The sequence below is a fragment of the Streptomyces olindensis genome (assembly GCF_040645895.1).
Lineage (GTDB): Bacteria > Actinomycetota > Actinomycetes > Streptomycetales > Streptomycetaceae > Streptomyces > Streptomyces olindensis.
The window spans coordinates 1-91380 of the sequence record NZ_JBEYZD010000035.1 but is presented as its reverse complement, the minus strand read 5'-3'; the positions used below and the strand labels follow the sequence as shown (position 1 = coordinate 91380).

The window sequence follows — 91380 nt, the reverse complement described above, 5'->3', positions numbered from 1 at the left end:
CGACCGCCGGCGCAGCCGGGCGCTCGCGGGGTCCCAGCGGCCCGCCCCCGGGGGGGGGTCGGGGCCGCGCCGGGGGGTGTCCGTCCTCGGAACGGCGCGATGGGGTCGGACGCCGACTGGCTGTCCGTTGACGCGCCAACCGCTGCGGGCGGACACCCCCCGACACGTCCCCTTGCGTGCGACGGCGGCTGCGGGCGCGTAGAGGCGGGCGGACCGCCCGTCCCGCCTGGCTGCGGGCAATCGTGCCGCCAAGGGCGGCACCCGTCCCGAAGAAGCGGCACCCCGTTACGCCGGGCTGCGGACCCACCCGGCCCCCGGCGACGACGCACCGCACCGCTCACATGCGCGACACGTTCCGCTCGTACACCAGCCGCAGGCCGATGAGCGTCAGCCACGGCTCGTGCTCGTCGATGACCGACGACTCGCCCAGGACCATCGGCGCCAGTCCCCCCGTCGCGATGACGGTGACGTCGTCGGGGTCCTCGGCCAGCTCGCGGGCCACGCGGTTGACGACCCCGTCGACCTGGCCGGCGAAGCCGTAGATGATGCCCGACTGCATCGCCTCGACCGTGTTCTTGCCGATGACGCTGCGCGGCCGGGCCACCTCGATCTTGCGGAGCTGGGCGCCGCGGACGCCGAGGGCCTCGACGGAGATCTCGATGCCGGGGGCGATGACCCCGCCGACGTACTCGCCGCGCGCGCTGACCGCGTCGAACGTGGTCGCCGTGCCGAAGTCGACGACGATGGCCGGGCCGCCGTAGAGCTCGACCGCCGCGACCGCGTTGATGATGCGGTCCGCGCCGACCTCCTTGGGGTTGTCCATGAGGATCGGGACGCCCGTCTTGACGCCCGGTTCGACGAGGACCGCGGGGACGTCGCCGTAGTAGCGGCGCGTCACCTCGCGCAGTTCGTGCAGGACCGAGGGGACGGTGGCGCAGATGGCGATGCCGTCGATGCCGTCGCCCAGCTCGTCGCCGAGGAGCGGGTGCATGCCCATCAGGCCCTGGAGGAGGACCGCCAGCTCGTCGGCGGTGCGGCGCGCGTCCGTGGAGATGCGCCAGTGTTCGACGATGTCCTCGCCGTCGAACAGGCCCAGGACGGTGTGGGTGTTTCCTACGTCGATCGTCAGCAGCATGGCCCGTACCCGCTCCCCTACTCCGCCGGCCGCAGGTCCAGGCCGATGTCCAGGATCGGCGAGGAGTGGGTGAGGGCCCCGACGGCCAGGTAGTCGACGCCGGTGTCGGCGTAGGCCTTGGCGTTGTCGAGGGTGAGACGGCCCGAGGCCTCCAGGGCGGCGCGGCCCTGGACGATCGCGACGGCCTCCGCGCACTCGGCGGGCGTGAAGTTGTCCAGGAGGATCAGGTCGGCGCCGGCGTCCAGGACCTCGCGGAGCTGGTGCAGGGTGTCGACCTCGACCTCGATGGGGACGTCGGGGAAGCGTTCGCGGACCGCCTGGAACGCCTGGGCGACGCCGCCCGCGGCGACCACGTGGTTGTCCTTGACGAGGGCCGCGTCCGAGAGGGACATGCGGTGGTTGACGCCGCCGCCGCAGCGGACCGCGTACTTCTCCAGGCTGCGCAGGCCGGGGGTGGTCTTGCGGGTGTCGCGGACCCTGGCCTTCGTGCCGTCCAGGACGTCCGCCCACGCGCGCGTGGCCGTCGCGACGCCCGACAGGCGGCACAGGATGTTCAGCGCGCTGCGCTCGGCCGTGAGGAGGTCCCGGGTGCGGGTGGTGACCGACAGGAGCTTCTGGCCCGCCTCGACGCGGTCGCCGTCCTCGGCGTGGCGCTCGATCTCCAGTTCCTCCTCGCAGACGACGGAGATGACGGCCTCGGCGATGCGCAGGCCGGCCACGACGCCCGCCTCGCGGGCGGTGAAGTCGGCGGTGGCCACCGCGTCCTCGGGGATCGTCGCGACGGTGGTCACGTCCACGCCGTGGGCCAGGTCCTCCTGGATGGCCACGTTGGCGATGTCCTCGACCTCGACGGGGTCGAGTCCGGCGTCGGCCAGGAGCTGGGCGAGCGCGGGGTCCAGGCCGCACTCGAGGTACGCCTCGTCGTCCGCGCCGCAGGCGCAGCCGTCGCCGCAGCCTCCGGACGGGGCGAGGGGAAGGTCGGGGGTGCTCACGTCGGTCACTGCTCCTGGGGGGCCTGGGGCGGGGTGGTCGTAGGGAAGTGTGTGGTGTCCGTGGTGTGCACGGCCAGCGTCCGGTCGGGGTTCAGGGTGACGACGATGTGGCGGCGCCAGGTCGTGTCGTCGCGCTCGGGGCGGTCCTCGCGCCAGTGGCAGCCCCGGGTCTCCTCGCGCAGCAGGGCGGCGGCGACGAGGACGCGGGCCACGCACAGGAGGTTGGTGGCCTCCCAGGTGTCGACGCCGGGCTCGGCGGTCTTGCCGTTCTCGGCGAGAGCGTCCCGGGCGTCGGTGTGGAGCCGCTGGAGCCGGTCGGCGGCCTGGGTGAGGGACCCGGCCGAGCGCAGGACCCCGGCCCCGTTCGTCATGATCCGCTGGATCGTGAAGCGGGCCTCCGGGGTCTGCAGGGGGTGCTCGGGGGTCTCCGGGTGGGGCAGTGGCTGCGGCACGCGCGCCTGGAGGCCGCCCGCAGCGATGTCGGCCGCGATGCGCTCGGCGTAGACCAGCCCCTCCAGGAGGGAGTTGGAGGCCAGGCGGTTGGCGCCGTGCACCCCGGTGCAGGCGACCTCTCCGCACGCGTACAGGCCGGGCACCGTCGTACGGCCGTGCGAGTCGGTGCGGACGCCGCCGGAGGCGTAGTGGGCGGCCGGGGCGACCGGGATGGGCTCGGTGACCGGGTCGATGCCGTGGGCACGGCAGGCGGCGAGGATCGTCGGGAAGCGGTGTTCCCACATGTCGGCGCCGAAGTGCCGGGCGTCGAGGTACATGTGCTCGGCGTCCTGCTCCAGCATGCGGCGCAGGATGCCCTTGGCGACGATGTCCCGGGGCGCGAGCTCGGCCAGTTCGTGCTGCCCCCGCATGAAGCGCACCCCGTCGGCGTCCACGAGGTGGGCGCCCTCGCCGCGCACGGCCTCGGAGACCAGGGGCTGCTGGCCCTCGGCGTCCGGGCCCAGGAAGAGGACGGTCGGGTGGAACTGGACGAACTCCAGGTCGCTGACCTCGGCGCCCGCGCGCAGGGCCAGGGCGACGCCGTCGCCGGTCGAGACGGACGGGTTGGTGGTCGCGGAGAAGACCTGGCCCATGCCGCCGGTCGCCAGGACCACCGCCGGGGCGTGGACCGCTCCGACGCCGTCGTGCTGGCCCTCGCCCATGACGTGCAGGGTGACGCCGGCGGTGTGGCCGTCGGCGTCCGTGAGGAGGTCCAGGACGAGCGCGTTCTCGATGGTGCGCATGCCCCGCGCGCGGACCGCGTCGACCAGGGCGCGGGAGATCTCGGCGCCGGTCGCGTCGCCGCCGGCGTGGGCGATGCGGCGGCGGTGGTGGCCGCCCTCGCGGGTGAGTTCCAGGCCGCCCTCGGAGGACTCGTCGAACTGGGCGCCGGTCTCGATGAGGCGGCGGACGGCGTCGGGGCCCTCGGTGACGAGGATGCGGACCGCTTCCTCGTCGCACAGGCCCGCGCCCGCGACCAGGGTGTCGTCCAGGTGCTGTTCGGGGGTGTCGCCCTCGCCGAGGGCCGCGGCGATGCCGCCCTGGGCCCAGCGGGTGGAGCCGTCGTCGAGGCGGGCCTTGGTGACCACGACGGTGTGCAGGCCCGCGGCCTCGCAGCGCAGGGCCGCGGTCAGGCCGGCGACGCCGGAGCCGACGACGACCACGTCCGCGGCGATGGACCACCCGGGGGCGGGCGCGTGCAGTCGTATGCCTGTGGTGGTCACGAGGCGGCTCCGAGGGTTCCGAAGGTGAGGGGGATGTTGTCGATCAGCCGGGTCGTCCCGACCCGGGCGGCGACGGCGAGGACCGCCTCGCCGGTGAAGTCGTCCCCGATCTCGCCGAAGTCGGAGGGGTCCACCAGGGCGAGGTAGTCCAGCGCGAGCGGCGGATCGAGGCGGGCGGCCTCGTCGAGGACCTGGCGGGCCGCCGCGCGGACGGCGGCGGGGCCGCCCGGGACGGCCGTCGCGACGGCGTGCGCGTCCGCCGCCGCGCGGGACTCGCCTATGGCGCTGAGCGCCTCGGCACGCGCGCGTGTGGCGGGCACCTCACGGGCCCGGGCGCGCAGCGCCTCCTGCGCGGCGTGCCGGTCCTGGCCCGCGAACAGGGCCCGGGACAGCGCGAGGGCGGTGCGCCGCTCGGCGGGCGAGAGGTAGCGGTTGCGGCTGGACAGCGCCAGGCCGTCCTCCTCGCGGACGGTGGGGACGCCGACGATCTCCACGCCGAAGTTCAGGTCCCGCACCATGCGGCGGATCAGGGCGAGCTGCTGGGCGTCCTTCTGGCCGTACAGGGCGACGTCGGGGCGGGTGAGGTGCAGCAGCTTGGCGACGACCGTGAGCATGCCGTCGAAGTGGCCGGGGCGGGAGGCGCCCTCCAGGCGCTCGCCCATGGGGCCGGCGGTGATGCGGACCTGGGGCTCGCCGCCCGGGTAGACCTCGTCGACGGCGGGGGCGAACACGACGTCCGCGCCCGACTGTTCGGCGAGCTTGACGTCGGCGTCCAGGGTGCGCGGGTAGCGGTCGAGGTCCTCGCCCGCGCCGAACTGGAGCGGGTTGACGAAGACCGTGACGACGACCTCGCCCTCGCGGCCGGCGAGGCCGCGGGCGGTGCGGATCAGCGTGGCGTGGCCCTCGTGCAGCGCGCCCATGGTCATCACCACGGCGCGGCGGCCCGTACGCGCGCGTGCGTGCAGGTCGCCGGCGGTGCGCAGCAGGGTGGTGGTCATCGGGCGTCCCCCTCGGTGCCTCGGGTGCCGTCGGTCCCGTCGGCGAGTACCCCGAGGAGGTCCTCGGCGAGCTCGGGCTTGAGCAGGCCGTGCGCCAGGGCCCGGTCGGCGGTGGCGCGGGCCATCGCCAGGTAGCCGGCGACGGTCTGCGGGGCGTGCCGGCGCAGCTCCGTGACGTGCGCGGCGACCGTGCCCGCGTCGCCGCGCGCGACCGGGCCGGTGAGGGCCGCGTCGCCGGAGCGCAGGGCGTTGTCCAGGGCGGCGCCGAGCAGCGGGCCGAGCATCCGGTCGGGGGCCGCGACGCCGGAGGCGCTCAGCAGCTCCATGGACTGGGCGACCAGGGTGACCAGATGGTTGGCGCCGAGCGCGAGGGCGGCGTGGTAGAGCGGCCGGTTCTCCTCGGCGATCCACTCGGGCTCGCCGCCCATCTCGATGACGAGGGCCTCCGCGGCCAGGCGCAGTTCCTCGGGCGCGGTGACGCCGAAGGAGCAGCCGGCCAGCCGCTGGACGTCCACGGCCGTGCCTGTGAAGGTCATGGCGGGGTGCAGGGCCAGCGGCAGGGCGCCCGCGCGCAGGGCGGGGTCGAGGACCCGCGCGCCGTACCGCCCGGAGGTGTGGACGAGCAGCTGTCCCGGCCGGACGGACCCGGTGTCGGCGAGACCGGCGACCAGCTCGGGCAGGGCGTCGTCCGGGACCGTCAGCAGGACCAGGTCGGCCCGCTGGAGGACCTCGGCCGGCGGCATCACCGGCACGTCGGGCAGCAGCTGCGCGGCCCGGCGCCGGGAGGCGTCGGAGACCGCGGAGACGGCGACCGGGCGGTGCCCGGCGAGCTGGAGGGACGCGGCCAGTGCGGGTCCCACGCGGCCGGCGCCGACGACGCCGACGGTGAGCCGCGCGGGGCGGTCCTTGGGGTCTGGCTGTGGGGTTGTGTTCACTCGACGGCGGCCTTCCCGTTCCAGTCCGCTCCGGGTACCGGACGATTTCTCGTCATGTTAACGCGATCGGTTCGAGGGGCGTTCGGTTGTCCACAGGGTGTGCATGCCCGCGCGCGTTCCCGGACGGCGCGGAAATGCGGGTGCCCGGCGGCACGCGCGCGGGGGAGGATCCGGGCCATGACTGACATGGCGGAAGGCGATGAGCGGGCGGCGGACCAGGACCGGGCCGTGGGGTTGCGTGAGCGGCGGCTGGCGGCCCATCGCGGCGCGCGGCGCGTGTTCGCGCGGTTCGGTTTCCACCGGACCCTGCGGGAGCGGCTGGCGGTGCTGGAGGGTGCGGGGGACGTCCACGACCTGGACGAGCTGTCGGACGTGTACGGCGACGGGGTCGTCGAGGCGCTGGAGCGGAAGGTCGCGGAACTCCTCGGCACCGAGGCGGCGGCGTTCTTCCCGACGGGCACGATGGCCCAGCAGGTGGCCCTGCGCTGCTGGGCGGGCCGCACCGGCAACCCGACCGTGGCCCTGCACGCGCTCAGCCACCCGGAGGTGCACGAGCGGAACGCGTTCAGCGAGGTGGGCGGTCTGCGCCCGGTGCGGGTGACGGACGAACGGCGGCCGCCCACCGCCGCGGAGGTGCGTGACTTCGAGGAGCCTTTCGGCGCGCTGATGCTGGAACTGCCCCTCAGGGACGCCGGTTTCGTGCTGCCCACCTGGGAGGAGCTGACCGAGGTGGTCGCGGCCGCGCGGGAGCGGGACGCGGTGGTGCACTTCGACGGGGCCCGGCTGTGGGAGTCCACCGTGCACCTCGGCCGGTCCCTGGAGGAGATCGCGGCCCTGGCCGACAGCGTCTACGTGTCGTTCTACAAGTCCCTGGAGGCGTTCGGCGGCGCGGCCCTCGCCGGCCCGAGGGAGCTGGTGGAGGAGGCGAAGGCCTGGCGGCACCGGTACGGCGGCCAGGTCTTCCAGCAGTTCCCCACGGCCCTGTCGGCGCTGGTCGGCCTTGAGCGGGAACTGCCCCGGCTGCCGGAGTACGTCGCCCACGCGCGCGTGGTGGCCGCCGCCCTGCGCGAGGGGTTCGCCGCCGCCGGGCTGCCGTGGGCGCGCGTGCACCCGGAGGTGCCGCACACCCACGACTTCCAGGTGTGGCTGCCGTACGACGCGGACGTCGTCGCCGAGGCGGCGGTCCGGGCGGCCGAGGAGACGGGCTGCGTCCTGTTCGGCTCCGGCTGGGAACGGGGCGGTCCCGGTCTGGCGGTCACGGAGGTGCATGTGCGGGCCGCCGGGCTGGAGTGGACCGCCGAGGAGGTCAAGACCGCGGTGGCGGAGTTCGTGGCCCGGCTGCCGGAGTAGGCCTCGGCCGGGTGCGGGTCAGGTGGGGGCAGGCTCAGGTGGAAGCCGGCTCAGGTGGGAGCAGGCTCAGGTGGGACGCCGCCGCCACCGGTGCAGGGCGTCCCGGAACCGGTGGCGGGCCGGGCGGCCCGCCAGGACCGCCCGGAACTGCCGCTCGTCGCGCCACTCCCGTACGACCTGCCAGTCGTGCGTGCCCGGTGCGGGCAGGGCGGGCTCGCCGAGCCGCCGGGCGCGGTAGGTGTCGAGGAGGTACTGCTGCGTGATGCTCATGGTGGATCGCCTCTGCGGGACGGGGTGATGGAGGTCCGAAGGCTCCGCGGCTGCCCCGGTGGATCCACCGTGCGCCCGGACCGAGGGCGGCGTCGCGTCGATTGACGGCGCCCGTCAATCGACGGGGGCGTTGTCAGTGGCGGGGTGCACCATGAGGGCATGAGCGTGCACATCGACATCGCGGGGCTGCGGCCGGAGAGGGTCGCCGTCGTGCCTTCGCCCCTGGCCGAGCTGGGCATGGCGCTGCACGCGCTGTCCGAGCCGGCCCACCACCCGGGCCTGCAGGGCTGGGTGACGGGCGTGCGGGCCCGGCTCGATCCGCATCTGGCCGACCGGATGTGCGAGGCGGACTTCCTGTGGCGGACGACGTTCTCGGACCTGTTCATGCCGTTCGCCGGCATCCCGGGCCGCAGCACCCTGCCGTGCGGCACGCTCGCCGAGGAGCTGGACCTGCTCGACAAGCTGACGGACGAGCAGTTCGTGGACGCGGCCCTGGAGTTCACGTGCGCGCTGCCCTACTGCTCGCACGGCCCGGACGCGCTGTCCGACGCGGAGGTGCGCCGCCGCGCCCTGGACCTGGCCGCCGCCCGCGGGCCGCAGCAGCTGCGGTTCAGCGAACGGCTGCTGGCCGACCCGCCCAGGATCCGCGCCTGGCTGCGGCAGTTCCTCCAGGACTGCGACGAGGCGTTCTTCGCGGAGGCCTGGTCCCGGCTGCGCCACCAGCTCGCGGCGGACGCCCGCCACAAGACGGACCTGCTCCGGCGCAAGGGCCTGGCCGAGGCGCTGGCCGCGGCGTCCCCGGCGGTCACGCTCGACGAGGCCGCCGCCCGCATCACGGTCGACAAGCTGGGCGACGGCCGTACGGCCACGGGCGACGGCGGCCTGCTGCTCGTCCCGACGAGCCTGGGCTGGCCGCACCTGATGGTCCTGCACCGGCACGGCTGGCAGCCGCTGCTGCACTACCCGGTCGGCTCCCCCGAGCTCGCCGCCCCGCCCACGCTGGAGCAGCTGGCCCTGCGGATGACCGCGCTGTCCCACCCGGTCCGCATGCGCATGTGCCGCCATCTCGCCCGCAGCGCGTACACCACCGGCGAGCTGGCGCAGGTGCACGGCATGACGGCCCCGGAGATATCCCGGCACCTGGCCGTGCTGAAGAAGGCGGGCCTGATCACCACCCGCCGCCGCGGGCGCTACGTCCTGCACCAGCTGGACGTGACGGTGGTGGCCCGGCTCGGCAGCGAGTTCCTGGAGGGGATCCTGCGGTAGCGGGCCCCTCGCCGGCGGCTCAGCCGTGGCCGCCGGCCCGCACCAGCCCGGTCTCGTAGGCCAGCACCACCACCTGCACCCGGTCCCGGAGGCCCAGCTTGGTCAGGATGCGGCCCACGTGGGTCTTCACGGTCGCCTCCGACAGCACGAGCCGGGCCGCGATCTCGCCGTTGGACAGGCCCTGCGCGACCAGCACCATGACCTCGCGCTCCCGGTCGGTGAGCCGCTCCAGCTCCTTGTGCTGGGGCTGCTGGGTGCCCGGCAGCATCGGTGCGAAGCGGTCCAGGAGCCGCCGGGTGGTGGACGGCGCGACGACCGCGTCACCGCTGTGCACGGACCGGATCGCGGCGAGCAGCTCCCCCGGGGGCACGTCCTTGAGCATGAAGCCGGAGGCGCCCGCCTTCAGCCCGGAGAAGGCGTACTCGTCGAGGTCGAAGGTGGTCAGGATGAGCACCTTGGGCGGGTCGGTGTCCGAGCAGATCCGGCGGGTCGTCTCCACACCGTCGAGCTTCGGCATGCGGACGTCCATGAGGACGACGTCCACCTCGGTCGTCCGCAGCACCTGGAGGGCCTCGACGCCGTCGCCCGCCTCCGCCACGACCTCCATGTCCGGCTGGGCGGCGAGCACCATCCGGAACCCGGTGCGCAGCAGCACCTGGTCGTCGACGAGCATCACGCGGATCGTCATCTGGCCTCTTCCATGTCGGTCGTCACAATCGGTCGTCACAGTCGTTCGTCGCCATCGGTCGTCACCATCGGCGTCACAGGGTCGGTGAGGGCGCGTGCCGAGGTCAGTGCGCGGGTTTGAGCGGCAGCAGGGCGCTGATGCGGAATCCTCCGCCCGGGCGCGGGCCGGCGTCCAGGGTGCCGCCGACCATACCGACCCGTTCCCGCATGCCGATCAGGCCGTGGCCCTGGCCGTCGAGACCGCCCTCCTCGTACAGCTCGTGCGGGGCGCCCTTGCCGTCGTCCTCGACGAGCAGGCCGAGGCCGTCGTCGAAGTAGACCAGGCGCACACTGGCACCCGCGTTGGGCCCGCCGTGCTTGCGGGTGTTGGTGAGCGCCTCCTGCACGATGCGGTACGCGGTCAGCTCGACGCCGCTGGGCAGGGGGCGCGGGGTGCCCTCGACCTTGAAGTCGACGGGCAGTCCGGAGCCGCGGCACTGCTCGACGAGGTCCTCGATCTGCTGCACGTCGGGCTGCGGCACGTACTCGCCGGCCTCCTGGTGCTCACCGGTGCGCAGCACGCCGAGCAGGCGGCGCATCTCGGCGAGGGCCTGGCGGCCGGTGGAGGAGATGGTCTCCAGGGCCTTCTTCGCCTGGTCGGGCGCGGCGTCGAGGACGTAGGCGGCGCCGTCGGCCTGCACCACCATCACCGAGACGTTGTGCGCGACGACGTCGTGCAACTCGCGGGCGATGCGGGCGCGTTCGGCCGCGACGGCGACCTTGGACTGCGCCTCGCGCTCCTTCTCCAGGCGGGCGGCCCGCTCCTCCAGCTGGGCGAAGTAGGCGCGCCGGGTGCGGATGGAGTCGCCGAGCACCCAGGCCAGCGCGAAGGGCACGGTCATGAAGACCGTCAGCACGATGTTGCCGGCGACGGACGTCTCGCCGCTCGGCCAGCGCACCTGGGCCAGGGGGGCGGCGCACAGGCCGGCGCCCAGCGCGAAGCGGGAGGCCCAGCGCGCGCCCTCCGCGGCGACCGTGTAGACGATCACCAGCAGCGCGAAGTCGGCCGGGCCGATCCCCACGTCGGTGACCAGCTGGGCCACTCCGACCGCGGTCGCGAGCAGCAGCATCCTCTCCGGGACCCGGCGGCGCAGCGCGATCACCAGGCAGAGCAGCAGGGTGAGGGGGACGGCGAGGGCAGGGGAGCCGTACCCGCCCGCCACTCCGCCCACCAGCGACATCCCGAGGAGGACGACGGCCCAGGTGCCGTCGACCCACATCGGGTGCCTGCGGAGGAAGTCATAGAGGCGCTGCACGTAACCCAGCGTAGGGAAGCGGGATAGGTGCAGGGGTCAACCGGAGGACCGATCCGGGCCCGGCGCGCGTACTCCGCAAGGTGGAGTTGCGTTCGTTGTGTCCGCATAGCCTGGCCCGGTGACAGCGGGTGCGAGGGACGAGTGGCGTGGGTGGCGGGCCGCGGCGCGGGAGGCGCTGTACGGGCCGCACGGGTTCTACCGCCGGGCCGAGGGGCCGGGCGCGCATTTCCGTACGTCCGTGCACGCCACGCCGCTGTTCGCGCGGGCCGTGGCGCGGCTGCTGTGCCGGGTCGACGAGGCGCTGGGGCGGCCCGCGGCGCTGGACTTCGTGGACATGGCGGCCGGGCGGGGCGAGCTGGCCGCCGGGGTGCTCGCCGCGCTGCCCGCCGAGGTGGCGGGCCGCACGCGCGCGTACGCCGTCGAAGTGGCCGGGCGGCCCGCCGGGCTCGATCACCGGATCGAGTGGCTGGCCACGCCCCCTGAGGGGACGACCGGACTGCTGTTCGCCAACGAGTGGCTGGACAACGTGCCCGTGGAGGTCGCCGAGGTGGACGCCGCCGGCACGGCCCGGCTGGTGCTGGTCCGCCCGGACGGGACCGAGCGGCTCGGGGAGCCGGTCGGCGGTGCGGAGGCCCGGTGGCTGGAGCGCTGGTGGCCGCTGCCCGGTGCGGCGGGGCCGCGGGCCGAGATCGGGCTGCCCCGGGACGAGGCCTGGGCCTCGGCGGTCGCGACCGTCGGCCGGGGGCTCGCGGTCGCCGTGGACTACGCGCACACGGCGGACGCCCGGCCGCCGTTCGGGACGCTCACCGGTTTCCGGGAGGGCCGCGAGACCACGCCCGTGCCGGACGGCTCCTGCGACATCACCGCGCACGTCGCCCTGGACGCGTGCGCGCTCCCGGGCGGGCGCGTGCTCCGGCAGCGGGAGGCGCTGCACGCCCTGGACGTGACCGGCGCACGCCCCCCGCTCACGCTGGCGTCCACCGACCCCGCCGCCTACGTACGCGCCCTCGCGGGCGCCGGGGAGGCCGCCGAGCTGACGGCGGCGGGCGGTCTCGGCGACTTCGGCTGGCTGGTGCAGCCGGTCGGGATCCCGGACCCGTTCCCGGCCTGAGCGCCTATGTGTCCGCCTATTTGTCGATGTCTCCGACCACGAAGAACATCGACCCCAGGATCGCCACCATGTCCGCGACCAGCGTCCCCGGCAGCAGCTCCGTCAGCGCCTGGATGTTGTTGTACGAGGCGGAGCGCAGCTTCAGCCGGTACGGGGTCTTCTCGCCCTTGCTGACCAGGTAGTAGCCGTTGATGCCGAGGGGGTTCTCGGTCCAGGCGTACGTGTGGCCCTCGGGCGCCTTCAGGACCTTCGGGAGCCGCTGGTTGACCGGCCCGGGCGGCAGGTCGGCCAGCCGGTCGAGGCAGGCCTCGGCCAGGTCCAGCGCGTTGTGCGTCTGCTCCAGGAGGCACTCGAAGCGGGCGAGGCAGTCGCCCTCCTGCCGGGTGACGACCTTCAGAGTGTCCTGGAGATCCCCGTAGGCGAGGTACGGCTCGTCGCGGCGCAGGTCGAAGTCGACGCCCGAGGCGCGGCCGATCGGCCCGCTGACCCCGTAGGCGTGGACGGCCCGGGGGCTGAGGACGCCGACGCCCCGGGTGCGGCCGCGGAAGATCTCGTTGCCGAGCACGAGGTCGTCGAAGCGGTCCATGCGGGAGCGGACGTCGGCGACGGCGGTCCGCGCGCGTCCGGTCCAGCCGGCCGGCAGGTCCTCCTTGAGGCCGCCCACGCGGTTGAACATGTAGTGCATGCGCCCGCCGGAGATCTCCTCCATGACGTGCTGGAGTTCCTCGCGCTCCCGGAAGGCGTAGAAGATCGGGGTGATCCCGCCGAGCTCCAGGGGGTACGAGCCGAGGAACATCAGGTGGTTGAGCACCCGGTTCAGCTCGGCGAGCAGCGTGCGCAGCCACACGGCGCGCTCGGGGACCTCCATGCCGAGCATCCGCTCCACGGCGAGGACGACGCCCAGCTCGTTGGAGAACGCCGACAGCCAGTCGTGGCGGTTGGCGAGCATGATGATCTGGCGGTAGTCGCGCGCCTCGAACAGTTTCTCCGCGCCGCGGTGCATGTAGCCGATCACCGGCTCGGCGTGCGTGATGCGCTCGCCGTCCAGGACGAGCTTGAGCCGCAGCACGCCGTGCGTGGACGGGTGCTGGGGCCCGATGTTGAGCACCATGTCGGTGCTCTCCGCGGCGCCGCCGATTCCGACCATGGTCTCCGTCGTAGGAGTCATGGACACAGTCTCCCCTACGTACCCTGACCTCATGGAGACGGGGAGCCCGCACGAGGCGGGGCCGACGGAGGCCGGAAGCGCGGCCGGGTCGGCGGGGGCAGAGGACACGGTGGTACGGCAGACGGCGGACACGGGGCAGGGGGCCGGCCCCATGGCATCCGAGCCGGACGCCGAAGTGCCGGGGACGGCGGCCGAGGTCCGTCAGGAGGACGAGCCCGTCTGGATCGCCCTGCCTCCCGGTCTGCTGAAGATGCGGCGGCTGCTGCTGGTCGTCTGGCTCGGGGTGACCGCCCTGGCCGCCGGACTGCTGCCGGGGCTGCTCGCCGGGCCCGGCTGGGCCGTGTTCGCCGTGGTGCCGCTGGCGCTGATGGCGTGGGGCTGGGTCATGATCGAGCGCAACTGGCGGTCCTGGCGGTACGCCGAGCGGGCCGACGACCTGCTGATCAGCCGCGGCGTGCTGTGGCGCGAGGAGACGGTCGTGCCGTACGGGCGGATGCAGCTCGTCGAGGTCACCTCCGGGCCGGTCGAGCGGCACTTCGGGCTGGCCAGCGTGCAGTTGCACACCGCCGCCGCGGCGACCGACGCCACCATCCCGGGCCTGGACCCGGCCGAGGCGGAACGGCTGCGCGACCGGCTCACCGAGCTGGGCGAGGCCCGATCGGCGGGCCTGTGACGACGCCCGGGGCGGCCGGGGCCGCCACCGCCGACGGCGGGCCCGCCGAGCGACGGCTGCACCCCGTCACACCGCTGCGGCGGGCCTGGGCACCGGTCGCCGTGATCGCCGGCTGGGCGGTGCACGACCCCGACGGGGCGCAGCGCCACCTGGCCCGGCTGACGACGACCACCCTGCTGATCGGCCTCGCCGTGATCGTCCCGGCCGCCGCCCTCTACGGCTTCTGCTCCTGGTGGTTCACGCACTTCGCGGTGACCGAGACCGAACTGCGCATCCGTACCGGGCTGGTGTTCCGGCGCACCGCGCACATCCGGCTGGAGCGGGTCCAGGCCATCGACATCACCCAGCCGCTGCTCGCCCGGGTCGCGGGCGTCGCCAAGCTGAAGCTCGACGTCATAGGGACCGACAAGAAGGACGAACTGGCCTTCCTCGGCGCGGACGAGGCGCGGGCGCTGCGCGCCGAACTGCTCGCCCGGGCGGCCGGATTCGCCCCCGAGACCGCGCACGAGGTCGGCGAGGCCCCGTCCCGGCAGCTGCTGCGGGTGCCGCCCGGCGTGCTGGCCATGTCGCTGGTGCTGAGCGGGGGGACCTGGGGGTCGCTGGCCGCGGCGCTCGTCGTGCCGCCGCTGCTGTGGATGGCCACGGAGAGCGTGTGGACGGTCCTGGCCACGGCCCTGCCCCTGCTGGGCGCGGCGGGCGCGAGCAGCGTGGGGCGGTTCGTCGGCGAGTACGACTGGACGGTGGGCGAGTCGCCCGACGGGCTGCGCATCGACCACGGCCTGCTGGACCGGACCCACGAGACGGTGCCGCCGGGCCGTGTGCAGACCGTGCGGATCGTGGAACCGCTGCTGTGGCGGCGGCGCGGCTGGGTGCGCGTGGAGCTGGACGTGGCGGGCTCGTCCAACTCGGTGCTGGTGCCGGTCGCTCCGCGCGAGGTCGCGGAGGCCGTCGTCGCGCGCGTGCTGCCCGGGGTGACCGTGCCGGAGCGCGCGGCCCTTTCGCCGTCGCCGCGCCGCGCCCGCTGGTGCGTGCCGCTGTGGTGGCGGGGGTACGGGCTCGCCGTCACCGGCACCGTGTTCGCGGCGCGGTCCGGGCTGCTGCGGCGGAGCCTGGCGCTGGTGCCGCACGCCAAGGTGCAGAGCGTACGGATGACGCAGGGCCCGTGGGAACGGGCCCGGGGCGTGGCCGACGTACACGTGGACACGGGCGCGAACAAGACGGTGACGGCCCGGCTGCGGGACGCGGCCGAGGCGCGCGAACTGCTGGCGGCACAGGCGGAACGGTCCCGCACCGGGCGCAGGGACGCGCGGCCGGACCGCTGGATGGCCTGACGTCCCAGGTCTCAGGAAACCGCGCTGCGCAGCCCCTGCACGTCGATCTGCTCCGTCTCGTCGTGCGCCGTCAGGTCGATGACCTGGCCGATCCCGCGCGACTCCTCGTCCGCCGGCTTGAACCGGGCCTCGGTCTCGGCCTTGTGCAGGGCGAGGGCCTCCTGGCCGACGACATCGGCGAGGTCCTCGTTCTGCACGGCCTCCAGGGCGGCCGGCGAGGTGCCCTGCTTGGTGCCGAAGAAGTCGAACCCGCCCTCGGTCAGGGGGCGTCGCACCGGCGGCTGCGGCGCGACGGCCACGGCGGTCGGGACGGCGTAGTGACCGGAAACCGCCGGTGCGACCGGGACGGCATCCGGCAGCCGCTCACCGTCGGTCTCCTCGGCTGCGGCGGCCTTCTCGGCCGTGGGGGCCTTCTCGGCCGGGGCGACCTGCTCGGCGGTGGCTGCTGCGGCGGCGGTCGCGTGCTCGTGCCCGGCGACCGCCTCGGACTGCCCCTGCGCCTCGTCCTCCGGGGCCTGCTCCCGCCGCTCCGCCGGCTCCTGCCGCGGCTCCCGCGCGGGCTCCGCGTCCTCGCCCTTCGGTACGCCGTCGCCGTCGCCGCCGCCGTCCGGGTGCGGGGCCGTCTCGCCGTCGAACCGGGCGAGCGCGGCCGCGGCCCGCAGGAACAGCCGGGAGCCCTCGGGCGAGAACACGGCGGGAACCGCGGGCTCCTCCTCGACGGTGAGCGGCGCCTCGTCCGGCCCGGCGGCGTCCGCCGCACCCGCGGGCAGCGCCGCCCGGACCGGAGCCGTCGCCTCTATCTCGAGCACCCGGCGCTCCTCCAGGACGCTCGCGCGCTCGGTCTCCGAGGTGGCGTACCGGCGCAGCAGCGCGGCGTGCTCGTTGCGCAGCCCGGCCAGTTCGGTGCGCTTGGCGCGCAGCCGCTGCTCCAGCTTCGCGCGCAGCTCGCGGGACTCCTCGAGGTCGGCCTCCAGTTCGGCGACCCGTTCCTCGAAGCGCCACTCGTCGCTCGCACGCGCGCGCGTGAGGTCGGCGACGCGCTTGCCCGCCTGGGTGTCCCAGCGGCGCAGCACGACCGCGCCGACGACCGCCGTCGCCGCGGCGGCCGCGGCCAGACCGCGGAGCACCATCGGCTCCGTGAACACCCAGGGCCCCAGGGCGCAGACGAGGGAGACGCCTGCGATCGCCGACGGGGGCAGCAGCCTGTGCAGGGGCGGGGAATGGCGATGACGTCCACGTGGCATGGCCAGAAACTTACCGCGCGTAGGCGAATCGTGGTGACCCACCCCGCAAAAACAAAGCCACACCAAGGGACTCACATGGCATCAGAACTCGGCAAGAAGCGGAATCAACCGTTCATGAGCCGGGGTGCCGACTTCCGGAACAATTCCCAAGATCATTTCCCGGGGCCGTCCAGGCGTGCGCTCATCCACTCCAGCGTCGCCGGAATCTCGCGCCGCCAGGTGTTGAAGTTGTGCCCGCCGCTTTCCAGGATGATCGACGAGATCCGCGTCAGGCCGGTGTCCTTCACCCGCCCTATGAACTTCAGTGTGTCCTTGTAGTTGGACTCGCCCAGCTTGCTGCTGGTGACCAGCAGCGAAGTGTCGGGCGCGGGCATGTGCTCGAGATACCACCACAGGTCGGCGCGATTGCGCAGTGCCTTGTCGCCCTGGAAGAGATCGCCGGTGGTGGCGTCGATCGGCGCCTTGTAGTACGCGGACAGCCCCGCCCCGGCGGCGTACACATCGGGATGGTGCATGGCGATCTTCAAGGCGCAGTAGCCGCCCGTCGAGTTGCCGATGATGCCGAGGCCGCCCGGTTTTCCGGCCACCCGGTAGTGCGTGCGCAACGCCTCGGGCAGATCCTTCGCGAAGAACGACTCGGTCTGCGGACCGCCCGGGACGTCCACGCACTCGGTGTCCCGCGGCGGCGCCACCGTCGGCCGCAGCATCACCAGGATCATCGGCTTCGCCCGGCCCTCCCGGGCCAGTTCCAGGGCGGTGCGCGGGTAGTGGAGCTTCTCCACCAGCGCCGACGCCGTGCCCGGATAGCCGGTCAGCACGACGGCCGCCGGGAACCGGTGGGTGCGGTACCGCGGCTGGAAGTACTCCGGCGGCAGATAGACGTACGCGGGCGTCGCGATGTGGGTCGTACGGCCCACCAGGTCGACCTGCTGGATCCGGCCCCCGGCCTGGGGGCGCACCCCGCCGGCCCCCGGCACTCGCCGCGAGCCGACCACCTCCAGCGGGCCCTCGCCCGGGGTGTGGTCCACGACCACCCCCTGGTCCTTCTCCTGACCGAACAGGTCCGCCCAGCTCGCGTAGAACCCGAAGGCCTGGTTGGCGGCCAGGCCCACCGCGGCGAACAGCGCCAGCTGCGTGGCCAGCAGCAGGCCGACGCGTCCGCCCACGGCCGGCCAGCTCCGCCGGGCCAGCCGTGGCCACAGCCAGACCGTGCCGGCGAACAGCAGCACGGCGGACAGCACCGCCAGCACCAGCACTTTGTTGCTCGTGAGACCCATGGGTTGGTTACCTGCTCGCGCTCTCCGCCCGGTGCCGCCCGCGATCACACCTTCGCTCGGGCTTGTCCCGGACTTTCCTCGGCCTTTGAAACGGCTTTGACGTGGGGAGTGAACCTCTCCCCCCGAGACACCGTCCTAGAGGGCGCAATGTCGCCGGATGCCCGAATCGGCACCGGATCCAAGGTCTCTCGCAGAACTACGGGATGCGATGTCTGTCAGGACAGATGAGGAAATGTCGGGTGAGGTTCCGGGTCGCCGAAGCGGCGCGGCCGGTACGGGCCGGACGAGCCGGGTGCGCCGCCTGCTGCGCGGGCCGCGCCCCGAGGCCGTCCCCCTCCTCGTCGGCAGAGCCTGCGCCCTCGTGGGGCTGCTGGACATCGCCGCGGGCGTCTTCCCGCGCTTCCGGCACAGCCGGATGCACGCCATCGCCGAGGTCCTGCCCGGCGCGCTCGGCCCGTTCGCGGCCGCGCTGTCGCTGAGCACCGGCGTGCTGTTGCTGCTGCTCGCCCACGGGCTCAAGCGCGGCAAGCGCCGGGCCTGGCGGGCGGCCGTGGCCCTGCTGCCCGCCGGTGCCGTCGCGCAGTTCACCTACCGGCACTCCCTGGTGGGCGTCCTGATCTCCCTGGCGCTGCTGGCTCCCCTGCTGCGCCACCGCGACCAGTTCGACGCCCTGCCCGACCCGCGCAGCCGCTGGCGGGCGCTCGCCAACTTCGTCCTGATGAGCGCGGGTTCGCTGCTGCTGGGCCTGCTCATCGTCAGCGTCCACGGCGATCGCATGCTCGGCGACCCGAGCCTGGCCGACCGCATCACCCACGTCATCTACGGCCTGTTCGGCTTCGAGGGCCCGGTCGACTACCAGGGCAACACCTCCTGGACCGTCGCCTTCTCGCTCGGTGCCCTCGGCCTGCTCACCGCCGTCACCACCATCTACCTGGCCTTCCGCCCCGAACACCCGGCCGCCCAGCTCACCGAGGAGGACGAGGCACGCTTGCGCGCCCTGCTGGTGAAGCACGGCGGCCGCGACTCCCTCGGCCACTTCGCGCTGCGCCGCGACAAGGCCGTCGTCTTCTCCCCCAGCGGCAAGGCGGCGGTGACCTACCGGGTGGTCTCCGGCGTGATGCTCGCCAGCGGCGACCCGATCGGCGACGTCGAGGCCTGGCCCGGCGCCATCGAGCGGTTCATGGACGAGGCCAAGGCCCACTCCTGGACCCCCGCCGTCATGGGCTGCTCCGAGACCGGCGGCGAGGTGTGGACCCGCGAGACCGGGCTCGACGCCCTCGAACTCGGCGACGAGGCGGTGGTGGACGTCAAGGATTTCTCCCTCGCCGGCCGCGCGATGCGCAACGTGCGCCAGATGGTCAAGCGCATCGAGCGCGCCGGTTACGAAACCCGGGTACGACGTGTCCGTGACCTCGGCGACGCCGAATTGGAGCGCATCCGGCGCGCCGCCGACGACTGGCGCGGCACCGACACCGAGCGCGGCTTCTCCATGGCCCTCGGCCGCGTCGGCGACCCCGCCGACGGCGACTGCCTCATCGCCACCGCCCACAAGCAGGACGACCACCCGGGCCCCTACGGCGACCTGAAGGCGGTCCTGCACTTCGTGCCCTGGGGCACCGACGGCGTCTCCCTGGACCTCATGCGCCGCGACCGCTCGGCCGACCCCGGCATGAACGAACTGCTCATCGTGGCCGCCCTCCAGGCCGCCCCCAAGCTCGGCATCGAGCGCGTCTCCCTCAACTTCGCCATGTTCCGCTCGGCCCTGGCCCGCGGCGAGAAGATAGGCGCCGGCCCGGTGCTGCGCGCCTGGCGCGGACTGCTGGTCTTCCTCTCCCGCTGGTTCCAGATCGAGTCCCTGTACAAGTTCAACGCCAAGTTCCAGCCGCGCTGGGAGCCCCGCTTCGTCGTCTACCGGGCCTCCGCCGACCTGCCCCGCATCGGCTTCGCAGCCATGCAGGCGGAAGGTTTCGTCAACCTCGCCCTGCCCCTGCCGCGCTTCCTGCGCCGCCGTCGCACCACGGGCCGCCGGCCGTGCTCCCACGGCACCACGGCGGAACGCAACGTACGGGCGGCGTGACCCCTGTGGGCCCGGCCGCGGCGCCTGACGGCCGCCGCCTGGGCCTACGCTGAACATATGAGCAACCAGAGCGGACGCGGGCGCGTGGCGGGCCTACCGGAATGGGACCGCTGCGCGGTCATGGGAGTCGTGAACGTCACCCCCGACTCCTTCTCCGACGGCGGCCGCTTCTTCGACACCACGGCCGCCGTCAAGCACGGCCTCGACCTGGTCTCCGAGGGCGCGGACCTGGTCGACGTCGGCGGCGAGTCCACCCGCCCCGGCGCCACCCGCGTGGACGAGGCCGAGGAACTGCGCCGCGTCATCCCCGTCGTCCGCGGCCTCGCCTCCGAGGGCGTCACCGTCTCCGTCGACACCATGCGCGCCTCCGTCGCCGAGCGGGCCCTGGCGGCCGGCGCCGCCCTCGTCAACGACGTCAGCGGCGGCCTCGCCGACCCCCGCATGATCCCGGCCGTCGCCGACGCCGGCGCCCCGTTCGTCGTCATGCACTGGCGCGGCTTCCTGGAGGGCGGCAACGTCCGCGGGGTGTACCGGGACGTCGTCACCGAAGTCGTCGACGAGCTGCACGCGCGCGTGGAGGCGGTCCTGGCGGGCGGCATCGCCCCCGACCGCGTCATCGTCGACCCCGGCCTCGGCTTCTCCAAGGACGCCGAGCACGACCTGGCGCTCCTCGCGGGCCTCCACCGGGTCCTCGGCCTCGGCCACCCGCTGCTCGTCGCCGCCTCCCGCAAGCGGTTCCTGGGCCGCGTCCTGGCCGGCCCGGACAGCCCGCCCCCGCCCGCCCGCGAACGCGACGCCGCCACCGCCGCCGTCTCCGCGCTCGCGGCGCACGCCGGCGCGTGGGCGGTACGCGTGCACGAGGTCCGCGCCACCTCCGACGCCGTACGCGTCGCGCGCGCCATCGAGGGAGCTCGCACCGGCGCAGAGGGAGCCCGGTGAGCGCCCCGCACACCGACGTCGAGCAGGTCGAGGCCGCCAACACCGCCTTCTACGAGGCACTGGAACGGGGCGACTTCGAGGAGCTGGCGTCGCTCTGGCTGACCCCCTCCGACCTGGGGGTCGACGAGACCTACCACGACCCGGCCGACACCGGCGTGGTCTCCTGCGTGCACCCCGGCTGGCCCGTGCTCACCGGCCGCGGCGAGGTCCTCCGCTCGTACGCCCTGATCATGGCCAACACCGACTACATCCAGTTCTTCCTCACCGACGTGCACGTCTCGGTCACCGGCGACACCGCCCTGGTCACCTGCACGGAGAACATCCTCAGCGGCGGCCCCGCCCCCAAGGGCGAGGACGAGGAGCTGGGCCCGCTCGTCGGGCAGCTCGTGGTCGCCACCAATGTGTTCCGGCGCACGCCCCAGGGGTGGAAGCTCTGGTCGCACCACGCTTCCCCGGTCCTGGCCGAAACCGAGGAGGACGAGCAGGACGACACCCCCGCCTGAGTGGGTAGTCGCCAGGTAGCGGTCGGAATCACGGGCCGCGGGTATGGGCGGCTGCCAGCCCGTGAGCCGCCGGGTTCCCCGAGGAGAACGCCGGATGAATCCTGCCGGCCGCGGACCCCGCGGCCCGGCCCCGTCCGGGCTCGCAGGTAGATTCGACCGAGGCCGGTGTGCCGCCCGCACACGGCACCGACCGGCCGAGACCGACGATTGCAGGAGTGATTCGCGTGGATCGTGTCGCGCTGCGCGGCCTGAAGGCCCGCGGGTACCACGGTGTGTTCCCGAGGGAACGCGAGGAGGGCCAGACCTTCATCGTGGACCTCGTCCTCGGCCTGGACACCCGCCCGGCCGCGGCCGACGACGACCTGGCGAAGACCGTGCACTACGGCATCGTGGCGGAGGAGGTCGTGGCCGTCGTCCAGGGCGAGCCCGTCGACCTCATCGAGACGCTCGCCGAGCGCATCGCCCAGGTATGTCTGAAGCACGAGGGGGTCCAGCAGGTCGAGGTCTGCGTCCACAAGCCGGACGCACCGATCACGGTCCCCTTCGACGACGTGACCGTCACCATCACCCGGAGCCGAGTATGACCGCGCCCTTCCTCAAGGGTCCCAGCGACCCGACCGTACAGCCGGTACCCGCCTCCGTCGTCGACAAGGTCGACGCCGCCGACACGACCCTGTCCAACCCGAAACGGGCCGTGGTCGCCCTCGGCTCCAACCTCGGCAACCGCCTGGAGACCCTCCAGGGCGCCATCGACGCCCTGGAGGACACCCCCGGCGTCCGCATCAAGGCCGTCTCCCCCGTCTACGAGACCGAGCCCTGGGGCGTGGACCCCGGCAGCCAGCCCTCCTACTTCAACGCGGTCGTCGTCCTCAAGACCACCCTGCCGCCCTCCTCGCTCCTGGAGCGCGCCCACGCGGTCGAGGAGGCCTTCCACCGCGTCCGCGACGAGCACTGGGGCCCCCGCACCCTCGACGTCGACATCGTCTCGTACGCCGACGTGGTCTCCGACGACCCGCGGCTCACCCTCCCCCACCCCCGTGCCCACGAGCGCGCCTTCGTCCTGGCCCCCTGGCACGACCTGGACCCCGAGGCGCAGCTCCCCGGCCGCGGGCCGGTGGCCGGTCTGCTGGACGCCGTCACCCGCAGTGGTGTGGCGCCGCGCCCCGACCTGGAACTCCGGCTGCCCGAATAGCCGTTAAGGTCAAGACGGCCGCGAACCGCGCCGGAGCCGACCGGGGGAACCGAAGGGACACCGTGAGAGAGCTGCGCATCAGGCTGCTGGCCGGAGTCTTCGTCGTGGCCGGAGTGCTGTCCTGGGGAGGCGCCCGCCTCTGGAACTCCGTGGGCACCCTCCCGAGCGTCCCCCTGGCCGCCCCCATCGTCCTGGCCCTGATCGCCGTGGTCCTGCTGGCCACGGCGCTCTCGCTGCGCGCCCGGCTCAAGGCCCAGCGCGAGCGGCAGCCCGACGCCAAGGGCGTCGACCCCATGATGGCGGCCCGCGCGGTCGTCTTCGGCCACGCCAGCGCCCTGGTCGCCGCCCTGGTCTCCGGCATGTACGGCGGCACCGGCGTCTTCCTGCTGGAGTCCCTCGACATCCCCGCCCGCCGCGACCAGGCCATCTACGCGGGCTTCTCCGTGGTCGCGGGCATCGGCGTGATAGCGGCGGCCATCTTCCTGGAGCGGGTCTGCAAGCTCCCGGAGGACGACGAGCACGACGGCGCGGGGGCCGCCCCCGCCGCCTGAACGCCGCGTCGGCGCCGGCTCAGCGCGCCATGATGAGGCTCATCGCCTCGTTGCGGGTCGCGAGATCGCGCAGCTGGCCCCGGACCGCCGACGTGATGGTCTTGGCGCCGGGCTTGCGCACCCCCCGCATCGACATGCACATGTGCTCGCACTCGACGACCACGATCACGCCACGCGGCTCCAGGATCTCCATCAGGGAGTCGGCGATCTGCGTGGTGAGTCGTTCCTGCACCTGCGGACGCCGCGCGTACACATCCACCAGCCGGGCCAGCTTCGACAGGCCCGTGATCTTGCCCTCGACGGACGGGATGTAGCCCACGTGCGCGACGCCGACGAACGGCACGAGGTGGTGCTCGCACGAGCTCAGGACCTCGATGTCCTTCACCAGCACCATCTCGTCGTGCCCGAGGTCGAACGTCGTCGTCAGCACGTCCTCGGGCTTCTGCCACAGGCCCGCGAATATCTCCCGGTACGCCCGCGCCACCCGCGCCGGCGTCTCCCGCAGCCCCTCGCGGTCCGGGTCCTCGCCGACCGCGATCAGAAGTTCGCGTACGGCGTTCTCGGCGCGCTTCTCGTCGAACTCGCCGATCTGGCCGTCGCCGTCCAGCGTCACGGGGTCGGTCATCTGGTGCCTCGTTCCTGTGTCCTTCTCGGGGCCGCCTGCGCGCTGCCCTGCAAACATGGCGGAAAACCGCGCCCCCCAGGCTAAAACCTGGGGGGCGCGGCATCCATTCCGGGCCCGGTGGGGCCACCGGGAGAGCAGGTCAGCTCTCGGGGCGGTCCTCCGGGGCTCGCTCGGGCGCCGGGGCGGGCTCCGCGGCGGTGCTCTTGGCCGTGGTGATGGCCGGGGTGGCGCCGTTCGCCCCGTTCGTCAGGGCCAGCTCCTTGGGGGAGAGGACCGGCGGGCGGGTCGACGGCGTACGGCGGGAGGATCCCGTCCAGGCGGGCCGCGGCGGGCGCTTGACGATCGGGGCGAAGATCTCGGCGATCTCCTCCTTGCCGAGCGTCTCCTTCTCGAGGAGCGCCAGCACCAGGTTGTCGAGCACGTCGCGGTTCTCGACCAGGATCTCCCAGGCCTCGTTGTGCGCGGTCTCGATGAGCTTCTTGACCTCTTCGTCGACCAGCGCGGCGACCTCTTCCGAGTAGTCGCGCTGGTGAGACATCTCACGTCCGAGGAAGGGCTCGGTGTTGTCCCCGCCGAACTTGATCGCGCCGAGACGCTCGGTCATGCCGTACTGCGTGACCATCGCGCGGGCCAGGCCCGTGGCCTTCTCGATGTCGTTGGCGGCACCCGTGGTCGGGTCGTGGAAGACGAGCTCCTCGGCAGCGCGGCCGCCCAGCATGTAGGCGAGCTGGTCGAGCATCTCGTTGCGCGTGGTCGAGTACTTGTCCTCGTCCGGCAGCACCATCGTGTAGCCGAGGGCGCGGCCTCTCGACAGGATCGTGATCTTGTGGACGGGATCGGAGTTGGGCGAGGCCGCCGCGACCAGGGCGTGTCCGCCCTCGTGGTACGCGGTGATCTTCTTCTCCTTGTCCGACATGATCCGGGTCCGCTTCTGCGGGCCCGCGACCACACGGTCGATCGCCTCGTCCAGCATGTGGTTGTCGATCAGCTTCTGGTCGCTGCGGGCCGTCAGCAGGGCGGCCTCGTTCAGCACGTTGGCGAGATCGGCACCCGTCATGCCGGGCGTGCGGCGGGCGACGGCCGACAGGTCGACGTCGGGCGCGACCGGCTTGCCCTTCTGGTGGACCTTGAGGATCTCCAGACGGCCCTGCATGTCCGGGCGGTCGACGGCGATCTGCCGGTCGAAGCGGCCGGGGCGCAGGAGGGCCGGGTCGAGGATGTCGGGCCGGTTCGTCGCGGCGATGAGGATCACGCCGCCCTTGACGTCGAAGCCGTCCATCTCGACGAGCAGCTGGTTCAGGGTCTGCTCACGCTCGTCGTGACCACCGCCGAGGCCGGCGCCGCGGTGGCGGCCGACCGCGTCGATCTCGTCGACGAAGACGATCGCCGGGGCGTTCGCCTTGGCCTGCTCGAACAGGTCACGGACACGGGAGGCACCGACACCGACGAACATCTCGACGAAGTCGGAACCGGAGATCGAGTAGAACGGCACGCCCGCCTCGCCCGCGACGGCACGCGCGAGCAGGGTCTTGCCGGTGCCGGGAGGCCCGTAGAGCAGGACGCCCTTGGGGATCTTGGCGCCGACGGCCTGGAACTTGGCCGGCTCCTGGAGGAACTCCTTGATCTCGTGGAGCTCCTCGACGGCCTCGTCCGACCCGGCGACGTCGGCGAACGTCGTCTTCGGGGTGTCCTTGGTGATGAGCTTGGCCTTGGACTTCCCGAAGTTCATGACGCGGGAGCCGCCGCCCTGCATCTGGTTCATCAGGAACAGGAACACGACCACGATCAGAACGAAGGGCAGCAGGGAGAGCAGGATGCCGACGAACGGGTTCTGCTTGGACGGCGAGACCGTGTAGCCGTCCGGGATCTGCTTGTCCTGGTACTTGTTCTGCAGCGTGTTGGCGATGTCCACGCCCTGGTTGTCGATGTAGCTCGCCTGGATCTTCGAGCTGCCCTCGACCTTCACGCCGTCCTTGAGCGTGACCTTGATGGTCTCGTCATCGCCGGTGGTGAGCTTGGCCGACTCGACCTTGTTCTGGTTGATCGCCTGGACGACCTGGCCGGTGTCCACCGTCTTGTAGCCGCCGGACGAGCCGACGACCTGCATCAACACGACCACGGCAAGGACGGCCAGCACGATCCACATGACCGGCCCACGGAAGTATCGCTTCACGTCCATCCATACGGAGCGGTGCCGCCCCGTCCCTCCTGCCATAGTGAGTTTGATAAAAGACTGTTCTTCGGACGGTACCCCAGCATTGTCACCTGAAGCCGCGTGGGACGGCTGGCGATCCGCCTACGCCTGCTCCAACGGCGGGAAGCCCGCTGGGGTTCCCGATCACCGCCACGGCACCCCGGCCGGGGTTCAGCCGCCGTACACGTGGGGCGCGAGCGTACCGACGAACGGGAGGTTGCGGTACTTCTCGGCGTAGTCGAGGCCGTAGCCGACGACGAACTCGTTGGGGATGTCGAAGCCGACCCATTCCACGTCGATGGCGACCTTCGCGGCCTCGGGCTTGCGCAGCAGCGTGCACACCTTGAGGGAGGCGGGCTCGCGCGAGCCGAGGTTGGAGATCAGCCAGGACAGGGTCAGGCCGGAGTCGATGATGTCCTCGACGATGAGGACGTGCTTGCCCTTGATGTCGGTGTCGAGGTCCTTGAGGATCCGCACCACACCGGAGGACTGGGTGCCCGCCCCGTACGAGGATACGGCCATCCAGTCCATGGTGACGGGGGTGGACAGCGCCCGCGCGAGGTCGGCCATGACCATCACCGCGCCCTTGAGGACGCCGACGATCAGCAGGTCCTTGCCCGCGTACTCCGCGTCGATCTTCGCTGCCAGCTCGGCCAGCTTGGCGTCGATCTCTTCCTTGGTGATGAGTACCTGCTGGAGGTCGGCACCCATGTCTTTCGCGTCCACCCGCATCACTTTCGGTCGTCCCACCGGCCGACCGGCCCCTCCTGCGTCTGCCGGGAGGGGTCGGATTCAGCCTTGCCGAATCACCAGTCTGCCACCCTGCCGCCGGGCCACGACCTTGCCGGGGAGGTTGATGGCCCCCTGGCCGCGCCAGCCGGTGATGAGCCGGTCGACTTCCTCGATGTGGCGGGCGAACAGGGAGCCGGCCGGGGAACCGGCGGCGATGGCGGCCCGGCGCAGGACGCGGCGGCGTACGGCGGGGGGCAGGGCGTAGAGCTTGGCGCACTCCAGGAGCCCGGCGGCGTCGCGGACGGTGGCCTCGGCCTGGGCGGCCCAGGAGTCGAGGGCGTCGGCGTCGTCGCGGGAGAGCTGGGCCGTACGGGCGAGGGCCTCGACGACGCCCTTGCCGAGGGCCTTCTCCAGGGCGGGCAGGCCCTCGTGGCGCAGCCGGGAGCGGGTGTAGGCCGGGTCGGCGTTGTGGGGGTCGTCCCAGACGGGCAGGGACTGGACCATGCAGGCCTTGCGGGCGGTCTGCCGGTCGAGTTCCAGGAAGGGACGGCGGTAACGGCCGCCGGCCCCCGAGACCGCGGCCATTCCGGACAGGGAGCGGATGCCGGAGCCCCGGGCGAGGCCGAGGAGGACGGTCTCGGCCTGGTCGTCGCGGGTGTGGCCGAGCAGGACGGCGGCGGCGCCGTGGCGTTCGGCCGCGGTGTCGAGTGCGGCGTAGCGGGCGTCGCGGGCGGCCGCTTCCGGCCCGCCGGCGCGGCCGACGGTGACGGCGACGGAGTCGACGGGGTCGAGACCGAGTTCACGCAGGCGCTGGACGACTTCCGCGGCGCGCAGGTCGGAGCCGGGCTGGAGGCCGTGGTCGACGGTCACTCCGCCGGCTCTGATGCCGAGCTTGGGGGACTCGAAGGCGAGGGCGGAGGCGAGGGCCATGGAGTCGGCGCCGCCGGAGCACGCCACGAGCACGAGCGGCGGGGGCGGCTGCTCGTGCGGGAGGGCGTGCGGGACCGCGGCGGGGGCGCGGTGGTGTTCGGTGAGGAGGTCGTGGAGGACGCGGCGTACCGCCAGGCGTATCGCCGCGACCGCAGGATGGGGACCCATGTCCGGTTCCCTTCATGAAGTTTCGGGGGTGAGCCCGGGGTCGGTCACGCAGAGTGTGTAGATGGTGACAGAACCGGGCCGTTCCCCGAGCATTGCACGCCTACCCCTGCCTCACGGTCCCTCGGACGGGTGATTGGAGGGGCGTTCGCCTGCCGTCGACCGGTTTTCTTTCACGACCTTCCCGCCCTGTTCACTACTCGGCCCTGCGGTGCACCCGCGCGATCCAGTCCGCCGGTTTGGCGATCTCCGTCTTGGTGGGGAGGGTGTTGGGCGAGGTCCACACGCGGTTGAAGCCGTCCATGCCGGCCTCGTCGACGACGGCCCGGACGAAGCGTTCGCCGTCCCGGTACTGCCGGAGTTTGGCGTCCAGGCCGAGGAGCTTGCGCAGGGCCAGGTCGAGGCGGGAGGCGCCCTTGGCGCGGCGCTGCTGGAACTTCTCGCGGATCTCGCCGACGGACGGGACGACGTCCGGTCCGACGCCGTCCATGACGAAGTCGGCGTGGCCCTCCAGCAGGGACATCACGGCCGTGAGGCGGCCGAGGATCTCGCGCTGGGCGGGGGTCTGGACGATCTCGACCAGGGAGCGGCCGCCGTCGTCCTCCTCGGCCTCGGGGCGGCCTCCGGCGAGGGTCTGGGCGGCTTCGCGGACGCGTTCCAGGACGGTCATGGGGTCGACGTCGGTCTCCTCCAGGAACGACTGGATTTCACCCTCCAGGTGGTCCCTCAGCCAGGGCACGGCGGTGAACTGGGTGCGGTGGGTCTCCTCGTGGAGGCACACCCAGAGGCGGAAGTCGTGGGGGTCGACGTCGAGTTCGCGTTCGACGTGGACGATGTTCGGGGCGACGAGGAGGAGCCGGCCGCCGCCGCTCCCGCCGGCCGGCAGCTCGCGGCTGGCCGGGGCGAAGGTCTCGTACTGGCCGAGGACGCGGGAGGCCAGGAACGACAGGAGCATGCCGAGCTCGACGCCGGTGACCTTGCCGCCGACGGCGCCCATGACCGCGCTGCCGGGGCTGCTGCCGCGCCGTTCCTGCATCTTGTCGAGGAGGGGCCGGAGGATCTCCCGGAACCCGGCGACGTTCGCGCGGATCCAGCCCGGTCGGTCGACGACGAGGACGGGGGTGTCGTGGCCCTCCTCGGTGCCGAGCCGGGTGAAGCCGCGGACGTGTTCCTCCGAGGCCTTGGCGTGCCGGCGCAGTTCCGCGACGACGGCCCTCGCCTCGTCGCGGCTGACCTCGGGGCCCGGCCGCACGAGCCGGGTCGCGGTCGCCACCGCGAGGTTCCAGTCGACCATGCCGGTTGAAGCACCACCGATGCTCGTCATGCGTCAACCGTACGTGAGCGCCCGCCGCTGGGGCAGGGCGGCGAGGGGCGGACGTCCCGGGCCGGGCGGGCGGTCACCCGCAGCCGCACGCCGCCAGTGTCGTGGCCACCCTGTCGAGCGCCTTCTGTGTCGACGCGGGGGCGATGCGGTCCGTGTCCGTGGTCATGAAGGCGAAGGCCAGCAGGCGGCCGTCGTGGTCGACCAGGGTGCCCGCGAGGGTGTGGACGCCGGTGAGGGTGCCGGTCTTGGCGCGGATCACGCCGGATGCTCCGTCCGTGTAGCGGGTGCTCAGCGTGCCGGTGAAGCCGGCGACGGGCAGGCCGGTGAGGGCCGGGCGGAGTTCGGGGTGGGACGGGTCGGCCGCCTTCGCCAGCAGGGCGGTGAGGAGGTCGGGCGTCATGCGGTCGGCGCGGTCGAGGCCGCTGCCGTCCTTGAAGGCGGCGCCCTTGAGCGGCAGGCCGAGTTCGCGCAGCTGTGCCCCGATGGCCCGGCCGGCGCCCGCGAAGTCGGCCCGTTCGCCGGTGGCGATCGCGGTCTGGCGGGCGAGGGCCTCGGCGATGTCGTTGTCGCTGTTGGTCAGCATGCGTTCGACGAGGGCCGACAGCGGGGGCGAGGAGACCGCCGCGAGGGTCTTGGCGCGGGTCGTGGCCTTGGACGGGCCGGGGGCCGTGGTCTTGATGCCGTGGGAGGCCAGGAAGTCCTTGAACTGGCGGGCCGCGTCCTCCGCGGGGTCCGTCACGCGGGTGACCGGGCCGCTCGTGGAGTCGTCCGTGCGGCCCTCGTCGGCCATCAGGGGGGTGACCAGGGCGAGGTTGGGGTTGTTCCCGATGGAGTGTCTCGGGGAGCCCGTGTAGCGGGTGGTGTCGTAGGACAGGGTCACCTCGCGCACGCCCCGCTCGGCGAGGGCGGCGGCCGTCCCGGCGGCCAGGGTGCGCAGGCTCGCCGCGCCGTCGGCCTTCTCGCGCGCCGTGAGGGTGGGGTCGCCGCCGCCGACGAGGACTACCTCCTTCGTGTCGGGTTCCAGGGCGGCGCGGGTGGTGAGGCGGTGGTCGGCGCCCATGGCGGACAGCGCGGCGACGGCCGTGGCGATCTTCGTGGTCGAGGCGGGGGTGAACGCGGCGTCCGAGTGGGCGCCGTACAGGCGCCTGCCGGTGGTGACGTCGACGACGGCCGCGGCGGGCCGGGGGCCGAGCGCCGGGTCCTTCAGCAGGGGCGCGAGGACCTTGGCGAGGGCCTTGGCGTCCGGCGCGGACTTCACGGTGCTGACGCCGCCGAGGCCGGTCAGCACGGGTCCGGCGCTGGGGGCGGGCCGGGGCCGGCCGGGCGCGCCGGAGGTGCCGCCGTGATCTGTGCCACCCGCGCGGTCGAGGGCCGCGGCCCGGTCCCGCTCGGCCGTACGCTGACCCGAGGAGTCCCAGGGACCGGCGGCGGTCACCACACCTGCGGCCAGTGCCAGACCGGCGGTGGCGGCGCCCGCGGTGTACTGCCAGGTCTTCGGCCGCGCGACCTGCGGTTTCCCGGCTCGCACGAGCCGCGTGACCCGTGGTTTCGCGGCTGCTGCGGCCCGGGCCAGGCGCGGTCGTACGGCGTCCGCGATCCGCACCACGTGCGGTCTCGCGGCCCGCCAAGGCCTCAGCTCTGGCACGACCACCAGCCCCTTTCGCGATCACACACCTGCGTGAGGGACACTTAACCACCAGAACTATGTGTTGATCATGGAGGAGCCACCGGTGGAGTTCGACGTCACGATCGAGATTCCGAAGGGTTCGCGCAACAAGTACGAGGTGGACCACGAGACCGGTCGTATCCGCCTGGACCGGCGACTCTTCACCTCGACCGCCTACCCGACCGACTACGGCTTCGTCGAGAACACCCTCGGCGAGGACGGCGACCCGCTGGACGCGCTGGTCATCCTCGACGAGCCGACGTTCCCGGGCTGCCTCATCAAGTGCCGCGCGATCGGCATGTTCCGCATGACGGACGAGGCCGGCGGCGACGACAAGCTGCTGTGCGTGCCGGCGACGGACCCGCGCGTGGAGCACCTGCGCGACATCCACCACGTGTCGGAGTTCGACCGCCTGGAGATCCAGCACTTCTTCGAGGTCTACAAGGACCTGGAGCCCGGCAAGTCGGTCGAGGGCGCCAACTGGGTGGGCCGTACGGACGCGGAGGCCGAGATCGAGCGGTCCTACAAGCGCTTCAAGGAGCAGGGCGGTCACTGACCCCCCCCTGTGATGCCCACGGGCCGCACGCTGCGCGTGCGGCCCGTTCGTCCGTGTGTGCGCATACTGAGGCTGAGGGGGTACTGAGGCTGACGTGTCGTACAGGGAGCGCCAGGCAGTGACGGACGCGGAGGACCGCAAGCCGAAGTCGGACGAGGCAAGGAGTGCGTTCCTGCCTCCGGGCGGGGCCGCCGTCGACGGGGACATGTCGACGACGTCGGAGTTCGCGATCCCCGAGGGGCTCGCCGTGCCCAAGGTGACCGGTACGGAGTCCGAGGTGACGTCCGAGTTCGCCCTGCCGGAGGGGCTGGACGTCTCGCAGGCGCCGGCGGCGGATCCGGAGGGGTCGGCGTTCACGCCGCCGAGCACCTACAGCTCGAAGCACGCCCCGTCGGCCTTCACGCCGCCGACCGGGATCCCCGTGGTCAGCCTGACCAAGGACGTGCCCTGGCAGGACCGGATGCGCACCATGCTGCGCATGCCGGTGGCGGAGCGGCCGGCGCCGGAGACGGTCCAGCGCGGCGACGAATCGGGGCCCGCGGTTCCCCGCGTGCTGGACCTGACGCTGCGTATCGGCGAGTTGCTGCTGGCGGGCGGTGAGGGCGCCGAGGACGTGGAGACGGCGATGTTCGCCGTGTGCCGGTCCTACGGCCTGGACCGCTGCGAGCCCAACGTCACCTTCACACTGCTGGCGATCTCCTACCAGCCGTCACTGGTCGACGATCCGGTCACGGCGTCGCGGACCGTGCGCCGCAGAGGGACCGACTACACGCGGCTGGCGGCCGTGTACCAGCTGGTGGACGACCTCAGCGACGACGAGACGGCGGTCTCCCTGGAGGAGGCCTACCGGCGGCTCGCGGAGATCCGCCGTAACCGGCACCCCTACCCGGGCTGGGCGCTGACCGGTGCGAGCGGGCTGCTGGCGGGTGCGGCTTCCGTGCTCGTCGGCGGTGACCTGATCGTGTTCGTCGCGGCGGCGCTGGGCGCCATGCTCGGCGACCGGCTGGCGTGGCTCTGCGCCGGGCGCGGGCTGCCGGAGTTCTACCAGTTCACGGTGGCCGCGATGCCGCCGGCCGCGATCGGGGTCGCGCTGACGCTGGGCCATGTGGACGTGAAGGCGTCCGCGGTCATCACCGGTGGGCTGTTCGCGCTGCTGCCCGGGCGGGCGCTGGTGGCGGGCGTGCAGGACGGGCTGACCGGCTTCTACATCACCGCGTCGGCGCGGCTGCTGGAGGTCCTGTACTTCTTCGTGGGCATCGTCGCGGGTGTGCTGATGGTGCTGTACTTCGGCGTGCAGCTGGGGGCGCGGCTGAACCCGGACGCGGCGCTCGGGGTGTCCGACGACCCGGTGATGCTGATCGGGGCGTCGATGCTGCTGTCGCTGGCGTTCGCGGTACTGCTTCAGCAGGAACGATCCACCGTGGTGTGGGTGACGCTGAACGGGGGTGTCGCGTGGATCGTGTACGGCGCGATGCACTACGCGGGGGACATCTCGCCGGTGGCGTCCACGGCGGCGGCCGCGGGGCTGGTGGGGCTGTTCGGGCAGTTGCTGTCCCGGTACCAGTTCGCTTCCGCGCTGCCCTACACGACCGCGGCGATCGGGCCCTTGCTGCCCGGTTCCGCGACGTACTTCGGGCTGCTGGCCATCGCGCAGAACAAGGTGGACGCGGGGCTGGTGTCGCTGTCGAAGGCGGTGGCTCTGGCCATGGCCATCGCCATCGGGGTGAATCTGGGGTCCGAGATCTCGCGGATGTTCCTGCGGATCGGGTCCGCGGAGAAGCGGCGCGCCGCCAAGCGGACCAGGGGCTTCTAGCTCCGCCGGCGGCTGCGGCCGCTGCGTGGGTCAGTAGCCGCCGTTGTAGGGCTGCTGGTTCCCCTGCTGCGTGCCGTACGGCTGCTGACCGCCGTAGCCCGGGCCCTGGGGGTACTGGCCGTAGTACTGCCGGTCGTCGTAGCCGTTCTGGTTGCCGTAGCCGTTCTGGTTGCCGTACGGGGGCTGCTGCTGCGGCTGCTGGTGGGGCGGGCGGTCGTCCGGGGCGATGCGGCGGAGCTGGGTCGTCGCGTCGTCCATGACCGGGATGTGGGGCTGGGTCGCGGCGGGGTCCTGCGCCGCGGCGCGCTTCTTCTTCGACCGCTCGCGCAGGTACTCGATGATGATCGGGACGACGGAGACGAAGACGATCAGGACGAGGATCGCCTCGACGTTCTTCTTGATGAAGCCGATCTGGCCGAGCCAGTAGCCCGCGAGGGTGACGCCGGTGCCCCAGGCGATGCCGCCGATGACGTTGTACGTGAAGAACGTGCGGTACTTCATGCGGCCGGCGCCGGCGACGATGGGGGCGAAGGTCCGCACGATCGGGACGAAGCGGGCCAGGACGATCGCCTTGGGGCCGTACTTCTCCATGAACTCGTGGGCCTTGTCCAGGTTCTCCTGCTTGAACAGCTTGGAGTTGGGCCGGTTGAACAGCTTCGGGCCCAGGAACTTGCCGATCATGTAGCCCACTTGGTCGCCGACGACGGCGGCGATCACGATCAGCGTGCACACCAGCCACAGCGGCTGGGTGATGTAGGTGCCCTCGGCCACGAAGAGGCCCGCCGTGAACAGCAGGGAGTCACCCGGGAGGAACGCGAAGAGTCCGGACTCCGCGAAGACGATCAGCAGGATGCCGGGCAGGCTGAAGGTCTCGATCAGATAGTTCGGGTCGAGCCACTCGGGGCCGAGCGCAAGCGTGGTCACGGGGATGTGGCTCCTGCTGCTGTGAGATGCGGGCTGGGGCTGGTTGCCTCAAAGTATCAACGCAGCCGTCAGGACCCAGGTTCCATGGGGGTACCCAGAATGCACTGTGGGTCCCCCCGGAGAAAGCTGAGAAGCATGGGCATCGATGAATACGGTGGCGGGCAGGGCCCTCAGCCCGATGTGCTCGTCGTCACCACGAACGACGTACCCGGCTACCGCGTGCAGGAGGTTCTCGGCGAGGTCTTCGGCCTGACCGTGCGCTCCCGGCACGTGGGCAGCCAGATCGGCGCCGGGCTGAAGTCGATGGTCGGCGGCGAGCTGCGCGGGCTCACCAAGACCCTCGTGCAGACCCGCAACCAGGCCATGGAGCGACTCGTCGAACAGGCACGCGCGCGTGGTGCCAACGGCGTGCTCGCGTTCCGGTTCGACGTCACGTCGGCGGCGGACGTGGGCACCGAGGTGTGCGCGTACGGCACGGCGGTGGTGCTGGCCCGGGAGTGAGGTCCCGGGCCGGCGATCAGCGGGTGTGGCGGGCGGCGTTCGCGGCGATCGCGTCCCTGAGGTGCTCGGCGAGGCCGGGGCGCATCGACTCGTAGAACGCCTTGAAGCGCTCGTCGGAGACGTACATCTCGCCCAGGCCGCGGTGGATGTCGTAGGAGCACTCGTAGTACCAGGTGCAGATGTGCTGCCGGTGCTCCTCCGCCAGGGCCATGGCCGCCTCGCCGGCGGGCGGTTCGCTGGCGGCCATCAGGGCGCCGTAGCGCTCGCCCCAGTCGGCGCTCTGGTCCTGGATCCGCTGCCAGTCCTCCTTGGTGTAGCGGGCGACGCGGCGCTGCGACTCGGCGTACTGGTCGGTGCCGCCCCAGCGCGCTTCCGCCTCGTCGGCGTACCGCTCCGGGTCCTTGTCCCCGAAGACCTCGAACTTCTCCTCGGGCGTGAGGTTGATGCCCATCGTGCGTGCCTCCATGGCGTGCTCCACGGCCGCCGCCATCTTTGTCAGCCGCTCGATCCGGGCGGTCAGCAGGTCGTGCTGCCGGCGCAGGTGGGCGCGCGGGTCCGCCTCCGGGTCGTCGAGCAGGACGGCGACCTCGTCGAGGGGGAAGCCGAGCTCCCGGTAGAACAGGATCTGCTGCAGCCGGTCGAGGTCCGCGTCGCCGTAGCGCCGGTGGCCCGCGTGGCTGCGCTCGCTCGGGACGAGCAGGCCGATGGCGTCGTAGTGGTGCAGGGTGCGCACCGTGACGCCGGCGAAGCCCGCGACCTGTCCCACGGAGTAGCTCACTTCCGCTCCCTTCTTCCTCTCGCGCTCCACGGTCGGGCCTCACGTCGCGTGAGGTGCAAGCGTGTTTCCCGTTTGTGCCGTTTGATCCCTTTATCGTGTGCCCGTGGTCCAGGACAGCGAGCAGCGGGCGCCCTCCGTCACCCCCGCGACCCCCGCGCGCGTGCTGCTGCCGTCGATCCTGCCCGCCGTGGCGGTCGGGGTGCTCTCCTGCCTGGTCCTGGTGGGGGTGAGCGTCGCCGCCGAGGAGCTCCAGGACCTGCTGTGGGGGCCGCTGCCGGACGCGCTGGGGATCGGCCGGTACTCCGTGGTGTGGATGTTCGTGATGCTGGTCGCGACCGGTGCGGCGGTCGGGCTGGTGGTGTGGAAGGTGCCGGGGCACGCCGGCCCCGATCCGGCCACCGTCGGTCTGGACGCGCCCGTCCTGCCGCCCGTGGTGCTGCCGGGGCTGCTGCTGGCGACCGCGCTGATGCTGGCCGGCGGGCCCAGCCTCGGTCCCGAGAACCCGATCATCGCCGTGAACGTCGGCCTGGCGGTCTGGCTGGGCGGCCGGGCCCTGCCCCGCGCCCCGGGCCGGATGTGGCCGGCCCTGGCGGAGGCGGCGACGATCGGCGCGCTGTTCGGCACCCCCGTGGCGGCCGCCCTGGTGATCTCCGAGGCGCTGGCCCGGGAGGAGACCCGCGGCCTGCTGTGGGACAACCTCTTCGCGCCGCTGACCGCCGCGGCGGCCGGTGCCCTGACCGCCACCCTCGTCGAGCACCCGAGCTTCGACCTGGACCTGCCGTCCTTCGGGCGGCCGGGCTGGGGCGACCTGGCGGCGGCGCTCGTGGTGGCCTCGGCGGGCGCGCTGCTCGGCATGGGCGCCGTGCGCGCCTTCCCCTACGTCCACGGGGCCTTCCGGCGGCTGCGGCACCCGATGCTGATGCTCCCGGCGGGCGGGGCCGTGCTGGGCGTGCTGGCGGCCCTCGGCGGCCATCTGACGCTGTTCAAGGGGCTCGACGAGATCGCCGTGCTGGCGCACGACCCTCAGGGGCGGTCGGCCGGGGAGTTCGCCGTCCTGACGGTGGTGAAGCTGGCCGCGCTGGTGGTCGCCGCCTCCTGCGGATTCCGCGGCGGGCGCATCTTCCCGGCCGTGTTCGCCGGCACCGCCCTCGGTCTGTGCGCGCACGCCCTGGTGTCCGGGGTGCATCCCTCGGTGGGGGTGTCGGCCGGGGTGCTCGGGGTGCTGCTGGCCATCACCCGGCAGGGCTGGGTGAGCCTCTTCGTCGCCGCGGTGCTGGTCGCCTCGCCGGGGGTCATCGCCCTGCTCTGCATCGCCTCGCTGCCGGCCTGGCTGCTGGTGACGGGCCGGCCGCAGATGCAGCTGCGCCCGGACGGCACACCGGTCCGATAACCCGCCCATCCCCTTTACGGAGGCTCCCTTGCCGCTCAACGAAGGCCCCCGCCGGCCCGGCGGACACCGCCTGTCCGTCAATCCCTTCTACGGCCCGGCCAACCCGGTCGGCGACATGGCCGAGGCCCCGCCCACGCACCGGCTCCCCGACCGGCCGATGGCCCCGGCCACCGCCCACCAGCTGGTGCGCGACGAGCTGATGCTCGACGGCAACGCCCGGCTGAACCTCGCCACCTTCGTCACCACCTGGATGGAGCCGGAGGCAGGGGTGCTGATGGCGGAGTGCCGGGACAAGAACATGATCGACAAGGACGAGTACCCGCGCACGGCCGAGCTGGAGCGGCGCTGCGTGGCGATGCTGGCCGACCTGTGGCACGCGCCCGATCCGGCGGCGGCCGTGGGGTGCTCGACGACCGGGTCGAGCGAGGCGTGCATGCTCGCCGGGATGGCCCTGAAGCGGCGCTGGGCGCGGCGCAACGCCGACCGGTACCCCGGGGCCCGGCCCAACCTGGTGATGGGCGTCAACGTGCAGGTCTGCTGGGAGAAGTTCTGCACCTTCTGGGAGGTGGAGGCCCGGCTGGTGCCCATGGAGGGCGACCGGTTCCACCTGGACCCGCAGGCCGCCGCCGAGCTGTGCGACGAGAACACCATCGGGGTCGTCGGCATCCTGGGCTCCACGTTCGACGGCTCCTACGAGCCGGTCGCCGAGCTGTGCGCCGCGCTGGACGCACTGCGGGAACGGACCGGGCTGGACGTCCCGGTGCACGTGGACGGGGCGTCCGGCGCCATGGTCGCGCCGTTCCTCGACGAGGACCTGGTGTGGGACTTCCGGCTCCCGAGGGTGGCGTCCATCAACACCTCGGGGCACAAGTACGGGCTGGTCTACCCGGGCGTCGGCTGGGCGCTGTGGCGGGACGCGGAGGCGCTGCCGGAGGAGCTGGTGTTCCGGGTGAACTACCTGGGCGGTGACATGCCGACCTTCGCGCTGAACTTCTCCCGGCCGGGCGCGCAGGTCGTGGCGCAGTACTACACGTTCCTGCGGCTGGGCCGGGACGGCTACCGGGCCGTGCAGCAGGCCGCGCGGGACGTGGCCACGGGGCTGGCCGCGCGGGTCGAGGCGCTCGGCGACTTCCGGCTGCTGACCCGGGGCGACCAGCTGCCGGTGTTCGCCTTCACGACCGCGCCGGACGTCACCGCCTACGACGTCTTCGACGTGTCCCGGCGGCTGCGCGAGAGCGGCTGGCTGGTGCCCGCGTACACCTTCCCGCCGCACCGCGAGGACCTGTCCGTGCTGCGGGTGGTGTGCCGCAACGGCTTCTCCGCCGACCTCGCCGACCTGCTCGCCCAGGACCTGGAACGGCTGCTGCCGGAACTGCGCCGCCAGCCGCGCCCCCTCACCCGGGACAAGGACGCGGCGACCGGGTTCCATCACTGATCAGAGCGCGTCCCCGGGATGCCGCTCGCCCGTCGCGTACGGGTTCTCCTCGTCCTCGGCCAGCACGCCGACGAACGGCTCCCCCTCGTCGGCGAAGGTGTAGGCGCCGCCCTCGATGCGCCGGATCAGGCCGCGGGTCCACTCGGCCTCGGAGTCGGCCGTGTGGACCCACATGTTCATGATCTCGCCGATGTGGCCGAGCCCGGCGGGCCCCTCCTCGGGCACGTAGTCCTTCAGGACGGAGGCCCGCCACTGCTCGATCCGCAGCGTGCGCTCCCTGAGCAGCGCGACCGCCTCCGCCCTCGGCAGGTCGACGATGAAGCCGACCGCGGCCGTCTTCACGTCCCCGCGCTGGTCGTAGGTGACCAGCGCCTCCCGCAGCAGCCGGAAGTACTCGTCGGTGCCCTGCTCGGTGATCTCGTACTCCGTGCGCGGTGGGCCGCCGGCCGTGGAGGGAGCAATCTCGTGCGCGTGCAGCAGCCCCTGCTTCGCCATCTGCTTCAGGGCGTGGTAGATCGATCCCGGCTTGGCGTGGGACCACTCGTGCGCGCCCCAGTACTCCAGGTCGTTGCGCACCTGGTAGCCGTGGGCCCGCCCGTGCATGCGCACCGCGCCGAGCACGAGGAGTCGGATCGCTGACATGCGGTCCAGGTTAGGCCGCGGCGGTCACCCGCTGTTCCTCGGCCACGAGCTCGAAGGCCGCCCTGCCGTCCAGCGACTCGCGGATGATGTCGGCGTGTCCCGCGTGCCGGGCCGTCTCGCGGATCAGGTGGAGACAGAGCCAGCGCATCGAGACGCGCCCGTCCGGCGGGAACCAGGGCTGGGCCGGCAGGGCGAAGGTGTCGTCGAGGCTCGGCACCGAGCGGATGAAGTCCTCCGTCTCGGCGGCGACCCGCTCCCAGTACGCCAGCTGCGCGGCGAGGGTCTCGCCCTCGACCAGCCGGAAGCACTCGTGCCAGTTGTCCTGGTCGCGCACGACGGCCGGCGGCTCGCCCTTGGCCAGGGACACCCACAGCTGCTCGACCTCGGCGACGTGCTTCACCAGCCCCGCGAGGGACAGCTCGCTCGCGCTGGGGCGGGAGCCCGCCTGCTCGTCCGTCAGCCCGAGCACGGCACGGCGGATGCCGCCGCGCTGCTCGGCGATGAAGGACAGGAGCGCTCCGCGCTCGTCGCCGTGCGCCTCCGCGGGAACGTGAGTGACCATGACCGCCGCCTTTCGTCGGGCCCGGGGGCCTCTCCCCCTGACACCGACGACGCTACGAGGGCTTGCGGTCAGCTTCTGTCCGCAACGGACCCGTCCTTCAGTGCCGTGACGAACGACGACCACGCGGGCGCCGGGACGATCACGGCGGGGCCGTGGGGGTTCTTGGAGTCGCGGACCGGTATGCCGGAGGGGTGGGTATCGAGGACTTCCAGGCAGCTACCGGCGTTGTTGTCGCTGTACGACGACTTGCGCCAGCCGCGCAGCGCGGCCGCGTTCGGGATGGTGTGCTCAGTCATGCTGCCCATACTCCTTCGCAGTGGCCCTGAGCAGGGCCAGTGAGTCCTTCATCGGCATTGCGTCACTCAGCGCGAGATAGTAGCGATGCTGCAACTGTCGGACCATGGACGGGGAGTCGTGCAACTTCCCCATATATCCGCCCTCGGTGTACGCCAGCGGCGGCTGGTCTTCGAACGACATCAGCGTGAGCATGCTGTGCACCAGCGGATGATGACCCACCCCAAACGGCAGCACATGTACCCGGATACGTCCAGCCTCCGCGAGACCAACGACGTGCATGAACTGCTCGGCCATGACATCCCCGTCGGCCACGGGACGGCGCAGCAGCGTCTCGTCCAAAAGCGCCCACACTACGGGACTCACGGGGTCTTCGAGGATCCTTGCGCGCTCCAGGCGTGTGACAACGCGCCTGTCACACTCCTCTTCACTCACAGGGGGGAACGCCGCGCCCAGAACCGCACGCGCGTACCTTTTCGTCTGGAGGATGCCCGGGAAGTACGCCAGGGCGAACTCGTGGATGGACGACGCCTGTTGTTCGAGTACGCGCACCCTCTCGAAGTACTCGGCGATCGATACGTCATCGTCCTGCGGCAGGAAGCTGCTGAGCACGTTTCCCGTGTTCAGGGCCATGTCGAGGCGCCGCGCGTCCTCCTTCGACGGCACCCGCCGCCCCGCCTCGATGTGGGCGATGTGCGAACGCGTCATGATCGCCCGGTCCGCCAACTGCTGCTGCGTCAGGCCCGCCGCCTCGCGCTGTTCCTTGAGCCAGTCGCCGTAGATCGTGCCCATCGGATCAACTCCCTTGTGACAAAAGCTCTGTCACCTGCGTCTCTCTGGCGAGGCTAGCCCGACCGGCGTCAGAGTGTGAGCGGTTCGCTACACAAAGCGAGACCGCCGAACACAGGGAGTTGATGACAGGTGAGGGTTCTGCGCGCGATCGGGCGGACCGTCCGCCATATGGGACGTCATGTCCCGCGCTCGGCGCCGACGGCGGTGCCGCCGGGGATCGGCCTCGGCTCGCTGGGCATGCCCGTGCGGGAGACGAGGGGGAGGAAGTGACGGGCGGCGGCGAGGCCGAGACCCGGCTGCTGCCCTGGGCCGGCACGGGCGGCAAGCCCTGCTATCTCGTGACCGACGGGACCGGACACGTCTCCCGGGTCGCCGACACCGTCGAGAGCGTGCAGCTCGGCATGGCCGGTGGTCTCCTCGACCACGCGGCCGACATGCTCGCCGACCCGGGGGCGACGCCCGCGCAACTCCGCTTCCTGCTCGCCCGGATGAGCGAGGCACTCACGGACGTCCGCAGGATCGCGGAGAGCCGCGGTGCCCGCCTCCCCCAGTCGTAGAAGGACGGAGCGATGTCGGAACGCCGTCAGAACGGGAAGCCGCTCCGGCCGTGCTGCACCGAGATCCACTTGGTCGTGGTGAACGAGTCCAGCATCGTGTCGCCGTTGAGCCGGCCGAGGCCCGAGTGCTTCTCGCCGCCGAACGGCACGATCGGCTCGTCGTGCACGGTGCCGTCGTTCACGTGGAACATGCCCGTGTCGATCTGCTTGGCGAACGCGACGCCCCGCTCGACGTTCCCGGTGTGGACGGCGCCGCTCAGGCCGTACGGGGTGTCGTTGACGAGGCGTACGGCCTCCTCCTCGCCGTCGAACGGGACGAGGAAGGCGACCGGGCCGAAGACCTCCTGCCGCAGCAGGGCCGAGTCGGCGGGCAGCCCGGTCAGGACCGAGGGCTCGACGAGGTTGTCGGTGCGGCCGCCGCGCACCAGGGCCGTGGCGCCCTCGGCGAGGGCCTGTTCGACCACGCCCGCGACGGCGTCCGCCTGCGAGGAGTTGATGACCGGGCCGATGACGGTCTGCGGGTCGCGCGGGTCGCCCGCCTTGAGGGTCTTCACCTTGGCGACGAACTTCTCGGTGAACTCGTCGGCGATCGACCGGTCGACCAGGACGCGGTTGGCGGCCATGCAGACCTGGCCCTGGTGGACGTACCGACTGAAGACCGCCGCGTCGACCGCGTAGTCGACGTCGGCGTCGTCGAGGACCACCAGCGCGCTGTTGCCGCCCAGTTCGAGGACGGCCCGCTTGAACTGGCGGGCGCAGACGGTCGCCACGTGCCGGCCGACCTGGTCGGAGCCGGTGAAGGAGATGACCTTGGGGACCGGGTGCTCGATGAAGGCGTCGCCGATCTCCGCGATGTCGGTGATGACGACGTTCAGCAGACCGCCGGGCAGCCCCGCGTCCTCGAAGATCTTCGCCACCAGCGAGCCGCCGACGACCGGGGTGTTCTGGTGCGGCTTGAGGACCACGGCGTTGCCCAGCGCGAGCGCCGGGGCGACGGACTTGATCGACAGCAGGAACGGGAAGTTGAAGGGGCTGATCACGCCCACCACCCCGACCGGCACGCGGTAGACGCGGTTCTCCTTGCCGTCCACCGGGGAGGGGATGATCCGGCCCTCGGGGGCCAGCGCCAGGTGCACCGCCTCGCGCAGGAACTCCTTGGCGAGGTGCAGCTCGAAGGCGGCCTTCAGGCGCGTGCCGCCGAGCTCGGCGATGATGGCCTCGGAGATCTCCGCCTCGCGCTCCTCGATCAGCCTGAGGGCCTTCTCGAAGACGGCGCGACGGGCGTACGGGTTGGTCTCGGCCCACTGCTTCTGGGCGCGGGCGGCGGCCCGGTACGCCTGGTCGACCTCGTCGGCCGTGGCTATGGTGATCGACGCCAGCTTCTCGTCGTCGTACGGGTTGAAGTCGATGATGTCCCAGGAGCCGGTGCCCGGGCGCCATTCACCGTCGATGTACTGCTGTGCAAGGTCGGTGAAGCAGGACGACGACATGTGATCCCTCGATCCCTAGCAGACCCTCGATCGCGCCTTCACGATCTGATCACATGTCATCGTACTGATGTTTAAGGCGAGTTGGGGGCTTCAGGAGAGTTGGAGGAGCCCCCGGAGGAGATCCCGGCTCTCCGAGGGGCCCGGGCTGTCGCTCTGGAGCTCCTTCAGGGCCTTCTCGTACTGGGCGACGTCCTCGGGCTTGTCCAGGTACAGCGCGCTGGTGAGCTGCTCCAGGTAGACGACGTCCGAGAGGTCGGACTCCGGGAAGCTCAGGATCGTGAACGCGCCGCTCTCGCCGGAGTGGCCGCCGAGGCTGAACGGCATCACCTGCAGGCGCACGTTCGGCCGCTCGGAGATCTCGATGAGGTGCTGGAGCTGGCCGCGCATCACCTCGCGGTCGCCGTACGGGCGGCGCAGCGCGGCCTCGTCCAGGATGATGTGGAAGTCGGGCGCGCTCTCGTCGACGAGGTACTTCTGCCGCTCCAGGCGCAGCGCCACGCGCCGCTCGACGTCGGCCTCGCTGGCGCCCTGCATGCCGCGCCGGACCACCGCGTGCGCGTACGCCTCGGTCTGCAGCAGGCCGTGCACGAACTGCACCTCGTAGGCCCGGATCAGCGAGGCGGCGCCCTCCAGGCCGACGTAGGTGGGGAACCAGCTGGGCAGCACGTCCGAGTAACTGTGCCACCAGCCCGCGACGTTGGCCTCCTTCGCCAGGGACAACAGCGAGGCGCGCTCCTGCTCGTCGGTGATGCCGTACAGGGTCAGCAGGTCCTCGACGTCTCTGGTCTTGAAGCTCACCCGGCCCAACTCCATCCGGCTGATCTTCGACTCGGAGGCGCGGATCGAATAGCCCGCCGCCTCGCGCGTGATGCCCCGCGCCTCACGCAGTCGCCTGAGTTGTGATCCGAGCAGCATGCGCCGCACCACCGATCCCGGCTCTCCCGCGCTCACGTTCGCCAGCCTCCCCAACGTCTTCAGGGGCCGAAGTCTGCCACTAAAACACTCCGAGCAGTACTCGTCCGGTTACGGAAACGGAATCGGGCCAGGGGACGCACGCGCGTGGAATCCAGTAAGGAGGCAAGTGAACGGCCGGACGGGGACGTGAAGATGACGGAAAAATTGACCAACAAGCGGTACGGGACGCCCCATTCCGGTCAGCTGCACGTGCATCTGCCCTTGCATCTGCTGTACGCATCCGAAACCATGGTCCCGCACCACCGCCGCATCGCACCGACCGCGAATTCCCGGGAGTGCCTCGCATGGGGACGAATGGATCGACCATGCTCGAGCCGTTACGGCAGGGCCTTCCGCCGCTGGATCCCGCGGCCGTGTCCGACGCCGCCTCCTGCGCGCTGCCCGCGCGCTACGAAGCGGTGCGCGAGGCCCGGCAGTTCACCCGCAGGACCCTGGACCAGTGGGACATGGGCGACCGGTTCGACGACGTCTGCCTGGTGGTCTCGGAGCTCGTCACCAACGCCCTGCGGCACGGCCTGCCGGCGAGCGGCCGGTGTGCCGCCGGCCAGGAGCCTCCGGTACGGCTGCATCTGATGCGGTGGACCGAGCGTCTGGTGTGCGCGGTGCGCGACCCCAGTCACGACAGCCCCGTCGCCCGGGAGACCGACGACTTCTCGGCCGAGTCGGGCCGCGGGCTGTTCCTCGTCGACTCCTTCAGCGACAGCTGGGGCTGGCACCCGCTCGCGGGCGCGCTCAGCGGCAAGGTGGTCTGGGCGCTGTTCCGGCTGCCCCGGGCCGGATCGGGACCGCACGGGGAATGAGAAGGCCGCGGCGCTTCCTGGCGCCGCGGTTCTACGCGCGTCACGGCGCGCGCCGCTGCCGGTGGCCCGGATACCCGGGGCCCGTCCGGCGGTCAGCCGCCGACCAGGTGGTCGAACTCGCCGTCCTTCACGCCGAGCAGCATCGCCTCGATCTCCGCGCGGGTGTAGACCAGCGCGGGCCCGTCGGGGAAACGCGAGTTGCGCACGGCCACGTCACCGCCCGGCAGCCGGGCGAACTCCACGCACGAGCCCTGCGAGTTGCTGTGCCGGCTCTTCTGCCAGGCCACACCGTGCAGCCTGGCGGCCGCCATCCCGTTGTACACGTCGTGGTCCACAGGTCGCTCCCCGGTGGTGCACTGGCTGGTGTGGCCATTGATGCAGTGGTCAACTGACCCGGATCATAGCCCTGTTCATGTGCAGATGCATGGGCAGATGCACGTGCACGCGGGGTGGTCCCGTGGTTACAGCTTTGACGACCGCTTTACCGAAGCTCTTGCCTGTTTGACGGCGCCTGCCCGCCGGGCGTTCCCGGAAGCCCGCGCCGAAGTCGGGGGGTTCGGCGGAGGTCCGGTGGAGGCGGAGCATCCGCTCGGTGGCGGGAGCGGGCGGCTGTGCGGCTCGGGAAGGGCCGGCCGGCCGTCGTAACGGAAGCGGTGGACACCGGCCGGGAGCAGGGAGAAATGGGCCGTGCGCAGGACCGGGAGGTCGTCCGGGGAGCCGGTGCCGGGGTCGGACCATCGCCGGATCCCCGGTGCGCGCACGGCACGTGACGGCCCGTACGACGGGACTGCGTGGCGGTCCGCCGGATGTCCGGGGCACGGCGCCGACCGGGCACGCAGCCGGTCCGGAGGCGTCCCGGGGGCGGGCGCGCGGACCGGCCGTTCCACGGTCAGAAGGTCCCCCACGCGTCAAGCGTGGGGAACCTCACCCGGACGAATCGCGCTCAGCGGCTGGAGTACGGCAGCAGCGCCATCTCGCGGGCGTTCTTGATGGCCCGGGCCAGCTGCCGCTGCTGCTGGGCGGAGACGCGGGTGACGCGGCGGCTGCGGATCTTGCCGCGGTCGGAGATGAACTTCCGCAGCAGGTCGGTGTCCTTGTAGTCGATGTAGGTGATGCCCGCCTGGTCCAGGGGGTTGGGCCGGTTCTTGGCGGGCTTGCGCTCGGGCTTGCGGGGCATGTCGGGTCAGACCTCCAGGAGGGTGTCGAAGGCGTGCGGCAGCCGCTGCCAGGCGTCGCGCCCGGCGGCGTACTCGGCGTCGGTCAGCAGGCAGGACTCCAGCAGCCGCTCCAGGCCGTCCCGGTCGAGGCCGGGCGAGGTGAAGACGAGGTGCTGGCCGCGGTCGCCGTGCTCGGGGTGCCAGTCCAGCGCGGCGGCGGCGCGGCGCACCGGCGGGACCATCTCCCAGGCCGCGTCGGGCAGGGAGGCCAGCCACGGCCCGGCGCTCTCCACGCACAGGGCGCCGCCCGCGGCGTCCCAGTGGAAGAGCGTGTCGGGCTTGTCGGCGAGCCAGAACCGGCCCCGGCTGCGGGCGGCCGCGCAGGTCAGGTCCTCCAGGGCGGCGTAGAGCCGCTCCGGATGGAAGGGGCGGCGCTGCTGCCAGACCAGGGTGGAGACGCCGTGGGCGTCGGCCTCGGCGGGCAGCAGCGCGCAGGCCGGGTGCTGGGCGGCGGCGGCCGCCTCGACGTCGAAGCCGGCGAAGGCCGCCCGGGCCAGCGGGGAGAGCGGGCGCAGACGCGGGGTCGGCACGGTCAGGCCGTCGCCGTCCGGGGCGGCCGGGGTGTCCTGCCCGATGGGCACCCGCAGGGCCGTCGGGTGCAGTTGCGCGAGCAGTTCCCGGTCCTCGTCGTCGGCCTCCGGGGATTCGGCGACCGCGAGGACGGGGGCGTACTCCAGCTGGCGCGCGAAGGTGTCGGCGACCGTGCGCTGGTCGGTGGCCGCCGCGGCGAGACCGCCCTCGGCGAGGTCGTCGCCGTTGCCCAGGTAGGGCAGGACCAGGGCCGGGTCGACGGCGGTGATCACGCCGGTGACGGTGAGCCCGCCGGCCGTGACGACCTCGGCCATCGCCTTCGGCTCGACGGAGTCCCACAGTTCGACGACGGCGAGCCGGGTGCCGCCGGCGTCCTGGAGCCGCTCCAGCTCCGGGACCAGGTCCTCGCGCAGGGCGCAGCAGGCGCAGTCGTTGACGAGCGGCGCCTCGCCCGCGTCGAGGATGCCGCCGGCGTCCCGGACGGTCCGCACGACCGTGCCCGCGGCGGCCGTCGCCAGGTCGTGGTGGAGGACGACGCTGCCGGGCACGTCGGCGAGCAGCCGCGCCACGGCCGCCCTGCGGGCGTCGGCGTGCAGTCCGCCGACGATCACGACGGGGAGAGCGGGAGGGGCAGCCACGGGTCAGCCCTTCTTTCCGTACCGGCGCTCGAAGCGCTCGACGCGGCCGGCGGTGTCCAGGACGCGGGCGGTGCCGGTGTAGAAGGGGTGGCTGACGTCGGAGATCTCGACGTCGACGACCGGGTAGGTGTTGCCGTCCTCCCACTCGATCGTCTTCTCGCTCGTCATGGTCGAGCGGGTGAGGAAGGCGTAGTTCGCGGCACGGTCGCGGAAGACGACGGGCCCGTACTCGGGGTGGATTCCCTGGCGCATGGTCAGCGCTCCTCTCGGAAGTCGACGTGGCGGCCGACGACCGGATCGAACTTGCGCAGGGTGAGCCGGTCCGGGTCGTTGCGACGGTTCTTGCGGGTCACGTAGGTGTAGCCGGTCCCGGCGGTGGACCGGAGCTTGATGACCGGGCGGAGTTCGTTGCGTGCCATGCCGCTATGCTACTGAAAATGAATTCCATTTACACCACCTGAGCCAGAGAGGTACGTCACCACCATGTCCGCGCACTGCATGCTGACCGGCACCCAGCCCGGCTTCGGCAACCGCATCTCGCACTCCCACCGGCGCACGTCCCGCCGGTTCGACCCCAACATCCAGTCCAAGCGCTACTGGCTGCCGAGCGAGGGCCGGTACGTACGGCTCCGGCTGAGCGCCAGGGCGATCAAGACCGTCGACACGATCGGGATCGAGGCGGCCGTCGCCCGGATCCGCGCCCGGGGAGTGAAGGTCTGATGGCCAAGAAGAGCAAGATCGCGAAGAACGACAAGCGGCAGGAGGTCGTCGCGCGGTACGCCGCCCGGCGGGCCGAGCTGAAGGAGATCATCCGGCGGCCCTCGTCGACGGAGGCCGAGCGGCTCGCGGCGCAGGCGGAGCTGCGCAGGCAGCCGCGGGACGCGAGCGCCACGCGCGTGCGCAACCGCGACCAGGTGGACGGCCGGCCGCGCGGCTACTTCCGGGCGTTCGGGCTGTCCCGGGTGAGTCTGCGGGAGCAGGCGCACGCGGGGTATCTGCCCGGGGTGCGGAAGTCGTCCTGGTGACAGGCTCCCCCGGGGGCTCTTGACGGCCCCTGGTAGCTTGCTGCGATCGTTCCGGCCAGGGGGCCGGCCGGGTTCCGTCCGGGTCGGCCGGCTACAGCTTGGGGGCTTGCAGTGACTTCGGTGATGTTCTGGCGTCGCTCCGGCGCCGTGCGCGTCGCGGCGGTGGCCGCGGGGCTGGTGGGCGCGCTGGCGCTGACGGCGTGCAGCGGCGACGGCGGCTCCGGGGACGACTCGGCGTCCCCCAGCCCCTCGGCCACGGCGTCCGCCGGAACCGGCGGCTCGGACTCCGGCTCGGACTCCGGGTCCGGTTCCGGCGGGGCGGCCTCCGACGAGCTGGCGGGCAGCTGGCTCGCGACGACCGACGGCAAGGCCGTGGCGCTGGTCATCACCGGCAGCAAGGCCGCGCTGTTCGCCACCGGCGGGAGCGTGTGCAGCGGCACCGCGGGTGAGCAGTCCGGGATGCGGATGATCCGCCTGAAGTGCACGGACGGCTCCAAGGACCGGGCGACCGGCATGGTCGACTCCGTGAACAAGAGCAGCCTGAAGGTCACCTGGGAGGGCGGGCTCGGCGCGGAGACGTACACGAAGGCCGAGGGCGGCAGGATGCCGACCGGACTGCCCACGGCGAGCCTCGGATAGCGGCACGCCGACGCGAACGGACGGGCCGCGGGCCGCCTTCGGGCGCCGCGGCCCGTCCGGCGTTCGGGGGATTCGCAGGGGGTGGGTGCCCGGGCGGCACCCGCGTGCGTGATGATCCGGGGAGCGAAGCCGCTCCCGTTCACCACGCCCAGAGGACTCCATGCGCACCCTGCCCCTCACCCTGGCCGCCGCCCTCGCCGCGACCCTCCTGCTGACCGCCTGCGACGACGGTGGCTCCGGCACCTCAGGCGCCTCGGGCGACGACGCGAAGAACGCGGATCCCGGTAACGGCTCGGCCTGCGCACTGTCCGACCTGGGCGTCGAGGTCGGGGCAGGCGCAGCCCCGGCCGCCGGGGACACCGGCACCGTCACCGTGACGCTGACCAACAAGGGCGCGGAGTGCACCCTGAAGGGCTTCCCGGCCGTGGACCTCCTGGCCGAGAGCAGCACCACCAACGTGCTCCCGGAGGAGGGCGCCCAGGCCCAGCCGCTCACCCTCGGGAAGGGTGCCACCACGTCCTTCACGATCACCTACGTCCGCGGCGAGGCCGACCCCGCGAAGAGCCTCGTCGTGCACGCGGCGTCCTTCACCCTGCCCGGCGCCCCCAAGGACGCGCACGAACTCAAGTGGTCCTACGGCCCGGTCGCCCGGCCGGACGACGGCGGCCAGGCGCGGGCCACGGTGAGCGGCTTCGAGTCCGCCGGCGACTGACGGCCGCTCAGCGCAGCGGCGGCCGGTGGCGCATCTGTGCCCGGTCCGCCGCCTGCGCGCCTTCCGTCCAGCCCGCCTCGTCGCGCACGCCGCGCAGCCGGGTGGTGGTCGTCTCCGGGAACATGCGGTCCAGCCGCCCCGTGACGGCGAGTTCGCGGGAGGCGAGGACCGGGAGCAGGTCGTCGGTCACCTGGGTCTCGGCGGCGGCCGCGAGGCGGGTGCCGATGCGGTGGGCGTAGGCCGCGAGGAAGGCCTGCCGGAACGCCTTGGTGCGTTTGCGGCCTCCGGCGCGCTGGGCCGCCTCCGCCTTCGTCATCGCGGTCGTGGCCTGCACCAGGAGTGAGGTGTGGAGGAGTTCGACCGCCTCCAGGTCCGTTTCGAAGCCGACGACGGTGGCGAAGCCGAGGGGTTCGTTCCACACCGCCCGGCAGTGGTTGGCGGTGGCGACGGCGTCCAGCAGCACCGCCTTGGCCTGCTCGTACGGCGGCTCGACCCCGATCCGGCAGGCCCCGGGCGTGTCGGGCGAGGGCGCCCGCGCCGCGAGCAGCGCCTCGTCGACGCTGTGCCTCGCCATCAGCTCCTGCGCCTTGGCGCTCAGCGCCTCCGCCTCCTCCGGGAACCCGGTCGCCTCGGCCTTCGCGAGCAGGGCGCGGATGCGGGTGAGCATGCGCGACTCGGGCCTCGCCTCGCCGGACGGCTCGTCGAGGGATTCCAGCGCGGGCAGGCGCAGCAGCAGGCGGTACAGCTCCAGTACGGCCGTGGCGTGGGAGAAGCGGTCGGTGCGGGGCGGGGCGCCGGCGGGCAGGTCGGCGAGCTGCGCGCTCCAGCGGCGGCCACGGGGACGGTCGTGCGGCGCCTGCGCGCGGATCAGCTCCGCCGCGAGCAGCACGTGGACGTCGTCCAGCTCGCGCCGGACGATCCGCACGACGTCGGCCGGCTGCCAGCCGCGTCGCCAGGCCGCGGCCAGGAACTCCTCGCCGCGGCGGGCCAGTTCGGCGTCGGCCGCCGGGTCGGAGGCGAGCAGGGACGCGCCGGTGTCGAGGGCCGTCTCGCCGGTCTCGTACAGGGCGGCTTCGAACGCGCGGTCGACGGTGGTGGACGTACTCACGGGCCGATGGTGCCACGCCGCCTCCCGCGCTCCCGCGGCCGTGGCCGTGGCCTGGTGCGTCTCACTCCCCGGAATTGGGTCGATCGGGCGGGGCGGGGCTTCGAGCATGGCCCCATGGTGGACATGTCTCTCTACGCGGCGTTCCTCGTCGCCGCCTTCGCGCTGTGCATCACCCCCGGCCCCGACATGATGTTCATCGTGGCGATGGGCGGCCGGGGCGGGCCGACCGCCGGGGTGATGGCCGCTTTCGGGGTGGCGTGCGCGATGCTCGTGCACGCGGTCGCGGCGGCCCTCGGCCTGTCGGCCCTGTTCACGGCGTTGCCGACGCTGTACCACGTGCTGCGCTGGGCGGGCGCGGCCTATCTGCTCTACCTGGCGGTGAAGGCCTTCCGCGACCGGTCGGTGCCGGGCGGGCAAGAGGCCGGCGCCACGGGGTCGGGCATGCGGCGGGCGTTCTGGCAGGGCGCGATCACGAACCTGCTGAACCCCAAGGTGATCCTCTTCAACGTGGCGTTCCTGCCCCAGTTCGTGAACCCCTCCCTCGGCCACGTCCAGGGCCAGTTGCTGCTGCTCGGCGTCACGCTCGTGGTGATGGGCTTCCTGTGGGACGGCAGTGTCGGGCTGCTCGCGGGGCGGCTGGCCTCCTTCCTCCGGCGCAGCGCGCGGGTGAACCGCTGGCTGAACATCGTCTCCGGGACGGTGTTCACGGGGCTGGCGCTGCGGCTGGCGGCGACCTCACCCAAGTAGCTTTTCGGTGTGTCAACCCAAGGTTGACAGCCCTGAGGGCGCAACCTACGGTTGACACATGACGAACCCCGAACCCACGTCATCCGTCCGTCTCGACGACCTCATCGCCGCCATCAAGAAGGTCCACGACGAGCCCCTGGACCAGCTCCAGGACGCCGTGATCGCCGCCGACCACCTGGGCGACGTGGCCGACCACCTCATCGGCCACTTCGTCGACCAGGCACGGCGGTCCGGCGCCTCCTGGACCGACATCGGCAAGAGCATGGGCGTCACCCGGCAGGCCGCGCAGAAGCGCTTCGTGCCCAAGGAGTCGGCCGACCTCGACCCGAGCCAGGGCTTCAGCCGGTACACCGTCCGCGCCCGGAACGTCGTCATGGCCGCCCACGGCGAGGCCAAGGCCGCGCGCAACGCCGAGGGCACGCCCGCGCACCTCGTCCTCGGACTGCTCGCCGAGCCCGAGGGCCTCGCCGCGAAGGCCGTCGTCGACCAGGGCGTCTCGCTCGACGCGGTCCGCGAGGCCGCGCGGGCGGCCCTGCCGCCGGCGGTCGAGGAGGCCCCGGAGCTCGTGCCGTACGGCCAGGCCGCCAAGAAGGTCCTGGAGCTCACCTTCCGCGAGGCCCTGCGCCTCGGTCACAACTACATCGGCACCGAGCACCTCCTGCTCGCCCTGCTGGAGCACGAGAACGGCGAAGGCGTCCTCAGCGGACTCGGTGTCGACAAGGAGCGGACCGAGGAGTACGTGGCGGCGGTGCTGGAGAAGATCGCGCAGGCCCAGAAGGACGTGCTGGACGCGTCCTGACCGGGGCCCGCGCCACAACGGCGGCGTTGTCAGACCCCCCTGGCACACTCGCAGCATGGCCGACCGGTGGGCACTCGCCCCGGCCGAGGACGGTGGCGTGGACGTCGCCCCCCTCGGCCCGGACGGGCTGCCCGCCGGGCCGGTGCGGCGGGAGGCCGATCCCGCCGAGGCCGTGCGGAGCCGTCCCGGCGTCACGCGGTGGGTGTGGCGGTCCACCGCCGATGTCTACCCGCGCCTGCTCGCCACGGGGGTGCGAGTCGAGCGGTGCTACGACATCGAGGCCGCCGAGACACTCCTCCTCGGCCACGAGGGGCGGTACGGGGAGCCCCGTTCGGCCGCGGCCGCCCTGGCCCGGCTGCGCGGCGGCCCCGTACCGCCCGATCCCCCGCTGCGCTCCGCCGAACCGGGCTCCCAGTCCTCCCTGTTCGAGCCGCAGGGCGTCCCGCTGCCCCTGCCGGACCTCCTCGCGGTCTACGCCGAGCAGCAGCGGCGGCACGAGCGGGCCGAGCACCCCGACCGCATGCGCCTGCTCACCGCCGCGGAGTCGGCGGGCATGCTGGTGGCCGCGGAGATGAACCGCGCCGGGCTGCCCTGGAGCGCCGAGGTGCACCGCGCGGTGCTGCACGACCTGCTGGGCGAGCGGTACGCGGGCGGCGGCGAGCCCCGCCGCCTGGCCGAGCTGGCCGACGAGGTGTCCGCCGCGTTCGGCAGACGGGTCCGCCCCGATCTGCCCGCCGACGTGATCAGGGCCTTCGCCCAGGCCGGCGTCAAGATCTCCTCGACCCGCCGCTGGGAGATCGAGTCCATCGACCACCCGGCCGTGAAACCCCTGATCGAGTACAAGAAGCTGTACCGCATCTGGGTCGCCCACGGCTGGTCCTGGCTCCAGGACTGGGTGCGCGACGGCCGGTTCCGGCCCGAGTTCCTCGCGGGCGGGACGGTCACCGGGCGCTGGGTGACCAACGGCGGGGGCGGACTCCAGATCCCCAAGGTGATCCGGCGGGCGGTGGTCGCCGACCCGGGCTGGCGGCTCGTCGTCGCCGACGCCGACCAGATGGAACCGCGCGTGCTGGCCGCCGTCTCCCGCGACCCGGGGCTCATGGAGGTGGCCGGCCGGGAGAGCGACCTGTACCAGTCCGTCTCCGACCGCGCCTTCTCCGGCGACCGCGCCCAGGCCAAACTCGCCGTGCTCGGCGCGGTGTACGGCCAGACCTCCGGCGACGGCCTGAAGAACCTCGCCGCGCTCAGACGCCGCTTCCCCAGGGCGGTGGCGTACGTCGACGAGGCGGCCCGGGCCGGCGAGGAGGGCCGGCTCGTGCGGACCTTCCTCGGCCGGACCTGCCCGCCCGCCGCCCGGGGCACGGACGACGCCACGGAGGAGGCCGGCATCCCGGCCACCGAGGACGACCGGCCCGACGGCGGCCAGTGGGTCCCCGGGTACGCCTCCACCAACGCCCGCGCCCGCGGCCGCTTCGCCCGGAACTTCGTCGTCCAGGGCAGCGCCGCCGACTGGGCGCTGCTGCTGCTCGCCGCGCTGCGCAGGACCTGTGCCGGGCTGGCGGCCGAACTGGTCTTCTTCCAGCACGACGAGGTGATCGTGCACTGCCCCCAGGAGGAGACCGAGGCGGTCGTGGCGGCGATCCGCGAGGCGGCGGACCTGGCCGGGCGGCTGACCTTCGGGCAGACGCCGGTGCGGTTCCCCTTCACGACGGCGGTCGTGGAGTGCTATGCGGACGCCAAGTAGTCAGCCCTCGGGGGCCAGCAGTGCGCGCAGCTCCGCGACCACCGCGTGCTCGTCCGTCCCCTCCAGTGCCGCGAGCGCCCTGCCCCACTCCTCGCGCGCCTCGCCGGGACGCCCCCGCTCGCGCAGCAGCAGCCCGTGCTGGTGGCGGGCGAGACCGCCGGTGTAGCGGTCGGCGCGGGCCTCGGCCCGGCCCAGCAGCTCGGCGCACTCGTGGGCGGCCCGCCCGGTGCGGCCCAGCAGCCGCAGCGCGCGGACCAGGCCGAGCCGGGTCTGGGACTCGCCGTGCCAGTCGCCCTGGCCGCCGAGGATGCGCAGGCTCTCCTCGAAGTGCGGGAGGGCGGCGGCCGGTTCCCCGAGCCGCAGATGGGCGTAGCCGATGTTGCAGTGCGCGGAGTGGCGCAGGATCACGGCGCCGATCTCCTCCCCGAGCGCGAGCGACCGCCGGTGCTGCTCGATGGCGGCCCGCGGGTCGGTGTGCTCGTAGAGGTTGCCGAGGTGGCTGTGGGTGACGGCCTCGCCGTACGGGTCGTCGAGTCGCCGGGCGTACTCCAGGCTCCGCGTCAGCGCCTCCCCCGCCTCGGTGTGCCGGCCGAGCCCCTCCAGCAGCAGGCCACGGTTGTTGAGGCAGCGCCGGATCCAGGAGGGGTGGTCCAGCCGCCGCCAGAGGTCCAGCGCGCGGTCGTTGAGGGTGAGGGCGTCGCTGTGGCGGCCGGTCAGGAAGTGCAGCCCCGCGAGGTCGACCAGCGCGTACGCCTCCGCCGCCTCGTCCCCGAGCCGCCGCGCCACCCGGAGGCCCACCCGCCCGAGCACCTCCATCTCGGCGACCCGTCCCCGGCGGTGCGCGTAGGGGAACACCAGCCGGACCAGGACCGAGACCAGGGCCGCGCGCCGGCCGCAGGGGTCGTCCCCGTGCCGCTCGGCCAGGGTGACGATGTTCGCCAGCTCCCGGTCGCCCCAGGCGAAGGCCTCTTCGGGAGTGTCGAAGGGGGCGACCTCGTCGGTGTGGGCCGGATGGCCGGTGGGCCGGTCCGCGGTGGGGCGGCGGCGGTCGTCCTGGTCGGGGCCGGGGCCGAGGATGGCGGCGAGGGCACGCTCGGCGACGGCGGCGTACCAGCGCAGCGCGGCGTCGGCGGCGTCCGCCTCCCGCTCTCCGGCCCGCTCGCGGGCGAAGTCGCGCACCAGGTCGTGCGGTGCGTAGCGGCCGTACGCGGTCTCCTCCAGCAGGGCCACGTCGACGAGCCGGTCCAGGGCGGCCTCGGTGCGCCTCTCGCCGGTGCCGGTGAGACGGGCGAGCAGGGGGGCGCCGTACGTGGGCAGGTCGAGCGCGCCGATGCGGCGCAGGGTGAGGGCCGCGTCCCGGTCGGCCTCGCGCTCGGAGGCGGCCAGCGCGTCCTGGGCGACGGCCAGGGAGCGGCGGACGCTCAGGTCGTCGTACTCCAGGTGCCCCAACCGCCCGTCCGCGGCGGTCAGTTGAACGGCCAGGACGTCCGGGGTGAGGGCCGGGCGGGCGGCGAGCCGGGCGGCCACGACGCGCAGGGCCAGGGGCAGGCGGCCGGTCAGTTCGACGAGGCGCCGGGCTGCGTCCGAGCCGTCCAGGCCGTCGCGGCCCGAGGCGGCGCGCAGGAGGTCGGCGCTCTCCTCGTCCGACAGCGGGGCGAGCGGGAAGCGGGCGGCACCGTCGAGGGCGGTGAGCGGTGACCGGCTGGTGACGATCACCGCGCAGCCGGCGCCGCCCGGCAGCAGCGGCCGCACCTGGGCGGCGCTCGCGGCGTCGTCCAGCACCAGGAGCGTGCGGGTCGGGGCGAGCAGGGAGCGCAGCAACGCGGCGGCGGCGTCCGGGAGTTCCGGGATACGGCCGGGTTCGACGCCGAGGTCGCGCAGCAGGGCGGTGAGTGCCTGGCCCGGGGCGAGAGGGGTCATGCCCGGGGTCGCGCCGTGCAGGTCGAGGTGGAGCTGCCCATCGGGGAAACGTTCCGCCACGGCGTGCGCGACGTGCAGCGCGAGGGCGCTCTTGCCGACACCGGGCATGCCGCTGATCACTGCGGTGGGATGCGGGCCGGGTGCGGTGAGGGCGCGGCTCAGGGCGTCACGTACGGCGGCCCGTCCGGTGAAGTGGGCTGGGGGTGGGGGCAGTTGTGCGGGACGGGGTGCCGAGGCGGGGGCAGGGGCTGGGTCGGGCGTGGGCTCCCCGGAGCGGTGGTTTGCCGGGGTGGTGCTCGGGGGCGGCTGAGGGGCGGGGATGCTCGGGGACGGGGCTGCGGACCGCTGGGAGCCGGGGGCGCCCGGGTCCATGCGTGCCGTCTGCCGAGAGCCAGGGCCACTCGGGCCGACGCCCCCGGGCGACGGGGAACCGCGCTTCCCCGAGGCCGGGCCCACGGACGGCCGGGAATCGCGCTCGCCGGGATCCGAGCCGACGGACGGCCGGGAACCGAGTCCGCCGGGATCCGCGTCCGCAGACGGCCGGGAACCGCGCTCGCCGGGACCCGCCCCCGGAGACGGCCGGGAACCGCGCTCCTCGGGACCCGCACCCTCCGACAGCTGGGAACCAGGACCACCCGGGCCCACGGACGACCCGTGACGCCACTTCCCCGAGCCCACGTCCACGGCATCCACGGACGGCCGGGAACCGCGCTCACCGGAACCCGCGCCCCCAGACGGCCGGGAACCAGAACCACCCGCGCCCACGGACGACCCGAGACCCCACTCCCCCGAGCCAACATCCACGCCGTCCACGGACAGCCGCGAACCGAACTCCCCGGAACCCGCGCCCCCAGACGACCGGGAACCAGAACCACCCGCGCCCACGGACGACCCGAGACCCCACTCCCCCGAGCCAACATCCACGCCGTACACGGACGGCCGCGAACCGAACTCCCCGGAACCCGCGCCCTCCGAAGGCCGAGGGCCACCGCTCTCCGACCCCACGCCCTCCGACGACCGGGAACCTTCGCCCCCCGACCCCACGCCCTCAGGCGACCGCAGCGGTCGCGTCGGCGGTTCTGTCGAACCGGCGTCCGTGAAGGACCCTCGCAGTACCTCCACGTGCGCCTCCCGCACGCCCGGTCCGGGCTCGATGCCGAGTTCGTCGAGGAGGCGGGTGCGCAGGTCGCGGTGGACGGCGAGGGCCTCGGCGCGGCGGCCGGTGCGGTGCAGGGCGAGCATCAACTGCCGGTGGTACACCTCCCGCAGCGGATACTCACTGGCCAACGCCGCCAGCTCCGGGACCAGTTCGTGGAGCCGGGGACCACCCAGCGCCAACTCGGCATCGTGGCGCCACTCCAGGAGCAGCAGCCGTGCCTCGCGCAGCCGCCGCGCGAAGGCGTAGCCGCCCACCTCGGGCGGCAGCCCGGCGAGCGGCGCGCCCCGCCACAGGGCGAGCGCGGCCCCGCACTCCGCGACGACCCGCTGCCAGTCCCGGCCGGTGTGCGCGGCACGCGCCGCGGTCACATGGGCGTCGAAGACATGGACGTCCAGCTCGCCCTCGTCGACGCGCAGCACGTACCCGGACGGCACGGTCCGCAGACGCTCGGGGTCGTCCAGCAGCCGCCGCAGCCGGGCCACGTGGTTGTGCAGCGAGGCCTGCGCGGACACGGGCGGGGCCCCTCCCCACAGCGCGTCCTTGAGAGACTCGACGGAGACGACCCGTCCGGCGTCGAGCAGCAACGCGGCCAGCAGGACACGGGTCTTGGGGCTCCCGATGGCCCGGGCCGCCCCGTCACCCCGGCGACTCCCGGCGGTGGCGCCGCTCCCGGCACCGCCCGGGACGTCGTCGTACAGCACCGGCGGTCCCAGCAGCCCGAACCGCAACCCGAACCGCAGGCCGTACCGCTCCCCCGGTCCCCCGTCGGGCCCCCTGTCGCTGCCCGAGCAGGGAGATGCCGCCCCCATCGCGCCCCCGCCTTCCCGATTCGCCGCCCTGGACGAGATTCCCCACCGTGACGGGTTCCCGCCCCCTGGACAGCGGTTTTCCGTCACCTTCGGCCTCGCGTCCTCCGCCGGGATCCGCCGCTGCCCCGGCCTTCCTCGACCTTGGTTCGGCTACTTCACGCCAATCGGCAGACGACGCAACGGAGAACCGTTGGCCACATGTTAGCGATCCGTTGGCAAAGCCTGATGTGATCACTACATCGGATCTGGCCCGGCGGCGCGCGCGTCTGGACGCGCAACTCGGGGGAGTGTCGCCGCCGCGGCCGGATCCGGGTCCCGGTCGGCGGAGGTGAACGGCCGGGGCCCACTCAACCACTCGACGCCCGCGGCGTCCGCCGTCCGAACGTCCGGCGTCCCGCGTCCGGCGTCCCGCGTCCCGCGTCAGATGACGGGCGGACGCCCCAGCCGGGTGAGCCGCCACACCGTACGCCAGCGCATGGGCCGCCGCTCTCCCGCCGACTCCCGTACGCCTTCCACGAATCCGCCGAACCACGCCCGCAACCCGGCGCCCGACCGGTTCCGCGCGAGCGTGAGCAGCACCCAGACGCCCAGATGGACGGGGACGAGCGGGAGCGGCAGCCGGCGGCGGGCCAGCCAGACCCGGTTGCGGGCGTTCACGCGGTAGTAGATGGCGTGCCGGGCAGGCGAGGTCTTCGGGTGCTGGAGCAGCAGTTCGGGCGCGTAGAGGATGCGCCAGCCCGCGTCGGCCGCGCGCCAGGCCAGGTCGGTCTCCTCGTGCGCGAAGAAGAACTCGGCGGGCCAGTCGCCGATCTCGTCGAGCATCGCCATCCGCAGCGCGTGCCCGCCGCCGAGGAACCCGGTGACGTACCCGCCCCGTTGGGGGTCCGAGTTGCCGATCCGGGGCACGTGCCGCTGCTGGGTCTCGCCCAGCTCGTCGGCGATGCGGAAGCCGACGATGCCGAGCCGGTCGTCGGCGGCGCACAGGTCCCGGACGCGGCGCAGCACATCGGCGTCGACGAGCAGACCGTCGTCGTCCAGGTCCACCACGACGTCGATGTCACCGAACTCCCGCAGCCGCGCGAGGGCCGCGTTCCGCCCGCCGGGGCAGCCGACGTTCTCGTCGAGCTCGATGAGGGTGACCTCCCCGGGCAGCGACAGCCGCCGGGCGAACTCCGGTAGCGGGCAGCCGTTGCCGACGATCACGATCCGCTCGGGCGGCACGTCCTGCTTGGCCACCGACTCCAGCAGCGCGTCGACCTCCTCCGGCCGGTTGCCCATCGTGACCACGGCGACGGCGATCGTGGGCGCCCCCATGTCCTCACCTCATCCCGGTCGGCGGCTGACGGGCTGACGCGCGATGCTATCCGTTAACGATAAGGACCCCTTAAGTACGCCTGTCGGACCGCGACGCGTCTACGCCGTTCGGCCGAGCCGCCCTGGGTGCGGCCCGGCCGTACGGGACGTCCCGCGGCGGTCGTCAGGCGCGGCAGCGCAGCATCTCCAGCGGGGGGTTGGCGTGGAAGTCCGCCCAGTACTCCGCGCCGTACGCGCGCAGGCCGGCGTCGGACACCTCCAGCGGGACCCAGGTCAGGTCGCGGAACCCGGCCGCCGCCAGGCACTGTTCGTAGACCTCGCGGCGCGGGCAGGTGGTGACGAACTCGATCGGCGGGTCGAGCAGCGCCGTGATGCGGACGCGCGGTCCGGTCCCGGCCTGCTCGCCGGTCGGCTCGGCGAGGAAGCCGTACCGGGCCGGTGACGGCCCGTCGAAGCGGAACTCGGGCCTCTGGGCCAGCACGAAGAACTCGCCGCCGGGCACCAGGTGCCGGTGCGCGGCGCGGCACATCCGTTCCATGGCGGCGACGTCCTCCGCGTAGTTGAGCAGCTGGACCGCCGTGGCGACGTCGAAGCGCCGCCCGAGGGGACGCAGCGCCGACACGTCGCCCACCTCGTAGCGCACGCCCAGCGGATCGCGTTCCTCCAGTCGCCGGGCCGCGGCGACCATCTCGCCGGAGATGTCGACGCCGAGCACCTCGGCGGCACCGCGCCGGCGGAACTCCCTGCTGTAGAAGCCGGTGCCGCAGGCCAGGTCGAGGACCGACCTGCCGCGCACGTCCCCGACCATGGCCAGGAAGCCGGGGACCTCCGCGTAGTGCGCCAGTGGCAGGGACTTGAAGCCCTCGAACGCCTCACCGATCTCGTCGTACTGCTGCACGCCCATCGTGCCGCCTTCCCCTGTGGTCCGTCCGTGGTGTCGCGCCGCAGCCCTGGCGGGCAGTCTTCCCGCACCCCGGCGGGGGGTCGTACTGGCGGAAGCCACGAAGATCCGGCCGGACGAACCCACGAAGAGCCGAAGCACGAGAAGCCGGCCGGCCCCTTTGACAAATTTATTTGTCAAGGCCAGAGTGGTGCTGTGGACACAGCACCCGTGGAGGTCATCCGCGCTTCCGACCAGGCGATCACCGCTCTCGACCCGGTGCGCTCCCGGCTCCTCGCCCACCTGCGTGAACCACGTTCCGCGAGCGGGCTGGCCCGGGAGCTCGGCCTGCCCCGGCAGCGCGTCAACTACCACCTGCGGCAGCTCGAGGACCAGGGGCTCGTGGTCAGCGCCGGTGAACGGCGGTGGGGCGGGATCACCGAGCGGCTCGTGGTGGCGACGGCCCGGGCGTACGTGATCTCCCCCGAGGCCATGGGGCCCGCGGCGCCACCGGAACCGGGCGAGCGTCCGGACCGTCTCTCGGCCGCGTTCCTCCTGGCGCTCGCGGCGCAGACCGTCCGGCACCTCGGCTCCCTGCTGTCCCGTTCGCGGCGCACGGGCGGACGCGTCGAGACGTTCGCGCTCCAGACCGACGTGACTCTGGCGTCGCCCGCCGCCCGGGCGGACTTCGCGCGCGACCTCGCCGCGGCCGTGACGGGCGTCGTCGCCCGCTACCACGACGAGCGGACGCCGGGTGGCCGCGCCCACCGCCTCGTCATCGGCGCCTATCCGCTGCCCCCCACCGAGGAGGAGCACCATGACTGACGTGCACAGCCGTCTCGACGACGAGGACGGCCGCTACCGCGCCGTCGCCGAGGTCGAGGTCCCCGGCACGCCGGAGCAGGTCTGGGAGGCCATCGCCACCGGCCCCGGCGTCGAAGCCTGGTTCGTGCCGGCCGAGGTCGAACCGCGGGAGGGCGGGCGTTTCGTCACCCACCACGGTTCGTTCGGCGCCTCGGAGGGTGTCGTCACCGCCTGGGAACCGCCGCACCGGCTCGTCTACGAGGAGCCCGACTGGCAGGGGCCGGGCGTCCCCGTCCCGCCCTGGAACACCGAGGTCCTGGTGGAGGCCGTCTCGGGCGACACCTGCGTGGTGCGCCTGTCCTCGGGGTTCCTCTCCGGCGGGGACGACTGGCAGGACGACATCGACGGGACGTTCGAGGGCTGGACCGCCGCGCTGCGCAACCTGCGGACCTACCTGACGCACTTCGCGGGGCTGCCGACCACGACCCTCCTCGTCATGCACGAGCTGCCGCAGGGCGTGCCCGCGCCCGACGTGCTCGCGGCCGCCGGGCTCTCGGGGATCCGGCCCGGCCAGGAGGCCGAGACGGCCGGGACGGCACCGCGGCTGCGCGGCACCGTCGAAGCGGTGAGCGCCAAAGCCGTCGCCCTGCGTACGGCGGAGCCCGTCGGCGGGATCTTCGAGCTCACCACCATGGAGTGGGGCGGCACCGCGGCGATCGTCGTCGGCGGCCACCTCTACGGTCCCGACGCCACGAAGGTCCGGGACCGCGAGCAGCCCGCCTGGGAGGCCTGGGCCGCGAAACTGGCCACGGGGTGACGGCCGCGGCGGGCTCGGGCAGTTCCACGCCCATGGAGCGACGGGCACGGGGCAGGGCCCGCCGGACGGCGCGGGGGCCGTGTCCCGCTCAGTGGGCCGCGCGCTCCTCCACGGGGGTGGCGGCCGCCCCGGGCCCCACCGCCGGCTCCGGCGCGGCGGGCCGTCGCCGCGCCGGGCGGGGCAGCGTGCCGTGCGCCGCCATGATCCCGGCGATGACCAGCACCGCCCCGAGCGGCTGGTTCCACGTCAGCCGCTCCCCGAGCAGGACCACGCCCGCCGTGACACCGACGACCGGGGTGAGATACGTGACCGCGGCGGCGTTCACCGCGCCCCACGCCTGGACGATGTTGTTGTTCCACAGATAGGCGAGGCCCGTGCTCAGGGCACCCAGCGCCAGCATGCTCAGCGCGATCGGCGCGTCGACGCGGGGCGCGGGCGCCGCCAGCCAGGGGGTGGCGGCCAGCATGATGAGCGCGCCGATGGTGACCTGCACGAAGGCGACGCTGACCGCCGGCAGCCCGTACGGGGTGATGTACCGGCGCAGGAAGACGAAGGCGACGCCGTAGCAGGCGGTGGCGCCCAGGCAGGCGAGCTCGGCCAGGAGGTGCCCGCCGCCACCGGCGAGTCCCCCCGGGCCGATCAGCACCAGCACCCCGGCGAACCCGGCGAGCAGACCCGTCGTACGGCGCTTGTCGAGCCGCTCGTCCGCCAGGGCGACCGCGCCGACCGCGAGGGTGAGCAGCGGGGTGGTGGCGTTGAGGATGCTCGCCATGCCGGAGTCGAGGTGCTGCTCCGCCCAGGAGAAGAGCAGGAACGGCACGACGCACAGCAGCACGGACACCACGGACAGCCGCAGCCACAGCCCGGCGTCCCGCGGGATCCTGCTGCGGGTCACGGCCATGACCGCGCAGAGCGCCAGCGCGCCCAGCACCAGCCGGCCCCACACGACCTGCGCGGGCGTCATGCCGTCCAGCGCGACCTTGATGAACAGGAAACTGGAGCCCCACGCGCACGCCAGCGCGACGAACTGTGCCCCGATGCGCACGCGCATGCCGACGCACCCCCCTTGATTCGTGTCGGTCCCTGCTCTGATTCGTGTCGGTCCCTACTCCGCGGCGGCCGGGACCACCGGCGCCGCGATGGGCGCCACGGCGGGCGCCACGATCCGGACGTAATCCTCCGTGGCCATGACCACCGACCGGTCCAGCCGGCCCGCGTTGAAGGCGATCTCCTCGTGGGCCGCGAGGAACTCCGCGTCCACCACGACCGGCAGCGTGCCGGACAGCGACAGCGGCGGGATGGCGCCGACGACGCAGCCGGTGAGCTGTTCGGCCAGGTCCGACGGGGCGAACCCGCCCTTCTTGCCCTCGACCGCGGCGACGACCTTCTTCAGGTCCGCGCGCCGGTCGCCCGCCAGCACGGCCAGCACCGCCGGGGACTCGATCCCCTTCACCCGGCACACGAGCGCCTTCGCGCCCTGCGACACGGTCGTGCCGCGCACCGCGGACACCTCCTCGGAGCGCCCTTCGGCCGGGTGCTCGACCACGCGGTACGTGGCCTTCTCCCGGTCGAGAAGGTCGAGGATCTGCTCAAAGGGACTCAACTGCGGCCTCCCGGGGCCTGGGCGGGCGTGCGGCCACGGAGCGGGGCCGCGTAGCACCGCTCCAGCCGGCTGACGAAGGTGTCGACGAAGGACGGCGGCGCGTCGGTCCAGGACCGCCAGTCACGCGTCGCCTCCGCAAGGTACGACATGCGCCGCACGTGCTTCCAAGTCCCGTCCCCCGTAGGGGCATCGGGGTCCGCGGTGAGGTCGACGGGCAGATGGGCGCGCAGCGCCTCCAGGTAGTCGGCGTAGACCCCGCTGCCGAAGTTCACCCGGGCGACGCCGTGTGCCGGCAGGGACGCGAGGTCGACCCGTGAGATCGAGCTGCCGCCGTGCACGACCAGGGCGCGACCGGTGCCCTGGAGGACGCCGGTGAGGGTCTGGACGAGTCCGTGGTCGATCGCCGCGTACCGGTGCTCGCGCGCGGGTTCCGTGGCGAAGACCTCGTCCCACAGGTCGGTCTTGCGCCGGACCTTGGCCAGCCGGCGCTCCAGCCACTCCCTCTCCAGGGCGTCGAGCAGCGGCCGCTGGAACACCGGGACGCGGGTCCGGGCCTCGCGGAACACCGCGTCGAGCCGTGGCCCGGCGTCCGGTCCGTCCGCTTCCGTGGTGGCCCGGCGGGCGAGTGCGGCCACCAGCCGGTGCTCGGCCGAGTAGCCGGGCAGCCCGGAGTCCGTGAGGTCCTTCTCGACGCGCGCGCAGGCCTCGGCGAAGGCGTGCAGGTCGTCGCCGGTGGCGCGGTCGTCCATCAGGCCGACTTCGGCCAGTGAGCGGCGGGTGGCGGCGAAGCCGTAGTCGAAGCTGTGGAACTGGCCCACGTGGGCGCCCACCAGGTCGAGGTCCGTGTCCTCGACGAACCGGGTGAAGTCGCTCGGGGTCGTCTTGTTCCACTTGCGCAGCCCGGCCCCGTCGATGGAGCCGATCTCGCCCTCGACGAGGACGCCGTAGCGCCGGGCCAGTTCGGTGGCGGCGTTGGTGAAGAGGACGTTCTGGTGCAGGGTGCGGCCGGACCCGTCGACCATGACCGAGTCGAACCCGGCCTCGCAGGCGGCCTGGATCACCTCGTGGTCGTCCGCGTGGTCCAGGTGCAGCCGCAGCCGGGAGCCGAGCGCGGTGTTGAGCCGGTCGACGTCCTGCCGGAGCGTGGTGAACACCCCGGCGACGGCGGCGGCCGGACCCCGGCCGACGCTGTCCGCGACGAACAGCAGGGCCTCCTGCGGCGAGATCTCGCAGTACACCTCCCGCCGGGTGCGCGCCGAGAGCAGGGCGTAGGGCAGCAGCATGGAGGGGTGCTTCACGTTGAAGTTCGGCACGGTCCCCGTCCACCGGGCGGGCGGCGCCGCGGCGTCCCGGGCCGGTGGTGTGCCGGGGCGCCGGTTGCGCAGTTCCCAGTGGTACTCGTGGCGTACGCGCTGCACTTCGGCGAGGAAGTCGGGCAGGTCCGTGTCGCCGGGCGACAGGGTGCGCACCAGCGGGCCGAGGGCGCGCGGGTCCAGGGCGCGGGGGTCCTCGACCATGAAGACCACGCCGAGCAGCGGGTCGTCGCGGCGCAGCGCCTCGGTGCGGCGGGCCGCCCAGGTCATCGCGGCGAGGCCGCTGACCGGGAGTTCCTCGCACACGAACGCCACCGACTGGGCGGCGAGCGTGTCGAGCACGCGCTCGCAGGTCAGCCGCTCGTCGGCGATGACCGTCCGCAGTTCGAGCCGTTCCAGGAGCGGGCGGGCCCACTCGGTGTGCCAGACCTCCGCGCCGATCACGGCGTGCGGAACGTCGGCACGGCGCGGCCGCACGGCGGCACCCAGCACGCCGGGCGGCAGCGGGTGCCGGGTCGCCCGGTGGGTCGACGGACCCGCGACCGAGTCCGGGCCAGCGCTGCCCGCGGGGGCGACCGGGTCCACCGGGGCCGCCGGGGCCAGTACGGCGGCGGACACCACCGCCCCGACCGCGCCGACCGCGACGCCGGGGCTGCTCGGGCGGGGCACCGTATCCGCGTCGGCGACCGCGGCGGCGGCAGTACCGGCACGGGCCACCGTGTCCGTGCCACCGACCGCACCGACCGCGACGCCTGCGCTGCCGGCACGGGTCACCGCATCCGCGCCACCGACCGCGCCGACCGCGACGCCGGCGCTGCCGGCACGGGTCACCGCATCCGCGCCACCGACCGCACCGACCGCGACGCCAGGGCTGCTCGGGCGGGGCACCGTATCCGCGTCGGCGACCGCGGCGGCGGCAGTACCGGCACGGGCCACCGTGTCCGTGCCACCGACCGCACCGACCGCGACGCCTGCGCTGCCGGCACGGGCCACCGCATCCGCGCCACCGACCGCACCGACCGCGAGGCCAGGGCTGCTCGGGCGGGGCACCGCATCCGCGCCACCGACCGCACCGACCGCGAGGCCAGGGCTGCTCGGGCGGGGCACCGTATCCGCGTCGGCGACCGCGGCGGCGGCCGCGCCGGCCAGAGTCGTCGTACCCCCCGCACCACCCGTGCCGGACACAGCCGGAGTGCCAGCCCGGGGCACCGCCCCCGCAGGGCCCGCCGTGTTCGAAGTCCCTGTCGGGCCCGACGTGTTCGCCGGAGTCGCCGTGCTCATCGGAAGACCTCCCCCAGCAGGCGCGCCGCGGCCGGTGAGTCGACGTAGGCGTCGAAGGAGTAGGCGAGCCGGTCCAGGGTGTGGTGCCGGAGCAGGTCGGCGACCTCGGCCCGGACCGCCGTGGGCTCGGCGCGGCGCAGCACGACCTTGGCCACCAGCCGGGCCACCTCGCGCATCTCCGCCTCGCGCAGCCCGCGCCTGGTCATCGCCTGGACGCCGAGTCTGAGGCCGTGCAGCCCGTTGGCGCCCGGTACCTCGATGTTGGTGGTGCGGATGCCGGCGTGCGCCAGGTCGCCCAGGGACAGGCGCAGCGCGTCGGCGGCCGACCCGGTGATGATGTGCACCTGGTGGGTCTCGGTGAACCCGAACGACTCCCCGGAGACCCGCACCCCCTCCTCGTGCAGGCCGTGGGCGAGGGCCTGGGAGTTGGCCAGGATCTGACGCGCGTAGTCATGGCCATAAAGGGCGATCTCGGACAGGGCCACGTACATGGGCGCGATCAGCTCGGCGTGCGAGTTGCTCTGCATCTGCGGGCAGACCCAGTCGGACACCGCCCTGAGCTTCGGGTGGTCGGCGTCCCGGAAGGCGATGTACGCCTTCTGCGGTCCGGCGATGGTCTTGTGGGTGTTGCCGTGCACGGCGTCCGCGCCGAGCAGCGTCGGCTGCGGCAGCGCCCCGCCCGCGATCAGGGCGCCGTCGTGGCTGGCGTCGTACGCGAGGAAGACGCCCTCGGGCAGCGCGGCCCTGATCTGGGCGAGCGGCTGCCAGCGCAGCTTGAACGACTGGTCGAGAATGACGAGTTTGATCTCCGGGTGCTCGGCGCACAGCGTGGCCAGCCGGTCCACGTCGATGAGCAGCGTCCGGTCGACCATCGGCAGGTGGTAGGTGTTGACGCCGGCCGCGGCGGCCAGCGATTCCAGGGCGAAGTGGCCGCCGTCCTTGTGCGCGAAGTGCACGAAGCCGTCGCCCCGCCCGCAGGTGCCCAGCAGTACGGCCTGCTCGGCGACCGAGCCGCCGTTGGGCCGCCAGTCGAAGGTGGCCGCCTCGAACAGCTGCCGGCCGATCCCGGTCAGCTTCCCCACCAGGGAGGCGTTCGCGCCGGAGTCCGGGAAGGCCCACTCACCCGCCTCGGTCGGGTACGGCGGGGCGAACTCGTAGAAGCCGCCCTGCAGTCCGCTGCCGAGCATCCGCACCAGCTTGCTCGGGTAGTTCTCGCTGGCCGTGAGGCTCAGGTGCTGTTCCCGGTAGGTGTTGTCGAGCACGAAGTCCGAGGCGAGCCGCTCCAGCAGGTGCGCCACCCGGTCGTCCGACCACGCCTGGCCGAACACCTCGTCGATGTCATTTCCCGAGGCCTCGTCGATGATTCCCTCGGCCGCCTCGACCGCCGCCTGTGCTTCGTCATTGACAAAGCCGATACCACTGTCTTGTTCTGCGGCACGCATGAATCATCCCCGTTGCATGTCGAAACGAACCTGAAAGCAAAAAGAAGAGTCGCCGGAAAAGGGCGAAGGGGAGACACCCGCGCACGGCGCTGTGTGGGGTGGTGGGTGCATCGAAACAAACCGGACCCGGCTGTCGACGCGCTGCGGCGAGTCGCCTCCGCCCCGGAATCCCGGGGCCCCCTTCCGAAGGCATCCGCACATCAATGGCGGCGACTGTACACGGCCGGGAATATTCCGGCCTACCGCAATCCAGCCACTCTGCAACCCACTGCAACCCGCCGCGAAGAAAGTGCGCGATACAGGCATACCGGTCGGCACACCCACTCAGGGCGCCCGGATTGCACCTACTGATCCTGTAATCCCGTCCGCACAGAGCTGCCCGTGAGGCAGCCGATACCCCACACCTCCATTGACTCGAATCCACCGCACCCGACAACCGGTTCCCCGCCCCGGTCACGCCGTCACGCCACCCTCAATGACCGAAAACACGCAGGTCGGAGAGATCCGTCAAGAACAGCGCGGGCGGCCGCACGTCGGCCCGCACCCCCCAAAGACGCCGCACAGGAAGGGCGAACGAGCCGGCGGCCTCCCCATCCCCGGAATCCCCGATACCGCGCCACCGCACTTCAAACATCGAGATTCGGTCATTGCATTCGCAAGATCGGCCGATTAAGCACCCGCCCATAAGCCCGCCGAACGCACGATATGCCCGAATCAGTCCCTCGGAATTCACCTGTCCGTATTCCGGAATGTCATTGCGGATTCCCTTGGGCGTCATGCACCATCCACACCGCCGGGGGGCACGGAGACGCTCCTCGCCGGGCGTGATCACGTCCGTGCTTCGCAAAAGAAAGGTCATGCGTGCTGCCTGAACCTTCGTTGACAGCAGGATCCGGGGCCAGCGTCGCGGAAACCTTGTTCAACGCCTTATTCGCCCGGGGCCATTCACACTTCACCGGCGTACCGTGTTCCCTGCTCAAGGGGTTCTTCCGGTTGCTGGAGGACCCCGGATGTCCGGCCTCCTACATCCCCGCGCCACGCGAGGACAGCGCCCTCGGAGTGGCCTCCGGCCTCGCCGTGGCGGGGGCCAGGCCCGTCGTCCTCATGCAGAACTCGGGCCTCGGCTACTCGCTGAACGTCCTCACCTCGTTCAACCTCATCTACGACGTCCACCTGCCGATCGTGGTGAGCTGGCGCGGCCACGACGGCAACGACGCCGTCGAGCACGACGTCATCGGTCGGGAACTCACCCGCCTGCTCGACGTGTTCCAGATCCCCTGGACCGTGCTGGACAACGAGCACCCCGAGGACTCCGCGGAGGCGTTCCTCAAACAGTACGACTCCGGCCGGAGCACCGCCGTGCTGATCGTCCGGGAAGGGATCTGAGCGTGCTGGACATCCGTGACGCCCTGGGCGCACTGCTGGAACGCGAGTCCACCGCCCTGACGGTGACCACCTGCGGCTACATCACGCGCGACGTGTACAACATCCGCGATCGCGCCAACCACTTCTACCTCGTCGGCTCCATGGGCATGGCCGCGCCGATCGGGCTCGGCATCGCCCTGGCCCACCCGGACCGCCGGGTGCTGGTGCTGGACGGCGACGGCTCGTTCGCCATGAACCCGGGCTGTCTGCCGATGGTCGCCGAGCACCGGCCGAACCTCCTGCACGTCGTCCTCGACAACGGCGCCCACGAGAGCACCGGCGGCCAGCGCACCGTCGCCCTCGGCGACCCGGCGGCCATGGCCCTCGCGGCCGGTTACGCCGCCGCCCACACCGTGGACGACCTCGACCAGCTGGCCGCCCTGGACCTGACCGGGACACCCACGCTGCTGCGGATCCGCTGCGAGCCGCGCAGCCACCCCGCCGGAAAGCGCGTGGAACAGACGCCGCAGCAGCTGGTGGAGCGCTTCCGCGCCCAACTGGCCGACCCGGCGGCGCATCTGGAAGGAGCCGTGTGAAACCCACCCTGCTCGACTGCACCCTGCGCGATGGCGGGAACCAGAACGACTGGCAGTTCACCGCCACCGACGTCCACACCATCGTGAGCACCCTGGACGCCGCCCGCGTCGACGTCATCGAGGTCGGCTACCGCGGCGGTTCCGGGAGCAAGGCCAGCGCCACGGCGGGGCCCTCGGCGCACTGCACGCCCGAGTACCTCGCGGCGCTGCCCGCCGTCTCGCACGCGGAGCTGGCCGTGATGGTCGTCCCCACCGTGTGCCCGGTGAGTGCCATGGACGACCTGCCAGACAGCCCGGTGTCCATGGTGCGCGTCGCCGCCTACCCGTGGAACATCGACGGGGTCCCGGAGTACGTCCGTGCCGTGCGGGCGCTCGGCCTCAAGGTCGGCGTCAACCTGATGGCCGTCAGCTACACCACCCTGGAGCAGCTGGCCGAGGTCGCCGCGGTCGTCGCCGCGGAGGCGCCGGACGTCTTCTACATCGCCGACTCCTTCGGCGCGCTCACCCCGGACGACGTCCGCCGGCGGATCGAGCTGCTGGCCGAGCGGCTGCCGACACCGCTCGGCCTCCACGCCCACAACAACCTGGGCCTGGCCGCGGCCAACGCCGTGGCCGGTCTGGACGCGGGCGTGAGCTGGCTGGACGCGTCGCTGTGCGCCATGGCCCGGGGTGCCGGGAACCTCGCCACCGAACAGGCCGCGGCGTTCCTCACCGCGTGGCCCAAGTACGACACCCACGCCGATCTGCCCCTGGTCTGCGAAGCCGCCGAGTACGTGGCCGAGCAGGTGCTGCCGCGCCCGATGACGGTGCGCCGGGCGGAGATCGCGGCCGGGATCAACGACCACCACTTCTACTTCCAGGACCGCATCGAGAAGATCAGCGCCCGCCACGGGCTGGACCCGTGGGAGGTCGGGCGCCGGATCGGCGCGGCCCGGCCGCGCAAGGTCCTCGACGAGACGGTCGAGGACGTGTGCCGGGAACTCGCCGGACAGACCGAACACACCAACGGAGGGGACGCATGACCGGGAGACGACCGCAGGAACGGAACGAGGCACCGGCGAGCGCCGCACAGCGGCTGCGCGCGGCGCTCGCCGCCCCGCGACTGACACGTGCCATGGGCTCGCACAGCCCGCTCAGCGCGCGGCTCGCCGAGGAGGCCGGCTTCGACGTCGTCTGGTCCAGCGGCCTGGAGATCTCCGCCGCGGCCGGCGTCCCCGACGCCAACATCCTCGCCATGGGCGAGTGCCTGGAGGCGGCGGCCGACCTCGCGTCCGCGGTGGACATCCCCGTCCTCGCGGACTGCGACTCCGGGTTCGGCAACGTCAACAACGTCATCCACATGGTGCGCTCCTACGAGGCGCGCGGCGTGGCCGGCGTGTGCATCGAGGACAAGCAGTTCCCCAAGCTCAACAGCTTCATCGAGGGCAACCAGGACCTCGCCCCGCTGCACGACTTCGCGGGCAAGATCCGGGCCGCCACCGAGACCCGCACCGACATGCTCGTGGTGGCCCGCCTGGAGGCGCTGATCTCCGGGCAGGGCATGGCCGAGGCGCTGCGCCGGGCCGACGTCTACGAGCGGGCCGGGGCGGACGCCCTGCTCATCCACTCCAAGCGCAAGGACCCCGAGGAGGTCTTCGCCTTCCGCGAGGCCTACCGCGGCGACCTCCCGGTGATCGTCGTGCCGACCACCTACAACCAGGTCACCGTCGAGGAGCTGGAGCAGCGCGGCTTCGCCATGGCGATCTACGCCAACCAGGCGCTGCGCAGCTCGATCCGGGCCATGCGGGAGACCCTCACCCGGATCATGCGGGACGGCACCACGCTGAACGTGGAGCCCGAACTCGCCCCGCTCAAGGAGATCTTCGACCTGCAGCGCATGCCCCAGATGCTGGAACAGCAGGACCGCTACGAGTCCCTGGGACGCGAACTCGCGGAGGCCGCACAGTGACCACCCGCCCCACCACCCTGTGGCTGGACTTCCACGGCACCCGGCTCGACCTGGAGGTGGCGCCCGGTGCCGGCGTCGAGGACGCGCTGGCCTTCCTCGCCACGCACCTGACCGCCGAGGAGGCCAAGCCCGACGAGACCGGCCGCGAGCCGGTCGCCACGCTGCGCGTGCACACCCCGGACGCGGAGCGCCTCGCGCCGCCGGCCGGGACCGTGCAGGAGGACATCTACCTCCGCAAGAGCGCCAGCGAGTTCTTCACCGTGCCGGCCCGGCGCGCCGAGGCGGACGGCCGGGAGTACCTGGAGTGCACCAAGACCGGCACCCGTTTCCGCTTCGACCGCGCCGCCCGCGTGATCGACGTGACGCTGGGCGCCGGCGGGCACATGGACCTCGTCGAGCTGGTGCGCGACCTGGTGCTGAAGCACCAGGAGAACACCGGCGCCGCGGTGCTGCACGCGACCGCCGCCTACCGCGACGGCGAGGTCGTCCTGGTCACCGGCGCCAAGGGCGCCGGCAAGAGCACGGTGCTCCTGGAGCTGGTGGAGCACTTCGGCTACCAGGTGCTCAGCGGCGACAAGACCGTGCTGCACGAGCTGCCGGACGGCTCGGTCGTCGCGGCCGGCTGGCCCGACTACCCGCACCTCGGCTACGGCACCGTCGCCAAGTACCCCGGTCTCAGGGAGATCGCGGGCATCGGGGACGACTACGTGCCCGCCGACGGCCACGCGTTCTCCCCGGTGGGAAAGTTCGCGGTGGACCCGCTGCCGTTCCGTGAGCGCTTCCCGAGCGCCCCGGTCGGCGTGCGGGTGCCCGTCGCGGCGATCCTGCACCCGGCCATCGGCCCCGGCGAGCACACGGTCGTCGAGCCGCTGACCGGCAACCGCGCGGACCACGCCGAGGTGCTGCGCGCCAACGTGGAGTCGGCCTTCGACGGCGCCAACGCCGGCTGGCACCACTACCTCGACGACGGCCGCGCCGCCCAGACCGCCCAGGTCGCGCGCATCACCGACGTCCTCGCCGGGGTGCCCGCCTGGACGCTGACCGGCCCCGGCGACCTGACGGCCGAGAACACGCCGGCGGCGATCGCCGGGCCCGCGGAGGTGGCCCGGTGATCGAACTGACGGTGGAGAGCACCGGGCTCAACTCCCACTACGACCTCACCGACCGGATCGCCGCCACGCTCCAGGAGCACGGCACGGGCGACGGGCTGGCCGGGGTGTTCGCGCACGGCAGCACCATCGGGCTCACCGTCATGCGCTACGAGCCGGGCGCCGTGCAGGACCTGCTGCGGACCCTGGAGCGGATCGCCCCCGAGTCCCCCGCCGACGGCAGCCGCTACCTGCACGAGCTGACCACCGCCGACCCCAACGGCTTCTCCCACCTGAAGTCGTCGCTGCTCGGCACCAGCCTGCTCGTGCCCTTCCGGGAGGGCCGCCTCGCCATGTCGCCGAGCCACCGCGTGGTGCTCTTCGACTTCGACCTGAAGCCCGCCACCCGGCGCGTCTTCGTCGACGCGCCCCGCACCGCGGCGCCCGTCCCCGACACCGACACGATCAAGGAGAACAGCCGGTGAAACTGCGGCTGGCCACACCCGGGCCCACCGAAGTCCCGCAGCGCCTGCTGCTGGCCGGGGCCCGCGAGATCATCCACCACCGCTCCACCGAGATGGAGCAGCTGATCCACGAGATCAGCGGCGGCCTGCCCCCGCTGTTCGGCACCAGCGCCCCCGTGTACACCATCGCCTCCTCCGGGACCGGCGCGATGGAGGCCGCGGTCGCCAACTGCTTCTCGGCCGGCGACGAGGTCCTCGTCGTCTCCAACGGCTACTTCGGCGAGCGCTTCCAGGCGATCTGCACCTCGTACGGCCTCGTCGTCCACGTCGTCGAGAGCGACTGGGGCACCAGCGCCGACCCCGAGCGGGTGGCGGCCGCCTACCGCGAGCACCCGGAGATCAAGGGCGCGTTCGTCGTCTACAGCGAGACCTCCACCGGTGCCCTCAACGACGTCGAGGCGATCGGGCGGATCTTCCGCGACACCGACGTGGTCGTGGTCGTCGACGCCATCAGCGGTCTGCTGGTGCACCCGCTGGAGATGGACGCGTGGGGCCTGGACGTGGTCCTCGCCGCCTCCCACAAGGGCTTCATGCTCCCGCCGGGGCTCGCCTTCGTCGCCCTGTCCGACAAGGCGTGGACGGCCGTCGAGCGCTCCAGTGGACCGAACTACTACTGGTCCTTCGAGCGGCTGCGCCACTTCTACCCGATGTCGTCCTCGTCCCCCGCGGTGTCCCTGCTGCTCGCCCTGCACGAGTCGCTGAAGATGCTGGACGAGGAGGGCATGGAGACCTTCCGCAGGCGCCACGCCGTCCTGGGCAAGGCCGCCGAACGCGGGCTGCTCAAGCTGGGGTTCAGCACCTTCGTGCAGGCCCCGCACCGGCGCAGCCACGTCATCACCTCGGCGCTCGCGCCCGAGGGCATCGACACCGGCCGGCTGCTGAAGACGCTGTCCACCTCGTACGGTGTCACGATGACCGGTGGCCAGGCACACCTCAAGGGCAAGCTCATCCGGGTCGGGCACGTGGGCGCGGCCGACGCCCTCGACCTCAGCGGCATCTTCGGTGCCCTGGAGATGGCCCTGCTCGACCTCGGTCACACGTTCACGCCGGGCTCCGGCGTCGGCGAGATCATCCGTACGTTCCACGAGGAGGGCCGCTGATGCTCGTCCTGTTCCAGCGGGAGACCTGCCCGGACTGCAAGCCGGTGCGCGAACTGCTCACCAAGCTCCAGGTCTCCTACATCAACATCAACGTGCCCAAGCCGCGCGAGGAGCGGCACGAGCTGATCCGCACCACGGGCAGCAAGTTCATCCCGGCCCTGGTGGACGGCGCCACGGTCATCCCGGGCAAGCTGCGGGAGAACGCCGACATCATCGCCTACCTCAAGGAGCGCTTCGGCGACCCGGAGGCGGTGGCGCCCGAGGCGGCGACCGCCGGGGACGCACAGCCGGAGCCCGTGGCATGACCTTCGGGCAGCAGGTGCCCGCGACACCGCGCATCGCGGTGCTCGCGGGCACCCCGCAACTGGTGCGCGCTGCCCGCGCCCTGGGCATCGACACCGTCTTCGTGCACGACGCGGCGCAGCCGGCGCCACCGGTGGCCGCCGAGGCCGACACGGCACTGGCGGCCCCCCTGGCCGACACCGGCGCACTGCACGCGGCCCTGGCGCCGCTGCACGCCGAACGCCCCTTCGCCCGCGTCCTGTCGCTCACCGAACGGGGCCTGCTGCCGACGGCCGCGGTCGCCGAGCGGCTCGGCCTGCCCGGCAACTCCCTGCACACCGTGGAGCTGTTGCAGGACAAGCGGCGCATGCGGGACCTGCTCAACGCCCGCGGCATCGGCCCCGTGCTCACCACCGCCCCGCGCGGCCCGGCCGACCTCGCCGCGTTCTGCCGTACGACGGGCGGGCCGGTCATCCTCAAGCCGGCGGCGGGCACCAGCAGTCAGGCCGTCTTCGAGGTGGCCGGGCCGCAGGACGCCGAGGACGTCTGGCGGGCGTTCGAGGCCGCGGGCGGGCGCGGGCCGATCGCCGAGGAGTACCTCGACGGGCCCGAGATCAGCGTGGAGAGCTTCTCGTACGACGGGAAGCACACCGTGCTCGCGGTGACCGACAAGCTGGTCGGCAGCGGGTTCGTGGAGACCGGGCACACCCAGCCGAGCGCTCTGCCCCCGCCCGTGCTGGCGGAGACCGCCGCGCTCGTCCGGGCCTTCCTGGACGCCGTCGGCCTGACGGAGGGCCCCGCCCACACCGAGGTCAAGATCACCCGGAAGGGCCCCCGGATCCTGGAGTCGCACAACCGCATCGGCGGCGACAAGATCCGCGAACTGCTGCGCCGCGCCTACGGACTGGACGTGGTGGCCCTCACCGCCGGCTGCCCGCTCGGTCTGCTCCGGCCGCCCGCCGACCCGCCCGTCGCCCGCCGGGGAGCGGCCATCCGCTTCCTCACCCCACCGCCCGGAACGGTCCGGAGCGTCACCCTGCCCGACACCGACGGCACCACCGCCGAGATCCGGCTGGACGTCGAGGTCGGCGACCGGGTCCACCCGGTGCGCAGCTCGCAGGACCGCGCCGGATACGTCATCGCCGACGGCACGGACGCGGCCGACGCCGCCCGGGTCTGCGAGGCGCTGGCGGACCGGGTGCGGATCGAGACGGGCGGGTGAGAGCGGTGCGCCACGCCGTCGTGACCGACATCCACGGGGACACCGCACGGCTGCGTGCCGTTCTGCGGGGCATCCGCGCGCAGGGGGTGGACCGCGTGGTCTGCCTCGGCGACGTCTTCGAGTGCCGCGTCGGGAAAGGCGAGGTCGCCGGGTACGAGTTCGACGGCCGGCTCACCGACGTCTTCGAGCCGGACCCCGAACTCGCCCGGCTCCTGGACGGAGTACGGCTGGTGCGGGGCAACCAGGAGGAACGGATCCGGGCCCTCGTGCCCGACCACCGCCTGCCCGACTGGAGCCGCCCGCTGCTCGACGCACCGCTGGAGCACCGCACCGACTTCGCGCTGTACTGCCACGGCCACCCGCTGCCCTGGCGCGAACTGGAGCCGGGGCTGTGGTGCCCGGCCGACGCGGACTTCCCCGGGCGGGCGCTGGTGCACGGGCACCACCACCGCAGTGCCCTGTACCGGCTGTGGCCCGACGGCACCGGCCCGGTGCGGGTGGAGCGCCTGCCCGTACGGTTCGGGGAGCCGGTCCCGCTCGCACCGGACGGCCGCTACGTGATCAACGTGGGCTCCGTCACCGGCTGCGCCCCGGACCGCGGCCCCTCCCCCGCCTGGGCCGTCGTCGACGAGGCGGCCGCCACCGTCACCTACCACCACGCCTCACCCCCTACGGAGATCAAGTGACCCGGCAGGTACTCCTGCTCAACTCGGACAAGCCCGAGGTCCTCCAGGCCCTGGCCCGCCGCCCGGACGTGACGGTCCGCGTCATGACCCGCAAGGTCTACGCCGACCTGTACCGGGGGCACGAGGTGGCGTACGTCGACAGCTTCGCCGACCTGACGCAGGTCGAGCAGGCGGCGTACGAACTCGCCGCGCACGGGCCGGTCGACCACGTCGTCGCGGCCACCGAGAAGAGCGTCGTCGCGGCCGGTCTGGTCCGTGCGCTGCTCGGGGTGCCCGGGCCCGGCTTCGACGCGTCCCTGTGGGGCGCCCACAAGCGGGCGATGAAGGACAGGCTGCGCGCCGCCGGTCTCCCGGTGACGGAACACGCCCAGGCCGCCACGGTCGACGACGTGCCCCGGGCGGCCGAGCGGACCGGCTGGCCCGTCATGATCAAGCCGGTGTTCGGCTCCGCCTCGAAGTGCACCTACCGGGTCGACTCCCCCGAGGAGTTCGCCGCACGGCACCGGGCCGGCGACTTCGCCGACCTCGCGGAGCAGCGACTGCCCGTCCAGGTGGAGCGCCTGGTGCGGTTCACGCACGAGTACCACTGCGACGGCGTCGTCCACGACGGCGAGGTGGCCCGCGCGGCCGTCTCCCGCTACTTCCTCCCTCCGCTGCGCACCTCGCCGAACCTGAACAGCGGGTACATCGCCGACCAGACGGACCCGTTCTCGCGGGACGTGCTGGACCTCCACGACCGGGTGGTCGCCGCGCTCGGCCTGCCGGCCGGGGTGACGCACCTGGAGGTGTTCCGCACGCAGGACGGACCGGTCATCGGCGAAGTGGCCGTGCGGCCGGGCGGCATGGGCATCTCCCGGATGTGGTGGCACGCCTTCGGAGTGGACCTGTGGGAGGAGTTCGTCCGGGTCTCGACCGGCGAGCGGCCCAGCCGTCCCGACCACGCCCCGCGCCCCGAGACGGTCGGCCGCACCCGGCTGCCCGCGCTGCCCGGCCTGCGCGAGCGGGTCCTGGCGGTGCCCGGTGTGCTGGAGGTGCTGACGCCGGAGGAGTGCGCCAGTCCCGGGCGTCTGGAGGCGTACTTCACCGCCGCGGACGAGGCGGCCGCGGAGGCGTTCATCGCCCGGCTGCACGAGATGGCGGTCCCCGCGGCATGAGCACCTCCGCCCGGAGCCGGACGCGCGCCCTGCTCGACGCCGCTCTGCCCCCTCCCGGCGAGCCCCGGCTGCTCGCCCTGTCCTGGCTGCTGAAGACGGTCGGCAGCGGGCTCTATCTGACGACCAGCACCCTGTACTTCACCCGAGTGGCCGGCCTGCCCGTCCACCAGGTGGCCACCGGCCTCACCGTCGCCGGGATCGTGGCGCTGGCCGGTGCCGTACCGCTGGGCAGGCTGGCGGACAGGTTCGGCCCCCGGCGCACGTACACCGTCCTGCTCGGCGTCCAGTTCGCCACGATGGCCGCGCTGGCCTTCGCCCGCGCCTTCCCGGCGTTCCTCGCGCTGATCCTGGTCTTCCTCCTCGCCGAGCAGGGCAGCACCGCGGCCCGCGGCGCGCTGGTCGCCACGGTCGGGGAGGGCGCCGTGGGGGATCCCCCGCGCGAGGGCGTCCGAGCGTGGGGGAGGGTGCGGCTGCGGGCCTACCTGCGGGTGGTGACCAACATCGGCATCACCCTCGGCGCGGCGGCCTCGGCGCTGGTCATCCAGGCCGACACCGAGGCCGGGTACATGGCCCTGCTGTGGTGCACGGCGCTGACCTACCCGGCGGCGGCGCTGCCGCTGCGGTGGCTGCGGGCGCGCGAGACCCGCACGGCACCGGCCGGGAAGGCGGCGCCCACCGGTTCCGGCTGGCAGGTCCTGCGCGACCGGCGGTACGCCGTCGTCACCCTGATCTGCGGGGTGCTGTCCCTGCAGGCACAGGTGTTGTCGTTCGCCGTGCCGCTGTGGGTGCTCGAGCACACCGAGGCGCCGCCGGTCCTGGTGTCGGGCATCGTCGCCGTCAACACGGTGATGGTGATCTGCCTGCAGATCCGCTTCAGCCGCGGCGCCGAGGACGACCACCGGGCCGCCCGCATGTGCCGCAACTCCGGGATCGCCCTGTTGGCCGCGTGCGCGCTGGTCGCGTTCACCGGCGGGCTGGGCGGCTGGCCGGCGACGGTGCTGCTCCTGCTGTTCGCGGCGGCGCTCACCTTCGGCGAACTGTGGCTGTCGGCGGGCTCGTTCGGCCTGAGCTTCAACCTGGCCCCCGAGGGCATGCACGGCCAGTACCAGGGCTTCTTCTCCCTGGGCCGCGGCGCGGCGACGGCGGTGGCCCCGGCCCTGATAGCGGTCCTCTGCCTCGGCCCCCACCCCCGGGAGGGCTGGCTCGTCCTGGGCACCCTGTTCGCGGTGACCGGGGCGGCGGCGCCGTGGGCGTTGCGGGTGCGGGGGGTGGCGGTCCCGGACCTGCCCCAAACGAAAGAAGCCGCAGGCCAGACGAACTGACCTGCGGCTTCTCGCGGGGGCGTCCCCGGGACTCCTGTCCGGCTGAATGAACCGTGACAGAACCGGAGGGCGGCCAACGACAGGTGTCTAGCCTGGCCGCGCGCCGGACCGTCGTCTTCCAGCGGCCGGCGCGTGCTCCCTTTTCCGGCTCTGGCGAGGTGACCCGTTGGCTTCCATCACCGTCATCCCCGGCGACGGCATCGGTCCCGAGGTCGTCGAATGCGCGCTCCAGGTCCTGGACGCGCTGGACACCGGTCTGTCCGTCGACGTCCTCGACCACGTCGGCGCGGACCGATATCGCCGCGAGGGCCTGGCGCTGAGCGAAGCCGACCTGGCCCGCGTGTCCGCGAGTTCCGCGGTCCTCCTCGGGGCCATCGGACAGCCCGACCTGGAGGACACCGACTACGTGCGCGGTGTCCTGCTGCCGCTGCGGCACAGCTTCGACCTGTACGCCAACTGCCGACCGGTCCGGCTGTGGCACGACCGGCTCAGCCCGCTGCGGGACCCTGAACACCGCGCGGTGGACTGCGTGATCGTCCGTGAGAACACCGAGGGGCTCTACAGCGGCATCGGCGGGAACCTCCGTACGTCGTCGCCCCAGGAGGTGGCGATCGACGCCGACGTCAACACCCGGCACGGCGTCTCCAGGATCATGGACTTCGCGTTCTCCACGGCCCGCCGCGAGGTGTGCCTCGTGGACAAGGCCAACGCGGTGCGGGCCGGCGGACGCCTGTGGCAGGAGTGCTGGCGGCGGGCCGCCGAGCGTCATTCCGGGACGGCCGCCCGGCATCTCTACATCGATGCCGCCGCGATGAAGCTCGTCACCGAGCCGGACCGCTTCGACGTGATCGTGGCGAGCAACTCCCACGGCGACATCCTCAGCGACCTCGCGGCCGCGCTGGCCGGCGGTCTCGGCCTGGCGCCGTCGGCGAGTCTCAACCCCGAGACGGGCTTCGGGATGTTCGAGCCGGTGCACGGCTCTGCCCCGGACATCGCGGGGAAGGGCGTCGCGAACCCCTTCGCGTGCCTGCTCACGGCCGGCTTGCTGCTGCGGCATCTGGGACACGACGCCCAGGCGGCCGCGATCGACGCGGCGGTCGCCGGGTCGATCGCGGCCGGGCGGGTCACTCCGGACCTGGGAGGCTCACTGGGCACGCAGGAGGTGACGCGCGCGGTGCTCGCCGCCCTGTGAGGGGCACCGCGGCCCTCACGGGGCCGGGTACTGCTCGGGCGCCACGCTGGAGCTGGTGCGGACGACCTCGGCGACGCTCAGCTCGAAGAACTCGTACCACTTGTCACGACCGAGCCGCTGGGCGTCCTGGTGCTCGGGGTCGTTGCGCCATTTCTCCAGCGTGTCGGGGTTCCGCCACCACACCAGAGCCAGGCGCTCGCCGTCCTCCGCCTCGTAGTTCTTGAGATGGACGAGATCGTCACCGGCCATCTCCCGCACTTTTTCGGCGAGGTGATCTTCCGTCGTTCCGTACGTCTCGTCGACCTGCTCGGAGAAACGCGACCTGAAGACGACCAATATCACGATGCCCTCCCGGCATTCTCTTCCTGTGTGACGCAGGCGCGCAGGTGCGCGTCGGGCAGATCGGCGGCGGGGCCGTGACGGCTGAGGATCCGCCGGGCCAGTGCACGCAGGCGGCGTTCCTCGGCGAGCGCCGAACTGTAGCTCTCCTCGCTGAACGCACAGCGCTCGTAGAGGGGGACGAACCGGTGGGGCATCAGGGCGACCAGCCGCCGGGCGACGGCTTCCTCGGCCTCGTGCCGGGGGTCCGGCAGCCGGGACATCGTCCGGTAGTGCTGGTAGGAGATGTCCGTGATCGCGTCGGCGTCGCGCCTGCGGATCCGCTCGTACGCCGTGAACGCCCGCTCCCAGTCCTGCTCGCGGTCCAGGCAGCTCACGAGCGTGCGGACGTCCTCGAAAGCGCAGTTCATGCCCTGCCCCATGAAGGGGGCCATGGCATGGCAGGAGTCACCGACGAGCGCCGCCGTGCCGCCCAGGACCCATCTGTCGCAGCGGGTGAGCCGCACGGCGGAGACCGGCTTGGTCGCCAACTGCTCGCGCAGGTCCGGGATGCCGGCCGCCAGCCCGGGAAAGGTCTCGGCGAACTGCCGGGCCAGAGCCGGCCCGTCCACCGCGGCCGCGTAGGAGGGGCGGGGGCCCTCCCGCCGGAAGAACACCGAACCCGCGAAGCGCGGTGAGGAGGCCAGCGGGAAGGCCCCGAAGAGCGCGTCACCGGCCGGCCAGTAGTGCATGAGCCCGCGATCGCAGGAGGGCAGGTCCAGGACGATCTCCTGATAGGCCAGCTCCAGGGTGCTCACCCGCTCCCGAGCGCCCCGGGCGACCAGGGCGGCCCGTACCGCGGAGTGGACGCCGTCGCAGCCGAGGACATGCCGGCAGGGGATCCAGCGCTCGGAGGTGCCCGCCCCCACCAGCAGCTTCGGTTCCTCCGGGTCGACGGCGCGGACCGGCCGCTCGAAATGGAGCCGCACCCCCGGTTCGGCCTCGGCGGCGTCCAGCAGGAGGCAGTGCAGCCGGTACCGTTCGACCGCCCAGATCGGCGCCCCGTCCCGGCTGTAGGGGGTCACCACGGTGCTGCCGTCCGGCAGGTGGCCGCACCGGGCCGCGAGCGGAACGCAGATCCGCCGCACGGCCTCCTCCAGGCCGAGTTCGCGCAGCACCCGCCACCCGCGTTCCGACAGGATCACCATCAGCGACCGGCCCTGCCCGGCCGGCAGGTGCCGGGGGTCCCCGCGCCGTTCCAGTACGGTGACCCGGCCGAAACGCCGGGCCAGGTACATCGCGGCGACGGGACCGGCCAGCCCGGCCCCGACCACCACGATGCCGCTGCCCGCCACCGGAGCGGACGTACGCGAGACGTGCATGACTGGTCCTCCTGAGACAGAGCGGACACGCGGTCCGGCTACCAGGACACGGGTAGCTCACGGACGCCGTAGGCCACGCCGTCGTACTTGAACGGGACGTCGGCGAAGTCGATGGCGAGGCGCAGCGTGGGAATGCGCCGGTAGAGCGTGCCGTACACGACCTGCAGTTCGAGGGTGGCGAGTGGGCGGCCGAGGCAGTGGTGGGGGCCGAAACCGAAGGCCAGGTGGTGCTGGGCGTCCCGGGTGATGTCCAGGCGGTCGGGGTCGGGGAAGTGCTCCGGGTCCCGGTTGGCCAGTTCGCTGGCGAGGACGATCCCGTCCCCGGCCCGGATGGTGACGTCCCCGATGGTGATGTCCTCCAAGGCCACGCGCCGGCGGCCGGAATGCGAGATGTTGAGGTAGCGGAGCAGCTCGTCGACGGCACCGTTGATCACCTTCTGGTCCTCGGTCTCCCGCAGGAGCGCCATCTGCTCGGGGTTGCGCAGCAGGGCGACCGTGCCCAGGGCGATCATGTTGCCGGTCGTCTCCAGCCCGGCGACCAGCAGTGTCATGGAGATGTAGGACAGCTGCTCGGGGCTCAGCGCGCCGGTGCGCACCTGGGTTTCGATCACCGAGGAGATCAGGCCGTCCGCGGGCTCCTTGTGCCGGCGGTCGATCAGTTCCCTGAGGTAGCCGCGCAGCGCCTCCTGGGCCCCCACCACCCGCTCGGGCGAGCTGTCCCGGTGCAGCATCAGGGTGCTCTGCTCCTGGAAGAACTCGTGGTCGGCGTAGGGCACACCGAGCATCCGGCAGATGACCTGGGTGGAGGTGGGGAAGGCGAACCGGCTGACCAGATCGGCGGGGTTGGGGCCGGCGAGCAGGTCGTCGATGAGCCCGTCGACGATGTCGGTGACGTCGTCCCTGAGCGCCTCGATGTTCCGGATGGCGAACGGCGAGGAGACCATGCGCCGTTGGCGGGCGTGCTCGGGGTCGTCGAGGGCCACGAACGAGCGTCCGTCCTTGCGCCGCTCGCGACTGCCCAGGTCGAAGTGCGGATAGCCGGGCCTGGTGGAGTCTGCGCTGACCCGTGGATCGACCAGGAGCCTGCGTCCGAGCTCGTACCCGGTGATCAGCCACGGAGTGCTGCCGTCCCAGAGCTCGACCCGGACCGGGTCGTCGAGCTCGCGCAGGGCGGGCGCGGGATCGAAGGGGCAGGCCGGATCCTTCAGGATCGGGAAGTGGGTCAACCGTTCGGTCACGTCAGTCACGGAATTCTCCCTTTCTTGCCGCACCGGGTGCGCGGTCCGCCGTGCGGCCGTCCTTGGTGTGTCACCCGTTCAGGGACCGGGCGATCTCCCGCAGATCGCGCGCCGCGAGCACGGCCCGTATGGGCACGCGGACCCCCAGTTCCTCGCGCAGCGAGCCGATCAGCCGGCCGGCCAGGAGGGAATTGCCGCCGAGGTCGAAGAAGTTGGCTTCGGGGTCGGCCTTCGGCAGGCCGAGCAGCCGGGCGACCGTGTCGTACAGCCGGTCTTCTGGCGAGTCCGGCTTCAGGGCCGCGGCGGGCCGCTCCCGCGCCGCGGTGCCGTTCCGGCCGGCCAGGGAGCTTCGGTCGATCTTCCCGTTGGGCAGCGTCGGGAAGGTGTCGTGCACCGCGATGCGCGTCGGCACCATGAACTCCGGCAGTGCGGTGGCCAGTCGCGTCCGCAGGTCCACGGGGTCGACGGTGGCGCCGGGGCGGGCGGTGAGGTGGGCGGCCAGCCGCGCGTCGGCGAGTTCTCCCTCGACGACGACCACGGCGAGATCGACGTCGGGCTGCCGGGTGAGAACGGCCTCGATCTCACCGAGTTCCACGCGGAAACCGCGTAGTTTGACCTGCCCGTCGGCCCGCCCGGTGAAGTGGAAACGGCCGTCGGCGTCACGTCGGCCGCGGTCGCCGGAGCGGTACATGCGGCTGCCCGGGGGGCCGAAGGGGTCGGGCAGGAACCGCGCGGCGGTGAGCCCCGGACGGCCCACGTAGCCGCGGGCCAGCCCGGAGCCGGCCAGGTACAGCTCGCCCTCCTCGCCGTCGGGCACGGGGCGCAGGTCCTCGTCCAGCACATGGACCCGGCCGCCGGTCCACGGGACGCCGATGCCGACACCGTCCGCCTCGGTGATCGGGCCGGCGATGGTGCAGCCGACGGTCACCTCGGTGGGGCCGTAGCCGTTGAACATGCGCCTCCCCGCTGCCCAGTCACGCACCAGAGCCGGGGTGCAGGCATCGCCGGTCGACATGATCGTGCCGCCCGGCAGCACTCCCCTGCTGTCCGTGACGCTGAGCGCGGCCGGCGGCAGCACCGCGTGGTCGATCTCGTACGTGACCAGGGTCTCGTGCAAGGTGTCACCCGGCAGCAGGTCCTCGTCGTCGGCCAGCACGAGGGTGGCCCCGTGCAGGAGGGCGAGCGCGATGTCCCAGAATCCCGCGTCGAAGCTGATCGAGGCCCAGGCCAGGACCCGGTCGCCGGGAGCGGGCCGGAACCGGTCCGCCTGAGTGGCGACCAGGTCCGCGACGCCCTCGTGGGTGACCGCCACGCCTTTCGGTGTCCCGGTGGAACCGGAGGTGTAGATCACGTACATCAGGTGGAGGTCCGACAGCGGCTCCCGGCGCTCGTCCTGCCGCACGTTCGCGCCGCTGTACCGGGAGCAGGCCGCGGCGCATGCCTCGGAGTCGAGGACCACCTCCTCCAGGTCCGTCCCATCGGGCCGCCCCGCTCCCGCGCGCACGAGCAGCCGGGGGGCCGCGTCCTGGACCATGAACGCCTTGCGGGCCACGGGATAGCGGGGGTCGAGGGGCAGGTAGGCGCCGCCCGCCTTGAGGATCGCCAGCACGGCAACCACCAGCTCGGGAGAGCGGGGCAGGGCCAGCGCCACGAGGTGGTCCGGGCCCACGCCCCGGTCGATCAGCAGCCGGGCCAGCCGGTTGGCCCGCTCGTTGAGCGCGCCGTAGGTCAGCGAGGTGTCCTTGTACAGCACGGCCGGCCCGTCCGGGCTGCGCACCGCCTGCGCCTCGAACAGCTCGGGCAGCGTGCGGCCGGCCGGCCTCCCGGTCATCGCGTCCCGCCCAGGTGGGGGCGGACCTCGGACGCGAAGAGCTTCAGGCTGCGCTCCATGGTCTCCAGCGGCTGCTGGCCGTAGTCGAGCTGGAACAGGACGATGTCCGTCCCCAGTTCCCGTTCGATCTGCCGCAGTTGCTCGACCGCGGTGCGGGGCGAGCCGATCACCGCGAGGCCCGCGGCCTCGCTCGGGCCGGTCCGGTGCTTGTCCACCACGGCCTCTCGGTAGCCCTGGTACGAGGTGGACGTGCGGCTGCGCCACGCGTCGGCGGCCGAGCTGAACGTGTCCCAGTGCCGGCGCAGCGCGGCGGTGCCCTGCTCCGCCGCCTCCTCGTCGGAGTCGGCCAGGTACAGCGCGACGCTGATGGCGACGCGGGGTCGCTTCCCCTGGTTGCCGGGTGCCGCGGCGAACCTGCTGCGGTACAGCTCGATCATCTCCCGGACCTGGCCCACCTGCTCGCGGCTGGGCGCGGAGGCGATCAGGAGGTTGTACCCGGAGTCCCCGATCCACTCGAAGCTGGAACGGGTGAGGAGCGCGGCGGCCCACACCGGGGGATGCGGGTCCTGGGTGGGCAGCGGCAGGGAGTGCGCGCCCTCGTAGCGGAAGAACGGGGTGTTCTCGCCGGCGTCGGCCTGCGTCCACAGCCTGACCACGGCGTCCACGGTGGCCCGGAAGCGGTCCGTGCTGCTGTCCATGTCGATGCCGAAGGCGTCGAACTCGTACGGCAGGAAGGCACGCGCGAAACCGACGTCCAGCCTTCCGCCGCTGAGCGCGTCGAGTTGCGCGGTGCGCGCCGCCAGCTGGATCGGGTGGTGGAAGGAGGCCTGGATGCCCCCGGTCATCAGCCGGACCCTGCTGGTGCGTGCCGCGACGGCGGACAGGAAGGCGAGCGGGTCGGGGCAGTAGCCGCCGTAGGGGTGCAGATAGTGCTCGGTCATCTTGACGTAGTCGAGGCCGAGGTCCTCGGCCAGCTCCGACACCGTCAGCAGATTGGTGTAGTAGTCCTTGGCGCTGCGCTGCTGCGGCTGTGTGTCCGGCAGCAGCGAGATCCCGTAGTCCGTCATCGCGACGCCTCCGTGTCCGAGTCCGATGGAGCGGCTGTCGTGAGAGCACAGCGCTCCGGCGCTGCGCCCGGGTGGCCGAAGGACCAGTACTCGCGCATGCCGTAGACCAGCGGGCGCGGCCGCGCGTCCTGGTCCGTGGTGACCCGGAAGACCTCGCCGAGCACGACGACGTGGTCGGCGACGGCCACCGAACCGGTGACCCGGCAGTCCGCGATGGAGTGGGCGTCCTGGTCGAGATGGGGTCCCGCACAGCCCGGCCGGGCGGTCCACGACACGTGCTCGAAGCGGTCCGGGCACCGGCCGGCGAACAGCTCCGCGACCGGGCGGGCCTGGTCGCCGAGCAGGTTCACGGCGAAGCTGCCCGTCCGGTTGAGGACGGCGAGGGTGCGGCTGGAGCGCTGCATGCACACCAGCAGCGTCGGCGGGCTGACCGAGACGCTGGAGACCGCGGTGCAGGTCATGCCGTGCTGCCGTCCGCTGTCGTCGGCGGCGGTCACCACCGCGACTCCGGCCGGGAAGGCCGCCATCAGGGTTCGGAACGCGGTTGCGGAGACCGGCTCGGCCGCGGTGCGGCCGTCGGCCCCCGCCATGGGTATGGGCATGGGGGAGGCACCTCCTGGCGGGCCGTCAGCTGCTGCTCACGAGGCGGCCGGCCGTGGCGTCGTCGAACCCGGCGGCCTGGTGGACGAGGTACTCGTACTGTCCGGGCAGCCGGTCGATCAGCGTCGCGGCCTGGGCGCGGACGTTCCGGAACTCCCGGCGCGCGGCGCTCGGGTCGAGCATGCGCAGAGCGGGCAGTGACCGGACCGGCAGCCCGCCGAGGCCCAGGATCATGGCGGTGTACGAGTACGGTTCGAAGCCGTGGAAGCGCGGGAAGACGGAGTTCTCGTCCGGCAGCGCGGTACGCCACTGTTCGAGGCGCTCGGCCAGGCCGTCGGGCATCGCCCGGGTCTTCGCGTCCCGCCAGTACTCGTTGTCCGACCGGGCCGCGGCGTAGTAGTGCAGGAAGAGGAACTCCCGCACACCGTCCATGACGTCGCCGACCTGGCGGTTGTAGGACCGGCGCAGCGGCTCGTCGTCACGGGTGCCGGGGAAGCGTTTGACCAACTGTTCCACAGCGTTCTGGATGAAGAAGATCCCGGTGGACTCCAGCGGCTCGACGAAGCCGCTCGACAGGCCGATGGCGACGCAGTTCTTCACCCAGGACTCGGCGCTGCGGCCGATCCGCATCCTGATGTGGTTGGCCGACAGTTCCGCGGCCTCCGGTCCGACGAAGGCGCGCAGCGTGCGTTCCGCCTCCTCCGGTGTGGTGTACGCGCTGGAGTAGACGTATCCGGTGCCGATCCGGTCGAGCAGCGGGATGGTCCAGATCCAGCCGGCGTCCTGTGCCGTGGCCGTCGTGCAGGGCCGCATGCCCCTGGTCTCCACGTCCACGGGAACGCGCAGGGCCACCGCGCTGTCGTTGGGCAGGGACTCCTGGTACGAGATGAACGGCACGCCCAGCGCCTTGTTCAACAGCAGTCCGCGGAAACCGGTGCAGTCGACGAACAGGTCACCGCCGATCGCGCCGTGGTCCTTCGTCAGCACGTCGCGGATGTGGCCGTCGCCGTCGAGACGCACGTCGAGAACGTCGTCCTGGACGTGCCGCACCCCGCGTTCCACCCCGTACTCGCTGAGGAACCGGGCGAGCAGGGTGGCGTCGAAGTGGTAGGCGTACGGGAACTGCGTCCCCTGCCCCTCGGGGATCGCGCGGGCCATGTCCCGGGCCTCCCCGGCCTCGAAGACCTCCTCGAACAGGCCTCCGTGGAGATGGCGGGGCGAGCGCTGGGCGTCGCACAGGGCGGCCAGCACCGAGCAGTCCCGGTCGAAGCGGTCGCTGGGGCCGTCGTGGAGCCACCAGTCGGCCAGCGGGACGCCGTCGACGACGCGGGGTCGCTCGAAGGGGTGGTAGAAGTTGTGGCCTTTCGCCCTCCAGTCCTCGAACCGGATGGCCAGCTTGTAGGAGGCGTGGCAGCGGGGCATCCACTCCGGTTCGGTCAGCCCCAGGTGCCGGAAGAAGTTCCGGACCGTGCTGAAGGTGGCTTCTCCGACGCCGATCGTCGAAACGGCCTTCGACTCCACGAGCGTGACGGTCAGTCGGTCGCCGAAGCTCGCCTTGAGGTAGGTGGCGGTCATCCAGCCGGCCGTGCCGCCGCCAACGATCACTATGTCCTCGATCATGAATCCCGTCCTGGTGGGTGCGGCCAGATCCTTGGACGTTGCACGCAGACTGTTGCACGGGCCGCGGCCGGGTCCCGCCGGGGAAAAAGATTTGCGAAAGACGCTCTCGGAGGCCGCCCGCGCCCACCCCGCGGGACCGAGACGGCGTCCGGTCGGGCTCAGCGCCCGGGCAGCAGCCTGAGGCTCAGACGCCGGAGCCGGGCGGGGTCGGCGACCAGCTCGTATTCCTTGACCAGGCCGCCGTCGATGCGGAAGCGAATGGCCAGCCGCAGCCGTCCGCCGGGCGCCACGAGCAGGCCGACGCGACCGTCTATCAGCGCGGGCTCGGCGTGCCGTGCCGCACTGCCGAACCGGCTGATCTCACACGCGACCGCGGTGGCACCGTGCGCTGTGCCGGGGCGGCCCGGGGGCAGGGCGGCCGCGTCGGCGCGCCGCACCACGTCCGGCGCGAGGCGTGCGGCGATGATCCCGGTGTCCCCGGTGCGCGCGGCGACCAGAAAGGCCGCCACGACCTCGCGGTGCCGGTCCGTCTCCACCGGGTTGCGTTCCCGGGGCGCACGCACCTTGTGCCGGGCCCGGCTGGCCAGCTTCTTGGCGGTCGCCCGGCTGCGGTCCAGGATCCCGCCGATCTCGTCGAACGGCACGCCGAACATGTCGTGCAGAACGAACGCGACCCGTTCGGCGGGGCTGAGAGTGTTGAGGACGACGCGGAGCGCCAGGCCGACGGATTCGGCTTCCAGCGCCTCGTGTTCGGGGTTGCCGTCCTCGGGGGCCGCGATGGGCGGCGTGAGGTCGCCGCTCCAGTGCTCCTCGCGTCCCCCGTGCCGACTGCGCAGCATGTCCAGGCAGACCCGGGAGGCGACCGTGCGCAGCCAGCCCGGCAGGTTCCGTACCTCCGACGTGTCGGCGCGGTCCAGCCGCAGCCAGGTCTCCTGCACCGCGTCTTCCGCTTCCTCCCGGGAGCCGAGCATGCGGTAGGAGAGTCCGAGCAGGTCCCTGCGGTTCTCCTCGAAGCAGTCGGCCAGGAATTGGCGCTGGTCCATCGGTCACCTTTCCGGTTCGCGGTCCGTCGTACTCATGACCCGTGCATCACGGGCCGTGTGACGCGCAGCCGATGAGGAGAAGGCGGAATGACCAAAACGGACGCCCTCTGCCCGGGTGGCGGACGGGCAGAGGGCACAGGGCGGCACCGGCCGGGTGACCGGCCCCTGCCGTCGGACGGCTCGGCGCCGCGTCAGGCGGAGTCGGCCTCGAGGAGGTATCCCCGGCCCCAGACGGTCTGGATGCTGAGGCCGAGAACGGCGATGCGGCGGCGCAGTCTCATGATCTGCAGGTCGAGGGCGTTTCTGGAGATCTTCCCGGTGGCCTTGACCACCTGCTGCTCCAGCTCCGAGCGATAGACCACTTCGCCGTAGTGGGTGACGAACTGCTCCATGATGCCGATCTGGGTCATGGAGATGGCCACCGAGCCGGTGCCGAAGTACAGGATGCCGGTGGAGTCGACGGTCGGGACCTTTCGCCCGTAGGCGCGCTGGGCCAGTGCCTGGATGCGCGCCTCCACATCGCGGCGAGGGGCGGGCGCTCTGATCCAGTCCTCCGTGGGGTCGACACAGACGGGAGCGTCATTGCCGGCCTCCACGACCAGCAGGCGGGGAATTCCGGCTTTTCTGCAGTCGTTTCGCGTGTCGGCTTCGATGGGCCAGCGTATTAATTTGACGCCTTTGCTCATGAGTTTCTCCCCATGCCAAACAGGCAACGTGATGCCTTGCCTTGTGCTGTGGGTGCCGCACTTCCGGGTTCGGCGAAGCCTGTGCCCCGAGGCGTGGCCTCGGGGCACTCGTATCTGGATCACCGACTCCGTCGACGGGGTCCGTCCCCGGTCACCGTGGCCTCGCGCTCCTCGACGGGCGGGGCCGGTCGCTCCCCCGCCCGCGCCCGGCCCGTCCGCTGCCTGAACCCGGTCCAGGCGAGGCCCGCCGCCACGGCAGTGCAGGCCGCGGCGATGGCGACGGCCAGCTGGTAGCCGTGCAGGAAGGCGTCGACGGCGGGCCGGCGGAACGGTTCCCCGAGCTCGCGCACCACCGCGAGCACGCGTCCACCGCCCACGTCGTGCGACTGCCCGAGAGCCGCGGCGTGGCGCGTGCCGTCCAGTCCGGACACCTTGCCCTGCCAGGCGGAGACGGTCGCGTTGACGCCCACGGTGCCGAGCACCGCGAGACACACGGACGAGCCGATCTGCCGTGACGCGTTCAGGACGCCGGAAGCGGCGCCGGAGACGCCGGGGGGCACGTCGCGCATGGCCACATGGGTCACCGCGGGCACGAACGTGCCGAACCCTCCGCCGTACAGCACGTACCCGAGGGCGCTGACCGCGAAGGAGGTGGTCCCCGCCCGGCTGAGCAGGAACACGCCGACCGCGGCCACCAGGATCCCCCAGGTCGCCACCGACGAGGCCCGGAAGCGCGAGTCGAGCCGCCCGCCGAACTGCGCCATGGCCAGGAACGGGATGTTCATGAACAGCCACGACAGCCCCGTGCGCAGCACCGACCAGCCCGCCACGTTCTGGAAGTACAGGGTGACCCAGAACAGCGCGCCGCTCATCCCGCCGTAGGCGAGCAGGTAGATGCCCGAGGCGCTCACGAAGCTCCGCGCCCGCAGCAGCGCCGGCGGCAGCATGGCGTGCGGGGCACGGCGCTCCCACCAGAAGAACGTGAGCAGCAGGACCGCGCCGGCCGCCAGGGGCACGGCCACGAGGGGCGCGCTCCAGGAGCGGTCGGACGACTCGACGAAGCCGAGCGTGAGGCAGACCAGACCCAGGGAGCTGAGCAGCATCCCCGGTACGTCGAGCCGGCGCGCCCGGGGGTTGCGCGACTCCCGGACCGCCACGACCGTGCACACGATGCCCAGGGCGGCGAAGGGCAGGTTGATCCAGAACACGGACGGCCAGCCGAAGAACGTGAGCAGGATGCCCCCACCGACGGGCCCGGCGCCGAACCCCGTCCCTCCGATGGCCGCCCAGGCCCCGATCGCGCCGGCCCGCTGCTCCTGCGGATAGGTCTCCGTGATGATCGACAGCCCCAGGGCGAGCATCGCCGCGCCCCCGACGCCCTGCACGGCGCGGAAGGCGACGAGCGAGGCCGCGTTCCAGGCGACGGCGCAGGCGATCACACCGATCACGAAGACGACCATTCCGGTCAGGAAGACCCGCTTGCGGCCGTACCGGTCACCGAGCGCCCCGCTGGCCGGGATGATCGCGGCCAGGCTCAGCGAATAGGCGCTGATCACCCACTCCAGCTCGGCGGCGCTCATGTGCAGTTCGCTCTGCATCGAGGGCAGCGCCACGTTCACGATGGTCAGGTCGAGAGACGTCATGAACGTCGCCATGCACATCGCGAACAAGGTCAGACGCCGACGCCAGAATTCGGTAAGAGAGCGGTTCATGTCACCTCCTCCCCGAGATACGTGTGATACGCAATGAAAAATTGATCATTCGTGCTCCTAGTCGGGTCCACAGTCGTGGGGTCGGCTAGCCGCCCACTAGTGATGACCCGTGACGACCGAGGAGTGTGACCGGTGCAGGAACACGATCGGCTGGCGGAGCGGTTCGAACACTTACGGCCGCATCTGAGGACCGTCGCCTACCGGATGCTCGGCTCGCACGCCGAGGCGGAGGACGCCGTTCAGGACACCTGGATCAGACTCAGCCGCAGCGACGCGGGCGAGGTGGAGAACCTCCCCGCCTGGCTGACCACCGTGATCAGCCGTGTCTGCCTGAACGTCCTCCGGTCACGCGCCGCGCGCCCGGAAGACCCGGTCGGCGTGCACCTGCCGGATCCCGTCGTCGTTCGCGAACCGTCCCACGGCCCCGAGGACGAGGCGGTCCTGAGCGACTCGGTCAGCCTCGCGCTGCTGATCGTGCTGGATACGCTCGCCCCCGCCGAGCGGGTGGCCTTCGTGCTGCACGACATGTTCCATCTGACCTTCGACGAGATCGCGGCCGTCGTCGGGCGTACGACGGTGGCGACCCGCCAGCTGGCCAGCCGGGCGCGCCGCCGGGTGCAGGGCGCCCACGAGACGGACTCCGCCGGCGACCACGCGACGCGGCGTGTGCTGGTGGACGCGTTCTTCGCCGCGGCGCGGGGCGGCGATCTCGACGGACTGGTGGCCGTGCTGGACCCGGATGTCGAACTCCGCGCGGACGGCGGCCTCGCGCTCGCCTCCGCCTCGGCCGTGATCCACGGGGCCGGCCCCGTGGCGGAGCGGGCCGCGCTGTTCCGCCGGCCCGATGTGACGGTGACCCCCGTGCTCGTCAACGGCACCCCCGGCGTCCTGGTCGACCGGGACGGCGTACCGGTGTCCGTCATGGGCTTCGCCGTACGGCGGAACCGGATCTCGCAGATCCAGATCCTGCTGGACCCGGAGCGTCTGGCCGCGATCGACTTCGGTGCCTTCAAGACGTAGGCCGGACCGGGCGCCTCCTCAGGAGGCG

General features: G+C 72.7%; 90 protein-coding genes. 41 read left to right on the top strand and 49 right to left on the bottom strand.

Annotated elements, in window-relative coordinates; all coding sequences use genetic code 11:
- Positions 1-337 precede the first annotated feature (337 nt).
- Genes ABZ948_RS23070 through ABZ948_RS23050 form a run of 5 tightly spaced genes read right to left on the bottom strand, consistent with a single transcriptional unit; the run spans position 338 to position 5775 of the window.
- Positions 338-1135, bottom strand: a complete 798-nt coding sequence (locus ABZ948_RS23070) for a type III pantothenate kinase (RefSeq protein ID WP_031115868.1) — start codon at positions 1133-1135, stop codon at positions 338-340.
- Between the two features lie 17 nt (positions 1136-1152).
- A complete protein-coding gene (gene nadC / locus ABZ948_RS23065) occupies positions 1153-2127 on the bottom strand; it encodes a carboxylating nicotinate-nucleotide diphosphorylase (RefSeq protein WP_359762342.1) in 975 nt (324 codons plus the stop codon).
- Between the two features lie 5 nt (positions 2128-2132).
- Positions 2133-3842 (bottom strand): L-aspartate oxidase, encoded by a 1710-nt coding sequence (locus ABZ948_RS23060; RefSeq protein WP_359762341.1) that lies wholly within the window; start codon positions 3840-3842, stop codon positions 2133-2135.
- Positions 3839-4840, bottom strand: a complete 1002-nt coding sequence (gene panC, locus ABZ948_RS23055) for a pantoate--beta-alanine ligase (protein WP_359762339.1) — start codon at positions 4838-4840, stop codon at positions 3839-3841. Before panC ends, ABZ948_RS23060 begins: the two co-directional genes overlap by 4 nt.
- Positions 4837-5775: a Rossmann-like and DUF2520 domain-containing protein gene (locus ABZ948_RS23050; protein ID WP_359762337.1), complete on the bottom strand. Its 939-nt coding sequence runs from the start codon at positions 5773-5775 to the stop codon at positions 4837-4839. The genes panC and ABZ948_RS23050 overlap by 4 nt, the downstream gene beginning before the upstream one ends.
- A 177-nt stretch (positions 5776-5952) precedes the next feature.
- Between ABZ948_RS23050 and ABZ948_RS23045 the strand changes: the two genes are divergently transcribed.
- The gene (locus ABZ948_RS23045) at positions 5953-7125 is read left to right on the top strand and encodes a threonine aldolase family protein (protein WP_359762335.1); all 1173 of its coding nucleotides are present in this window, start codon (positions 5953-5955) and stop codon (positions 7123-7125) included.
- 66 nt (positions 7126-7191) lie between these two features.
- Here the strand turns inward: ABZ948_RS23045 and ABZ948_RS23040 are convergent, their stop codons facing one another.
- Positions 7192-7395, bottom strand: coding sequence for a hypothetical protein (locus ABZ948_RS23040; RefSeq protein WP_359762333.1), 204 nt, complete (start codon positions 7393-7395; stop codon positions 7192-7194).
- A gap of 159 nt (positions 7396-7554) precedes the next feature.
- On the opposite strand from ABZ948_RS23040, the gene ABZ948_RS23035 reads away from it, so the two are divergent.
- Positions 7555-8661 (top strand): DUF5937 family protein, encoded by a 1107-nt coding sequence (locus ABZ948_RS23035; protein WP_359762331.1) that lies wholly within the window; start codon positions 7555-7557, stop codon positions 8659-8661.
- A 19-nt stretch (positions 8662-8680) separates the two neighbouring features.
- Here ABZ948_RS23035 and ABZ948_RS23030 read toward each other — a convergent pair whose 3' ends face one another.
- Entirely contained in the window at positions 8681-9349 is a 669-nt protein-coding gene (locus ABZ948_RS23030; RefSeq protein ID WP_359762329.1) for a response regulator, read from the bottom strand.
- Positions 9350-9452: 103 nt separating this feature from the next.
- A complete protein-coding gene (locus ABZ948_RS23025; RefSeq protein WP_359762327.1) occupies positions 9453-10643 on the bottom strand; it encodes a sensor histidine kinase in 1191 nt (396 codons plus the stop codon).
- A 118-nt stretch (positions 10644-10761) separates the two neighbouring features.
- Between ABZ948_RS23025 and ABZ948_RS23020 the strand changes: the two genes are divergently transcribed.
- Positions 10762-11754: an SAM-dependent methyltransferase gene (locus ABZ948_RS23020; protein WP_359762325.1), complete on the top strand. Its 993-nt coding sequence runs from the start codon at positions 10762-10764 to the stop codon at positions 11752-11754.
- 16 nt (positions 11755-11770) lie between these two features.
- On the opposite strand, the gene ABZ948_RS23015 is transcribed toward ABZ948_RS23020, so the two are convergent.
- Positions 11771-12922: an NADH-quinone oxidoreductase subunit D gene (locus ABZ948_RS23015; protein WP_359762324.1), complete on the bottom strand. Its 1152-nt coding sequence runs from the start codon at positions 12920-12922 to the stop codon at positions 11771-11773.
- A gap of 151 nt (positions 12923-13073) precedes the next feature.
- Between ABZ948_RS23015 and ABZ948_RS23010 the strand changes: the two genes are divergently transcribed.
- Positions 13074-13595 carry a PH domain-containing protein gene (locus ABZ948_RS23010; RefSeq protein ID WP_359762348.1) on the top strand — a complete coding sequence of 174 codons (522 nt, stop codon included), beginning with the start codon at positions 13074-13076 and terminating at the stop codon, positions 13593-13595.
- A complete protein-coding gene (locus ABZ948_RS23005) occupies positions 13592-14926 on the top strand; it encodes a PH domain-containing protein (protein ID WP_359762322.1) in 1335 nt (444 codons plus the stop codon). The genes ABZ948_RS23010 and ABZ948_RS23005 overlap by 4 nt, the downstream gene beginning before the upstream one ends.
- Positions 14927-14937: 11 nt before the next feature.
- Here the strand turns inward: ABZ948_RS23005 and ABZ948_RS23000 are convergent, their stop codons facing one another.
- Both ABZ948_RS23000 and ABZ948_RS22995 read right to left on the bottom strand, forming a co-directional pair.
- The gene (locus ABZ948_RS23000; protein WP_359762320.1) at positions 14938-16170 is read right to left on the bottom strand and encodes a hypothetical protein; all 1233 of its coding nucleotides are present in this window, start codon (positions 16168-16170) and stop codon (positions 14938-14940) included.
- A gap of 152 nt (positions 16171-16322) precedes the next feature.
- On the bottom strand, positions 16323-17447 hold the full coding sequence (locus tag ABZ948_RS22995; protein ID WP_359762318.1) for an alpha/beta hydrolase: 1125 nt from the start codon (positions 17445-17447) through the stop codon (positions 16323-16325).
- Between the two features lie 232 nt (positions 17448-17679).
- Between ABZ948_RS22995 and ABZ948_RS22990 the strand changes: the two genes are divergently transcribed.
- The 6 genes from ABZ948_RS22990 to ABZ948_RS22965 all read left to right on the top strand — a co-directional run bounded on the left by ABZ948_RS22990 (position 17680) and on the right by ABZ948_RS22965 (position 22709).
- The gene (locus ABZ948_RS22990) at positions 17680-19524 is read left to right on the top strand and encodes a phosphatidylglycerol lysyltransferase domain-containing protein (RefSeq protein WP_359762317.1); all 1845 of its coding nucleotides are present in this window, start codon (positions 17680-17682) and stop codon (positions 19522-19524) included.
- A 57-nt stretch (positions 19525-19581) separates the two neighbouring features.
- The gene (gene folP, locus ABZ948_RS22985; RefSeq protein ID WP_031115888.1) at positions 19582-20463 is read left to right on the top strand and encodes a dihydropteroate synthase; all 882 of its coding nucleotides are present in this window, start codon (positions 19582-19584) and stop codon (positions 20461-20463) included.
- Positions 20460-20966: a nuclear transport factor 2 family protein gene (locus ABZ948_RS22980; protein WP_359762314.1), complete on the top strand. Its 507-nt coding sequence runs from the start codon at positions 20460-20462 to the stop codon at positions 20964-20966. Before folP ends, ABZ948_RS22980 begins: the two co-directional genes overlap by 4 nt.
- 224 nt (positions 20967-21190) lie before the next feature.
- Positions 21191-21550, top strand: coding sequence for a dihydroneopterin aldolase (gene folB, locus ABZ948_RS22975; RefSeq protein WP_359762312.1), 360 nt, complete (start codon positions 21191-21193; stop codon positions 21548-21550).
- Entirely contained in the window at positions 21547-22158 is a 612-nt protein-coding gene (gene folK, locus ABZ948_RS22970; protein ID WP_359762310.1) for a 2-amino-4-hydroxy-6-hydroxymethyldihydropteridine diphosphokinase, read from the top strand. The genes folB and folK overlap by 4 nt, the downstream gene beginning before the upstream one ends.
- 62 nt (positions 22159-22220) lie before the next feature.
- Positions 22221-22709 (top strand): DUF3180 domain-containing protein, encoded by a 489-nt coding sequence (locus tag ABZ948_RS22965; protein WP_359762308.1) that lies wholly within the window; start codon positions 22221-22223, stop codon positions 22707-22709.
- Between the two features lie 19 nt (positions 22710-22728).
- Here the strand turns inward: ABZ948_RS22965 and folE are convergent, their stop codons facing one another.
- The 6 genes from folE to dacB all read right to left on the bottom strand — a co-directional run bounded on the left by folE (position 22729) and on the right by dacB (position 30330).
- The gene (gene folE, locus ABZ948_RS22960; RefSeq protein ID WP_359762307.1) at positions 22729-23334 is read right to left on the bottom strand and encodes a GTP cyclohydrolase I FolE; all 606 of its coding nucleotides are present in this window, start codon (positions 23332-23334) and stop codon (positions 22729-22731) included.
- A gap of 139 nt (positions 23335-23473) precedes the next feature.
- A complete protein-coding gene (gene ftsH / locus ABZ948_RS22955) occupies positions 23474-25513 on the bottom strand; it encodes an ATP-dependent zinc metalloprotease FtsH (protein ID WP_031115894.1) in 2040 nt (679 codons plus the stop codon).
- Positions 25514-25699: 186 nt separating this feature from the next.
- Positions 25700-26260 (bottom strand): hypoxanthine phosphoribosyltransferase, encoded by a 561-nt coding sequence (gene hpt / locus ABZ948_RS22950; RefSeq protein ID WP_031115895.1) that lies wholly within the window; start codon positions 26258-26260, stop codon positions 25700-25702.
- A gap of 60 nt (positions 26261-26320) precedes the next feature.
- Positions 26321-27358: a tRNA lysidine(34) synthetase TilS gene (gene tilS / locus ABZ948_RS22945; protein ID WP_359762305.1), complete on the bottom strand. Its 1038-nt coding sequence runs from the start codon at positions 27356-27358 to the stop codon at positions 26321-26323.
- 193 nt (positions 27359-27551) lie between these two features.
- On the bottom strand, positions 27552-28679 hold the full coding sequence (locus tag ABZ948_RS22940; protein WP_359762303.1) for a zinc-dependent metalloprotease: 1128 nt from the start codon (positions 28677-28679) through the stop codon (positions 27552-27554).
- Between the two features lie 73 nt (positions 28680-28752).
- Entirely contained in the window at positions 28753-30330 is a 1578-nt protein-coding gene (dacB, locus tag ABZ948_RS22935) for a D-alanyl-D-alanine carboxypeptidase/D-alanyl-D-alanine endopeptidase (protein WP_359762302.1), read from the bottom strand.
- A 79-nt stretch (positions 30331-30409) separates the two neighbouring features.
- Between dacB and ABZ948_RS22930 the strand changes: the two genes are divergently transcribed.
- Both ABZ948_RS22930 and ABZ948_RS22925 read left to right on the top strand, forming a co-directional pair.
- Positions 30410-30901, top strand: a complete 492-nt coding sequence (locus tag ABZ948_RS22930; RefSeq protein WP_031115900.1) for an inorganic diphosphatase — start codon at positions 30410-30412, stop codon at positions 30899-30901.
- A gap of 118 nt (positions 30902-31019) precedes the next feature.
- A complete protein-coding gene (locus tag ABZ948_RS22925; protein ID WP_359762301.1) occupies positions 31020-32714 on the top strand; it encodes a threonine/serine exporter family protein in 1695 nt (564 codons plus the stop codon).
- A 30-nt stretch (positions 32715-32744) separates the two neighbouring features.
- On the opposite strand, the gene ABZ948_RS22920 is transcribed toward ABZ948_RS22925, so the two are convergent.
- Positions 32745-33638 (bottom strand): DedA family protein, encoded by an 894-nt coding sequence (locus tag ABZ948_RS22920; protein WP_359762299.1) that lies wholly within the window; start codon positions 33636-33638, stop codon positions 32745-32747.
- A gap of 135 nt (positions 33639-33773) precedes the next feature.
- On the opposite strand from ABZ948_RS22920, the gene ABZ948_RS22915 reads away from it, so the two are divergent.
- Positions 33774-34139 (top strand): YbjQ family protein, encoded by a 366-nt coding sequence (locus ABZ948_RS22915; protein ID WP_031115903.1) that lies wholly within the window; start codon positions 33774-33776, stop codon positions 34137-34139.
- A gap of 16 nt (positions 34140-34155) precedes the next feature.
- Here the strand turns inward: ABZ948_RS22915 and ABZ948_RS22910 are convergent, their stop codons facing one another.
- A complete protein-coding gene (locus tag ABZ948_RS22910) occupies positions 34156-34917 on the bottom strand; it encodes a MerR family transcriptional regulator (RefSeq protein ID WP_359762297.1) in 762 nt (253 codons plus the stop codon).
- Between the two features lie 103 nt (positions 34918-35020).
- Between ABZ948_RS22910 and ABZ948_RS22905 the strand changes: the two genes are divergently transcribed.
- Together ABZ948_RS22905 and gad are read left to right on the top strand one after the other, a co-directional pair.
- Positions 35021-36307: an ion channel protein gene (locus ABZ948_RS22905; RefSeq protein WP_359762295.1), complete on the top strand. Its 1287-nt coding sequence runs from the start codon at positions 35021-35023 to the stop codon at positions 36305-36307.
- A gap of 28 nt (positions 36308-36335) precedes the next feature.
- A complete protein-coding gene (gad, locus tag ABZ948_RS22900; protein WP_359762293.1) occupies positions 36336-37742 on the top strand; it encodes a glutamate decarboxylase in 1407 nt (468 codons plus the stop codon).
- On the opposite strand, the gene ABZ948_RS22895 is transcribed toward gad, so the two are convergent.
- From ABZ948_RS22895 to ABZ948_RS22880, 4 genes are all read right to left on the bottom strand, one after another.
- Entirely contained in the window at positions 37743-38384 is a 642-nt protein-coding gene (locus ABZ948_RS22895; RefSeq protein ID WP_359762291.1) for a PadR family transcriptional regulator, read from the bottom strand.
- A gap of 10 nt (positions 38385-38394) precedes the next feature.
- Positions 38395-38946, bottom strand: coding sequence for a DinB family protein (locus tag ABZ948_RS22890; RefSeq protein ID WP_359762290.1), 552 nt, complete (start codon positions 38944-38946; stop codon positions 38395-38397).
- 68 nt (positions 38947-39014) lie between these two features.
- Positions 39015-39242, bottom strand: coding sequence for a DUF397 domain-containing protein (locus tag ABZ948_RS22885; protein WP_359762288.1), 228 nt, complete (start codon positions 39240-39242; stop codon positions 39015-39017).
- On the bottom strand, positions 39235-40032 hold the full coding sequence (locus ABZ948_RS22880) for a helix-turn-helix domain-containing protein (protein ID WP_359762286.1): 798 nt from the start codon (positions 40030-40032) through the stop codon (positions 39235-39237). Before ABZ948_RS22880 ends, ABZ948_RS22885 begins: the two co-directional genes overlap by 8 nt.
- A 266-nt stretch (positions 40033-40298) precedes the next feature.
- Between ABZ948_RS22880 and ABZ948_RS22875 the strand changes: the two genes are divergently transcribed.
- Positions 40299-40589 carry a hypothetical protein gene (locus ABZ948_RS22875; protein ID WP_359762285.1) on the top strand — a complete coding sequence of 97 codons (291 nt, stop codon included), beginning with the start codon at positions 40299-40301 and terminating at the stop codon, positions 40587-40589.
- Between the two features lie 26 nt (positions 40590-40615).
- Here ABZ948_RS22875 and ABZ948_RS22870 read toward each other — a convergent pair whose 3' ends face one another.
- Positions 40616-42079 (bottom strand): aldehyde dehydrogenase family protein, encoded by a 1464-nt coding sequence (locus ABZ948_RS22870; RefSeq protein WP_359762283.1) that lies wholly within the window; start codon positions 42077-42079, stop codon positions 40616-40618.
- 90 nt (positions 42080-42169) lie between these two features.
- The gene (locus tag ABZ948_RS22865; protein ID WP_494487295.1) at positions 42170-43006 is read right to left on the bottom strand and encodes a Sco1979 family transcriptional regulator; all 837 of its coding nucleotides are present in this window, start codon (positions 43004-43006) and stop codon (positions 42170-42172) included.
- 353 nt (positions 43007-43359) lie between these two features.
- Here ABZ948_RS22865 and ABZ948_RS22860 point away from each other — a divergent pair, with 353 nt between their 5' ends.
- The gene (locus ABZ948_RS22860; protein WP_359762281.1) at positions 43360-43854 is read left to right on the top strand and encodes an ATP-binding protein; all 495 of its coding nucleotides are present in this window, start codon (positions 43360-43362) and stop codon (positions 43852-43854) included.
- A gap of 92 nt (positions 43855-43946) precedes the next feature.
- Here ABZ948_RS22860 and ABZ948_RS22855 read toward each other — a convergent pair whose 3' ends face one another.
- The 5 genes from ABZ948_RS22855 to rpmG all read right to left on the bottom strand — a co-directional run bounded on the left by ABZ948_RS22855 (position 43947) and on the right by rpmG (position 46659).
- Entirely contained in the window at positions 43947-44165 is a 219-nt protein-coding gene (locus ABZ948_RS22855; protein WP_359762346.1) for a DUF397 domain-containing protein, read from the bottom strand.
- A 632-nt stretch (positions 44166-44797) separates the two neighbouring features.
- Positions 44798-45031 carry a 30S ribosomal protein S18 gene (gene rpsR, locus ABZ948_RS22850; protein WP_114254543.1) on the bottom strand — a complete coding sequence of 78 codons (234 nt, stop codon included), beginning with the start codon at positions 45029-45031 and terminating at the stop codon, positions 44798-44800.
- A gap of 6 nt (positions 45032-45037) precedes the next feature.
- Positions 45038-46240 carry a CobW family GTP-binding protein gene (locus tag ABZ948_RS22845; protein WP_359762279.1) on the bottom strand — a complete coding sequence of 401 codons (1203 nt, stop codon included), beginning with the start codon at positions 46238-46240 and terminating at the stop codon, positions 45038-45040.
- Positions 46241-46243: 3 nt separating this feature from the next.
- Positions 46244-46492 carry a type B 50S ribosomal protein L31 gene (locus ABZ948_RS22840; protein WP_031115921.1) on the bottom strand — a complete coding sequence of 83 codons (249 nt, stop codon included), beginning with the start codon at positions 46490-46492 and terminating at the stop codon, positions 46244-46246.
- Between the two features lie 2 nt (positions 46493-46494).
- Positions 46495-46659 carry a 50S ribosomal protein L33 gene (gene rpmG / locus ABZ948_RS22835; RefSeq protein ID WP_010044249.1) on the bottom strand — a complete coding sequence of 55 codons (165 nt, stop codon included), beginning with the start codon at positions 46657-46659 and terminating at the stop codon, positions 46495-46497.
- A 64-nt stretch (positions 46660-46723) separates the two neighbouring features.
- Between rpmG and rpmB the strand changes: the two genes are divergently transcribed.
- The 4 genes from rpmB to ABZ948_RS22815 all read left to right on the top strand — a co-directional run bounded on the left by rpmB (position 46724) and on the right by ABZ948_RS22815 (position 48616).
- Entirely contained in the window at positions 46724-46960 is a 237-nt protein-coding gene (gene rpmB / locus ABZ948_RS22830) for a 50S ribosomal protein L28 (RefSeq protein WP_031115922.1), read from the top strand.
- Entirely contained in the window at positions 46960-47265 is a 306-nt protein-coding gene (gene rpsN / locus ABZ948_RS22825; RefSeq protein WP_031115923.1) for a 30S ribosomal protein S14, read from the top strand. Before rpmB ends, rpsN begins: the two co-directional genes overlap by 1 nt.
- Positions 47266-47388: 123 nt before the next feature.
- The gene (locus ABZ948_RS22820) at positions 47389-47904 is read left to right on the top strand and encodes a hypothetical protein (protein ID WP_359762275.1); all 516 of its coding nucleotides are present in this window, start codon (positions 47389-47391) and stop codon (positions 47902-47904) included.
- 160 nt (positions 47905-48064) lie between these two features.
- Positions 48065-48616 carry a DUF4232 domain-containing protein gene (locus tag ABZ948_RS22815; RefSeq protein ID WP_359762273.1) on the top strand — a complete coding sequence of 184 codons (552 nt, stop codon included), beginning with the start codon at positions 48065-48067 and terminating at the stop codon, positions 48614-48616.
- Positions 48617-48623: 7 nt separating this feature from the next.
- Here ABZ948_RS22815 and ABZ948_RS22810 read toward each other — a convergent pair whose 3' ends face one another.
- The gene (locus ABZ948_RS22810) at positions 48624-49724 is read right to left on the bottom strand and encodes a DUF2786 domain-containing protein (protein WP_359762271.1); all 1101 of its coding nucleotides are present in this window, start codon (positions 49722-49724) and stop codon (positions 48624-48626) included.
- A gap of 114 nt (positions 49725-49838) precedes the next feature.
- On the opposite strand from ABZ948_RS22810, the gene ABZ948_RS22805 reads away from it, so the two are divergent.
- The 3 genes from ABZ948_RS22805 to ABZ948_RS22795 are packed head-to-tail and all read left to right on the top strand — an operon-like array spanning position 49839 to position 53014.
- Complete coding sequence (locus ABZ948_RS22805; protein WP_359762269.1) at positions 49839-50471, top strand: LysE family translocator; 633 nt, start codon at positions 49839-49841, stop codon at positions 50469-50471.
- Positions 50472-50529: 58 nt separating this feature from the next.
- The gene (locus ABZ948_RS22800; protein WP_359762267.1) at positions 50530-51270 is read left to right on the top strand and encodes a Clp protease N-terminal domain-containing protein; all 741 of its coding nucleotides are present in this window, start codon (positions 50530-50532) and stop codon (positions 51268-51270) included.
- Positions 51271-51325: 55 nt separating this feature from the next.
- Positions 51326-53014 (top strand): bifunctional 3'-5' exonuclease/DNA polymerase, encoded by a 1689-nt coding sequence (locus tag ABZ948_RS22795; protein ID WP_359762265.1) that lies wholly within the window; start codon positions 51326-51328, stop codon positions 53012-53014.
- Here the strand turns inward: ABZ948_RS22795 and ABZ948_RS22790 are convergent, their stop codons facing one another.
- From ABZ948_RS22790 to ABZ948_RS22780, 3 genes are all read right to left on the bottom strand, one after another.
- Positions 53015-56833, bottom strand: a complete 3819-nt coding sequence (locus ABZ948_RS22790) for an AfsR/SARP family transcriptional regulator (RefSeq protein WP_359762344.1) — start codon at positions 56831-56833, stop codon at positions 53015-53017.
- Positions 56834-57322: 489 nt separating this feature from the next.
- Positions 57323-58216 carry a glycosyltransferase family 2 protein gene (locus tag ABZ948_RS22785; RefSeq protein WP_359762263.1) on the bottom strand — a complete coding sequence of 298 codons (894 nt, stop codon included), beginning with the start codon at positions 58214-58216 and terminating at the stop codon, positions 57323-57325.
- Between the two features lie 163 nt (positions 58217-58379).
- The gene (locus tag ABZ948_RS22780) at positions 58380-59120 is read right to left on the bottom strand and encodes a class I SAM-dependent methyltransferase (RefSeq protein ID WP_359762261.1); all 741 of its coding nucleotides are present in this window, start codon (positions 59118-59120) and stop codon (positions 58380-58382) included.
- Positions 59121-59312: 192 nt separating this feature from the next.
- Here ABZ948_RS22780 and ABZ948_RS22775 point away from each other — a divergent pair, with 192 nt between their 5' ends.
- Positions 59313-59921: an ArsR/SmtB family transcription factor gene (locus tag ABZ948_RS22775; protein ID WP_359762259.1), complete on the top strand. Its 609-nt coding sequence runs from the start codon at positions 59313-59315 to the stop codon at positions 59919-59921.
- On the top strand, positions 59914-60717 hold the full coding sequence (locus ABZ948_RS22770) for an SRPBCC family protein (protein WP_359762257.1): 804 nt from the start codon (positions 59914-59916) through the stop codon (positions 60715-60717). Before ABZ948_RS22775 ends, ABZ948_RS22770 begins: the two co-directional genes overlap by 8 nt.
- 88 nt (positions 60718-60805) lie before the next feature.
- On the opposite strand, the gene ABZ948_RS22765 is transcribed toward ABZ948_RS22770, so the two are convergent.
- The 5 genes from ABZ948_RS22765 to ABZ948_RS22745 form a co-directional block, all read right to left on the bottom strand.
- Entirely contained in the window at positions 60806-61768 is a 963-nt protein-coding gene (locus tag ABZ948_RS22765) for a DMT family transporter (RefSeq protein ID WP_359762255.1), read from the bottom strand.
- A gap of 54 nt (positions 61769-61822) precedes the next feature.
- Positions 61823-62320 carry a YbaK/EbsC family protein gene (locus ABZ948_RS22760; RefSeq protein WP_031115938.1) on the bottom strand — a complete coding sequence of 166 codons (498 nt, stop codon included), beginning with the start codon at positions 62318-62320 and terminating at the stop codon, positions 61823-61825.
- Complete coding sequence (locus tag ABZ948_RS22755) at positions 62317-64464, bottom strand: class II fructose-bisphosphate aldolase (RefSeq protein WP_359762253.1); 2148 nt, start codon at positions 64462-64464, stop codon at positions 62317-62319. Before ABZ948_RS22755 ends, ABZ948_RS22760 begins: the two co-directional genes overlap by 4 nt.
- Positions 64465-64910: 446 nt before the next feature.
- Positions 64911-66356 carry a PLP-dependent aminotransferase family protein gene (locus ABZ948_RS22750; RefSeq protein ID WP_359762251.1) on the bottom strand — a complete coding sequence of 482 codons (1446 nt, stop codon included), beginning with the start codon at positions 66354-66356 and terminating at the stop codon, positions 64911-64913.
- A 472-nt stretch (positions 66357-66828) separates the two neighbouring features.
- Complete coding sequence (locus ABZ948_RS22745) at positions 66829-67134, bottom strand: hypothetical protein (protein ID WP_359762250.1); 306 nt, start codon at positions 67132-67134, stop codon at positions 66829-66831.
- A gap of 83 nt (positions 67135-67217) precedes the next feature.
- Here ABZ948_RS22745 and ABZ948_RS22740 point away from each other — a divergent pair, with 83 nt between their 5' ends.
- From ABZ948_RS22740 to ABZ948_RS22680, 13 genes are all read left to right on the top strand, one after another.
- Positions 67218-67742 (top strand): thiamine pyrophosphate-binding protein, encoded by a 525-nt coding sequence (locus ABZ948_RS22740; RefSeq protein WP_359762248.1) that lies wholly within the window; start codon positions 67218-67220, stop codon positions 67740-67742.
- Between the two features lie 2 nt (positions 67743-67744).
- Complete coding sequence (locus ABZ948_RS22735; RefSeq protein WP_359762246.1) at positions 67745-68317, top strand: thiamine pyrophosphate-dependent enzyme; 573 nt, start codon at positions 67745-67747, stop codon at positions 68315-68317.
- Complete coding sequence (locus tag ABZ948_RS22730) at positions 68314-69339, top strand: hydroxymethylglutaryl-CoA lyase-like TIM-barrel protein (protein ID WP_359762244.1); 1026 nt, start codon at positions 68314-68316, stop codon at positions 69337-69339. Before ABZ948_RS22735 ends, ABZ948_RS22730 begins: the two co-directional genes overlap by 4 nt.
- The gene (locus ABZ948_RS22725) at positions 69336-70265 is read left to right on the top strand and encodes an isocitrate lyase/phosphoenolpyruvate mutase family protein (RefSeq protein WP_359762242.1); all 930 of its coding nucleotides are present in this window, start codon (positions 69336-69338) and stop codon (positions 70263-70265) included. Before ABZ948_RS22730 ends, ABZ948_RS22725 begins: the two co-directional genes overlap by 4 nt.
- Positions 70262-71377: a phosphoenolpyruvate carboxykinase (ATP) gene (locus tag ABZ948_RS22720; protein ID WP_359762240.1), complete on the top strand. Its 1116-nt coding sequence runs from the start codon at positions 70262-70264 to the stop codon at positions 71375-71377. Before ABZ948_RS22725 ends, ABZ948_RS22720 begins: the two co-directional genes overlap by 4 nt.
- On the top strand, positions 71374-71838 hold the full coding sequence (locus ABZ948_RS22715; RefSeq protein ID WP_031115947.1) for a YjbQ family protein: 465 nt from the start codon (positions 71374-71376) through the stop codon (positions 71836-71838). The genes ABZ948_RS22720 and ABZ948_RS22715 overlap by 4 nt, the downstream gene beginning before the upstream one ends.
- A complete protein-coding gene (locus ABZ948_RS22710; protein WP_359762238.1) occupies positions 71835-72977 on the top strand; it encodes a pyridoxal-phosphate-dependent aminotransferase family protein in 1143 nt (380 codons plus the stop codon). Before ABZ948_RS22715 ends, ABZ948_RS22710 begins: the two co-directional genes overlap by 4 nt.
- Positions 72977-73282, top strand: coding sequence for a glutaredoxin domain-containing protein (locus tag ABZ948_RS22705; RefSeq protein ID WP_359762236.1), 306 nt, complete (start codon positions 72977-72979; stop codon positions 73280-73282). The genes ABZ948_RS22710 and ABZ948_RS22705 overlap by 1 nt, the downstream gene beginning before the upstream one ends.
- The gene (locus ABZ948_RS22700) at positions 73279-74481 is read left to right on the top strand and encodes an ATP-grasp domain-containing protein (protein ID WP_359762234.1); all 1203 of its coding nucleotides are present in this window, start codon (positions 73279-73281) and stop codon (positions 74479-74481) included. The genes ABZ948_RS22705 and ABZ948_RS22700 overlap by 4 nt, the downstream gene beginning before the upstream one ends.
- Before the next feature lie 5 nt (positions 74482-74486).
- On the top strand, positions 74487-75167 hold the full coding sequence (locus ABZ948_RS22695; RefSeq protein WP_359762233.1) for a metallophosphoesterase family protein: 681 nt from the start codon (positions 74487-74489) through the stop codon (positions 75165-75167).
- The gene (locus ABZ948_RS22690; protein ID WP_359762231.1) at positions 75164-76321 is read left to right on the top strand and encodes an ATP-grasp domain-containing protein; all 1158 of its coding nucleotides are present in this window, start codon (positions 75164-75166) and stop codon (positions 76319-76321) included. Before ABZ948_RS22695 ends, ABZ948_RS22690 begins: the two co-directional genes overlap by 4 nt.
- Positions 76318-77643, top strand: coding sequence for an MFS transporter (locus ABZ948_RS22685; protein WP_359762229.1), 1326 nt, complete (start codon positions 76318-76320; stop codon positions 77641-77643). Before ABZ948_RS22690 ends, ABZ948_RS22685 begins: the two co-directional genes overlap by 4 nt.
- A gap of 166 nt (positions 77644-77809) precedes the next feature.
- Complete coding sequence (locus ABZ948_RS22680; protein WP_359762227.1) at positions 77810-78835, top strand: isocitrate/isopropylmalate dehydrogenase family protein; 1026 nt, start codon at positions 77810-77812, stop codon at positions 78833-78835.
- A 15-nt stretch (positions 78836-78850) separates the two neighbouring features.
- Here ABZ948_RS22680 and ABZ948_RS22675 read toward each other — a convergent pair whose 3' ends face one another.
- The 10 genes from ABZ948_RS22675 to ABZ948_RS22630 all read right to left on the bottom strand — a co-directional run bounded on the left by ABZ948_RS22675 (position 78851) and on the right by ABZ948_RS22630 (position 90332).
- Positions 78851-79177 (bottom strand): antibiotic biosynthesis monooxygenase family protein, encoded by a 327-nt coding sequence (locus tag ABZ948_RS22675; protein WP_359762226.1) that lies wholly within the window; start codon positions 79175-79177, stop codon positions 78851-78853.
- On the bottom strand, positions 79174-80535 hold the full coding sequence (locus ABZ948_RS22670) for an FAD-dependent oxidoreductase (RefSeq protein WP_359762224.1): 1362 nt from the start codon (positions 80533-80535) through the stop codon (positions 79174-79176). Before ABZ948_RS22670 ends, ABZ948_RS22675 begins: the two co-directional genes overlap by 4 nt.
- A 38-nt stretch (positions 80536-80573) precedes the next feature.
- Entirely contained in the window at positions 80574-81782 is a 1209-nt protein-coding gene (locus ABZ948_RS22665; protein WP_359762222.1) for a cytochrome P450, read from the bottom strand.
- 61 nt (positions 81783-81843) lie between these two features.
- Complete coding sequence (locus ABZ948_RS22660) at positions 81844-83604, bottom strand: non-ribosomal peptide synthetase (RefSeq protein WP_359762220.1); 1761 nt, start codon at positions 83602-83604, stop codon at positions 81844-81846.
- Complete coding sequence (locus ABZ948_RS22655; protein WP_359762218.1) at positions 83601-84671, bottom strand: LLM class flavin-dependent oxidoreductase; 1071 nt, start codon at positions 84669-84671, stop codon at positions 83601-83603. Before ABZ948_RS22655 ends, ABZ948_RS22660 begins: the two co-directional genes overlap by 4 nt.
- On the bottom strand, positions 84668-85273 hold the full coding sequence (locus ABZ948_RS22650; RefSeq protein WP_359762216.1) for a flavin reductase family protein: 606 nt from the start codon (positions 85271-85273) through the stop codon (positions 84668-84670). The genes ABZ948_RS22655 and ABZ948_RS22650 overlap by 4 nt, the downstream gene beginning before the upstream one ends.
- A gap of 25 nt (positions 85274-85298) precedes the next feature.
- Positions 85299-86891 (bottom strand): tryptophan halogenase family protein, encoded by a 1593-nt coding sequence (locus ABZ948_RS22645; protein WP_359762214.1) that lies wholly within the window; start codon positions 86889-86891, stop codon positions 85299-85301.
- A 158-nt stretch (positions 86892-87049) separates the two neighbouring features.
- On the bottom strand, positions 87050-87934 hold the full coding sequence (locus ABZ948_RS22640) for a sigma-70 family RNA polymerase sigma factor (protein ID WP_359762212.1): 885 nt from the start codon (positions 87932-87934) through the stop codon (positions 87050-87052).
- Positions 87935-88125: 191 nt separating this feature from the next.
- Positions 88126-88620 carry a winged helix-turn-helix domain-containing protein gene (locus ABZ948_RS22635; RefSeq protein ID WP_359762210.1) on the bottom strand — a complete coding sequence of 165 codons (495 nt, stop codon included), beginning with the start codon at positions 88618-88620 and terminating at the stop codon, positions 88126-88128.
- 119 nt (positions 88621-88739) lie between these two features.
- Complete coding sequence (locus ABZ948_RS22630; protein WP_359762208.1) at positions 88740-90332, bottom strand: MFS transporter; 1593 nt, start codon at positions 90330-90332, stop codon at positions 88740-88742.
- A gap of 132 nt (positions 90333-90464) precedes the next feature.
- Between ABZ948_RS22630 and sigJ the strand changes: the two genes are divergently transcribed.
- On the top strand, positions 90465-91352 hold the full coding sequence (gene sigJ / locus ABZ948_RS22625) for an RNA polymerase sigma factor SigJ (protein ID WP_359762206.1): 888 nt from the start codon (positions 90465-90467) through the stop codon (positions 91350-91352).
- The last annotated feature ends 28 nt before the right edge of the window (positions 91353-91380 follow it).

What these genes read in the sequence shown, in the direction of transcription:
- ABZ948_RS23070 (WP_031115868.1), bottom strand. Translation starts at nt 1,135, where the DNA reads ATGCTGCTGACGATCGACGTAGGAAACACCCACACCGTCCTGGGCCTG.
- panC (WP_359762339.1), bottom strand. Translation starts at nt 4,840, where the DNA reads ATGACCACCACCCTGCTGCGCACCGCCGGCGACCTGCACGCACGCGCG.
- ABZ948_RS23045 (WP_359762335.1), top strand. Translation starts at nt 5,953, where the DNA reads ATGACTGACATGGCGGAAGGCGATGAGCGGGCGGCGGACCAGGACCGG.
- ABZ948_RS23040 (WP_359762333.1), bottom strand. Translation starts at nt 7,395, where the DNA reads ATGAGCATCACGCAGCAGTACCTCCTCGACACCTACCGCGCCCGGCGG.
- ABZ948_RS23035 (WP_359762331.1), top strand. Translation starts at nt 7,555, where the DNA reads ATGAGCGTGCACATCGACATCGCGGGGCTGCGGCCGGAGAGGGTCGCC.
- ABZ948_RS23030 (WP_359762329.1), bottom strand. Translation starts at nt 9,349, where the DNA reads ATGACGATCCGCGTGATGCTCGTCGACGACCAGGTGCTGCTGCGCACC.
- ABZ948_RS23015 (WP_359762324.1), bottom strand. Translation starts at nt 12,922, where the DNA reads ATGACTCCTACGACGGAGACCATGGTCGGAATCGGCGGCGCCGCGGAG.
- ABZ948_RS23010 (WP_359762348.1), top strand. Translation starts at nt 13,074, where the DNA reads ATGGCATCCGAGCCGGACGCCGAAGTGCCGGGGACGGCGGCCGAGGTC.
- ABZ948_RS23000 (WP_359762320.1), bottom strand. Translation starts at nt 16,170, where the DNA reads ATGCCACGTGGACGTCATCGCCATTCCCCGCCCCTGCACAGGCTGCTG.
- ABZ948_RS22995 (WP_359762318.1), bottom strand. Translation starts at nt 17,447, where the DNA reads ATGGGTCTCACGAGCAACAAAGTGCTGGTGCTGGCGGTGCTGTCCGCC.
- ABZ948_RS22990 (WP_359762317.1), top strand. Translation starts at nt 17,680, where the DNA reads ATGTCGGGTGAGGTTCCGGGTCGCCGAAGCGGCGCGGCCGGTACGGGC.
- folP (WP_031115888.1), top strand. Translation starts at nt 19,582, where the DNA reads ATGAGCAACCAGAGCGGACGCGGGCGCGTGGCGGGCCTACCGGAATGG.
- folK (WP_359762310.1), top strand. Translation starts at nt 21,547, where the DNA reads ATGACCGCGCCCTTCCTCAAGGGTCCCAGCGACCCGACCGTACAGCCG.
- folE (WP_359762307.1), bottom strand. Translation starts at nt 23,334, where the DNA reads ATGACCGACCCCGTGACGCTGGACGGCGACGGCCAGATCGGCGAGTTC.
- ftsH (WP_031115894.1), bottom strand. Translation starts at nt 25,513, where the DNA reads ATGGACGTGAAGCGATACTTCCGTGGGCCGGTCATGTGGATCGTGCTG.
- hpt (WP_031115895.1), bottom strand. Translation starts at nt 26,260, where the DNA reads ATGCGGGTGGACGCGAAAGACATGGGTGCCGACCTCCAGCAGGTACTC.
- tilS (WP_359762305.1), bottom strand. Translation starts at nt 27,358, where the DNA reads ATGGGTCCCCATCCTGCGGTCGCGGCGATACGCCTGGCGGTACGCCGC.
- ABZ948_RS22940 (WP_359762303.1), bottom strand. Translation starts at nt 28,679, where the DNA reads ATGACGAGCATCGGTGGTGCTTCAACCGGCATGGTCGACTGGAACCTC.
- ABZ948_RS22915 (WP_031115903.1), top strand. Translation starts at nt 33,774, where the DNA reads ATGGGCATCGATGAATACGGTGGCGGGCAGGGCCCTCAGCCCGATGTG.
- ABZ948_RS22895 (WP_359762291.1), bottom strand. Translation starts at nt 38,384, where the DNA reads ATGTCAGCGATCCGACTCCTCGTGCTCGGCGCGGTGCGCATGCACGGG.
- ABZ948_RS22890 (WP_359762290.1), bottom strand. Translation starts at nt 38,946, where the DNA reads ATGGTCACTCACGTTCCCGCGGAGGCGCACGGCGACGAGCGCGGAGCG.
- ABZ948_RS22885 (WP_359762288.1), bottom strand. Translation starts at nt 39,242, where the DNA reads ATGACTGAGCACACCATCCCGAACGCGGCCGCGCTGCGCGGCTGGCGC.
- ABZ948_RS22880 (WP_359762286.1), bottom strand. Translation starts at nt 40,032, where the DNA reads ATGGGCACGATCTACGGCGACTGGCTCAAGGAACAGCGCGAGGCGGCG.
- ABZ948_RS22870 (WP_359762283.1), bottom strand. Translation starts at nt 42,079, where the DNA reads ATGTCGTCGTCCTGCTTCACCGACCTTGCACAGCAGTACATCGACGGT.
- ABZ948_RS22860 (WP_359762281.1), top strand. Translation starts at nt 43,360, where the DNA reads ATGCTCGAGCCGTTACGGCAGGGCCTTCCGCCGCTGGATCCCGCGGCC.
- ABZ948_RS22855 (WP_359762346.1), bottom strand. Translation starts at nt 44,165, where the DNA reads ATGGCGGCCGCCAGGCTGCACGGTGTGGCCTGGCAGAAGAGCCGGCAC.
- rpsR (WP_114254543.1), bottom strand. Translation starts at nt 45,031, where the DNA reads ATGCCCCGCAAGCCCGAGCGCAAGCCCGCCAAGAACCGGCCCAACCCC.
- ABZ948_RS22840 (WP_031115921.1), bottom strand. Translation starts at nt 46,492, where the DNA reads ATGCGCCAGGGAATCCACCCCGAGTACGGGCCCGTCGTCTTCCGCGAC.
- rpmG (WP_010044249.1), bottom strand. Translation starts at nt 46,659, where the DNA reads ATGGCACGCAACGAACTCCGCCCGGTCATCAAGCTCCGGTCCACCGCC.
- rpmB (WP_031115922.1), top strand. Translation starts at nt 46,724, where the DNA reads ATGTCCGCGCACTGCATGCTGACCGGCACCCAGCCCGGCTTCGGCAAC.
- rpsN (WP_031115923.1), top strand. Translation starts at nt 46,960, where the DNA reads ATGGCCAAGAAGAGCAAGATCGCGAAGAACGACAAGCGGCAGGAGGTC.
- ABZ948_RS22820 (WP_359762275.1), top strand. Translation starts at nt 47,389, where the DNA reads ATGTTCTGGCGTCGCTCCGGCGCCGTGCGCGTCGCGGCGGTGGCCGCG.
- ABZ948_RS22815 (WP_359762273.1), top strand. Translation starts at nt 48,065, where the DNA reads ATGCGCACCCTGCCCCTCACCCTGGCCGCCGCCCTCGCCGCGACCCTC.
- ABZ948_RS22805 (WP_359762269.1), top strand. Translation starts at nt 49,839, where the DNA reads ATGGTGGACATGTCTCTCTACGCGGCGTTCCTCGTCGCCGCCTTCGCG.
- ABZ948_RS22800 (WP_359762267.1), top strand. Translation starts at nt 50,530, where the DNA reads ATGACGAACCCCGAACCCACGTCATCCGTCCGTCTCGACGACCTCATC.
- ABZ948_RS22795 (WP_359762265.1), top strand. Translation starts at nt 51,326, where the DNA reads ATGGCCGACCGGTGGGCACTCGCCCCGGCCGAGGACGGTGGCGTGGAC.
- ABZ948_RS22785 (WP_359762263.1), bottom strand. Translation starts at nt 58,216, where the DNA reads ATGGGGGCGCCCACGATCGCCGTCGCCGTGGTCACGATGGGCAACCGG.
- ABZ948_RS22780 (WP_359762261.1), bottom strand. Translation starts at nt 59,120, where the DNA reads ATGGGCGTGCAGCAGTACGACGAGATCGGTGAGGCGTTCGAGGGCTTC.
- ABZ948_RS22770 (WP_359762257.1), top strand. Translation starts at nt 59,914, where the DNA reads ATGACTGACGTGCACAGCCGTCTCGACGACGAGGACGGCCGCTACCGC.
- ABZ948_RS22765 (WP_359762255.1), bottom strand. Translation starts at nt 61,768, where the DNA reads ATGCGCGTGCGCATCGGGGCACAGTTCGTCGCGCTGGCGTGCGCGTGG.
- ABZ948_RS22750 (WP_359762251.1), bottom strand. Translation starts at nt 66,356, where the DNA reads ATGCGTGCCGCAGAACAAGACAGTGGTATCGGCTTTGTCAATGACGAA.
- ABZ948_RS22745 (WP_359762250.1), bottom strand. Translation starts at nt 67,134, where the DNA reads ATGACGCCCAAGGGAATCCGCAATGACATTCCGGAATACGGACAGGTG.
- ABZ948_RS22725 (WP_359762242.1), top strand. Translation starts at nt 69,336, where the DNA reads ATGACCGGGAGACGACCGCAGGAACGGAACGAGGCACCGGCGAGCGCC.
- ABZ948_RS22705 (WP_359762236.1), top strand. Translation starts at nt 72,977, where the DNA reads ATGCTCGTCCTGTTCCAGCGGGAGACCTGCCCGGACTGCAAGCCGGTG.
- ABZ948_RS22700 (WP_359762234.1), top strand. Translation starts at nt 73,279, where the DNA reads ATGACCTTCGGGCAGCAGGTGCCCGCGACACCGCGCATCGCGGTGCTC.
- ABZ948_RS22685 (WP_359762229.1), top strand. Translation starts at nt 76,318, where the DNA reads ATGAGCACCTCCGCCCGGAGCCGGACGCGCGCCCTGCTCGACGCCGCT.
- ABZ948_RS22670 (WP_359762224.1), bottom strand. Translation starts at nt 80,535, where the DNA reads ATGCACGTCTCGCGTACGTCCGCTCCGGTGGCGGGCAGCGGCATCGTG.
- ABZ948_RS22660 (WP_359762220.1), bottom strand. Translation starts at nt 83,604, where the DNA reads ATGACCGGGAGGCCGGCCGGCCGCACGCTGCCCGAGCTGTTCGAGGCG.
- ABZ948_RS22655 (WP_359762218.1), bottom strand. Translation starts at nt 84,671, where the DNA reads ATGACGGACTACGGGATCTCGCTGCTGCCGGACACACAGCCGCAGCAG.
- ABZ948_RS22650 (WP_359762216.1), bottom strand. Translation starts at nt 85,273, where the DNA reads ATGCCCATACCCATGGCGGGGGCCGACGGCCGCACCGCGGCCGAGCCG.
- ABZ948_RS22645 (WP_359762214.1), bottom strand. Translation starts at nt 86,891, where the DNA reads ATGATCGAGGACATAGTGATCGTTGGCGGCGGCACGGCCGGCTGGATG.
- ABZ948_RS22640 (WP_359762212.1), bottom strand. Translation starts at nt 87,934, where the DNA reads ATGGACCAGCGCCAATTCCTGGCCGACTGCTTCGAGGAGAACCGCAGG.
- ABZ948_RS22635 (WP_359762210.1), bottom strand. Translation starts at nt 88,620, where the DNA reads ATGAGCAAAGGCGTCAAATTAATACGCTGGCCCATCGAAGCCGACACG.
- ABZ948_RS22630 (WP_359762208.1), bottom strand. Translation starts at nt 90,332, where the DNA reads ATGAACCGCTCTCTTACCGAATTCTGGCGTCGGCGTCTGACCTTGTTC.